The organism is Parabacteroides provencensis, assembly GCF_900232875.1.
Lineage (GTDB): Bacteria > Bacteroidota > Bacteroidia > Bacteroidales > Tannerellaceae > Parabacteroides > Parabacteroides chinchillae.
The window spans coordinates 930,515-1,045,857 of record NZ_LT960489.1; the positions used below are offsets into that span (position 1 = coordinate 930,515).

At 38.1% G+C, this 115,343-nt stretch carries 104 protein-coding genes and 1 pseudogene (2 of these 105 running past the window's edge); 64 read left to right on the top strand and 41 right to left on the bottom strand.

Features of this window, described 5'->3' with window-relative positions; translation table 11 throughout:
- The 3 genes from CTY47_RS10710 to CTY47_RS10720 all read right to left on the bottom strand — a co-directional run.
- A protein-coding gene (locus tag CTY47_RS10710) for an efflux RND transporter periplasmic adaptor subunit (protein WP_158228531.1) crosses the window boundary here: on the bottom strand, positions 1-25 show its beginning. It extends 1,223 nt beyond the left edge of the window; the window shows 25 of its 1,248 coding nt (coding positions 1-25); the start codon lies at positions 23-25; the stop codon falls past the left edge of the window.
- Positions 26-43: 18 nt separating this feature from the next.
- On the bottom strand, positions 44-1,381 hold the full coding sequence (locus CTY47_RS10715) for a TolC family protein (protein WP_099464738.1): 1,338 nt from the start codon (positions 1,379-1,381) through the stop codon (positions 44-46).
- A 785-nt stretch (positions 1,382-2,166) separates the two neighbouring features.
- Positions 2,167-2,424 carry a hypothetical protein gene (locus CTY47_RS10720; RefSeq protein ID WP_099464739.1) on the bottom strand — a complete coding sequence of 86 codons (258 nt, stop codon included), beginning with the start codon at positions 2,422-2,424 and terminating at the stop codon, positions 2,167-2,169.
- 137 nt (positions 2,425-2,561) lie between these two features.
- On the opposite strand from CTY47_RS10720, the gene CTY47_RS10725 reads away from it, so the two are divergent.
- Positions 2,562-3,926 carry a sigma-54-dependent transcriptional regulator gene (locus tag CTY47_RS10725; RefSeq protein WP_099464740.1) on the top strand — a complete coding sequence of 455 codons (1,365 nt, stop codon included), beginning with the start codon at positions 2,562-2,564 and terminating at the stop codon, positions 3,924-3,926.
- Between the two features lie 6 nt (positions 3,927-3,932).
- Positions 3,933-5,006, top strand: a complete 1,074-nt coding sequence (locus CTY47_RS10730; protein WP_099464741.1) for a sensor histidine kinase — start codon at positions 3,933-3,935, stop codon at positions 5,004-5,006.
- On the opposite strand, the gene CTY47_RS10735 is transcribed toward CTY47_RS10730, so the two are convergent.
- Genes CTY47_RS10735 through CTY47_RS10745 form a run of 3 tightly spaced genes read right to left on the bottom strand, consistent with a single transcriptional unit; the run spans position 4,974 to position 9,008 of the window.
- The gene (locus CTY47_RS10735; protein ID WP_099464742.1) at positions 4,974-5,852 is read right to left on the bottom strand and encodes a DUF3108 domain-containing protein; all 879 of its coding nucleotides are present in this window, start codon (positions 5,850-5,852) and stop codon (positions 4,974-4,976) included. The two genes, CTY47_RS10730 and CTY47_RS10735, sit on opposite strands and share 33 nt — an antisense overlap.
- Positions 5,797-7,704 (bottom strand): Ig-like domain-containing protein, encoded by a 1,908-nt coding sequence (locus CTY47_RS10740; RefSeq protein ID WP_099464743.1) that lies wholly within the window; start codon positions 7,702-7,704, stop codon positions 5,797-5,799. Before CTY47_RS10740 ends, CTY47_RS10735 begins: the two co-directional genes overlap by 56 nt.
- On the bottom strand, positions 7,701-9,008 hold the full coding sequence (locus CTY47_RS10745) for a DUF2851 family protein (RefSeq protein ID WP_099464744.1): 1,308 nt from the start codon (positions 9,006-9,008) through the stop codon (positions 7,701-7,703). The genes CTY47_RS10740 and CTY47_RS10745 overlap by 4 nt, the downstream gene beginning before the upstream one ends.
- 110 nt (positions 9,009-9,118) lie before the next feature.
- On the opposite strand from CTY47_RS10745, the gene dapB reads away from it, so the two are divergent.
- From dapB to CTY47_RS10765, 4 genes are read left to right on the top strand one after another with little or no spacing between them, the layout of a single operon-like run.
- Positions 9,119-9,835, top strand: a complete 717-nt coding sequence (gene dapB, locus CTY47_RS10750; RefSeq protein WP_099464745.1) for a 4-hydroxy-tetrahydrodipicolinate reductase — start codon at positions 9,119-9,121, stop codon at positions 9,833-9,835.
- Between the two features lie 17 nt (positions 9,836-9,852).
- Entirely contained in the window at positions 9,853-11,241 is a 1,389-nt protein-coding gene (gene lepB, locus CTY47_RS10755) for a signal peptidase I (RefSeq protein WP_099464746.1), read from the top strand.
- 21 nt (positions 11,242-11,262) lie between these two features.
- On the top strand, positions 11,263-12,117 hold the full coding sequence (gene lepB / locus CTY47_RS10760; RefSeq protein ID WP_099464747.1) for a signal peptidase I: 855 nt from the start codon (positions 11,263-11,265) through the stop codon (positions 12,115-12,117).
- Positions 12,117-12,749, top strand: a complete 633-nt coding sequence (locus tag CTY47_RS10765) for a WbqC family protein (RefSeq protein WP_099464748.1) — start codon at positions 12,117-12,119, stop codon at positions 12,747-12,749. Before lepB (CTY47_RS10760) ends, CTY47_RS10765 begins: the two co-directional genes overlap by 1 nt.
- Positions 12,750-12,985: 236 nt before the next feature.
- On the opposite strand, the gene CTY47_RS10770 is transcribed toward CTY47_RS10765, so the two are convergent.
- On the bottom strand, positions 12,986-15,241 hold the full coding sequence (locus CTY47_RS10770) for an inorganic phosphate transporter (RefSeq protein WP_099464749.1): 2,256 nt from the start codon (positions 15,239-15,241) through the stop codon (positions 12,986-12,988).
- Between the two features lie 188 nt (positions 15,242-15,429).
- On the opposite strand from CTY47_RS10770, the gene CTY47_RS10775 reads away from it, so the two are divergent.
- Positions 15,430-15,975, top strand: a complete 546-nt coding sequence (locus CTY47_RS10775; protein ID WP_099464750.1) for an RNA polymerase sigma-70 factor — start codon at positions 15,430-15,432, stop codon at positions 15,973-15,975.
- Positions 15,976-16,056: 81 nt separating this feature from the next.
- On the opposite strand, the gene CTY47_RS10780 is transcribed toward CTY47_RS10775, so the two are convergent.
- The 4 genes from CTY47_RS10780 to CTY47_RS10795 form a co-directional block, all read right to left on the bottom strand.
- Complete coding sequence (locus CTY47_RS10780; protein ID WP_099464751.1) at positions 16,057-16,947, bottom strand: alkaline phosphatase; 891 nt, start codon at positions 16,945-16,947, stop codon at positions 16,057-16,059.
- A gap of 35 nt (positions 16,948-16,982) precedes the next feature.
- Complete coding sequence (locus tag CTY47_RS10785; protein ID WP_099464752.1) at positions 16,983-19,124, bottom strand: S46 family peptidase; 2,142 nt, start codon at positions 19,122-19,124, stop codon at positions 16,983-16,985.
- A 10-nt stretch (positions 19,125-19,134) separates the two neighbouring features.
- Positions 19,135-20,499 (bottom strand): TIGR00341 family protein, encoded by a 1,365-nt coding sequence (locus tag CTY47_RS10790; RefSeq protein ID WP_099464753.1) that lies wholly within the window; start codon positions 20,497-20,499, stop codon positions 19,135-19,137.
- 137 nt (positions 20,500-20,636) lie between these two features.
- Positions 20,637-21,188, bottom strand: a complete 552-nt coding sequence (locus tag CTY47_RS10795; protein WP_099464754.1) for a hypothetical protein — start codon at positions 21,186-21,188, stop codon at positions 20,637-20,639.
- Between the two features lie 409 nt (positions 21,189-21,597).
- On the opposite strand from CTY47_RS10795, the gene ruvB reads away from it, so the two are divergent.
- The gene (gene ruvB, locus CTY47_RS10800; RefSeq protein WP_099464755.1) at positions 21,598-22,623 is read left to right on the top strand and encodes a Holliday junction branch migration DNA helicase RuvB; all 1,026 of its coding nucleotides are present in this window, start codon (positions 21,598-21,600) and stop codon (positions 22,621-22,623) included.
- Between the two features lie 44 nt (positions 22,624-22,667).
- Positions 22,668-24,164, top strand: a complete 1,497-nt coding sequence (locus CTY47_RS10805; protein ID WP_099464756.1) for a lipopolysaccharide biosynthesis protein — start codon at positions 22,668-22,670, stop codon at positions 24,162-24,164.
- A 59-nt stretch (positions 24,165-24,223) separates the two neighbouring features.
- Here the strand turns inward: CTY47_RS10805 and CTY47_RS10810 are convergent, their stop codons facing one another.
- Genes CTY47_RS10810 through CTY47_RS10825 form a run of 4 tightly spaced genes read right to left on the bottom strand, consistent with a single transcriptional unit; the run spans position 24,224 to position 27,226 of the window.
- A complete protein-coding gene (locus CTY47_RS10810; protein ID WP_099464757.1) occupies positions 24,224-24,811 on the bottom strand; it encodes an LOG family protein in 588 nt (195 codons plus the stop codon).
- 6 nt (positions 24,812-24,817) lie between these two features.
- Positions 24,818-25,561 (bottom strand): TIGR02757 family protein, encoded by a 744-nt coding sequence (locus CTY47_RS10815; protein WP_099464758.1) that lies wholly within the window; start codon positions 25,559-25,561, stop codon positions 24,818-24,820.
- A 4-nt stretch (positions 25,562-25,565) separates the two neighbouring features.
- Positions 25,566-26,267 carry a DNA alkylation repair protein gene (locus CTY47_RS10820; RefSeq protein WP_099464759.1) on the bottom strand — a complete coding sequence of 234 codons (702 nt, stop codon included), beginning with the start codon at positions 26,265-26,267 and terminating at the stop codon, positions 25,566-25,568.
- Positions 26,264-27,226: a 2-hydroxyacid dehydrogenase family protein gene (locus CTY47_RS10825; RefSeq protein WP_099464760.1), complete on the bottom strand. Its 963-nt coding sequence runs from the start codon at positions 27,224-27,226 to the stop codon at positions 26,264-26,266. Before CTY47_RS10825 ends, CTY47_RS10820 begins: the two co-directional genes overlap by 4 nt.
- 133 nt (positions 27,227-27,359) lie before the next feature.
- On the opposite strand from CTY47_RS10825, the gene CTY47_RS10830 reads away from it, so the two are divergent.
- From CTY47_RS10830 to deoC, 7 genes are all read left to right on the top strand, one after another.
- A complete protein-coding gene (locus CTY47_RS10830; RefSeq protein WP_099464761.1) occupies positions 27,360-28,592 on the top strand; it encodes a nucleoside recognition domain-containing protein in 1,233 nt (410 codons plus the stop codon).
- Between the two features lie 72 nt (positions 28,593-28,664).
- A complete protein-coding gene (gene ybeY / locus CTY47_RS10835) occupies positions 28,665-29,096 on the top strand; it encodes an rRNA maturation RNase YbeY (protein WP_099464883.1) in 432 nt (143 codons plus the stop codon).
- A gap of 349 nt (positions 29,097-29,445) precedes the next feature.
- Entirely contained in the window at positions 29,446-31,323 is a 1,878-nt protein-coding gene (gene mnmG, locus CTY47_RS10840; protein ID WP_099464762.1) for a tRNA uridine-5-carboxymethylaminomethyl(34) synthesis enzyme MnmG, read from the top strand.
- An 87-nt stretch (positions 31,324-31,410) separates the two neighbouring features.
- Entirely contained in the window at positions 31,411-33,228 is a 1,818-nt protein-coding gene (uvrC, locus tag CTY47_RS10845) for an excinuclease ABC subunit UvrC (protein ID WP_099464763.1), read from the top strand.
- 19 nt (positions 33,229-33,247) lie between these two features.
- Positions 33,248-33,700, top strand: coding sequence for a D-aminoacyl-tRNA deacylase (dtd, locus tag CTY47_RS10850; protein WP_099464764.1), 453 nt, complete (start codon positions 33,248-33,250; stop codon positions 33,698-33,700).
- Between the two features lie 3 nt (positions 33,701-33,703).
- Positions 33,704-34,036 carry a nucleotide pyrophosphohydrolase gene (locus CTY47_RS10855; protein ID WP_099464765.1) on the top strand — a complete coding sequence of 111 codons (333 nt, stop codon included), beginning with the start codon at positions 33,704-33,706 and terminating at the stop codon, positions 34,034-34,036.
- Positions 34,037-34,039: 3 nt separating this feature from the next.
- On the top strand, positions 34,040-34,963 hold the full coding sequence (gene deoC / locus CTY47_RS10860; RefSeq protein ID WP_099464766.1) for a deoxyribose-phosphate aldolase: 924 nt from the start codon (positions 34,040-34,042) through the stop codon (positions 34,961-34,963).
- A 147-nt stretch (positions 34,964-35,110) separates the two neighbouring features.
- Here deoC and CTY47_RS10865 read toward each other — a convergent pair whose 3' ends face one another.
- Positions 35,111-35,734, bottom strand: a complete 624-nt coding sequence (locus tag CTY47_RS10865) for a porin family protein (RefSeq protein ID WP_099464767.1) — start codon at positions 35,732-35,734, stop codon at positions 35,111-35,113.
- 27 nt (positions 35,735-35,761) lie between these two features.
- A complete protein-coding gene (locus tag CTY47_RS10870; RefSeq protein ID WP_099464768.1) occupies positions 35,762-36,733 on the bottom strand; it encodes a polyprenyl synthetase family protein in 972 nt (323 codons plus the stop codon).
- A gap of 100 nt (positions 36,734-36,833) precedes the next feature.
- On the opposite strand from CTY47_RS10870, the gene polA reads away from it, so the two are divergent.
- The 3 genes from polA (at position 36,834) to ychF (ending at position 41,674) form a co-directional block, all read left to right on the top strand.
- Positions 36,834-39,599, top strand: a complete 2,766-nt coding sequence (polA, locus tag CTY47_RS10875) for a DNA polymerase I (RefSeq protein WP_099464769.1) — start codon at positions 36,834-36,836, stop codon at positions 39,597-39,599.
- Positions 39,600-39,682: 83 nt separating this feature from the next.
- Complete coding sequence (locus tag CTY47_RS10880) at positions 39,683-40,426, top strand: DUF1349 domain-containing protein (protein ID WP_099464770.1); 744 nt, start codon at positions 39,683-39,685, stop codon at positions 40,424-40,426.
- Positions 40,427-40,570: 144 nt separating this feature from the next.
- Positions 40,571-41,674, top strand: coding sequence for a redox-regulated ATPase YchF (gene ychF, locus CTY47_RS10885; RefSeq protein WP_099464771.1), 1,104 nt, complete (start codon positions 40,571-40,573; stop codon positions 41,672-41,674).
- Between the two features lie 290 nt (positions 41,675-41,964).
- On the opposite strand, the gene CTY47_RS10890 is transcribed toward ychF, so the two are convergent.
- Positions 41,965-43,074, bottom strand: coding sequence for an AraC family transcriptional regulator (locus CTY47_RS10890; protein WP_099464772.1), 1,110 nt, complete (start codon positions 43,072-43,074; stop codon positions 41,965-41,967).
- A gap of 206 nt (positions 43,075-43,280) precedes the next feature.
- Between CTY47_RS10890 and CTY47_RS10895 the strand changes: the two genes are divergently transcribed.
- Together CTY47_RS10895 and CTY47_RS10900 are read left to right on the top strand one after the other, a co-directional pair.
- Positions 43,281-44,210 carry a fimbrillin family protein gene (locus tag CTY47_RS10895; protein WP_099464773.1) on the top strand — a complete coding sequence of 310 codons (930 nt, stop codon included), beginning with the start codon at positions 43,281-43,283 and terminating at the stop codon, positions 44,208-44,210.
- Positions 44,211-44,570: 360 nt separating this feature from the next.
- Complete coding sequence (locus CTY47_RS10900) at positions 44,571-45,539, top strand: fimbrillin family protein (RefSeq protein ID WP_099464774.1); 969 nt, start codon at positions 44,571-44,573, stop codon at positions 45,537-45,539.
- A gap of 148 nt (positions 45,540-45,687) precedes the next feature.
- Here CTY47_RS10900 and mutS read toward each other — a convergent pair whose 3' ends face one another.
- Positions 45,688-48,273: a DNA mismatch repair protein MutS gene (gene mutS, locus CTY47_RS10905; RefSeq protein WP_394340716.1), complete on the bottom strand. Its 2,586-nt coding sequence runs from the start codon at positions 48,271-48,273 to the stop codon at positions 45,688-45,690.
- A gap of 101 nt (positions 48,274-48,374) precedes the next feature.
- Positions 48,375-49,031: a fructose-6-phosphate aldolase gene (gene fsa / locus CTY47_RS10910; RefSeq protein ID WP_099464775.1), complete on the bottom strand. Its 657-nt coding sequence runs from the start codon at positions 49,029-49,031 to the stop codon at positions 48,375-48,377.
- Positions 49,032-49,306: 275 nt separating this feature from the next.
- Here fsa and CTY47_RS17390 point away from each other — a divergent pair, with 275 nt between their 5' ends.
- Positions 49,307-49,681, top strand: a complete 375-nt coding sequence (locus CTY47_RS17390; protein WP_233202161.1) for a class I tRNA ligase family protein — start codon at positions 49,307-49,309, stop codon at positions 49,679-49,681.
- Between the two features lie 90 nt (positions 49,682-49,771).
- Here CTY47_RS17390 and CTY47_RS10920 read toward each other — a convergent pair whose 3' ends face one another.
- The 8 genes from CTY47_RS10920 to CTY47_RS17415 all read right to left on the bottom strand — a co-directional run bounded on the left by CTY47_RS10920 (position 49,772) and on the right by CTY47_RS17415 (position 54,310).
- Positions 49,772-51,049, bottom strand: a complete 1,278-nt coding sequence (locus CTY47_RS10920) for a serpin family protein (RefSeq protein ID WP_099464776.1) — start codon at positions 51,047-51,049, stop codon at positions 49,772-49,774.
- A gap of 20 nt (positions 51,050-51,069) precedes the next feature.
- Positions 51,070-51,453, bottom strand: a complete 384-nt coding sequence (locus CTY47_RS17545) for a C10 family peptidase (RefSeq protein WP_099464777.1) — start codon at positions 51,451-51,453, stop codon at positions 51,070-51,072.
- Positions 51,407-52,438 (bottom strand): C10 family peptidase, encoded by a 1,032-nt coding sequence (locus CTY47_RS17550; protein WP_099464778.1) that lies wholly within the window; start codon positions 52,436-52,438, stop codon positions 51,407-51,409. Before CTY47_RS17550 ends, CTY47_RS17545 begins: the two co-directional genes overlap by 47 nt.
- A 64-nt stretch (positions 52,439-52,502) precedes the next feature.
- The gene (locus tag CTY47_RS16915) at positions 52,503-52,673 is read right to left on the bottom strand and encodes a hypothetical protein (protein ID WP_158228530.1); all 171 of its coding nucleotides are present in this window, start codon (positions 52,671-52,673) and stop codon (positions 52,503-52,505) included.
- Between the two features lie 252 nt (positions 52,674-52,925).
- Entirely contained in the window at positions 52,926-53,327 is a 402-nt protein-coding gene (locus CTY47_RS17400; protein ID WP_233202149.1) for a hypothetical protein, read from the bottom strand.
- Between the two features lie 5 nt (positions 53,328-53,332).
- A complete protein-coding gene (locus CTY47_RS17405; RefSeq protein WP_233202150.1) occupies positions 53,333-53,635 on the bottom strand; it encodes a hypothetical protein in 303 nt (100 codons plus the stop codon).
- The gene (locus tag CTY47_RS17410; protein ID WP_233202151.1) at positions 53,628-53,945 is read right to left on the bottom strand and encodes a hypothetical protein; all 318 of its coding nucleotides are present in this window, start codon (positions 53,943-53,945) and stop codon (positions 53,628-53,630) included. Before CTY47_RS17410 ends, CTY47_RS17405 begins: the two co-directional genes overlap by 8 nt.
- Positions 53,946-53,992: 47 nt before the next feature.
- On the bottom strand, positions 53,993-54,310 hold the full coding sequence (locus CTY47_RS17415; protein ID WP_233202152.1) for a hypothetical protein: 318 nt from the start codon (positions 54,308-54,310) through the stop codon (positions 53,993-53,995).
- Positions 54,311-54,694: 384 nt separating this feature from the next.
- Between CTY47_RS17415 and CTY47_RS17675 the strand changes: the two are divergent.
- The 5 genes and pseudogenes from CTY47_RS17675 to porZ all read left to right on the top strand — a co-directional run.
- A pseudogene (locus CTY47_RS17675) lies at positions 54,695-55,039 on the top strand (class I tRNA ligase family protein); the annotation flags it as partial.
- Entirely contained in the window at positions 55,034-57,769 is a 2,736-nt protein-coding gene (gene leuS / locus CTY47_RS10940; RefSeq protein ID WP_099464885.1) for a leucine--tRNA ligase, read from the top strand. The pseudogene CTY47_RS17675 and the gene leuS, both read left to right, overlap by 6 nt.
- A complete protein-coding gene (locus CTY47_RS10945) occupies positions 57,769-58,650 on the top strand; it encodes a YitT family protein (RefSeq protein WP_099464779.1) in 882 nt (293 codons plus the stop codon). Before leuS ends, CTY47_RS10945 begins: the two co-directional genes overlap by 1 nt.
- An 83-nt stretch (positions 58,651-58,733) precedes the next feature.
- Positions 58,734-59,315, top strand: coding sequence for a non-canonical purine NTP diphosphatase (locus CTY47_RS10950; protein WP_099464780.1), 582 nt, complete (start codon positions 58,734-58,736; stop codon positions 59,313-59,315).
- 7 nt (positions 59,316-59,322) lie between these two features.
- Entirely contained in the window at positions 59,323-61,653 is a 2,331-nt protein-coding gene (gene porZ / locus CTY47_RS10955) for a type IX secretion system anionic LPS delivery protein PorZ (protein ID WP_099464781.1), read from the top strand.
- Positions 61,654-61,655: 2 nt separating this feature from the next.
- On the opposite strand, the gene CTY47_RS10960 is transcribed toward porZ, so the two are convergent.
- The 3 genes from CTY47_RS10960 to nadA form a co-directional block, all read right to left on the bottom strand.
- Entirely contained in the window at positions 61,656-62,540 is an 885-nt protein-coding gene (locus CTY47_RS10960) for a hypothetical protein (RefSeq protein ID WP_233202154.1), read from the bottom strand.
- 86 nt (positions 62,541-62,626) lie between these two features.
- On the bottom strand, positions 62,627-64,084 hold the full coding sequence (locus CTY47_RS10965; protein ID WP_099464782.1) for an MBOAT family O-acyltransferase: 1,458 nt from the start codon (positions 64,082-64,084) through the stop codon (positions 62,627-62,629).
- A gap of 3 nt (positions 64,085-64,087) precedes the next feature.
- A complete protein-coding gene (nadA, locus tag CTY47_RS10970; RefSeq protein WP_099464783.1) occupies positions 64,088-65,074 on the bottom strand; it encodes a quinolinate synthase NadA in 987 nt (328 codons plus the stop codon).
- A 752-nt stretch (positions 65,075-65,826) separates the two neighbouring features.
- Between nadA and CTY47_RS10975 the strand changes: the two genes are divergently transcribed.
- Positions 65,827-66,357 carry an RNA methyltransferase gene (locus tag CTY47_RS10975; RefSeq protein ID WP_099464784.1) on the top strand — a complete coding sequence of 177 codons (531 nt, stop codon included), beginning with the start codon at positions 65,827-65,829 and terminating at the stop codon, positions 66,355-66,357.
- On the opposite strand, the gene CTY47_RS10980 is transcribed toward CTY47_RS10975, so the two are convergent.
- Positions 66,349-66,954, bottom strand: coding sequence for a DUF4294 domain-containing protein (locus CTY47_RS10980; protein WP_099464785.1), 606 nt, complete (start codon positions 66,952-66,954; stop codon positions 66,349-66,351). The two genes, CTY47_RS10975 and CTY47_RS10980, sit on opposite strands and share 9 nt — an antisense overlap.
- A 132-nt stretch (positions 66,955-67,086) precedes the next feature.
- On the opposite strand from CTY47_RS10980, the gene CTY47_RS10985 reads away from it, so the two are divergent.
- From CTY47_RS10985 to CTY47_RS10995, 3 genes are all read left to right on the top strand, one after another.
- Positions 67,087-67,899 carry a PorV/PorQ family protein gene (locus CTY47_RS10985; RefSeq protein WP_099464786.1) on the top strand — a complete coding sequence of 271 codons (813 nt, stop codon included), beginning with the start codon at positions 67,087-67,089 and terminating at the stop codon, positions 67,897-67,899.
- A 12-nt stretch (positions 67,900-67,911) separates the two neighbouring features.
- Positions 67,912-69,978, top strand: coding sequence for a helix-hairpin-helix domain-containing protein (locus CTY47_RS10990; protein ID WP_233202155.1), 2,067 nt, complete (start codon positions 67,912-67,914; stop codon positions 69,976-69,978).
- Positions 69,979-70,046: 68 nt separating this feature from the next.
- Positions 70,047-70,826 carry a radical SAM protein gene (locus CTY47_RS10995; protein WP_099464888.1) on the top strand — a complete coding sequence of 260 codons (780 nt, stop codon included), beginning with the start codon at positions 70,047-70,049 and terminating at the stop codon, positions 70,824-70,826.
- A gap of 82 nt (positions 70,827-70,908) precedes the next feature.
- Here the strand turns inward: CTY47_RS10995 and CTY47_RS11000 are convergent, their stop codons facing one another.
- The 4 genes from CTY47_RS11000 to CTY47_RS11015 form a co-directional block, all read right to left on the bottom strand.
- The gene (locus CTY47_RS11000) at positions 70,909-71,502 is read right to left on the bottom strand and encodes a lipocalin-like domain-containing protein (protein ID WP_099464787.1); all 594 of its coding nucleotides are present in this window, start codon (positions 71,500-71,502) and stop codon (positions 70,909-70,911) included.
- Between the two features lie 32 nt (positions 71,503-71,534).
- On the bottom strand, positions 71,535-74,267 hold the full coding sequence (locus CTY47_RS11005; protein ID WP_099464788.1) for a T9SS type A sorting domain-containing protein: 2,733 nt from the start codon (positions 74,265-74,267) through the stop codon (positions 71,535-71,537).
- Positions 74,268-74,335: 68 nt separating this feature from the next.
- The gene (locus tag CTY47_RS11010; RefSeq protein ID WP_099464789.1) at positions 74,336-74,614 is read right to left on the bottom strand and encodes a Txe/YoeB family addiction module toxin; all 279 of its coding nucleotides are present in this window, start codon (positions 74,612-74,614) and stop codon (positions 74,336-74,338) included.
- Positions 74,611-74,913: a hypothetical protein gene (locus CTY47_RS11015; protein WP_099464790.1), complete on the bottom strand. Its 303-nt coding sequence runs from the start codon at positions 74,911-74,913 to the stop codon at positions 74,611-74,613. The genes CTY47_RS11010 and CTY47_RS11015 overlap by 4 nt, the downstream gene beginning before the upstream one ends.
- Positions 74,914-75,259: 346 nt before the next feature.
- Between CTY47_RS11015 and CTY47_RS11020 the strand changes: the two genes are divergently transcribed.
- The 5 genes from CTY47_RS11020 (at position 75,260) to CTY47_RS11040 (ending at position 79,850) form a co-directional block, all read left to right on the top strand.
- Positions 75,260-76,876: a hypothetical protein gene (locus CTY47_RS11020; RefSeq protein WP_143813375.1), complete on the top strand. Its 1,617-nt coding sequence runs from the start codon at positions 75,260-75,262 to the stop codon at positions 76,874-76,876.
- 157 nt (positions 76,877-77,033) lie between these two features.
- Complete coding sequence (locus tag CTY47_RS11025; RefSeq protein WP_099464792.1) at positions 77,034-77,390, top strand: DUF3244 domain-containing protein; 357 nt, start codon at positions 77,034-77,036, stop codon at positions 77,388-77,390.
- Between the two features lie 10 nt (positions 77,391-77,400).
- Positions 77,401-78,642, top strand: a complete 1,242-nt coding sequence (locus tag CTY47_RS11030) for a hypothetical protein (protein WP_143813376.1) — start codon at positions 77,401-77,403, stop codon at positions 78,640-78,642.
- Positions 78,642-79,322 carry a porin family protein gene (locus tag CTY47_RS11035; protein ID WP_099464794.1) on the top strand — a complete coding sequence of 227 codons (681 nt, stop codon included), beginning with the start codon at positions 78,642-78,644 and terminating at the stop codon, positions 79,320-79,322. Before CTY47_RS11030 ends, CTY47_RS11035 begins: the two co-directional genes overlap by 1 nt.
- Before the next feature lie 75 nt (positions 79,323-79,397).
- Positions 79,398-79,850 (top strand): porin family protein, encoded by a 453-nt coding sequence (locus CTY47_RS11040; protein WP_143813377.1) that lies wholly within the window; start codon positions 79,398-79,400, stop codon positions 79,848-79,850.
- 75 nt (positions 79,851-79,925) lie between these two features.
- Here the strand turns inward: CTY47_RS11040 and CTY47_RS11045 are convergent, their stop codons facing one another.
- Complete coding sequence (locus CTY47_RS11045) at positions 79,926-81,005, bottom strand: acyltransferase (protein ID WP_099464796.1); 1,080 nt, start codon at positions 81,003-81,005, stop codon at positions 79,926-79,928.
- A 177-nt stretch (positions 81,006-81,182) separates the two neighbouring features.
- Between CTY47_RS11045 and CTY47_RS11050 the strand changes: the two genes are divergently transcribed.
- Entirely contained in the window at positions 81,183-82,451 is a 1,269-nt protein-coding gene (locus CTY47_RS11050) for a Gfo/Idh/MocA family protein (protein WP_099464797.1), read from the top strand.
- A 109-nt stretch (positions 82,452-82,560) separates the two neighbouring features.
- Here the strand turns inward: CTY47_RS11050 and CTY47_RS11055 are convergent, their stop codons facing one another.
- Positions 82,561-84,240, bottom strand: coding sequence for a SulP family inorganic anion transporter (locus tag CTY47_RS11055; RefSeq protein WP_099464798.1), 1,680 nt, complete (start codon positions 84,238-84,240; stop codon positions 82,561-82,563).
- Positions 84,241-84,414: 174 nt separating this feature from the next.
- Here CTY47_RS11055 and rbr point away from each other — a divergent pair, with 174 nt between their 5' ends.
- From rbr to CTY47_RS11075, 4 genes are all read left to right on the top strand, one after another.
- Complete coding sequence (gene rbr / locus CTY47_RS11060; RefSeq protein ID WP_099464799.1) at positions 84,415-84,993, top strand: rubrerythrin; 579 nt, start codon at positions 84,415-84,417, stop codon at positions 84,991-84,993.
- Positions 84,994-85,287: 294 nt separating this feature from the next.
- Positions 85,288-85,971 (top strand): hypothetical protein, encoded by a 684-nt coding sequence (locus tag CTY47_RS11065; protein ID WP_099464800.1) that lies wholly within the window; start codon positions 85,288-85,290, stop codon positions 85,969-85,971.
- Between the two features lie 11 nt (positions 85,972-85,982).
- Positions 85,983-86,195 (top strand): hypothetical protein, encoded by a 213-nt coding sequence (locus tag CTY47_RS11070; RefSeq protein WP_099464801.1) that lies wholly within the window; start codon positions 85,983-85,985, stop codon positions 86,193-86,195.
- A 32-nt stretch (positions 86,196-86,227) separates the two neighbouring features.
- Positions 86,228-86,539: a hypothetical protein gene (locus tag CTY47_RS11075; RefSeq protein ID WP_143813378.1), complete on the top strand. Its 312-nt coding sequence runs from the start codon at positions 86,228-86,230 to the stop codon at positions 86,537-86,539.
- Here CTY47_RS11075 and CTY47_RS11080 read toward each other — a convergent pair.
- The 3 genes from CTY47_RS11080 to nadB all read right to left on the bottom strand — a co-directional run bounded on the left by CTY47_RS11080 (position 86,496) and on the right by nadB (position 90,538).
- Positions 86,496-87,995, bottom strand: a complete 1,500-nt coding sequence (locus CTY47_RS11080; RefSeq protein ID WP_394340717.1) for a sulfatase — start codon at positions 87,993-87,995, stop codon at positions 86,496-86,498. The genes CTY47_RS11075 and CTY47_RS11080 overlap by 44 nt on opposite strands.
- Positions 87,996-88,414: 419 nt before the next feature.
- Complete coding sequence (locus CTY47_RS11085; protein WP_099464804.1) at positions 88,415-88,774, bottom strand: DeoR/GlpR family DNA-binding transcription regulator; 360 nt, start codon at positions 88,772-88,774, stop codon at positions 88,415-88,417.
- Between the two features lie 186 nt (positions 88,775-88,960).
- On the bottom strand, positions 88,961-90,538 hold the full coding sequence (gene nadB, locus CTY47_RS11090; RefSeq protein ID WP_099464805.1) for an L-aspartate oxidase: 1,578 nt from the start codon (positions 90,536-90,538) through the stop codon (positions 88,961-88,963).
- A gap of 155 nt (positions 90,539-90,693) precedes the next feature.
- Here nadB and CTY47_RS11095 point away from each other — a divergent pair, with 155 nt between their 5' ends.
- From CTY47_RS11095 to CTY47_RS11210, 23 genes are all read left to right on the top strand, one after another.
- Positions 90,694-91,401 carry a TapB family protein gene (locus CTY47_RS11095; protein ID WP_099464806.1) on the top strand — a complete coding sequence of 236 codons (708 nt, stop codon included), beginning with the start codon at positions 90,694-90,696 and terminating at the stop codon, positions 91,399-91,401.
- Between the two features lie 782 nt (positions 91,402-92,183).
- A complete protein-coding gene (locus tag CTY47_RS11100) occupies positions 92,184-92,600 on the top strand; it encodes a PH domain-containing protein (RefSeq protein WP_099464807.1) in 417 nt (138 codons plus the stop codon).
- Positions 92,601-92,656: 56 nt separating this feature from the next.
- On the top strand, positions 92,657-94,003 hold the full coding sequence (gene lpdA / locus CTY47_RS11105) for a dihydrolipoyl dehydrogenase (RefSeq protein ID WP_099464808.1): 1,347 nt from the start codon (positions 92,657-92,659) through the stop codon (positions 94,001-94,003).
- A gap of 243 nt (positions 94,004-94,246) precedes the next feature.
- Positions 94,247-94,450 (top strand): cysteine-rich CWC family protein, encoded by a 204-nt coding sequence (locus CTY47_RS11110; RefSeq protein ID WP_099464889.1) that lies wholly within the window; start codon positions 94,247-94,249, stop codon positions 94,448-94,450.
- 24 nt (positions 94,451-94,474) lie between these two features.
- The gene (locus CTY47_RS11115) at positions 94,475-95,824 is read left to right on the top strand and encodes a threonine/serine exporter family protein (protein ID WP_099464890.1); all 1,350 of its coding nucleotides are present in this window, start codon (positions 94,475-94,477) and stop codon (positions 95,822-95,824) included.
- A gap of 134 nt (positions 95,825-95,958) precedes the next feature.
- Positions 95,959-96,615: a DUF4271 domain-containing protein gene (locus CTY47_RS11120; RefSeq protein WP_233202163.1), complete on the top strand. Its 657-nt coding sequence runs from the start codon at positions 95,959-95,961 to the stop codon at positions 96,613-96,615.
- The gene (locus CTY47_RS11125; RefSeq protein WP_199163421.1) at positions 96,612-97,370 is read left to right on the top strand and encodes a uroporphyrinogen-III synthase; all 759 of its coding nucleotides are present in this window, start codon (positions 96,612-96,614) and stop codon (positions 97,368-97,370) included. The genes CTY47_RS11120 and CTY47_RS11125 overlap by 4 nt, the downstream gene beginning before the upstream one ends.
- Positions 97,370-97,753: a ribonuclease P protein component gene (gene rnpA, locus CTY47_RS11130; RefSeq protein ID WP_099464891.1), complete on the top strand. Its 384-nt coding sequence runs from the start codon at positions 97,370-97,372 to the stop codon at positions 97,751-97,753. The genes CTY47_RS11125 and rnpA overlap by 1 nt, the downstream gene beginning before the upstream one ends.
- A 1-nt stretch (position 97,754) precedes the next feature.
- On the top strand, positions 97,755-97,976 hold the full coding sequence (yidD, locus tag CTY47_RS11135) for a membrane protein insertion efficiency factor YidD (RefSeq protein WP_099464811.1): 222 nt from the start codon (positions 97,755-97,757) through the stop codon (positions 97,974-97,976).
- Between the two features lies 1 nt (position 97,977).
- Positions 97,978-98,640: a TatD family hydrolase gene (locus CTY47_RS11140; protein ID WP_099464812.1), complete on the top strand. Its 663-nt coding sequence runs from the start codon at positions 97,978-97,980 to the stop codon at positions 98,638-98,640.
- Between the two features lie 100 nt (positions 98,641-98,740).
- A complete protein-coding gene (tyrS, locus tag CTY47_RS11145) occupies positions 98,741-100,033 on the top strand; it encodes a tyrosine--tRNA ligase (protein WP_099464813.1) in 1,293 nt (430 codons plus the stop codon).
- A 376-nt stretch (positions 100,034-100,409) separates the two neighbouring features.
- Entirely contained in the window at positions 100,410-100,859 is a 450-nt protein-coding gene (locus tag CTY47_RS11150; RefSeq protein ID WP_143813380.1) for a hypothetical protein, read from the top strand.
- Positions 100,860-101,168: 309 nt separating this feature from the next.
- Entirely contained in the window at positions 101,169-102,095 is a 927-nt protein-coding gene (locus CTY47_RS11160) for a ligand-binding sensor domain-containing protein (protein WP_099464815.1), read from the top strand.
- An 8-nt stretch (positions 102,096-102,103) separates the two neighbouring features.
- On the top strand, positions 102,104-103,156 hold the full coding sequence (locus tag CTY47_RS11165) for a DUF4434 domain-containing protein (RefSeq protein ID WP_099464816.1): 1,053 nt from the start codon (positions 102,104-102,106) through the stop codon (positions 103,154-103,156).
- A gap of 93 nt (positions 103,157-103,249) precedes the next feature.
- Positions 103,250-103,741 carry an RNA polymerase sigma factor gene (locus CTY47_RS11170; RefSeq protein WP_233202156.1) on the top strand — a complete coding sequence of 164 codons (492 nt, stop codon included), beginning with the start codon at positions 103,250-103,252 and terminating at the stop codon, positions 103,739-103,741.
- Positions 103,742-103,857: 116 nt separating this feature from the next.
- Positions 103,858-104,955: a FecR family protein gene (locus CTY47_RS11175; RefSeq protein ID WP_099464818.1), complete on the top strand. Its 1,098-nt coding sequence runs from the start codon at positions 103,858-103,860 to the stop codon at positions 104,953-104,955.
- A 152-nt stretch (positions 104,956-105,107) separates the two neighbouring features.
- Entirely contained in the window at positions 105,108-108,530 is a 3,423-nt protein-coding gene (locus tag CTY47_RS11180) for a SusC/RagA family TonB-linked outer membrane protein (protein WP_099464819.1), read from the top strand.
- Positions 108,531-108,560: 30 nt separating this feature from the next.
- On the top strand, positions 108,561-110,210 hold the full coding sequence (locus tag CTY47_RS11185) for a SusD/RagB family nutrient-binding outer membrane lipoprotein (RefSeq protein ID WP_099464820.1): 1,650 nt from the start codon (positions 108,561-108,563) through the stop codon (positions 110,208-110,210).
- 279 nt (positions 110,211-110,489) lie between these two features.
- Positions 110,490-111,776: a 3-keto-disaccharide hydrolase gene (locus CTY47_RS11190; protein WP_099464821.1), complete on the top strand. Its 1,287-nt coding sequence runs from the start codon at positions 110,490-110,492 to the stop codon at positions 111,774-111,776.
- A gap of 30 nt (positions 111,777-111,806) precedes the next feature.
- On the top strand, positions 111,807-113,321 hold the full coding sequence (locus CTY47_RS11195) for a Gfo/Idh/MocA family oxidoreductase (RefSeq protein WP_099464822.1): 1,515 nt from the start codon (positions 111,807-111,809) through the stop codon (positions 113,319-113,321).
- A 21-nt stretch (positions 113,322-113,342) separates the two neighbouring features.
- Complete coding sequence (locus CTY47_RS11200) at positions 113,343-114,197, top strand: sugar phosphate isomerase/epimerase family protein (protein WP_099464823.1); 855 nt, start codon at positions 113,343-113,345, stop codon at positions 114,195-114,197.
- A gap of 190 nt (positions 114,198-114,387) precedes the next feature.
- Positions 114,388-114,762, top strand: coding sequence for a hypothetical protein (locus CTY47_RS11205; RefSeq protein WP_143813381.1), 375 nt, complete (start codon positions 114,388-114,390; stop codon positions 114,760-114,762).
- 44 nt (positions 114,763-114,806) lie between these two features.
- On the top strand, positions 114,807-115,343 hold the 5' portion of the coding sequence (locus tag CTY47_RS11210) for an RNA polymerase sigma-70 factor (protein WP_099464825.1). It continues 21 nt past the right edge of the window; the window shows 537 of its 558 coding nt (coding positions 1-537); the start codon lies at positions 114,807-114,809; its stop codon lies off the right edge, out of view.

Here is a 115,343-nt window from a genome sequence, read left to right on the forward strand (position 1 = left end):
ATTTCCGTTCTATACGGGTGTCCATATTATTTATCATAATGCATTAATTTGACGGAATAAATGTTCCCGTACGGTAGAATCCGACCGTACGGCTTTTAATTTCATATTGCAGGCGGGTGCGTGATAGTTCGGCCTTAGCCGAAATATAACGGTTACGCTTTTCCATTAATTCAAAAACAGAAATTAAGCCTTCCGCCCACTTCTCTTCGTTTTCATGCAATGAGATTTCCTCAGCTCGAAGTTGCTCCAAAGCCTGCCGGTGTTCTGCTATGGAAGCACGAAGCTGTTGCACGGCGTCTTCAATCTCGGCATACAATGTGATCTTTTGTTGGGCGGCATTGTTGTCGGCCTGCTTCACACGCAAGCGCTCTTTCCTTACTTCCGTAAAGCGCGACAAGCCACTCAGGATCGGGAAAGAGACGCTTATACCGATATATTTACGCTGGTTGTTCCTCAACTGATCCGACAAAGAAATTACATTTCCCTGTTCGTTCCGTTCTGTATCATAATAGCCGGAACTGAGTCCGAAATCCGCCCAAACAGATGGCGAGAACTTACCTGCAGCCAAGGCCAGTGACTTCCGTGCTGCCTTTTGTTGTAATTGAACTGCCAGAAACTGAGGCAATACCTCTTCGGATTGTCTGTAAATATCCTCCACCGAAGTATTTTCTTGCAAAGACAATGTTGCATCGTCCGCGTCATAAGCAATCCGCAACGAATCGGAAGCTGTAAGATTTAATAATTCCTTCAGGTAGATAAGAAAAGAATTGCAGTTATTTTCGCGCACTGTTTCCTGATAAATATCCGATTGAAGACGGGCTTTCATCTCCTGCAAGTCTGAAGAGGATTTAAGTCCCAGGCTCAGAAATTCTTCTGTCTGTGTAAGATATTCTTCGCTTAATTTACGTTGTTCGACAGCAAGTCTCCACATCTTTTCTTCAAAACAAAGCTTATAAAAAGCTTCCATTACCTGATAGGCTATGTCGTTTTCCTTTACTTTAGCATTCAACTTACTGATGTGCCGGTTCAGACGGTTGAACTTCAGCCGGTTTATCCGCGTAAAACCATCAAATAAAGGTAAGGAAACACTCAGTCCCATATTGCTTTCCACAAATGAAGAAGAGGTATACAGATTGGTTTTAGGATCGACCGAACGCCCGAAGCGTTTACCCAGACTGCCCGAAGCAGAGACCTCCGGCAAGAAACGGCCTATAGCACCAATATAGTCTTCATGCGCTATCCGGACATCCAGCCGGCTGTTTTTCAAGTTCAAGTTCCGCTCTATTCCGTAACGGATACAGTCATCCAGCGACCAGTAGGTCTGGGCTTTTGTTTGTATCAAACAGAAGGATAACAGAAAATAGATGGCTACAATTCGCATATACGTATTATTTGTTACATCAAAAAAAGATAAGCAAACGGTATGCCACAATTGCAACTATCAGATTATCAAATTAAATAAAAAACAGAAGCAAAGCCAGTGTAAAAAAATTTTACAGACATTCGTAAAAAAAATTTACACCCGGGCGTTAGCCTGGATAATGGGAAATGTTACTCTTTTTATCGGCATCTTCTATATTTTTTCCCCCGAACTATTAATCGTCCGCTGGACGTCGGACAGTCGTTCACCGTCCAGCGGACGATCGTTCTACGGGCGGAGGACAATCGATTTACGTACGGCGGACAACTACTTGTTTGGAAAAAACAGGCTAACCAGTACCGAACATCCGGCTACTAATATACGATGCAGACATCAGGATGATGAATTTCTTTAATTCAGGGCATAGGCATTTGCTTCCGCTGCAAAGCACCGGAAGAATTACGACCGTATATGAAGAGATGGGAAGGCTTTTGGTTATTTGAATTTATCTATAAGGCGGATTGGGTTTTGGCGGCAATCCCACAACATGGCAATCTTCACCACATTATTTTTGATATAGTAAAATACCTTATAATCTCCGCATACTAAATAACGATACTGTTGGGATGGCCTTTTAATTTCAACCGCTTCTTTCCCTAAAAAAGGGTTTGCTGAAAGACAAGAAATAGATTCCGTAATCTTTCATATACGCTTACCTGTACTAATAAGCCCGGCATTATCAGTATAATAAGCCCGTATCTTACGTAAATCATCCAAAGCAGGTTTTAGCCAAAAAATCTTCATTTCTACCACAATTCCATTTCTTTAAGTACATCTTCATGAGTTACATAATCACCTGCTTTATCTGCCTTTACAGCTTCATCCAACCGCTCCTCCACTTCTTCAAGCGTATAGGTGCAAGGGCGTTTTGCAGCAGGCGAGGCAGACTTCTTGAGGCGCTTATAAGCAGCTTCCAGACGGCTCATCAGCTCTTCATTATCAATGGTGTTGATGATGTCTTGTATCAGGTTGAGCTTCCGTGCCTGTAAATCTAATTGCGTCATAATAAATCTTTTATTGATAGTTACTACCCTACAAAGATATGGAATCGGTGTTAATTCCCTACTGCAACCGTCAAATTTTTTTACACTTGCTTGCTAAGTAAACGGATAGCTGATACCTTTACCGAAAAAAGCAGACTATGCAATCCGGAACAATCCTTATTGTAGATGACAACAAGAGCGTACTCACTTCATTGGAGATGCTGTTGGAATGTGAGTTTGAGCATATAGAAACGGCTGCGAATCCAAATCAGATCGTTGCCCTGCTTGATACAAAAGATATTGATCTGGTAATCCTGGATATGAATTTTTCGGCAGGCGTGAATACCGGAAACGAAGGGCTATTCTGGTTGAGCCGTATCCTTGAGATAAAGCCCGGCATGCCTGTCATAATGCTTACCGCATACGGAGATGTGGAACTTGCCGTAAAAGCTCTTAAAAACGGAGCGTCAGACTTCATACTGAAGCCATGGGATAACGATGTTCTGCTTGAGAAAGTGCAAACAGCCTTTACTACCTTGAATAAGTCCCGTCGCGAAGCGAAAGGCAAAGCCGCAAAAGAGATGCCCTACGGAAGCAATCGCAAAAGTGAGCCGGGTATGGTAATAGGACGTTCCAATGCCATGATGCAGCTAATCAGGCTTGTTACAAAAGTGGCAAAAACCGAGGCCAATATTCTTATTACCGGCGAAAATGGAACCGGAAAAGAGATGCTTGCGCGCGAGATACACCGTCTTTCGTTGCGAAGCCGTAAAGAGATGGTCAGCCTGGATATGGGGGCGATAAGCGAATCGCTCTTCGAAAGCGAATTGTTCGGACATGAGAAAGGCGCTTTTACGGATGCCTTCGAAAGCCGTCCGGGCAAGTTTGAAGCTGCCAATGGAAGCACGCTCTTTCTGGATGAAATAGGAAATCTTTCATTGCCCTTGCAGGCAAAACTGCTGGCTGCTTTGCAAAACCGTGAAATAACCCGATTAGGAAGCAATAAAAAGATACCTGTAGACATACGCCTCATAGCGGCAACCAACCGTAATCTACCTGATATGGTAAAGCAGGGACTATTCAGAGAAGACCTCTTCTACCGCATCAATACGATACAAATAGAGATACCACCTCTCCGCAACCGCAAAGAAGATATTCCGGTTTTTGTCAACTTCTTTCTGAAGAAATATAACTCATTATACGAACGTAACGGACTTTCCATCCAACCACAAGCCATCCAAAAGCTACAAGCCTACCACTGGCCGGGTAATATACGCGAACTTCAGCACGTAATAGAGAAAGCTGTTATTCTGGCCGAAAAGAACGAAATCCGGCAAAACGACCTGTCCATACGGCCATCAAAGGCTGCTGTATTCACAGAGGCCGCAAGCCTGAACGATTTGGAACGGCAAGCCATTGAAACAGCCATCCGTCAAAATGACGGCAACCTTACCGCCGCAGCCGAACAACTGGGTGTCACCCGCCAGACATTATATAATAAGCTGAAACGCTTCAATACCTGATTGGATATGTTTAGCCTGCATCTTTATATACGGATATTACTACGGGTACTGGCCATACTGATCATATGCGGACTGGGAATAGCGGGTATTGTTAGCGGGCGTGCCATCATTCTGGGTATTGTAGCTATATGCATAGGGTTGGGACTGATAGGTTCTCTGGTAGCCTATCTGAATGTTACGAACCGGCGCATCCAGTTATTTCTGGACGCAATACAGGATAACGAATCCATGTTGTTCTTCCCCGAAGCATACGGAAGCAAAGAACAACGCGAGCTGCATGCCGCATTCAACCGTATCAGCCGTTTGATAACAGAAAATAAACAGAAAAAACTTGAACGCGAATTGCAACAGAAGGAATATGAATCGTGGGACAAGCTGATGCATATCCTTACACATGAGATAATGAATTCCATAGCTCCTATCGTTTCACTCTCGGGTACGCTTCTCTCTTATTTCCGGAAGAAAGAAGAGCCCAAAAGCCCTGAAGAAATTACTGACGTAATGATTGGAAAAACCATCCGAGGACTTGATACAATAAAGAGCCAGGGACAAAACCTGATGAACTTTACCCATTCGTACCGGTGTATGGCAAGCCTGCGCGAACCATCTCCGAAACTATTCTCTCTAACCCGTCTTCTACTGAACCTGCAAGTACTATATCAAGCAGAACTAGACAAACGGCATATCACATTTGACATTCAACTTTTCCAGCCGGAAATAGAGATATGGGCAGACGAAGAACAACTATCCCAAGTATTGGTAAACTTGCTGAAGAACGCCATACAAGCTCTGGAGAAACAGGAGGAAGGATCTATTTTCATACATGTCGGCAATCAGGGAAAAAACATTTCAATAGAAATCATTGATAACGGACCGGGTATCGCCAAAGAATTGAGGGAAGATATATTTGTGCCTTTCTTTACTACCAAATCGTCCGGCAGCGGCATCGGGTTAAGTCTCTCCCGCCAGATCATACGAATGCATGGCGGACAACTGCTCGTCTCCTCCGAACCTTTTATTCAGACATGTTTTACTATTATGTTACCGCTAGCGTTTAGGAAAAACGACGCGACAGTCTAACGGATAGCGTAAATTATAAGATGAATTATAATAGACTTCGGCTGCCCCTATCTTCAGTTTTGCCCGTATTTTAATGGGTAGATGATTCTGATCGTCGCCTATCCAGACTTCGGCTGCTTCTTTATTCTGGGTAAAAGCCTCATCAATAATATCAATATAAAAATGACGGGTACGGTATTTGGCATCGCCACGTTCTACAATCTGTTGTCCGGAATAACGGTAACTCACATTAACCAGATCGCGCCCGATAGCTATCAAAAAAGGAAACGTATCACCATAAGACATCTTGTCCCAATCCAAAGCCCGCAAATACATGGTCGCCCCAAGCATATCGAACATACGTCCCTGAGCTGTTAATATGGTATCAATCTTCGTCGTCTTCAAATTATATCTGTGCGAACGGACAGATACATTTCCTTCATTATAAGAGAAACTCAGATTATCAATTAAATAATAATCACCTTCATTTGTCCGTTTGGAACTAAACAATAACCTAGCATCATCATAAGAAAAATGGCAATCTATCGTATCACGCATCTTAAAGACCTTTTCCATCATACCCGATGTACGGAAAAGTAACCGATAATGCCACGATGAATTTCCTTCATACTTGGAATCTTTAATAGAAAGTGTTGCAAGCCCCGCTTTTGGCATCAGAATGCCCCATTTAAAATAGAGATCATAGTCTACCCGTTCACCATGAGTGAAATATCTGTTTGTAGGCAAACCCTGTGCCCGGGTATAACCCACCCCTCCTATCAGCAAAAGAAGCAGTATATAAAGATAAACCCTAGAACGGCATTCCGGCACGTCCTGAGTTTTGCGATGACGATTGTCTTCCTTCATTCTTATAATCCCTTTTCTTCTTGGTTAATTCTTTCGGCTTATTCTTCGTTATATCCAAAGGTTTCTGACGATTAAAGGGAGCAGCATGGATATCCCAGGTTTCTTCTACTTCCCAATTTTGCATAACATTAAGTTGTTTCGGACAATAGAAGACCTTTTCAGGCTGCTGTTTATCGAAATATTTTCCTGTATCCCATTTCCCGTTTCCATTCACATCCAATACTAAACGGGCGTAATACTTATCTGGTTTCAAGTCCATAAATAAAGCACCTCCGTCTTTTACTTTCGCTTTCCGCACAGGTTGGTCGTTACCATTCAAAAGCTCTACATAAGCCGTTGTGTCTACTCCGATTATATTTATATACAAATGTCCATATTCATCTTTCTTCTTAATTTTAAACTCACCGGTAAAGAAATCATTCCACTTGCCATATATGCTTTGTATGGTAGCAGAGTCTATTTCCAAACGATATTCTTCTCCATACTTCCAGGGGCGGTTAATAAAGAAACCGAGCGCATTGGTCGTATCGGGTACAAAATCAAACTCCACCGGCTTCCAGAGCGTATCTACTTTCTGATCCAAGAAGAAAACCTCTTTCTTTAAATCGACGACCGGTTCATCAAATACAACGGATATTGTATCGAATAAGTTCATCGAGCCTTGTAAATTAATGTTTAGGCCAAGAAGAGGAGGCGTATCTGCATCGTCACCTTTTTTCTTCTTTTTCTTATCAGGACGATGGCGCATCAAGAATTGAACCGTATCTGTTTGTGCCTGCAAAACATTTACCGAGTCACTTTTCGGATAAGTTACGGAGACAAATAAGGTATCTTGTTGCCAGACAAGAGGATCCGTCAGCCAATAATGAATAGCCGTTTTTCCATCTGCCTCCTGTACCAGGTACCAACTGCTATCAGCCGGAGCAAAATTTACAGGTACAAGAGCCGGAATTGTATCCAAAGCAGAGTTAAAGCGCAATGACAGTTTATTTTCCTGTGTACGCTCAGGTTTAAGCATATATTGCCGGCCGAACTTTTCTTTGAAAAGACGAAGCTCTATATTATCGGGCAAGAAGTGCGTATAACCTACGGTAAGTATAGTATCAATCGTCAAACTGTCTTTCCATATTGTATCTTGCCGGGACGCAAATTCAAATGTAGGAACAATAACGGAATCGAGAAAAGCAATATCTTCTCCCGGCTGATCAAATTTATAATCGCGGTTCACATCATTTAAAGCAAATACGTGATATTTGCCCGGAGAAATATTCCGGATTGTAAACTGTCCTTTATCGTTTGTACGCGAAGTACGTACAAACGGAAGTTTCACAAATGCAGAATCTTCAAGATTATCATGCAAGCCTATCATTATGCCAGGCATAGGTTCCAGATTTTCAGCATTCAATAATGTACCGGCAACCTCTAATGTATCGATTATATCTCCGGTAGAAAAAGCAAAAGAGAAGTTCTCGAATACGTTCTTTTCGTTATTATCGGAAATAGAGTTGGTAAAGTCTATCGTGTACGTCGTGTTGGGCTTTAATGTATCCATCAATTCAACCACAGCCTTACGGCCTGCAGTACGTACAATAGGCAGTTCCATCTGAGGTGGGGTGATGATTACGTTTTCGGAAGGTTTATCTATCTGTATCAACTCGTCAAAAAGGATTTCTACCTTCTTGCCTTTATAGTTGGTCTGATTCGGAGCAGGTGTACTACTTATAAATTTAGGAGGATTCTCATCATAAGGACCGCCGGTAGGCGTAGCCATGTTCGCACATGAATAAATTGCTACCAGCAGGAACAAACCGGCGAATAGCTGTAAACTGTTTCTTATATATTTGTCATTCATTTGATCTGACTGTTTATAGCGGGGACAAAAATAGGCAAATTACTCCGTTTTATCAAACGAAAACCAATCCTGCAATACAGGCATTTCTTTTTCTCACAATATTCCCGTTTAAGTTGGATAAGCGCCTGTGTATCTCCTGCATTACGAACTAACATTCCCGCATTCGTAAAAGTTGCAACAATATGGTTCCGTTCCGGAGGAATGCTTTCGAGTAAACGCATTGATCTTTCACAGTATTCAGGAAGTTTATTGCGCTTTCCGTATGCAAACAACATCGGGACAACCGTATTGATCAAAAGAATATTCAGTGCATTTTCGCCCATCGGTTTCTCTTTTTCAGGAGAAGCATAACGGAAATGATAATGTGTCCTCCAATAATCAGACGGACTAATACGGAAGTATTTTTTTATTTCTCCGGTACTATATGCATCCAATATTGCAGAGAATAAAGTATCATGTTGTACCCATATTGCCGCGAGTTGAGCAAGTTTCAGATGAGGGAAATTAACCGGACGGATACGTAAACTCTTAAACAATGATTCGTCTAACGGTTTCAATCCGAATTTATGTCGCAAGAAACGATATTCCCTTTGCAATAACCGGTAATAATGGCAATCATTATCCTCCTCCAACATTCCTGCCTGGCCAAACAACAAGGCTTCAATCTGTGAACTGCTACTCCTTTGTTTTTGAATATAACGTAACGGCAAGCTCTTTGCCAACCATTCAAAGGCATCGTTATTAACCCCAAAGCCGAAATTACGCGTTAAAGTAACATAAAAAACTTCATTCCAATCATTATTATGTTGTTCCAAAAGCAACTCTATATCACGTGTTTTACGCTCTAAACGTTCACTAAGCAAAGCATCCGTCCAAATCGAAAGATGCAAGGGTTCTATCATCTGTATACAGGAAATACAGGGAACCGGAATATCGCGAAGCAAAAGCCATTCTATATTTTGCCTGACATTATCCGGAACAGATAAAACAAATTGAGGGACAGGTTCGCCATTCATACGATATATAGTTGCATCATCACAGGCCGTTACATGAAGAATTACCGAATCATAAGCCTTATCCTTATCATGCTTATGAAGAAACCAATCGGAAGCTTTATCGTGTATCTCAACACTTCCTGCCCAAACAGTATCATCCATTTTTACTTTGGCATTGAAAAAATCAGGGCCGGCATTTGTATTAAGAGTACCGGGGTCTAGTACCTCGATGGAAACTCCACCGGTAGTAACTAAAGGAGCAGAAGGATATAGCTTATATTTCCAAACATAGTGTAATAAACGTTCCATATTCTTTCAGAGTTAAGATTTATGCTACAAATCTAATCCATTTTCTATATATTTGCAGCATTAATTATCAAACATTTGACTCGAATAGTTTCAAATACAATTACCAAAATATGAAAATTGCACTTATCGGTTACGGCAAGATGGGTAAAACCATTGAACAGATTGCACTTGACAGAGGACATCAGATCGTGTCTATAGTAGATGTAAACAACCCTGAAGAAATACATTCGGACGCTTTTAAAAGTGCAGACGTGGCAATAGAATTTACCACTCCGGCAACTGCTTTCGATAATTACATGAAATGTTTTGCAGCAAATGTCCCGGTTGTTTCGGGAACTACAGGCTGGCTAGACCACATAGACGAAATAAAAAAGATATGCGCCACAGAAGGCAAGACTTTTTTCTACGCTTCCAACTTTAGCATTGGCGTGAATATCTTCTTTGCATTAAATAAATACCTTGCCAAAATAATGAACAACTTCCCTTCATACGATGTTAGCATGACGGAAACTCACCACATTCATAAACTGGATGCACCGAGCGGTACTGCTATCACTCTGGCAGAAGGCATAATTGAAAACATGGATCGTAAAGAACGTTGGACGTTGGAGACTGCAGAAAAGCCTTCCGACCTCCCTATCCATGCCATCCGGGAAGGCGAAGTACCAGGCATACACGAAATAGTTTACGATTCGGAAGTAGACTATATCAGTATCAAGCACGATGCCAAGAGCCGTGCCGGTTTTGCTTTAGGAGCTGTAATAGCTGCTGAGTTTACTGCAGGCAAACAGGGTTTTTTAGGAATGGACGATCTGTTTAAATTTTAAATACCGATAATAATAAAATGAAGAAGTTCACTAAAAAGCAATGGATTAAATTCGGCATTGCAACCATATTATACGCCTTATTTTGCCTTTGGATGCAAAATGCATGGCTTTTATTGGGTATTATCGTACTAATCGACATATTCCTGACACAATATATTCCCTGGGGTGCCTGGAAACGTTCCAAGAATCCGAAAGTACGCAATATATTAGAATGGATAGACGATATACTGTTTGCTTTAATTGCTGTCTATTTCATCAACCTGTTCGTTTTCCAGAACTACCAGATACCTACATCTTCACTTGAGAAATCATTGTTGGTAGGCGATTATCTATTCGTTAGCAAACTGAGCTATGGCCCCCGTGTACCAAACACCCCGGTTTCTTTTCCGTTAGTCCAGAATACGTTGCCAATCCTGAATACCAAGTCATATCTGGATTGGCCGGAATGGGGCTACAAACGGGTAAAAGGTTTCGGAAACGTAAAACGTAACGATATCGTAGTGTTTAATTTCCCGGCCGGTGACACTGTTGCCCTGAAAGTGCAGAATCCCGATTATTATACATTGATAGAAGAAGTAGGACGCGATCGTATACACCTGGACAAAGCTACTTTCGGCGATGTCATCTATCGTCCCGTAGATAAGCGGGAAAATTATGTGAAACGATGCATCGGTATGCCGGGTGACACAATTGAAGTCCGCAACAACCAGGTATATATAGACGGCAAAGCTGCGAAGAATCCTGAAAAAATGCAGTTTAACTACTACGTTGAAACAAACGGATCACCCATTACCGAAGATCAGTTCCGTTTAATGGATGTCAGCAAAGACGACCGGATGATTGTCTCCAACGACAAATTGCTTTCATTCCTTGGCTTCACACCGGGCCAGGGCGGACAATACAACCCGGTTTACCATTTACCACTTACAAAGAAAGCGCTGGCCATTGCAGAAAAACTTCCGAATGTGAACAAAGTTGTTATTGAACCGGATGATTTAGGTGGCTCTACTTACTATCCGGCAGGATATAACACAGGATGGACGCGCGATAACTTCGGCCCGTTATGGATCCCGAAGAAAGGAGCTACAATTCCTTTGACGGAACGTAATCTGGCATTATACGGCCGATGCATCAAGAACTATGAAAACAATACGCTGGAAGTAAAAGACGGCAAAGTATATATAAACGGTAAACCGGAAACATCTTACACCTTTAAGTATGATTACTACTTCATGATGGGCGACAACCGTCACAACAGTGCCGACAGCCGTTCATGGGGCTTCGTACCCGAAGATCATATTGTTGGTAAGCCTATCCTTATCTGGTTATCTTTAGACAAAGACCGTAGCCTGTTTGACGGCGGTATTCGCTGGGACCGTCTGTTCCGCTGGGTACATCCGGATTAACAGAGAAAGAGCAAAGCACATATGAAACATACGATCCTTTCCATCCTGAAATGGCTGGTAGCCTTTGCACTACTGGGAGGGATTGTTATGTTAATACGTTTTTACTGTATCGGATCATACCGTATATCGACCGATGCCATGGAGACATCGCTTCATCAAGGCGACTACATACTCGTAAATAAATTGCCTGTAAAAGGCAATCCGGGACGCAATCGGGTAGTATTATTCACCAGTCCTTTGCTGCAAGACACAACAACATCTCCTCTTTTTATCAGCCGTTGCATAGGAATGCCGGGCGATACGATTCATGTAAACTACGACAGCTACAATGTAAATGGTAAACAAATACCCCGTTCTCCGCGGACGCTTACTACTTATTTTGTTACGGCAAGTGCGGAAAATGAATTTATACAAGCTTTGCGAAAGCTGAACATTCCTCAAAGAGACCTGAAAAAGGAGGCGTATGGATTCACGCTACGTCTTACCACTTTTGAAGAGTATCAGCTTAGAGAAGAGCTGACCGACGATACAAACCTCCGGTTTATAAACGAGCAGACCGACAACTATACGCTCGTTGTTCCACAAAAAGGGCATGCTTACCGTTTGAACAATGCAGCCCTGACGGCTTGCAAAGAGGCCATTTTAAAAGAAACGAGCGGAAAAGCCGTATTCCGCAACGGCAAACTTTACATCGACGGAAAAGAAACCTCTTTCTTTTTCTTCAAACAAGACTATTATTGGATGCTATCCGACAATACAAATGATGCGGTAGATTCACGCCACTTAGGCTTCATCCCGGCAGACCATATAATAGGCAATGCCTTAATATGCTGGTATAGCCAGGACAAACAACGAATATTAAAACCTGTAAACTGATGCAATCCGTATATCTTTCGACATCCTATCTGGGGCCAATCCAGCAATATTGCAAAATGTATTCTTTTCCTGAAGTCCGTCTGGAAATATTCGAGAACTATTTAAAGCAGACTTACCGTAACCGCTGTACCATTGCTGCAGCCAACGGGCCTTTGTCCTTATCGATCCCCATAATAAAGCCTGACACGCTTAAATGCCTGACAAAAGACATCCGTATTTCCGATCATGGCAACTGGCGCCACCTGCACTGGAATGCAATCGTTTCGGCTTATAACATGAGCCCCTTTTTTGAATATTACGAAGAAGATTTCGCCCCTTTTTATGAAAAGCGATACGGCTTTTTACTCGATTTCAACGAAGAACTCCGGCAAACGGTCTGTAATCTGCTGGATATACAACCCAATATAATTTATACCGAAGATTACTCTCCCGTCGTACCCGTCGATTTCCGCGAATCGATCCGTCCGCGCCAACCAATGCCCGATCCCACATTCGATCCCAAGCCTTATTACCAGGTATTTCAGGCTAAATCCGGTTTCCTGCCCAATCTAAGCATCATAGACCTGCTGTTCAATATGGGGCCAGAAAGTATTGTGATACTTCGCAACTCTTCGCTTAACATCGAGCTTTAAAACGGTTTGAAACAGAAACCGGACGTCCGTTTTAACAAAAAACTTTCATGCGGTAAGGTGGAAGGAAGTCATCTTATAAGGTGAGAATGCATCACGCGGTAACGTGGTACACTCTCACGGCATAAGGTGGAAGACTGCCACGCGGTAACGTGATACACTGTCACGGCATAAGGTGAAAGACTGCCACGCAGTAACGTGATACACTCTCACCTTATCCCTTCCCTTTTTTCCGTAGGTTATTCTTTCTGGAACTTGCGGCTCACTTTAATAAGATTGCCGGTGAAAGCTACAACGTTCTGCACTTCCTGCACCATATTGAGGTATAACATACTGACTTTTGTGCTTCCGCTCTGCCCCTGAATACGTTTTAACTCTCCTTTCTTTAATGCTGTAAGTTGGTTATGCAGGCTTACCGATTCGGCAACCAATGCTTCCATATCCGTATAGTCATTCTTCTCGACCATAAGGGCACAACGGTTTTCAAAATCTATCACTTTCTTTGTCACAGCACCAAACTCTTCCTTCTGGATAGCGCCAAGAGGCGGGAAGTTGTTATCTATATGGTCTTTCAGAGGCTCGGTAAGACGGTGGATGCTAAAGATTATTTCACTGGCAAAATCATTGCACTGATAATAATATAAACCTTTCTCTACCGCTATATCATGTTCCAGCTGGGTAACACCAAGAGTACCTACACGCTTTACCTGCTTCAGGTGTACTTTCTTTTCGGCCACAGCCGCTAAAGTCTTCTTTAAATCACGCAGGTTCTCATTCATAAAACCATAAATTGCCTGCGATAACATCCCGGCAGTGAAAGTAAGATCGGTTTGCACCTCTTCGCGGCTATGTTCGCGGAATAAAGCTAACGCTTCGCGTGCATCGGTAGATTTACGTAATTTGGCAACCGTAGAGTTCACCTCTTCCTTTAAAGCCTGTTTACGCATCTTCTTCTTATAGGCAATCTGGCTGCGTACCAAAGAGTAAACAGCCAATCCTACCATACACACCATAGCCGGTATGCCTCCGAAATAGATCATCAATGCTACGACGAAACAGATCGTAAAGGCAGCTCCCGCAGTGATAAACCAACCGCCAATAACAGAAAGCACCCCTGTGATACGGAATACGGCACTCTCGCGCCCCCACGCACGGTCGGCCAATGAACTACCCATCGCAACCATGAAAGCCACATAAGTAGTAGACAAAGGCAGTTTCAAAGAAGTTCCCAAGGCTATCAACAGACCTGAAAGTACTACATTGACAGAAGCACGCACAAGGTCGAAGCTGGCACGGTCTTCCAGAATCATTTCATTTTTATTAAAACGGCTGTCGATCCAGTTTTTTACCGATAAAGGAGTAATGCTATCAATCGTAGAAGCGATGTTGCTGCATGTACGAACCAGAACACGTGCTACAGGAGAGGTTCCAAAGTTTTCATCACCTTCTGCCTGGCGGGAAAGATCGAGAGAGGTTTTTACTACGTTATGCGCTTTTTTGGATGTGGCCAAAGCAATCACCATAACCATGCCTGCGCCAATAAGGAAATAGATAGGAGTCTGTGCCGGTTCCAGCAAGGAAGACATCAGGAAAGTGTCGGTTGTTGTTGTTCCACCCTGCGCTACATAGTCCATATAAGAAGAATAGCCAACCAAAGGAACACCGATAAAGTTAACCAAGTCATTGCCGGCAAAAGCAAGGGCAAGAGAAAATGTACCCATCAATACAACGACTTTAAACACGTTTACCTTTAGCCAGTGAAGTATTTGCATCAAAATTGTAAATACTACAAAACAAATCCAGACAATAGTTGCAGTATTACTATACACCATATTCTTAACATCGCCATCCATAAAGGAACTTTCCTTCAAACCTTTTATAAGCATAAAGTAAACAATGGCAGTTGCGGCAATACCTCCGAAAATGGCAGCAAAATACTTCATTTGCTTCTTATAATTAAAGGTAAACATAAGCCGGGCTATATATTGCACCAACGTTCCAAAAAAGAACGCTATAGCCACCGAAACGAATATGGCAAGAATCACAGTAAACGCTTTATCTGTATTCAGCAAATCTCCAAGTTGCAAAACTCCATCGGAGTTAATTATTTTCATCATGGCAATGGCAACCGTACCTCCCAATAATTCAAAAACCAACGACACGGTAGTAGAAGTCGGCATTCCTAACGAATTAAAAATATCCAGCAGCACTACATCCGTAAGCATCACAGCCAATAAAATGCTCATAATCTCGGAAAAGTAAAAATGCTGCGGCTGATAGATACCATGACGTGCTACATCCATCATACCGTTAGAGAGTGAGGCTCCTACAAAAATACCGATGGCGGCAATTACCATAATAGTTTTAAACGAAGCTGCTTTGGAACCAATCGCCGAATTGAGGAAGTTTACCGCGTCATTACTGACCCCGACAGAAAGGTCAAACACAGCCAGAATGAACAGGAAGACCACCAGAAAAAGATAAAATGTTTCCATAAATAATTTATTCTTAATTTTGCACAAAGGTCTGAAACAGTTATTTCACTCCAATTACACACATGTTACAAACGTGTTACAAGTCCATCTGATATGTTAACTGAACAATTTGCATATAAATAAAGTTAGGCATTCGTATGGTTTTCTGAAAATATCTCTATTTTTATGCAGTAAATAAGGAGTATAACGTGGATAATAAGGATTTCGACAGTATCTATAACCGGAATTATAGACGCTCTTTTCTGTTTTCCAAATCGTATGTACACGATGACATGGCAGCAGAAGACATTGTTGCCGAATCATTGGTAAAATACTGGAAGCTGATTTCTTCCGGTGAAACCGATATTTCCGATGCTTTATTACTAACCATTCTAAAAAACAAGTCCTTGGATTATCTTCGTCATCAAGCCATCCAACATAATGTAATCGAGAATATGACGGATATCATGAATAGAGAAATAAATCTCCGCATATCAACGCTGGAAGCTTGCGATCCATCGGAAATCTTTTCAAAAGAGATTAGAAAAATAGTCAAAGAGACACTTCTTACTTTACCTGAACAAACTCAACATATATTCCGGCTAAGCCGTTTCGAAAACAAATCCGTAAAAGAGATAGCAGAGATTACAGGTCTTACAGTTAAAGGGGTGGAATACCACATCACCAAATCACTGAAAATAATGAAATCAAACCTAAAAGACTACATGCCATTATTAATGTTTTTAATGGATTAACCGGATAAAAAAGCCCCCAACACATAAATGCGCCGGGGGCAAACGGGGATGCAAAGAGAGCATCCATGTGCGGAAGGTGTATTATTTAATAATACTACGTCCTATCCACACTTGAGGCTGTTGCAGGCCAAAAATCCATGCGACGGTGGAGGCTACATCGAACTGCATCATACTTTCTTCAATGACATGTCCTTTTTTAATGCCTTTACCAGCAATGATAAATGGGGTTTCCATTTCCTGCATGGTTTTACCTCCGTGGCCCTTTCCAATACCACCATGATCGGCGGTTACAATTATAATAGTTTCATCCCATATCCCAGCATCTTTCACAGCCTGCACAATTTGACCTATATAACTGTCCAGTTCTTTCAATTTTGTATAATACGCCGGAGTATCATGGCCTACTGCATGGCCTACATGGTCGGGCTGATCAAAAATAACAGCTAATAAATCCGGCTTTTCCTGCTTAATGTACTCTACTGCAAAACGGGCAGTAGCCGTAGAATCAGCCGAAGCCTCAACAACATGTTTATCATAGCTCAAAGCCAATGTATCTACTAAATAACGAATTCCATCCCATTCGTAAATACAACCAATCTTTGCTTTCGGATCAGCACGATGTAATAAGCCAAATACAGTCGGAAAAATACCATCCTCGTCTACAATTATCGATGGCAACTCCGGTACCTGCGAACCCCATTCCGTATATCCGTGCAACTCGGGGCCTGCTCCCATAAACATAGAAGCCCAATTCACTGCACTTGATGACGGCAAAACAGAACGTTTATTCAGCGTATAACACCCTTCTGTCATCATTTTTTTAACATTAGGCATTTCGGCCTTTCCGATACTGTAAGAACCCCAACCGTCAAGTCCGATCAATATCACATGCTTGGCATGATTATCAACAGCAGATAGGTTGTTAACTGCAAATATCGTACAAAAAACAATTATAAGAAGATTTTTTTTCATAAAGCTATATTTTTAAGGTTAATTTCCGAAATCCCTTATTTTACAAGTTTCAATTCATCAATAAGACGAGAACATTTGCCCCACTTATCCACGACAAATAAAACATAACGGATATCTACGCCTATACAACGCTGCAAATCCGGTTCAAAAGCAATATCGCCACTCATAGCTTCCCAGTTTCCATCAAATGCCAATCCTATCAAGCGGGCATTCTTATCAAAAACAGGGCTACCCGAATTTCCTCCGGTAATATCGTTATTCGTAAGGAAACAAAGTTGAAGATCTCCATTTTCATTCGCATAAGGACCAAAGTCTTTACTGCGTATCAGATCAAGATACTCGGGTTGTACCCAAAACTCATCACTGGCAGGATTCTCTTTTTCCAGGATACCTTTCTCAGTAGTATAAAAATCATACCAACCCGCATCATAAGGTTTATATCCGCCAATTGATCCATAGCTCAGGCGCATAGTAAAGTTCGCATCAGAGGACAATGCTTCATCCGGATGCATTTCTTTCAAACCTGCAAAATATAAACGCTCTCCTTTGGATATATCATATTCCGCATCACTCATGAATTGTTGTAATTCAAAAAGGGAAATCAAGACAGAAAGGCTTAATTCGGCCGCAGGATCTTTTTTAAACTTATCGTATTGTTTACGATTTTTTATAATAGACTCGATTTGATCGTACGAAAGCAGTTTCGTTTTCTTAAAAACATCAGCCGTATATTTTTCGTAATCTCCTTTATACTTCTTATCTATTTGCTTATAAATATCAGGAAGAAATTGTTCGGGTACACGCTCTTTTACTACTTTCATCATAGCGGCTAATACCTTTTGATCGAGAGCCGGATCATAATCCTTAAAAAAAGACTCAATACGTTCTTTCATAAAAGCGTCTTTCTCTTCGGAAGTTGAGCCATCCACATCTACTGATTGTATCATACGGGCTAAACGTACAATTTCAGCTCCACTGGAGAAAGCCTCCATCAAATAAGTAGCCGCTCGTCTATATTCGTTTGTAGAGGTATAACCTTTCTCTAACAGTTCAAGTACATTACCATATTTTTCTTTACGCTGTTCATCTTGTGCAACCCATGCAGCAAAGTCTGCTTCCTCTTTTTTCTTACGTTCAATTACATTCAGGTTTGCCAATCCACGATTCATTCCGATTGAATTTTTCCAGTAATTGGAACTTCCCGCATATTTCGATGCATATTTAATACGGATTTCATCACTGGCTAACATAGCATCTTTCCAGATAGCCTGTTTGATTCCACGCACTTCGATACGGGGTTTATTAGAATTTTCAATACGTTGTTGTACGCCCCACGAACTAAGATAACGGTCTGTACTTCCCGGAAAGCCTATAGTCATGGCATAATCTTTATCCTGGTAGCCCTGCAATGAAACTTCTGCTACATATTTAGGCTGATAGGGTTTATTGTCCGCATTATACTCAGCCGGCTTATTATCCTTACCGGCATAAACACGGAAAATAGAAAAGTCGCCCGTATGGCGCGGCCACATCCAGTTGTCTGTATCTCCTCCGAATTTTCCAATTGAGCTTGGCGGAGCAAATACCATACGCACATCACGGTACACATCATATACGATCAAAAAATATTTATTATTATTATAAAAAGGAATTACATCAGCCGATACAAACTCTGTCTTACCGATGGAATCGCAAATAACACGTCCAATTGAGTCAGCTGCAGCCAAACGCTTAAACTCATCGCTGATCCCTGATATTTCACTATTGATACGGTCGCTTACATCTACCGTTTCATGTAAATAACGAACCGATAGTCCCGGAACCGGCAATTCTTCAGACAAATTTTGCGAAACAAAACCGTCTTTCAAATAGTCATGTTCCACACTACTTAATTGCTGGATAGCACCAAATCCACAATGGTGGTTCGTAAAAATTAAACCTTGGTCGGAAACAGTAATACCTGTACATCCACCGCCAAAAATAACAACAGCATTAGCTACGCAAGGGTCTGTTTCACTATAAACCTGTTTGTACGAAGGAGTAAAACCCAGTTCCTTCATACGGGCTAAATTCTGTTTATTCAACTCCTTAAGCACCCACATCCCTTCATCAGCATAAGCCTGTCCCGCAACAACAAAAAGCAGCAACAAGGCACATACTCTCTTCTTCAAATTCATTCTCTCTCTTTTATTCAATTAATAATTTTACATTACCAACACCCGCTCGCGCAGATAACCATTCACGTATTTTTTTCTTTTCCTCAACGTTAATGCGTTCTCTATCCTTACATTTCAAATAAACCAACATTACAGTATCTTGCTTTTCTGTCGATGCTTTCATGATGTATGTATTAGAACATGACGCCTCTTCCACAAAAGGGAAAAGAACTTTCATCTCCGGCATAATTTCTTCAGTAATACGCAAAGAACTGCGGCAAACATCAAGTTTATGTTTCAGCGAATCTATTTGTATTGCCTGTACACGCAAGACCTCTTCACTATTCTTATACAGGTCTTGCATAAGCAAGCTTTTTAACTCATTTATATCGGTAGATTCTTGCCCGAATCCTTGCTGCACAACAAGTGAAACATTTTTCAACCCGTACTTAGGCATTTTTGAACGGACATTTGCAATCATCGTTTCAGGAACAGTTTCACCGATCAATACGACTTTTACTTCTTTTTTATCACTCGTATCGGTAATTGTTTTACTCAATATCTGGGTATTCGGAAAGTTTAATTCTTCGGATACAAACGAACGTACTCTTTCATTAAAGTAACTTGTACGGATTAAATTATAACTAAGAAAAAGACTCGGAACAATTGTAAAAAAAACGATTATACCGACATAACGGGTTACTATTTTCTCTCGTTGTTTATCAAGAAATACTTTTTTGGGGTATTTCAGCAGCCTTACAACCACATAAGTAGCCAAACTGATAAAAACCGTATTGATGAAATACAAATAAAACGCGCCGAAAAAATAATACAAATTGCCACTGGCTAATCCAAAGCCTGCCGTACATAAAGGAGGCATCAATGCTGTTGCAATAGCAACACCCGGTATCACATTTCCCTTACTTTTGGTAGAACTCGCTACAATTCCGGCCAATCCACCGAAAAAGGCAATCAACACATCATAAACGGTAGGTTGCGTACGTGCTAATAATTCGCTTTGAGCTTCACTGATCGGAGAAATCAAAAAATAGAGAGTAGAAGTTATAACACTAAATACAGTAGCCGTAGCAAAATTACGGAAAGAACGTTTGATTAACTCGAAATCGGATATGCCTAATCCTAAACCAAAACCCATTATCGGCCCCATAAGCGGAGAAATAAGCATTGCACCGATAATGACAGCAGTAGAATTCGTGTTCAACCCTAAAGAAGCCACAAACGTGGCAAAAATAAGTACCCAAAGATTTGTTCCTTTAAACTCTACACCCTTCTTAATAGATTCAATCGTTTCCTCTTCGTCTTCTTTCTCCTGACGAACATCGAAATTTCTAATAAAAAAATTCCTGACCAGTATGTACAATGCTCCTTTTGCCATATTTCAAAACTATCTATCTATTGCCTACAAAGATAGGAATAGAATAATTAATACTAGAAGATTAGAAGCATTTGTTTGCAGTTGTTATGAAAAATGATACATTTACGTATGCAAGCTTTTTCATGATACTTTGATTTTCATTCTACAGTAAAATAAATTCTAAACTTCATTTCATCCGTGATGGCATTTTTGTAATACTCATCTTTAGTATTTGACAAGTCAAATCTGAAAGTAAAACCTATATAATAATTACCGGGAGGCAATGGATGTTGTTCATTTATATCATCTCTTATCCACGGAAAAACACCTATATTACTTCTTCCCGGATAATATATAGAAGGTATATCTACCCAATTTATAGGAAATCCATCTGCCACTCCAACAAATGTACCATCAGATTTATAGACTTTACCTATTTCATCAGGAGGAAAATGATCGTACATTAAGAACTCTGTTTCTCTAAAATTCTCTATCGAACAACAAATATCAAAGTTTTCCCCATTCTTAAAGGTAGTAGACGGCTCTCCTTGTTCGTTCTGCAAGTAGAATTTAAGACCAACATCGTACATTTTCACTTCAATTACTTTTTCATTACCTCCTGGAGATATCAGTATCAAGTCCTCCTTATCACAACTTCCCATACAGAAAATAAAGGAAAACAGTAATAAATAATAGGATGTCTTATTCATAAGCACATAGATTTAAAGTTAATTTTAGACAAACACAAGTATTCGTTATTAAGAATACGACAAGAAAAATCTTAATGACTAAGATAAGAATATATACTTATTCTAAACTAATAATTATAATATTTTAATGACATTTCCTAGCAAAATATCAGAAAACTATAATATTCTATATTTTTGCGCTATTTATACCATTTACAATAATCAACCATATTTCAAGTATTTATAAAAACATTCTCCCAAGCTACCGGTTGGCATAAATATAAGTACTCTCCAGGCTGTCATAGTTATGATTTTTACAACTCATAACTATAAATTTCTAAAATCATAACTATGACTTCTATACTTCTTTATTCTCCTAATCGGTATAAGAATAAATTATTACCTTTGCCTGTCAAGACAAAAAGATATTATGGAAGACGATTTTGATATACGCGACGCGAAAATACCGGAAAACGAACGGGAGTATGAAAATGCTCTCCGTCCTCTTTCGTTTCATGATTTCAGCGGACAGGCAAAGGTGGTTGAAAACCTGAAAGTGTTCGTTATGGCGGCACGTATGCGAAAAGAGGCATTAGATCATGTTCTATTACATGGACCTCCGGGATTAGGTAAAACAACTTTATCAAATATTATTGCAAATGAGCTGGGCGTAGGTTTTAAAGTAACCTCCGGTCCTGTTTTAGATAAACCGGGAGATTTAGCCGGCATTTTGACCTCTTTAGAGAAAGATGATGTCCTATTCATCGATGAAATTCACCGTTTAAGTCCGATTGTTGAAGAATATCTTTATTCTGCAATGGAAGATTACAGAATTGACATCATGATTGATAAAGGCCCGAGTGCACGTTCCATTCAAATCGACATTTGTCCTTTTACACTTGTAGGGGCAACTACCAGAAGCGGCTTGCTTACAAGCCCTCTTCGTGCCCGGTTTGGTATCAACATGCACCTGGAATATTACGATGTAGAGACATTAACAAAAATCATTCTTCGCAGTGCCGACATACTGAATGTCAAATGTGATCTGAGTGCAGCCCGCGAAATCGCGTCCCGCAGCCGGGGAACACCACGTATCGCAAACGCCCTGCTCCGCCGCGTAAGAGATTTTGCCCAGGTGAAAGGATCAGGGGCGATAGACAAAGCCATTTCTTGTTATTCATTGGAAGCCCTGAACATAGACCGTTACGGACTTGATCAGATAGATAATAAACTGCTTACAACGATTATAGATAAATTTAACGGTGGTCCGGTGGGGTTGACAACAATTGCAACTGCACTGGGAGAAGATCCGGGAACTTTGGAAGAAGTATACGAACCTTTCCTTATCAAAGAAGGCTTTATCAAACGAACACCGCGGGGACGTGAAGTCACAGATTTAGCTTATACCCATCTGGGGAGAAACAAAGGAAGTGAACAGGGGTTCCTATTCGATTAATAAACGAAGTAGCCGTCAAAGAATAACGGCTTAAATCAAATTATATGGCGCAAGGAATGAAGCGGTTGGCTAAAGAGACAGCCGTATATGGAATTAGCAGTATTTTAGGCCGTTTCCTCAACTGGATGCTAGTGCCTATGTATACGCGCGTATTGGCAAGCACTGCCGATTTTGGGATTGTAACCAATGTTTACGGATGGATAGCCCTGTTGCTTGTATTACTTACTTACGGGATGGAAACGGGTTTCTTCCGTTTCATCAATAAAAAAGAAGAACAGGAACCGATACGTATTTATTCGACCGCTCTATTCAGTTTGGGCATAAGTTCTATTGCATTCATTCTTCTGTTACTGCCATTCTACGGAACCATTAGTAACACACTTGGATATGCAAACCATCCGGAATATATCCTGATGATGGGAATCACAGTTGGGATAGATGCTTTCTGCTGCATCCCTTTTGCCTACCTCAGATACAAAGGCAAGGCCATACGCTTTGCTTTCCTTAAACTGCTGACCATTTTCCTCAACATTGCACTGAATATCTTTTTCCTTATCATCTGCCCGTGGCTTATGAAACATTATCCTTCAGCGGTGGATTGGTTCTTTCATGCAGATTACAGTGTCGGTTACATCTTTATTTCAAATGTGATAACAACTGTTGTAACATTCCTTATGCTGCTTCCCGACATGATACCCGGTTTCCGGCATAAACCCGACCTGCAGGTCTGGAGGCAGATGCTGCGTTATTCATTCCCGATCCTGATATTGGGAATAGCCGGAATCTTTAACCAGACGGCCGATAAAATCCTGTTTCCTTTTCTATTTGCCGACAAAGAATATGCAAACGAGCAGCTCGGCATTTACGGTGCCTGCTTCAAAATAGCGCTGGTTATGGTTATGTTCACCCAAGCTTTCCGCTACGCCTACGAGCCATTCATCTTCGCCAAGAACAAAGAAGAGGGGAGTAAAAAAGCATATTCGGAAGCGATGAAATACTTCGTTATCTTCACGCTCTTTATCTTTCTCTTCGTTACGTTCTACATAGATATTTTCAAGTATTTCGTAGACAAAAGCTATTACCCCGGTCTACGTGTCGTCCCGATTGTAATGCTGGGCGAACTTTTCTTCGGTATTTATTTTAATCTTTCATTCTGGTATAAGCTAATCGACCAGACACAATGGGGAGCCTATTTTTCAACTATCGGATGTATTGCTACCGTATCCATCATACTCTTTTTCGGGCCAACTTACGGATATATGGCTTGTGCCTGGGCATCCTTCTGCTGTAATTTGTTAATGATGCTTCTTTCATACTTCATCGGACAAAAGAGGTTTCCGATACAATACGATTTAAAATCGGCAGCCCTGTATGCAAGCCTGGCTACAATTCTATATTTGGCAGGAATGCTCCCCAAAATAGATTCGGAAATCATACGATTAGTTTACCGCAGCACATTATTACTCATTTTTATCGTATTCACCGTAAAAAGAGACTTGCCATTGAAAGAACTCCCGTATATCGGCAAATATTTCCAATAAATATATTCTTGCCAAATAATTCCGGAATCCATGCTTTAGAAATTGTACGGCTATTAAAGCTAAATAGCCGCAAATTTACGGGTATTTTTATCCCAGGAAGGCATAGAATAAATCAATTCAACTGCCTGTTCGGCTGTTTCGGCTACAGCCCACATGGCAGCGTGCTGAGGACGCATAAAATGTTCGTCCATACATCTCTGAAGCATTTCAAGCAAAGGATCGAAATAATGATTAGCATTCAAGACTACAATCGGATTGAGATACAAACCTAATTGTTTCCAGGTTATCACTTCCAACAGCTCTTCCAATGTACCACAACCACCCGGAAGTGCAATCACCGCATCAGACGTATCAGCCATCAGTTGCTTACGCTCATGCATTGTATCGACCTCGATTAATTCGGTCAATCGGGTATAATGCCAATCCTGTTCCACCATAAACCGGGGAATTACGCCTGTTACTGTACCGCCGGCTTCCAATGTGGCATCCGAAACAGTACGCATCAATCCTATAGAACCCGCACCATTAACCACCCTAAGTTTCCGTTCACCCAACAAAGTCCCTAATTGCTTCGCTGCCTCAAAATAGACAGCATCTATTTTTGTACTCGATGCGCAATACACGCATACGGAAGAGATCGTATTCATCTGTTCTTATTTATTAATATCATATCCAAACAAAGCAAAATCACCCAGACAAGGGTCGCCGGGAAAGACTGTATTCAAGGCTTCTGTAATCTCATAGGCTGCCTTCATAGAAGCTGTCTTCTGCTTTGTTAAGCCCAGTTCTATCGATATCTGGTAAACATGCGTATCTAAAGGAATAAGCAATTGGTGTGGCTTAACAGCAGATTGCCATATACCAAAATCTACGATTCCATCCACCCTAACCATCCAGCGCAGAAACATTGCCAACCGCTTGCAAGCTGAATTGCCACTTATTACAGGAATACCATTCACATTACAAAATAACTCTTGTAGCCTGGGGATAGGTGCAAGATGCGGAATGTCGTGCAAAGCATCTTCCAAAGAATCATACCTCAAATATATTTCTCTCAGACGCAAACAAAGCCCCTCTAAGTCCGAATAAGTATAAAAGCGATAGAAAGTATTACGTATAGCCGGATCATTCGTTTTAAACGATGAAATGGCAGATATACCGTCATTCATCAACCATTCATACGGACTTGATCCCATAATCAGATGCAATTCTTCGGCCTTCTTAAGGATATTCGGCCTTCTACCATAAGAAATCCAGGCAGTGAGAAAGGCCGAAATTTCGATGTCTTGCTTTTTGTGGAAACGATGAGGGAATTGCACTGGATCATCCGCTATAAATGATTTTGTATTATATTGCTTTGCCCACTTTTGGAGTTGCTTTTTTACTGTCTCGTTCATTTAATCATTTCTTCTTCAAAAAATATTGCCGCTGATCTTCCGGATAATGCTCAATTGCGTAACGCAAAGCTGTACGGGGTAAACAAGTAGCATACTTTTCCAGGAAATCGGTCAATGTATTCCGGTCTTTCTTACCAACCTCACGCAACATCCAGCCTACAGCCTTATGCATCAAATCATGCTTATGTGTCATTAATCGTTCCGCAATAGCCAATGTATCGGTGAATTCGCCTTTGCGTATAAATGCAACAGTAGATACCATGGCAATACGTTGTTCCCAAAGGTTATCGCTCTCTGCCAGTTCATACAGGCGCGAACGGTCTTTATCCAACAAATAGGCACCAACCACATGAGGACAAGTTACATCCACCAAATCCCAATTATTAATATAACGGGCATTCTTCAAATAAAACTTATAAAGAGCCTCCCGTTCTGCCGAAGAAGCCTTCTTAAACCGTTCCACTACGATCAATAGGGCACAAAGACGGGCTTCATGGTACCTACTTTCCACTAGTACCTGCAATTCGGACAAAGGGGTTTGTTTATTTGCCTTAGCAATATTCCGGGTAAGAGGAACCACTAACCCCAAAAAGATATCACCTTCGGCATACTGTCCGGGGCCTGTTTTAAAAAATCGTTGTAAGAAAACGGCTTTCTCAGGGTTTGCAACGGACAACAACTCATTCAACACAAATTCCGCCGTCATGGTTTCAATACCCGTGACACAGGGCGGTCGCCTTCCAGAAATCCGATTACATTATCCGACACGGCACGTGCCATCTCTATACGGGTAGCTGTTATCTGTGTCCCGATATGTGGAGTAAGTACTACATTATCCATCCCGAGCAATTCAGGTAACGGATAGTCGCCAAATTCAAATACATCCAATCCGGCACCATAAATAATGCCTTCCTGCAGCGCCTTCACCAAAGCATGTTCATCCACCAAAGGGCCGCGACCCGTATTAATCAGGATAGCAGTAGGTTTCATTCTTTTTAATGCGGATTCATCGATGATATGATATGTTTCAGGAGTATACGGTGCATTCAAAGAAACAAAATCAGATTGTGCCAGCAAGTCTTCAAACGAAACATAAGTCACCCCCAGTTTGGTTTCATCCTCGATACAAAGCTGGCGGCGGTTATGATAAATGACCTCCATACCACAAGCCCGGGCACGTTTAGCCAACGCTTTCCCGATTCGTCCCATACCTACTATTCCTAATGTTTGTCCGGTAATAGGCATTCCGAGATTCTCGAGTACACCAACTTTCATCTCTTTTCCCAATGTACGCAACTTACGATCGCATTCGGTAATACGACGGGCTGTATCTAATATTAATCCCAAAGCAATATCAGCGGTTGGAGCCGTCACAGGACCGGGAGTATTAGACACGACAATTCCTTTCTCTACCGCATAGGCTACATCTATATTATTATAGCCAACAGCATAATTGGCAACCATCTGTAACTTCGGTGCATGATCAATAAGTTCCTTATTCACCGGAAAATCGAACATGGAACAAAGCACGTCATATTCAGGTATCATTTCAAACACCTCTTCATACGTAAAGTCCCGTCCATCAGGAAAGGTAACCTCGTATTTGCTCTCCAACTCCGCAAATCCTTCGCGAAACATGTCATAGGTAACTAATATCTTCTTCATACCTCTTACAATTATTAGGTAGCAAAAATACAAATCTATTGGCAATTAATTCGTATTTTTGTCAAATGCGACCTATTTTAGGTTCTTATTTTATCTTCCGAAAAGATAAAGATTAACATTTCTATTTCAAACTATGGTACTAAACTATATCTGGATTGCTTTCTTTCTTATTGCATTTGTAGTTGCTTTAGGTAAACTGCTGATAGGTGGAGACACAACAATTTTTACCGAAATTATTAATGCTTCCTTCGATTCTGCCAAAACAGGATTTGAAATATCGCTGGGACTTACCGGCATACTTTCCTTATGGTTGGGAATAATGAAGATAGGAGAGAAAGGCGGATTAATACAATCTTTTGCACGGATGGCATCGCCTGTATTCAGTAAACTGTTTCCTGATATTCCGAAAGACCATCCCGCTACCGGATCTATATTTATGAATCTGTCAGCCAACCTGTTAGGACTAGACAACGCCTCAACGCCCATGGGATTAAAGGCTATGCAGCAGCTACAGGAACTAAACAAAGACAAGGATTCGGCCAGCAATTCAATGATTATGTTCCTCTGTGTCAACGCATCAGGTCTAACACTTATCCCTATAACCATTATGATGTACAGGGCACAACTCGGGGCGGCCAACCCTTCGGACGTGTTCCTGCCTATCATGCTGGCAACATTTACCTCCACATTAGTTGCAATACTGGCTGTTTGCCTGAAGCAACGCATTAATATACTGCAAAAGAACCTCATACTATTCTTTGGCGGAATGGGCCTATTCATCGGAGGATTAGTGTGGTTATTCAAGTCATTGGACCAGGAACAGGTGTCTCTCTATTCCACTTTATTTGCCAACACATTGCTGTTTACCATTATCTGCGGATTCATTATAAGCGGCATACGCAAGAAGATAAACGTATACGATACCTTTATCGAAGGAGCAAAAGAAGGATTTCATACGGCCGTTACCATCATACCTTATCTGGTAGCCATTCTGGTGGGTATAGGCGTATTTCGTGCATCAGGAGCAATGGACTTCATAATTGAAGGCATTCGCATAGGAATTAATTCATTGGGGATAAACACCGAATTTGTAGGAGCTCTGCCAACCATGCTGATGAAACCGCTCAGTGGAAGCGGAGCCAGGGGAATGATGCTGGACGCAATGAACACGTACGGAGCCGACTCTTTTGTTGGGCGTCTGTCATCCATTGTACAAGGTTCGTGCGATACGACTTTCTATGTCGTTGCTCTATACTACGGAAGTGTAGGTATCCGGAATACGCGCTACACCGTACAGTGCGCTTTACTGGCAGATTTGGCCGGAGCTATTGCCGCTATCGCAATGGCATATCTGTTCTTCGGATGATTGCAGGGCAATAAAACGGCATTGCGTATAACCGAATCGGAAGAATATCGTACTTTTGCAAAAAAAGAAACAATGATAGCTTACTTTGCCGAAGACATAAATTTGCCATCCATCCATCAGGAAGCCGTAAGCGGATGGGTGCGTGAGGTTGCTAAAACATATGGTAAAACCGTGGGGAATATCAGTTATATCTTTTGTTCGGACGAAAAGATACTGGAAGTAAACCGCCAATTCCTACAGCACGATTACTATACCGACATCATAACATTTGACTACACAAACGGGAACCGCATATCGGGAGATCTGTTTATCAGCCTCGATACGGTCAAGACAAATGCAGAAACTTTCCACACCAATTATGGAGAAGAACTTCACCGGACTATTATTCACGGAATACTGCATCTTTGTGGCATCAATGACAAAGGGCCAGGCGAGCGCGAAATCATGGAAGCCAACGAGAATAAAGCACTGGCAATCCTGCCCAAGGAATGTCGCATTTCATAACCTAACGTCTTTTTTATACAGCAACTACTTCTTTATAACGGCTAAACAAACCGGTATAGCCCTCTTACACTGTTGATTATACTCACCATTACGATTTACTAAATTAAAATACAGCACTTTTTAAGAAAAAGATCCTGTATAATTATTCTTTTGACCCGGGTCAAAATTAATTTCCTACCAGGACAAAATTAATTATTAGCTTGGTAGAAATTAAATTCCGGCTGCTCAAAAGAATAAATTATCCTATACTTTGAAATAGATTCTCCTATATGCAAAAAGAAAAGTATAGATGTCTAAAACCTACCCGAATCTGACTATCTTTGCAAAAGAAATATAGAGATTTACGACAATGACTTTTAATTATGACGTAATTGTAGTAGGTGCCGGACATGCAGGCTGTGAAGCGGCGGCGGCGGCGGCTAATCTGGGATCGAAAACGCTGTTGATAACAATGGACATGAATAAGATCGCCCAGATGAGTTGTAACCCTGCTGTAGGAGGAATAGCCAAAGGGCAAATCGTTCGCGAGATAGATGCTTTGGGTGGACAGATGGGAATAGTAACGGACAAAACCGCCATCCAGTTCCGCATGCTGAACCGAAGTAAAGGACCGGCAATGTGGAGCCCACGCGCTCAAAGTGACCGTGCACGCTTTATAGACTGTTGGAGAAGTATTGTTGAGAATACCGACAATTTGTTCATTTGGCAGGATATGGTAAACGAACTCATCGTAGAAAACGGGCGCGTATGTGGTGTACGCACCGGCATGCATGTAGAGTTTAAAGCAGGAGCGGTAGTCCTTACAAACGGAACCTTCCTGAATGGCTTATTACATATCGGCCGTACTCAGATAAGAGGAGGACGCATTGCGGAACCGGCTTCAAAAGGTATCACCGAACAACTGGTATCGTTAGGCATAAAAGCAGAACGAATGAAGACCGGCACACCGGTACGCATTGATGGCCGGAGCATACACTTCGATGAAATGGGCGAACAGCCGGGCGAAACCGATTTCCATAAATTTTCATATCTTGACTCGCCCCACCAAGTATTAAAGCAACTAAGCTGCTGGACAACCTATACAAACGAGGCTTGCCACGAAGTACTTCGCCAGGGGCTTCCCGATTCGCCACTATATAACGGGCAGATTCAAAGCATAGGGCCGCGTTATTGCCCCAGTATCGAGACAAAGATCATTACTTTTGCGGATAAAACGCAACACCAGCTATTCCTGGAACCGGAAGGAGAGACAACACAAGAATATTATCTGAACGGTTTCTCATCCTCTTTGCCTTTGGGCATTCAGCTACGCGCTTTACAGCAAATACCGGCTTTCCGCGATATACAGATATATCGTCCGGGGTACGCCATAGAATACGATTTCTTCGATCCTACACAGCTTAACCATAATCTGGAAACGAAGCAAATCAAGAATCTGTTCTTTGCCGGACAAATCAACGGAACCACCGGATATGAAGAGGCAGGCGGACAAGGGCTGATAGCCGGGATCAATGCGCACATCAATTGCCACGGTGGCGACTCGTTTATATTGGGACGAGACGAAGCCTACATTGGCGTTTTGATCGACGATCTTGTAACCAAGGGTGTAGACGAACCTTACCGCATGTTTACTTCGAGAGCAGAATACAGAATCTTGCTTCGTCAGGATGATGCCGATATGCGCCTCACCGAAAAGTCATACAAGTTAGGATTGGCTACACAGCATCGCTACGACTTGCTAAAAGAAAAGAAAGACAGCCGGGATGCTATTATCCAATTTTGCGAGAACTATTCCGTAAAGCCTCAATACATAAATGAGGGATTAGAGAAATTGGGGACAACTCCCCTAGCCCACGGTTGTAAACTGATCGACCTGATTGTGCGTCCTCAAACGACATTAAACAATATTGCAGAACTGGTTCCTGCTTTGCGTTCCGAATTGGACAAAGTTCCTGCTTCACGAAAAGAAGAAATTATCGAAGCGGCCGAAATATTAATTAAATACAGCGGCTATATCAAACGCGAACAAATCATAGCAGATAAAATAAACCGCCTGGAAAACATTCGTATCAAAGATAAGTTCGATTATAATTCCATACAATCTCTATCCACAGAAGCACGCCAGAAGTTAACAAAGATAGATCCGGACACCATTGCTCAGGCAAGCAGGATTCCGGGAATATCGCCGAGCGACATCAATATTCTGCTGGTGCTTTTGGGAAGATAAGAAAAATATGCGAATTGTTCCACGTGAAACATTACTTCAGCAAACGTAGCTAAAAGACTGGGTTTGCGGAAGACAAAGGCAATAACAATGGCAATAGATAAAGAAACACATATTAAAACGATCCTCTCTGTCATCCCGGAAAAACCGGGATGCTACCAATACTTTGACGAAAGAGGAACTATAATATATGTAGGCAAAGCCAAAAACCTGAAACGCCGCGTATCTTCTTATTTCAACAAGGAACACGACAGCAACAAAACGCGCGTACTTGTAAAGCAAATACGCGACATTAAATATATAGTGGTAGATACGGAAGAAGATGCTCTTTTACTCGAGAATAATTTAATCAAGCAATATCGTCCGCGCTACAACGTTTTGCTGAAAGACGACAAAACCTATCCTTCTATCGTAGTAAAGAATGAATATTTTCCACGCGTATTCCAAACAAGAAACATTATACGTGACGGATCGCAATACTATGGCCCCTATCCTTCCCTGTTTACGGCCAAAGTAATGCTGCAAATGCTAAAGGAACTTTATCCGATACGCACCTGCAAATATCCCCTTACACCGGAATCTATTCGTGAAGGACGCTATAAGATTTGCCTGGAATATCACATCAAACGCTGCAAAGGCCCTTGTGAAGGACTACAAAGCTTGGAAGAATACCAAAAGAATATCTCCGAAATAAAAGAAATATTACGCGGAAATATTTCGCAGATAAGCAAGATGCTATATGAAGAAATGCAGACACTTGCCGGAGAATTGAAGTTTGAAGAAGCTCAGAAGGTAAAAGAAAAGTACGAAGTTATAGAAAATTATCGGGCTAAGTCTACCGTTGTAACACCTATGTTGCACAATATAGATGTATTTTCTATTGCAGAAAACGAAAATTCGGCTTATATCAATTTCATGCATATCGGCAACGGTGCGATAGTCCAAGCTTACACATTTGAATACAAGAAGCGGCTGGACGAATCGAAAGAAGAGCTTCTAAGCTTAGGCATCATAGAAATGCGGGAACGATTTAAGAGCACAGCACGCGAAATAATTGTACCTTTTGAATTGGAAATGGAGCTTGGCAACATAACCTTTACTATCCCACAGCGGGGAGACAAGAAGAAACTGCTGGAACTATCAGAAATGAACGTAAAACAATTCAAGGTAGACCGCCTGAAACAATCCGAGAAACTAAATCCGGAGCAACGTACTACACGCATTTTAAAGGAGATTCAGGATGCTTTGCATCTGCCCAAATTACCCGTACACATCGAATGTTTTGACAACTCCAACATACAAGGAAGCGACGCAGTTGCGGCTTGTGTCGTATTTAAGATGGGAAAACCTTCAAAAAAAGATTATCGTAAATACAATATCAAAACAGTTGTTGGCCCGGACGACTACGCTTCCATGAAAGAAGTAGTACGCCGCCGTTATCTACGTGCCAAAGAAGAAAATACTCCCCTGCCCGACCTGATTATAACAGACGGAGGCAAAGGGCAAATGGAAGTTGTACGTTCCGTTATTGAAGACGAACTACAGCTTACTATTCCGATAGCAGGATTGGCAAAGGACGGAAAACATCGTACATCGGAGCTGTTATTCGGATTTCCACCGGAGACGATAGGCATGCAGCTAAACAGCCCTCTGTTCCATCTTCTGACGCGCATGCAGGACGAAGTACACCGTTTCGCTATCTCTTTCCATAAAGATAAGCGAAGCAAAACCCAGGTCGCCTCAGAACTGGATAACATAAAAGGCATTGGTGAAAAGACAAAAACCGTACTTTTACGTCAGTATAAAAGCGTAAAACGCATCAGGGAAGCCGATTTTGAAGAGCTAAAGAAGCTAATAGGCGAAGCCAAAGCAATGATTTTAAAGGAAGGATTATTCGTAAATCAATAAAAAGAGAAAAATATATAAGATGAGAACAGTAACACAACGCGTACAATATGCTTCGGTAACGATTGACGGGCAACTGAAATCGAAAATCGGAAAAGGATTGCTTGTCCTTGTAGGCATTGAAGACCGTGACACACAGGAAGACATTGAATGGCTTTGCAAAAAGATAGCAAACCTGCGCATATTTGATGATGAAAACGGAGTAATGAACCATTCAGTAACAGAAACTCAGGGAGAAGTCATGGTAGTAAGCCAGTTTACACTGCATGCGTCTACAAAAAAGGGAAACCGCCCCTCCTACATCCATGCTTCCAAACCAGACTTTGCCATCCCGATGTATGAGGCTTTCTGTGCCGAAATGGGTATCCAGCTGGGCAAAGAAGTAGCCACAGGGACGTTTGGTGCCGACATGAAGATTGAACTATTAAACGACGGGCCTGTTACTATTCTTATAGACTCGCAAAACAAAGAATGACAAATGGCGGAAATAACTATACAAGAAGCTCAACAAAAGGTTGACAATTGGATCAAGACTTACGGAGTTCGTTATTTCAATGAGCTTACCAATATGACTATTCTTACCGAAGAAGTAGGCGAACTGGCACGTATCATGGCACGTACTTATGGCGAACAATCGTTTAAGGAAAGCGACAAACACCGGGATCTGGGCGATGAAATGGCCGATGTGCTTTGGGTGCTACTCTGCCTGGCCAATCAAACGGGCGTAGATATGACTGCAGCCTTCGAGAAGAATTTGCAAAAGAAAACCGATCGCGATAAAGAACGACATATCAACAATAAAAAATTATAATTTATGGCACACGAACATACCCACGACTGTGAGTGCGGACACGATCATGAAACCTCTCACGCAGACAAGTATCACGAAGCATTCAATAAGTTTGAACCGGCTCAACCGGAGGAACAGATTAAAGAAACTGTAGATAAACTGATTGAAAAGAATTACAAAGCCAACTTCACCCCTGAAGTGTTAAAATTCATACACGGCTGCATCGACCTTACCTCTCTTACAAGCTTAGATACAAAAGAAAGCATCTGGCAGATGGTAGAACAGGTAAACGATTTTGAAGGAACCCGGCCTGATGTTCCGAATGTAGCAGCCATCTGTACCTATCCCCTATTTGTTGAGACTGTAAAGCAAGCACTGACAGCACAAGAGGTAAAAATAGCTTCTGTAGCCGCTGGTTTCCCCGCTTCACAGACCTTTGTAGAAGTAAAGATTGCAGAGGTTGCCATGGCCGTTATGGAAGGAGCCGACGAAATAGATGTAGTACTGAATCTGGGGTATTTCATGGAAGATAATTTCGAGGAACTAGCAGAAGAACTGCAAGAAATAAAAGAAAGTTGCCGAGAAGCCCATCTGAAAGTTATTCTGGAGACTGGTGCTTTGGCAACAGCCGATAACATTCGGAAAGCATCCATATTGGCCATTTACAGTGGTGCTGATTTCATTAAAACATCAACAGGCAAAGGATATCCGGGAGCAACCCTGGAAGCTGTCTATACGATGTGTAAAGTCGTAAAAACATACGAATCTATCGCCGGAAAGAAGGTCGGAATTAAAGTATCTGGTGGTGTACGCACTTCCGAAGAAGCCGTTAAATATTATACCATAGTAAAAGAAATATTGGGAGAAGAATGGCTCACCAAAGATTTATTCCGTATTGGAGCCAGTAGTCTGGTTGCTGATATACAAAAGCATTTGATTTCAGCATAAATAACTATATTACAAATATTTAACCCACAACAAGGCTAAAACAAGCCCTTGTCTGCATTTAAACAAAAAAAGGTCGGCAACTTTTCTGATGAAGTTGCCGACCTTTTTCATTTTCCTCGCCTACCCTTTTAGAGACAGGTAAGCATCTTATTTCTTTCCGAACCGGAACTTATATCCAACCGATAGAGAGAGCAGGAAATTTTTTGTGCCTTCTGCACTCAGATTATCCGTACAACCTTGCATGTAACACAAGGAAGCCAAATACTGACCATATTCAACACCAAGTTCCAGGGCAACACCTAAATCCTGGCGGGTAGCAACTTCTCCACGGATATAATCATTATCCGGTTTTCCAAAGGTATTAACCGACACGGATATACCATCCATTTTCACCGTTGTTTTACCGAATAATCCGACTCCATAATAAGGGCCCGCATTAATTCTGAGAACGGTATTAGTAGCACATGGTATGCGGAAAGAAGCATAAAGAGGAATATCCAGCCAGTAACCGGTAACAGACCCTTTGATTCCTGAATAAACTTTAGTATTTGCCCCACGTCCATTCAGCAAAAGTCCGGGTTGCAAATGAAAATAACGGCTTAGCTTAATATCTCCCAGGATACCCAGATTTGCTCCCGGCCTTATACGCGATCCTTCAGCATTCAGATAAGTAGAGAGATTCAGACCGGCACGTACATCTATTCCTTGTGCCTTTATTAATTGGGAACAAAACAGGCATATTATTAGCCCTACAAATAATTTTTGCCTCATAAATAAGTAAACTAAAGAAGATTGATTTTATTTTTTTCGATTCATCACATAATCGGCCAAAAGGAATAACCCGTCGCGGGCTGCTGATTCAGGTAGTTCATCCAGAACGGAAATAGCCTTTTCATGAAACTCCTTCATGCGTTTTCCGGCATATTCAATGCCACCGTTTACTTTAGCAAAATCGATCAAAGCATCTATGTTTTCCGCAGAAAAATCCTTTGATGAGATTATCCTTAAATAAGGAGCAGCTTCTTTTTCATTTGTCCGCAAAGCATACAATAAAGGCAATGTAACCTTTCCTTCGCGGATATCGTTACCTGTAGGTTTTCCTATATTAGCTTCTTTAAAATAGTCGAATATATCATCCTTAATCTGGAAACAATAGCCCAGATATTCACCAAAACGACGACAAATTGATATGGTTTCAGCGGATGCACCGGAAGAAATTGCACCGATTTCGGTACAGGCAGAAAGTAAAGTTGCCGTTTTCTTTTTAATAACCTGCATGTAGCAAGCTTCATCCAGTATACTCTCTTCGGCAGTTTCGAGCTGTTTGATTTCCCCCTCCGACAAGTCGCGTCCAAGGTTAGAGACAATGCCGATTATACGAAGATCACCGGTTTGGATAGAACGGATCAAGGCCGTAGAAAGAACATAATCGCCTACAAGTACAGATATGCGGTTGTCAAAAATTGCATTCAATGACGGCACTCCCCTACGTTGTTTCGTTTCATCTATTACATCGTCATGAATAAGGGTTGCCGTGTGGAGCAGCTCCAGTAAAACAGCAGAGTTAATCGTGTTTTCGTTTACTTGTCCGCAAGCCTTGGCAGCAAGAAGCACAAGTAAAGGGCGAACATGCTTACCGGTAGAATTCAATATTGTATCAATAGCCGACTGCAAACGGCGGGTTTCACTGCATAGTGAAGCGGCAAAGTCATCATTAAATTGTTTAAACTCGGTCGCAACTGGTTCTGCTATTTTCCTTATATCATCCATAATCTGTTCAAAGATTCGCAAAAGTAACAAAAACTATCGAGTAAGCGACTTTTTTCGTACATTTACCAAGATTTTGTCCCACTAAAACGTGTTAAAAGCAATGAAGTTATTCCTCATAGATGCATACGCATTGATTTATCGGTCGTATTACGCTTTCATAAAGATTCCGCGCATTAATTCCAAGGGAGTTAATACCTCCGCTATTTTCGGTTTTATAAATAGTCTCGAAGATGTTTTGAAGCGTGAAAACCCAACCCACATAGCAGTAGCATTCGACCCACACGGACCTACGTTCCGGCACGAAGCTTACGAACAATACAAAGCGCAACGGGAAGAAACGCCAGAAGTAATCAAGCAGTCTGTGCCCATCATTAAGAATATAATCAAGGCATACAATATTCCGATCCTGGAAGTAGCCGGTTATGAAGCAGACGATGTAATAGGAACAATTGCCAAACAAGCAGCCAAAGAAGACTTCGATGTATATATGATGACACCGGACAAAGATTATGGACAACTGGTAGAAGATCACATTTTCATGTACCGTCCCCGTTTTGGAGGCGACTACGAAATAATGGGAGTGCCAGAAGTGTTAAATAAATACGGGCTCACTTCTACTGAACAGGTCATTGATTTGCTGGGGCTCATGGGAGATACATCGGATAATATTCCCGGATGTCCGGGCGTTGGAGAAAAGACTGCCCAAAAACTGCTTACCGAATTTGGTACTATAGAAAACCTGCTTGCCAATACCGACAAGCTAAAAGGTGCACAAAGAATAAAGGTGGAAGAAAATGCAGAGCAAATTCGTTTCTCAAAATTCCTGGCAACAATTAAAACGGATGTTCCCATTCAATTTGATGCAAATCTATATATTCGCGAAAAACCGGATGTAGAACAACTGACGAAAATATACACCGAACTGGAATTTAGGACCTTTATCAACAAACTTTCCGAAGAAGTTAAAAAACCTTTACCAAAACAACCTCTTCAAGGCGATCTCTTTGGCTTATTTGAAGTCGAGACTACGAATGCTTCAAAATATTCAACTCTCGCAGACTTAAGATCAACCTCCCATAAGTATTATATTGCTGATACAGAGCAAAAACAAAACGATTTAGCAAGCTTTTTAGAGAATCAGGAATTTTTCGCATTTGACACGGAAACAGATAATATCGATCCTCTAAACGCCGGGCTGGTAGGCATGTCGTTCGCAGTAAAAGAAAATGAGGCATGGTATGTCCCTGTTCCGGAAAATTCTATTGAAGCTGATAAAGTAGTAAGCCGCTTCTCCCCTGCCCTGGAAAATGAAAAAATACAAAAGATAGGACAAAATATCAAATTCGATATTCTGGTACTTCGAAAATACAGAGTAAAAGTAGCCGGTCCGTTATTCGATACAATGATAGCCCACTACTTATTAAATCCGGAATTGCGCCACGGCATGGATTATCTGGCAGAGACCTATCTCAAATATAAACCGATCCCCATTGAAGAACTGATAGGTACAAGAGGCAAGAAGCAGCTATCCATGCGTGACGTCCCTCTCTCCAAAATATCCGAATACGCAGCCGAAGATGCTGACGTTACACTTAAACTCCGCAACTATTTTGCTCCCGAGCTAAAAAAGGAAGGTATCGACTCATTATTTTACGATATAGAAATGCCTCTAATATATGTATTAACAGATATGGAAGCAACAGGAGTAACGATAGACACCATCGCATTAAAGCAATCTTCGGAAGAGCTTTCTATTGTCATGGTAGCATTGGAAAAGGAAATATATGAAATGGCAGGCAAAAAGTTCAACATTAACTCTGCCCGTCAGGTAGGTGAAATCCTTTTCGACCATCTGAAAATAGAAGAAAAGGCAAAGAAGACAAAAACCGGTAACTACAGCACCAGCGAGGATATATTGGAAAAGATGCGTGGTAAGCACCCTATCATAGGTAAATTACTTGAATACCGGGGACTGAAAAAGCTACTTAGTACTTATATAGACGCCCTACCCGAGCTAATCAGGCCCACATCAGGGAAAATACATACATCCTATAATCAGGCAGTAACAGCTACAGGGCGCCTTAGTTCCACCAACCCAAATCTCCAGAACATACCGGTTCGCGACGAGTTGGGACGTGAAATCCGCAAGGCCTTTACCGCGGATAATACGAACTGTATTTTCTTTTCTGCCGATTATTCACAGATCGAATTACGTATTATGGCCCATTTAAGCAACGATCAGCACATGATTGATGCTTTCTGCAGCGGAGCTGATATTCATGCTGCTACGGCCGCTAAAATATACGGAGTTCCCCTTGAAGAAGTTACCAGCGATATGCGCCGCAAAGCAAAAACAGCCAACTTCGGTATTATCTATGGAATTTCCATTTTCGGTCTATCAGAAAGACTAAACATTCCGCGTGCGGAAGCAAAAGAACTGATTGACGGTTATTTCCAGAGCTATCCCCGTATAAGAGAATACATGGATGAAAGTATTGCCAATGCGAAAGAAAAAGGATACGTAGAAACAATCTTCAAGCGTAAACGTTTCTTGCCGGACATAACCTCCCACAATGCTATTGTCAGAGGTTATGCCGAACGAAATGCCATCAACGCTCCTATCCAGGGAAGCGCAGCCGATATTATAAAGGTGGCAATGATACGTATATTCAACCGCTTTGAGAAAGAAAAACTCAAAAGCAAAATGATCCTTCAGGTACATGACGAACTTAACTTCAACGTCTACAAAGACGAATTAGAAACAGTAAAACAAATCGTACTGGAAGAAATGGAGGGTGTTATCAAACTTCAAGTTCCTCTCATAGCAGACTGTGGAGAAGGCACAAACTGGCTGGAAGCACATTAATATTATCATTACAACAACACAATTATATAAGTATACAATATGAAAAAATAATTCTGGCTGTACTAACCATATTGTCAATACAAATGGTAAACGCACAGACTTTAGAGAAAATGCAATGGTTCAATGAACCGGAACAATGGGAAATTAAAGATAATACCTTGTCTATGTTCGTTACGCCTCAAAGTGATTATTGGCGCATTTCCCATTATGGATTCACTGTAGACGATGCTCCTTTCTATTATGCTGTTTACGGAGGTGAACTTGAAGCCAAAGTAAAGATTACAGGCAACTATAAAGCGCGTTTCGACCAGGCAGGACTGATGCTTCGTATCGATCACGAAAACTACATCAAAGCAGGTATCGAATTTGTAGACGGCAAATTCAACCTGAGCACTGTCGTTACGCATAAAACAAGCGATTGGAGTGTTATAACATTAGACAAACCTATTCCCTATATCTGGATCAAAGCAATCAGAAGACTGGATGCTGTCGAAATATTTTACTCATTTGNCGGCAAATTCAACCTGAGCACTGTCGTTACGCATAAAACAAGCGATTGGAGTGTTATAACATTAGACAAACCTATTCCCTATATCTGGATCAAAGCAATCAGAAGACTGGATGCTGTCGAAATATTTTACTCATTTGATGACAAAACTTATACGTTAATGCGCAATGCATGGTTAAAAGATAACTCTCCTGTAATGGTAGGTCTTATGGCTGCATGTCCCGATGGAAGCGGTTTCAATGTAGAATTTGAACACTTCAAAGTAAAACATTTACCGGATATGCGCAGAATAGAATGGCTAAAAAGGAATGCAGAATAAAGCATCGATTCTTGTAAGGGACGGAAATCATCTGTCATCATTCCCTTCACCAAGAAACACACTTTTCCTTATGATGAACTTTGACAAATAATCTGTACATTTGCAGCCTCAGATCAAGATTATTAAATAATTAAATTACAATAAATGGCATTACAATGTGGTATCGTAGGTCTTCCCAATGTAGGGAAATCTACTCTTTTCAACTGCTTATCAAATGCAAAAGCACAATCGGCAAACTTTCCGTTTTGCACAATAGAACCGAATGTAGGCGTTATTACCGTTCCTGATGAACGTTTGAATAAACTGGCGGAACTGATCAACCCGAAACAGATAGTTCCCACCACAGTAGAAATCGTAGACATTGCCGGCCTCGTAAAAGGAGCCAGCAAGGGTGAAGGGTTGGGTAACAAGTTTCTGGCTAATATACGCGAAACTGATGCCATCCTTCATGTATTGCGCTGCTTTGACGACGAAAATATTGTACATGTAGATGGTACTGTAGATCCTGTACGCGATAAGGAAATTATTGACGCCGAACTGCAAATAAAGGATTTGGAAACCATTGACAGCCGTATCGCAAAAGTACAGAAACAAGCTCAAACAGGTGGCGATAAGCAGGCTAAACAGGCCTACGAAGTACTTCTAAAATACAAGGAAGCACTAGAACAAGGCAAAAGTGCCCGCACAGTCACTTTCGAGACTAAAGACGAACAGAAGATTGCCCGCGAACTGTTCTTGCTAACCAGCAAACCGGTTATGTATGTTTGCAATGTAGACGAAGCCAGTGCCGTAAACGGTAACAAATATGTAGAGGCCGTACGCGAAGCTGTAAAAGACGAAAATGCAGAAATACTAGTAGTAGCAGCCAAAATCGAGAGCGAAATAGCTGAATTCGAAACGTATGAAGAACGCCAAATGTTCTTACAGGAAATCGGCCTGGAAGAATCGGGTGTTAACCGCCTGATCAAAGCCGCCTATCACCTGTTGAACCTACAGACTTACCTGACTGCAGGCGTACAGGAAGTACGTGCCTGGACATTCGAAAAGGGATGGAAAGCCCCACAATGTGCCGGTGTTATCCATACCGATTTTGAGAAAGGTTTTATCCGTGCAGAAGTAATCAAGTACGACGACTATATTTCATACGGATCGGAAGCCGCAGTGAAGGAAGCCGGAAAAATGAGTGTGGAAGGCAAAGACTACGTTGTACAGGACGGCGACATTATGCATTTCAGATTCAACGTCTGATAACTCGGCAAAACAATACAAAAGAGGGGCGCACTTCACACTTCACAATTTGAACTGCCCCTCTTTTTTATATTCATTCATAGTTATGATTTCATCAAACCATAACTATGATTCTAAAAAATCATAACGGAAATATTAATCGACCTGTTTTGTTATCTTTATATTATGCAAGATTACTCTTTCCCTACGAAACCGCAACTTTCCGGCAAATTATGAACATGTATTGGTAGTCTGCAACTGCCATTTCGGATGCTATATGATAGAAGTGAAAAAGAAACCAACCATGTCAATTACTTTCTATATTCAGACGGCATGACACCCGTACTCTTTACAAATGCACGTCTGAAGGTACTTATTGAATGAAAACCCGAACGTTCGGCTATCTCCTGGATACTGGTCATAGGCTCGGCTTCCAGCAAACGTTTACTCTCTTCTACCCTGAACCCATTTACATAATCGGAAAATGAACAGCCCAATTCTTTATTGAATAATTGAGACAAATAAGAACGACTGATCGGAAATACGCGTTGGAGGTCTGTAAGGCGTAAATCTTCCCTTAAATAAGGCTTTTCCTTCTCAAACCAGATATTCACCTCTTCAACATAACGTTTACTCAGTATTGAATGTTGGTCGTCGTCCTCTTCTTCATCATAGGGAATATCCCAACCTTTTTCAAAAGAATGATCCAAATGAATGACTTTAAGAAATAATGCTTTATAAAAGAAATAATACCATACTATAAGAAGTACCGCTTTATCTATTACATACAATACAGGTCTGTCTGTTAATAAAAGAATCAAATAAAAGACATATAAAATAACCAATATGAACATAATTTTCTTTAGCCAATTCAGATCATATTCTTCCGGGTCGGCAACATTCTCACTTAAATACTTTGTAAACCCTTTGCTGTATTTTAATACAAGATAAATAGGTAAAGCCATATAGAACAGTGTAAACAATAATAGTAGTATCCTTAAAACCATATCTATATTAAAATGGATAAATACATCTTCCAATGTATAATAGACATGTATTTCACCTCCGGACAATCTGTAAATAAAAAAAGCCAGACCTCCCGTAAAAACAGGACTAATAAAGTAAAGAATACGTCTTAAAGTCAAATAGCCAGGATGGAGAACTTCTATCACATAACAAGCCAAGCTTGCACTTACCAAACAGCCGCTAAAAAGTATATCCGGATCAAATACCTCTTTTGCATTATCTACATACAAATTCACAGATATGCGAACAGCTGCCAAAAAAGCCCAAAGAAACATACTCCATCCCAAAATACGCTTTGCACGGTTATCACGGGCTCTCAACAATAAAGTAAATCCTCCAAAAATGCAGAACCCCAATATTTGTAAACTTAATAAGAATTGAATTTTATCCAACATAATAGTAACTCCCTCTTGCTATTTAAACAAATTAATCCATTAAATGTTTGATTTGCACTCTAATCAGACAATATGAAGCTTCCAGATTATTTGAACCATTCTTTTTTATACCATTTCATCGTCAATTTATATTTATTGCTCCTCCCTTTTATCTGGACTACCCGAAATTTGCATTCGTAACAATTACGCAAAAATAGAATAAAACAATGAAAAAGTTACTATTATTTATGATCCTGGCAATAGGTATTTTCAGTTGTTCGGAAGACAACAATCTGATACCTGCAGATCGTCTTGGGTCCAAAGAAAAGCCACTAAATATTTATACAACTGTATTAACAACAAAAGCTCCATATTTAATACAAGAGTTCAAAGATAATACGGTCATCGGGTTGCATGTAACAGACGGTAACGTAAATAATGTATATCGTAAGATGACCGACTATAAAAATGTAAAAGCAGTAGCAAACATGGAAAACAACAAATTGTTTTGGAGACAGGATCCTGAAATATTTCTTAATAAGGAAGAAACAACCGTATATGCTTATTATCCTTATATGTCTCAAAGCAATTTTGATGCAACACGTATTCCTGTAAAAATTTGTCCGGATGCTTCCCAGACCGATGATTACATGTATGGTACACATGCAACCGGGCAAAAAGCTGTTAATAGCGTATCTCCAATAGCTATGTTAACCATGAATCATGCCTTATCTCTTATTTCTTTTGAGGTAAAGCTCAATAAAAAGACAGATTGTTACCTGCTAAGTGCCATTCAATTAGGCAACAAAGCAGGAGGAACAAGCTTTTACAGCGAGGGAACTATGGATATAGTGTCCGGTAAAATCACTGGTTCGGCAGGCATAAACGCTTCCACCAGATTAACTTTAGCTTGTCCGACAGAACTAACAACAACATTTTCTAGTCCGGTGCAACTGATGGTGATTCCAACCTCCGAAACCATTCTCAAAGGAGACATTGAAGCATTATTTATAATTAACAATAAAACCTATAAATACCAGATACCTACAGAAACTAAGTGGAAAAAAGGATATAAATACCTATATCAAATGATTTTCGACGGAAAATCTATAGTGCTTGATAAAATTTCAAATGACAACTGGATTCCGGGAAAATAATGTTGTTTACATAAACCGGCTTTGTCCATATTTTCAATTTTAGGTTATCACACTCTCTCAACTTATCGCCAACACACTCTTCTATTTGACTATAGCTTGGACAAAGCCGGTTCTTATACCAAGAAAATCAAAACATTTACGATTTACAACCAAAAAACTTGTTATTTTCATAATTTAATTAAATGACAATCCATACTTTAACAAAATGTCATCAAAAAGTCATTTAAACATAAGTCTTATTATTCAAGCTCTTATTCGTCAATTCGACATATACAACCGTCTATCATACTATTTGATAGAAACATAGATCACATTTAAATGTTAACTATAATGTAAAAAGTTCTGAAAAACCCAAATAAAATGAACAAATTATTATTAATAGTCTTATTACTGACTATAATTACCAGTTGCTCTGATGAGTACAATCTTTCATCTTATACCAAAGGTACGCACCAGAAAAAGCTCTGTATTACTACAAAAATTCTTTCGACCAAGTCTATTACTCTTACAGAACAGTTTTCTGCCGGTTCAACCATGGGACTTTACATCACATCAGAGAAAAAAGAGGATTTACGTACAGGAAACTGTAAATTCAAAAATGTGAAAGCTTTGGCCATCAATTCTACAGACAAGGCTATAAAATGGAAACTTCTCCCGGAGGTTTACCTGAAAGATACTGAAATGCTAAAAATATATGCTTATCATCCTTATCAAAATAATCATCTAGCAACACACATACCTATTTATATTTCCCCTGTAGCCTCATTAACAAAAGACTATATGTATGGAAAACTGGCAAAAGGACATAAACCTGTAAACATTTATTGTCCTTATGTTTTACTTTCCATGCGGCATGCTTTATCGCTGATAGAATTTCAAATCAAACTGAATAAAAATATTTCCGGTTTGCAGAAACTCAACGCTATTCAAATCAGTAATAAAGCCGGAGGTAATATGTTACACACTAAAGGAACACTGGATGTCACAACAGGAAATATTACTTATTATAACAACTCATCTAATGTATCAACCCTTTTAAAAACAGATCATTTTATTCCTTTAAAGCATGAATTATATGAAAAATATAAAATATTAGTCATGCCTACTGATCATCCGACAATTAATAAAGGGGATATAGAAATACTTTTTATCATTAACGAAAAATCATATAAATATCTGATACCGGAACAAACCCAATGGAAAAAAGGACACAAATATTTATATGAATTTCTATTTAACGGAAAAGATATAGTATTAGAAAAACTGACAATTACAAATTGGCATTTTAAATATAATAAGGACTCTTTTATTCCTACAAATAACAGATAATTAAACTATTTATCAATCTGGAACTTTTCAAAAATACCCGGATAAAGATACTACTATATCCGGGTACAAAACATATATTATCTATTTACTGCAAAATTCCGGATCAGATATTCCGTCTCTGTAGCAATTTTCTATTCCTGTTTCATAATTATTTTCCTGTAATAATCTTCTTTATTTCGCTCAATTTATTCAAAGCTTCCAATGGGGTAAGGTTGTTCACATCCAAGTTTTTAATCTCATCCCTCACCTGGCTTAAAACAGGATCATCCAATTGGAAAAAGTTTAGTTGGTATCCTTCCGCAGCCGAAGCAATTTCTTTCACCGGTTTTCCGCTTATGCCATCCTGGCGATTTTCGGTTTCCAATTGTTTCAATATCTCATTGGAACGTTTAACAATACTTTTTGGCATACCAGCCATTTTGGCTACATGAATACCAAAACTATGTTCACTCCCACCCGGTACCAACTTACGTAAAAATATAACTTTATTACTCACTTCTTTAACCGAAACATTGTAGTTTTTAATACGCCTGAAAGAACGTTCCATTTCATTCAATTCATGATAATGGGTAGCAAATAAAGTTTTGGCACGGGTATTCGGATGTTCATGAATATATTCGACAATAGCCCATGCTATCGAAATTCCATCATACGTACTTGTACCACGTCCCAATTCATCAAATAATACCAAACTACGGGATGAAAGATTATTCAAAATATCGGCAGCTTCGTTCATTTCCACCATGAATGTAGATTCACCTACAGAAATATTATCCGAAGCCCCCACACGTGTAAATATTTTATCAACAATACCGATCAAAGCACGTTCTGCAGGTACAAAACAGCCAATCTGAGCCATTAATGTTATTAATGCCGTCTGGCGAAGCAAAGCTGATTTACCGGCCATATTAGGTCCCGTAATAATAATGATCTGTTGTTTTTCATCATCCAGATAAACATCATTTGCTATATAAGGTTCTCCTAACGGCAATTGCTTTTCAATTACCGGATGACGTCCCTGTTTGATATCAATGACATCCGAATCATTTACTATCGGGCGAATATACTTATTACATTCTGCAGCCTTTGCAAAAGATAATAAACAATCTATCCGTCCGATCAGATTTGCATTTACCTGAATAGGCGGTATATATTCTGTCAATGCCAATACCAGTTCATTAAAAAGGCGACTTTCCAATGAAAGTATTTTTTCTTCCGCACCCAGTATTTTCTCTTCGTACTCTTTCAGTTCTTCCGTGATATAGCGCTCGGCATTTACTAAAGTCTGTTTACGGATCCATTCCGCCGGTACTTTATCCTTATGGGTATTGCGCACTTCTATATAATAGCCAAAAACGTTATTAAAGGCTATTTTAAGGCTTGGTATACCCGTTTTCTCCACCTCACGCTGCTGTATCTTCAACAAATAATCTTTTCCCGAATAGGCAATAGAACGAAGTTCATCAAGTTCTTCATTAACACCTTTGGCAATAATACCTCCTTTATTAATTAATGATGGAGGATCGTTATTTATCTCTTTCTCTATTCTATTCCGAATCAGAGCACACACATTCAATTGTTCTCCTATGCGGCATAAACTAGGCTCTTCACTTCCCATACAAGCCTCTTTAATCGGCTCAATCGCACGTAAAGCGACTTTTAATTGAACAACTTCACGCGGAGAAACACGTCCAACAGCTACTTTGGAGATAATACGTTCCAAATCTCCTATTTGTTCCAATTGAGTATCAAGTAGCTCTTTCAAATCCGGATGACGGAAAAAATGCTCCACTACATCCTGGCGCTCCTGAATAGGTTTTACATCTTTCAATGGAAATAAAATCCAACGGCGAAGCATACGTGAACCCATAGGAGAAACTGTTTTATCAATTATATCCAACAAGCTTGTACCTTCATCATTCATGGTACCTGCCAGTTCAAGGCTACGAACTGTAAACTTATCCAATCGTACATAACGATCTTCTTCTATACGCGAAAGAGAGGTAATATGCGAAATATGTGTATGTTGGGTTTGATCAAGATAATACAAAATTGCTCCCGAAGCTATTACTCCAAATCTCAAATGCTGAACACCAAATCCTTTCAGATTTTTCGTTTCAAAATGTTTAAGCAAACGATCTTCTGCCGCTTCAGGAGTAAATATCCAGTCCTCTAATTCGAAAACAAAAAAACGCGGACCGAAACATTCTTCAAAATGCTTTTTATTATTCCGTTCAATCAAAACTTCTTTGGGAGAAAAATTATTCAGTAACTTATCAATATAATCCGGCGTACCTTCTGCAGTAAGAAATTCACCTGTAGATATATCTAAAAATGCTATACCACATACATCTTTATTAAAATGAATGGCAGCTAAAAAATTATTTTCCTTATGATTTAAAATATTGTCATTGATAGAAACGCCTGGAGTTACCAGCTCGGTAACTCCACGTTTCACCAATTTTTTAGTCATTTTCGGATCTTCCAACTGATCACATATAGCCACTCGTTTACCGGCACGAACCAATTTAGGAAGATATGTATCTAAAGCATGATGAGGAAAACCAGCCATTTCCACATGCTGACCAATCCCATTAGCCCGTTTTGTCTGTACAATTCCCAATATTTCGGAGCCTACAACCGCATCTTCTCCATACATTTCATAAAAGTCGCCTACACGAAATAAAAGAATTGCATCCGGATGTTTTGCCTTTACATCAAAATACTGCTTCATCAACGGGGTCTCTACTATCTTTGCCACTGCCATTTATTTTTAGACATTTGTTACGAATGCAAAGGTAGCATTTTTTAGAATAAGGTTAATTCTATTTATTATTATCCGTTTACGCGTTTATAATCAGCAAGGAAAGTAGCCAATCCACTATCCGTAAGCGGATGTTTCAGCAGACCTTTAATAGCTGCCAAAGGACAGGTAGCTACATCGGCACCCGCTTCCACACACTGAATAATATGTTGAGTATTTCGAATAGAAGCTGCAAGAACTTGCGTTTCATATTCATAGTAAGTATACATCTCCACAATCTTGCGAACCAATTCTATTCCGTCACTCGCAATATCATCTAATCTGCCCACAAACGGAGACACATAAGTAGCTCCCGCTTTAGCAGCAAGCAAAGCTTGTCCTACAGAAAAGACTAATGTACAATTTGTTCGTATTCCCCTTTCACTAAAATACTTTATAGCTTTAATACCATCTTCTATACAAGGAACTTTTACCACAATGTTAGAATGAAGAGAAGCAAGTTCTTCTCCTTCCTTTACCATTCCTTCAAAATCTGTAGAAATAACTTCGGCACTTACATCTCCATGTACTATTTCACAGATCTGAAGATAATGTTTTCGTTGATTTACTACTCCTTTGATACCTTCTTTGGCCATCAACGAAGGATTAGTTGTCACACCATCCAATACTCCTAATTCATTAGCTTCCCTTATTTGATCTAAGTTGGCCGTGTCAATAAAAAATTTCATAGCATTTCAATTTATATGTTATTTTATATATAACCCGCCTAAGTTATCATAAGTTTCTGTATAATTGACAAAAAACGACCTCATATTTATCTTACCAATGATACTCTTTCTAAAGAAATAAAAATCTACTGCAACGAAACCACGTACACAGATAGGCTATATTAAATAAATAAAATAACTAACTTTGTGACCTCAAACAGAAAAAGATAAATAAACGATAACATATTATGGAATACAATTTCAGAGAAATCGAGAAGAAATGGCACAAGTACTAGATTGCCAACGAGGTTTATAAAGTCAAAGAAAATGATAATAATAAACCTAAAGGTCATTATTATGTATTGGATATGTTCCCCTACCCTTCCGGTGCAGGGTTACATGTAGGTCATCCGCTCGGTTATATTGCTTCTGATATTTATTCACGTTTTAAAAGATTACAAGGTTTCAACGTATTACATCCCATGGGATATGATTGGCTGCTGTGGATTCATACGCAACAAGCAGCAACCGAGCAAGATTTTGCAAATGCGCACCAAGACTTGATCGATCAAAATACGCCACTGTTTGAGAAACAGACCGAAAACAAACATGTATTTTTAGCTGATCCGGTGACGAAACTATGGTTAATGCAGAAGTTTTCAGCTATATAGCACCACATAGCCAGAAGAACCTAAAATATATCCACTCCACAGAAAGAGCTACCGAATAACTGATAAATCCGGTATAGCCGGACACATTTGTTACAAGCTGTTCACTTCTCCCATAAACAAGATAGCATCAGTTGAACTCTCGCAGATAGTAAACAAAAACGGCTTGTTTGCTACAAAAGCAGGAGCAACAGGGATGGGTGTTCCCGGACTGGTAATCCATCCTCCATAGGTAACAGCAGCAGCTTCCGAACCTTTCTCATCTACAGACAAATAAGTTTTCTGCTTTATCATTGAAATAGCTGCGTTTACATCCGTCATTAACGAAAAGTCAGTAGAAGACTTAAATATCTTCTTTATTCCAAGCTTTTCCAAGAAATCTTTTACGTCGATCTCATTGTCATCGATCTTGAACCGGGGCAACGATAAACGAACTGTATGAATCTTTTCCTTTTGTTTGCATGCTGCCCAATATCCCGGCTCTTTCAATTTATCCAGCACTTGCCGAACCGACACATCCCCTGCAGGCAGAATAAGTTGCATATAGTAAGCTCTATTACCGTACATGATCGTTGTTGTAGCAAACAATTCATTAGCAAAGTAATTTTCATTCACTTCGCGATTCATATAAGATACTGTTTGTTGTTTTCCGTTGCTTTGAACAAAAGTTCCTTCCTTCGTATTTTCCTTATCAAATTCATCCTTCCACTTTGCACTAAAATACAAGGCATTGACCATATATAAAAGATCTGAACCATTGGTTTGATCCAATATCTTTGTTATTTTGCCATTTGTCTGTTCGGAGCACCATTGGTTCATATTAGCAACAGTTGAAGGATCGTCAAAATCAACCGAGTGGCATTCGGCCTGATAGAATGCTTTGCCCGTTTCAACAAAATTCTCCTTCAATGCAATCTGTTTATTACTCCAGATCGAATTTGCCGATGCAAGAACAACTCCTTCATCCGCCTTTTTCAATCCGGCTATCATCTTCCGGTTGTAATCATTAAGCGCTTCAGGTGAATAGGCTTGCAGTCCCATCGTTTCAACAATTTCTTTATAAGAATCTCCTGTTACTCCATTTGCCAGCATCGATAAAAATTGACTTAAGCTAAGAGGAGAAAGCAGTATATTATCACTTTCTGCCGTCTTGGCCTCGTTTACCACAGATAACAGATTCAGCGCAAAAACATTGCAATCTGCTACAACAGATTTTTCAGCGTCACTCAGATCTATTTCCACCGGAGTAGCTGATATTTCTTTCTCGCCAGGCGATTCCGGTCCGGGTGTTGGCGTTATTTCATTGTCTGTACCATCGCAAGCCACAAGTAGGCTACCTGTTAACAATAAACTAATAAAAGAGTGTTTCATAATATGTTTATTAATATTTTTCAATGTCTTATATTCGGAATTATATTGATTTTTCTATCGAAAGAATATTCTTTCCCATATTGTTGTCTTACATTAAAAACTCCATCAATATAATAACCATCACAATCTCCTTCCCATCCATAATTACAATGTACATATACAGCATATTCTTTACCATATTCTGTATCAATCAAAGTCCATTCAGAAGCAACTATTGGATCACGAGGAATACCATTTCCATTGTATTGATATATTTTATGAGTTACTGTTCTCTCTTGTTTTTTAGCACCATCCAATACCCAACCATGTCCATCTTGAGATGGAGTAAATGCTGTTATAATTAATGGTCTATTATTCTTAAGACTTGAAACAATTATTATAACTTTGAAATCCGTCAGACAGATATCCTAACGTAGATAAATACGGACTGATATCCGACATACTAACGCCACTACCTGAACATCCGAAACTAGTATGAACACCTATTGCTACACTTTTCATAACATTTGCTATTTGCATTTGATATGTTGAAGATAAATTTGAAGCGCTAGCTAATCTAGTAGCTTCATTCCAATTTATAGAATAACCTCCTATAGAAGAAGGATATTTATGGTAAGTTAACAATTGGGATACTGCGACTGCTGCACAGCCAAGAAAAGGGGTGATATTTGAACCTTCACAGTTTATTTTATCTAGAGCAGTATTATAAGGATAACCTTGTCCCCAACGTACAGAAACAAATGGACCATACGAATAAACATTACTCCAATTAGTAGATTCGGTTACTATTCTTTGGAAAGCTGTAGGAGATGATTTTGTACTAAGATTGCCATTTAAAGTATTAATTTTTCTTTGGGCAACAGACAATAATGAGTCATATCTAGCATTAAATTCAATAATTTTATCATTTATATAAATTGGCAAAGCCTCCAAAAAGACATCTAAACCTGTTCCTCTTTTTTCTATTGATATATTATCCTTTGAATGAGCCAACATTTCTGGCAATCTCTCGTCTCCTGAAATCAAAACAGAATTTCCCGAGCCATCTTTTATCAAATATAATGGAACACTATCAGATACACTTACATCTTGACTACGGGTATTTACTTGGTTATTTGAAAGTTTAATCCACAATATATCACAATCCATATTACTTGATATCTTTGTTGTAGGTTCATTCAAATAAGCATAGGCCTTTTTTATTGCCTCACTTTGAGAAATAACCGTACCTTCATTCGCAATTTTAATTGCAAGTAATTCTTCACTAGTCATTTTTATTTTCTGATATGAATTACTATCTAAACTATTATTATTGTCAATTTCCGTACATGATATAAATAAAGACAATAACATTAAACAAATAGTATTAATACATTTAATCTTTTCCATAAATAATATATTTAACAAAATTTATCTGAAATAATATCTAAAAGACATTTTATTCTTTTTAAATTTAACCATACACTAAATTCATCCCATCCGTAATGGATATAGTTGATCCTTCTTCAATTCCTTGCATCGAAGAAAAAGTTACAGATAGCTCGTTTGTTGTTTCATCTAAAGAAACAGATATGGGTAAATTAAGTGCAATTGATTTATGCCCATGATCCCAATATCCTTCCATTGTAACCTCTTTACCAAAGCAAGGAAGTATACAATAAAGCCATGATTATTAGTATATATTAACCTACTTTCACATATTTCTATTTTAAATTTGAGACGAAAGTAAAAGGAATAAAAAAGAAAACAAACAAATTTACTAATTATATATAGGACAAGCTACTATTGATAATCAATTGATTAACAATAAAAGATAGGACAACAAGAATCTATTAAATATGCATAATATATTAATATACTGATTATTACATATTATTTATTCCAAATATGAAGCTAAATTGTAGTTTTTCCATATTATACCGAGTCTTTGACGTACACGTTGAATACATTTATTTACTGATTCAGGATTAATATTCAAAAAAATTGCTTCACTGTTAATATCTTGTCCGAACAGGCAAAGAAAACAATATCTTAGCTCGGTTTCTGACATATGCATAAGTAATAATCTGTTTCCCAAACCTGAATAAATATCATTCACTGTAACTCTTATTCTTTCCCAATCTTTTTCTGTAAGTGGAGACTTAGTTGCATTTGGTACTAATGTAGTTCCTAATTTAATGACTTTTTTTGCAATCGCTGATGACATTAATAATTCATTCTGCTGCAGAATAATTCGTTTTTTATGCTCTTCTATTTCTTGTTCCTTTTCTTCATACATTCTTTTCAGTGCTTCTGTTTGTTGTTGAGTATATTTTTTTCTGCATCTATCAGATTCATATTATTTTGTATGGTTCTGATTGAATCGGAAATAAGCAGATATTGATCAACATAGTCCATCGCCTTTTCCAGATTGTTTTCCTCTTTCTCTATTAAATAATACTGATAGACAATATCTCCGGGAGTAAACAGATTTAATGTTGGAATATTTGCTAATTGTAAACAGATACGAGCACTGTCAAAATTATGTTGGCTAACAAATATATTAGACAGAGCTAAGTAGCTAGGAGCGTTATCTTCTTTATTCAATGTTTGTAGACTGCAATAAATATTCTTTAGCCAGTTTTAAATCATCTAATACTTTATATGTATTACCAAGTCCATTGGCTATAGATGACATAGCTATACTATCATTCGATTCAGAAGCAAGATAATAAGCTCTTTTCATATATTCTAAAGCCACCTCATTAGAATCTGTAAAAACATACATTCTCCCTACATCCCGTAAAGCAAAAGCATAGCTTCGTCGGTTATTTGCTTGGTAAAAATAACTTGCTGCTTTTATATATTTGTCTTTTCCTAATAAATAGGATCCCTGAAAATCATACAAATCTCCCATATAGCTGTAAATATACCCTACCCTATTATAGTCTTTCGCCTTTAAAGCTATATCCGGGGCCATAGATAAGTGTGCATTACCTTATCATATTCTTTATCGTTTACATACGCTCTTCCTAAATATAAAGTGATTTGTGCCTGCTGAACGGGAGTTCCATGGGAAAGATAGTATTTCTGAGCGCGTTCCAATTGAGTTGGATAGGGTAAATCTGTAAAAAGAGTATCAGCTATTTTGCCGGAAAACATACACCATCGTGCTAAATCATCGTCATTCAAATTATCCGTAATAGCTATACTATCCAATAGCAAACGGGAGCTATCAGGGTTTGTATTCAATATCAATTCGGCTCTGTCGATTAAACTCATAGATACATCTTTTTTACAACCTATAAAAAATAAGCAAAAAAATATAACTATAGAGATAAAAGTTTGTTTCATCATTTCAAGTGTTATTTGTTCAGATAAAACAAAGGTATTAATTTTATAAAAGCTACAGGATGTTTTTACAGGGTGAAGTTACAGATTTATTTCTAATAGTATCGCTTTTCCGAATCATAGTTATGATTTTCTAAAACCATAGTTATGATTCATAAAAACCATAGTTATGAATTTTTCGGGGCTATCGGGGGCAGTAAAATAGGATACGATTAAAACCCGACAAATCACGTATGCAAATAAGTTATATTAAATAAATAAAATAACTAACTTTGTGGCCTCAAACAGAAAAAGATAAATAAACGATAACATATTATGGAATACAATTTCAGAGAAATCGAGAAGAAATGGCACAAGTACTGGATTGCCAACGAGGTTTATAAAGTCAAAGAAAATGATAATAATAAACCTAAAGGTCATTATTATGTATTGGATATGTTCCCCTACCCTTCCGGTGCAGGGTTACATGTAGGTCATCCGCTCGGTTATATTGCTTCTGATATTTATTCACGTTTTAAAAGATTACAAGGTTTCAACGTATTACATCCCATGGGATATGATGCCTATGGATTACCTGCGGAACAATATGCTATCCAGACAGGACAACATCCGGAAGTAACCACAAAGAATAATATCGCCCGTTATCGTGAACAAATGGACANTATGTTCCCCTACCCTTCCGGTGCAGGGTTACATGTAGGTCATCCGCTCGGTTATATTGCTTCTGATATTTATTCACGTTTTAAAAGATTACAAGGTTTCAACGTATTACATCCCATGGGATATGATGCCTATGGATTACCTGCGGAACAATATGCTATCCAGACAGGACAACATCCGGAAGTAACCACAAAGAATAATATCGCCCGTTATCGTGAACAAATGGACAAAATAGGCTTTAGTTATGACTGGAATCGTGAAGTACGCACCTGCGAACCGGGTTATTATAAATGGACACAATGGGCATTTATTCAAATGTTTAACAGTTATTACTGTAATGATGAAAAACAAGCCCGGCCTATTTCTGAATTAATTGAAGCTTTTGAGGCTGTGGGAACCGACGGTATGAATGTTGCCTGTAGCGAAGAACTAAGTTTTACAGCAGATGAATGGAAAGCTAAAAGCAAAAAAGAAAAAGAAGAAATATTAATGAATTATCGTATTGCCTATCTGGGTGATACAATGGTAAACTGGTGTCCCAAGTTAGGAACAGTATTAGCTAACGATGAGGTAAGCGAAGGTCTTTCTATTCGCGGTGGTTATCCTGTAGAACAAAAAGTAATGCGTCAGTGGTGTTTGCGCGTATCAGCTTATGCGCAACGTTTATTAGACGGATTAGATACAATAGACTGGACAGATTCATTAAAAGATACGCAACGTAACTGGATAGGCCGCAGTGAAGGTACAGAAGTACGTTTCAAGGTAAAAGACAGCGATCTTGAATTTACTATTTTTACTACCCGTGCCGATACGATGTTTGGTGTTACTTTCATGGTATTAGCCCCCGAAAGCGAATTGGTTGCACAAATGACTACCCCGGAACAGAAGAAAGCTGTTGATGAATATCTGGATCGTACGAAGAAACGTACCGAACGCGAACGCATTGCCGATCGTCAGGTAACCGGTGTATTCAGCGGTTCTTATGCTATCAATCCATTTACAGGTGAAGCCGTTCCGGTTTGGATCAGCGATTATGTACTGGCAGGTTATGGTACAGGTGCTATTATGGCCGTCCCGGCTCACGATAGCCGCGACTACGCTTTTGCTAAACATTTCGGCCTCGAAATCCGTCCGTTAATTGAAGGATGTGATGTTAGTGAAGAAAGTTTTGATGCAAAAGAAGGTATCGTATGCAATTCACCAAAAACCAGCGTAAGGCCATATTGCAGCTTATCGCTAAACGGATTAACCGTGAAAGAAGCTATTGCTGCAACAAAAAAGTTTGTAGAAGAAAATAATCTGGGACGTATAAAAGTAAACTTCCGTCTGCGCGATGCTATTTTCAGTCGCCAACGTTATTGGGGAGAACCATTCCCTGTTTACTATGATGCCGACGGAATGCCACAAATGTTGCCCGAAGAAGTACTTCCGTTACAATTACCGGAAGTAAGTAAATTTTTACCTACCGAAACAGGAGAACCTCCATTAGGGCATGCTACCAAATGGGCATGGGACAGTGCAAACAAAGCAATTGTAGAAACTACAAAAATAGACAATAAAACCATCTTCCCTCTCGAATTATGTACAATGCCTGGATTTGCCGGTTCATCAGCGTATTATTTGCGTTATATGGATCCACATAACAATAAGGCTTTAGTAGATAAACAAGTAGATGAGTATTGGCGTAATGTAGATTTATATATCGGTGGTACTGAACACGCCACCGGTCATTTAATTTATAGCCGTTTTTGGAACAAATTTTTATTTGATCTCGGACTCATTTGCGAAGAAGAGCCATTTAATAAACTAATCAATCAAGGTATGATCCAGGGACGCTCAAACTTTGTATATCGTATTAAAGATACGAACACATTTGTTTCCCTGAATTTAAAAAATCAATACGAAGTTACTCCGATTCATGTAGATGTAAATATCGTAAGTAACGACGTTTTGGATATTGAAGCTTTTCGCAATTGGAATCCCGAATACAAAAATGCAGAATTTATCCTTGAAAATGATAAATATATCTGCGGATGGGCTATTGAAAAGATGTCAAAATCTATGTTCAATGTAGTAAATCCGGATATGATTGTAGATAAATATGGAGCCGATACTTTACGTTTATATGAAATGTTCCTGGGTCCGTTGGAACAATCCAAACCTTGGGATACAAACGGTATAGACGGTGTACATCGTTTCTTGAAAAAACTTTGGTTCCTGTTCTTTGGAAATACCGATAATTTGCAGGTTACTGATTCTGAGCCAACAGCCGAAGAATTAAAGTCATTGCACAAACTTATAAAAAAGGTAACATTTGATATTGAACATTTCTCTTATAACACATCTATAAGTGCGTTTATGATTTGTGTAAATGAATTAAACAGTTTAAAATGTAATAAACGCGCTATTCTTGAACCGCTTATTATCTTACTTGCTCCGTTTGCACCTCACATTTCGGAAGAATTATGGCATGTATTAGGACATAATACAACAATATGTGATGCTCAATGGCCCGAACATAAAGAAGAATATCTGAAAGAAAATTCTGTTACCTATGTTATTTCATTTAATGGAAAAGCACGTTTCAGTATGGAACTTCCGGCAGATATGCCTCGTGAAGAAGTAGAAAAAGCTGCTTTGAATCATGAAAGTTCTTCAAAATGGATGGAAGGTAAAACTCCCAAAAAGGTAATTGTAGTTCCGGGAAAGATCGTTAATATTGTAATTTGATGAATATAAAGAATTTTAATAAAATATACTATTCGGTACAGGACTACCTGATGATTATAGTCGGAACTCTATTATATGGTTTCGGCTTCAACGCTTTCATTCTTTCCAATGAAATCGTAACAGGTGGTGTGAGTGGTATTTGTGCTTTAATATTTTTTGCCACAAAAGGACTTATTCCTGTATCAGCTTCATACTTTGTTATCAATATTGTATTATTGATCGCCGCCTTAAAAATACTGGGATTCAAATTCCTTGTAAAAACCATATTCGGAGTATTTTCCCTATCCGCTTCATTGTCCTTTTTTGAATGGTTATTAGCAGGCAACCCTCTGTTGCATAACCAACCGTTTATGTCTATTATCATTGGTGCATTTCTATGCGGTTCAGGATTAGGACTTGTATTTTCAGCTAACGGGAGTACAGGAGGTACGGATATAATAGGGGCAATTGTCAATAAATACAAGAATATTTCTATCGGACGTGCTTTATTGTTTTGCGACTTTATTATCATCAGTTCATCTTATTTATTATTCCATGACATAGAAAAAATTGTATTTGGTTTTGTCGAAATGTTTGTAAGTAATTACATACTCGATCTTGTTTTAAATGGTAACCGGCAATCTGTACAATTTCTTATATTCTCACAAAAATATGATGAAATAGCCGATCGCATTATTCATGATTTAGGTCGTGGATGTACTATTTTAGATGGTGTTGGAGGTTATTCCAAAAAACCCGTCAAAGTAGTCGTCTTGTTAGCCAAAAAGTCTGAATCTGTTTCGATATTCAGGTTAGTGAAAGAAATAGATCATCAGGCATTCATTTCGCAAAGTATAGTAAGAGGAGTATACGGTGAAGGATTTGATCAGATAAAAACATAAAACAAATATCTTAAACAATTTAAGGCACTTCCATACGTTATATTGCTACATGGAAGTGCTTTTTTATTTATATCTGTAAATATATGAAACTAGTTTTTGCAACCAACAATTTACATAAGTTAGAAGAAGTCCGCAAAATAACGGATAACAATATAGAAATAGTTAGTCTGGCTGATATTAATTGCCATGATGATATCCCTGAAACAGCTGATACATTAGAAGGTAATGCCTTACAAAAAGCCCGTTATATTAAAGAAAAATATGGCCATGATTGTTTTGCCGACGATACCGGATTGGAAGTAGAAGCATTAAATAATGCTCCCGGCGTATATTCTGCCCGGTATGCCGGATCAGAACATGATGCAGAAGCTAATATGAAAAAACTATTATACGAAATGAGTAACAAAACAAACCGAAAAGCCCGTTTTCGTACAGTTATAGCACTTATTTTAAATGGAAAAGAATATCTCTTTGAAGGCGAGATAAAAGGTTCCATATCTACCGAAAAGAAAGGTATAAACGGTTTCGGATACGATCCTATATTTGTTCCTGAAAACTATACACAATCTTTTGCTGAAATGGGTAACGATATCAAAAATACAATCAGTCATCGTGCCGAAGCTGTTAAGAAATTAAGTATATTTTTGTCAAACAGTATATTATAATTCATATATGAACTTCAGATATATTATTTTACTACTTTTAATTATTGCATCGGACATAACTTTTGCCGACAACACATCCGTTAGCAAATGGAATATATATGCTTCCTATTATAATACACGTATTGTAGAAAAAGCATCCGATAAAGTATATGTCATTGCCGAAGGTGCTTTATCCAATAAAGAAAAAGAAACAGATGTAAAACCCAAGGGAGCCTTGTTTTCTTATATGAAAGAAGACAATAGTATAAAAGAATATAACAAGCTTACCGGCTTGAATGATACACAAATATCATTCGTAAAATATAATACGAAGACAAAATCACTGCTTATAATTTACAATAATTGGAATATAGATATTATAGATAACAATGTGGTGACCAATTTACCCTATCTTTATAATAATACAACAATAACCAATAAAGACATCAACTCTGTATTCATATATAATGAGTACGCTTATTTAGCAACAAACTTTGGAGTTCTTGTTGTCAATATGGAAAAGAAAGAAATAACCGATACATATAACCTTTCACTAATTACAACCTCTTGTCTTATCAATAACGACATTATATACATATCTACCACCAGCGGACTATTTCAAGCTTCCTTAAATGATAATTTATTAGACAAGAATAACTGGAAAAAGTATTTTATCAACTCCTCTTTTTTTACTGGCAATGAGGTAAATTCTTTATTTTATTTTGATAACAAAATGTGTTTCTTCATAAAAAATAAAGGAGTTTATTATGACAATAACGGTACGATTACTCCTTTGTTGGCTGAATCTACGCTTATTTATGTTAAGCAAATGGATAATAAATTAGCTTGCATTTGCTCAAATAAACTATATCTATTTTCCGGTTCAACTACTTACGATCAAATAAATAATGTTGCTATAAAAGATATATCACCGGCTGATAAAACAGATTCGTATTGGATAGCAACCGGTACCGAAGGATTAAAGTATATAGTAAAAAGCAATACGGGAACTTATGCAATAAACGGAGATCCTATTGTTTTAGATGGTCCCAGATTTGATAGTCCATATAAACTTTTGTATAATAATTCAAAACTGTATGTTTTGCCTGGCGGAAAATCTTCAAGCGGAAATCCGTTGAATTATAGGGCAGAAATAATGGTATACGATTATACTAAATGGACAACTTTAACGCCTAAAACAGCTATGCTGAACTTTACAAGCATAGCTATCGATCCGAAAGATCCGGAAAACATATTTCTAACAGCATATAACTATGGCGCTGCTCAATTCAAAGGTTCCGATTATTATAAGTATTACACCGCAAACAGCACTTTAGAAAGTGCCATTCGTGTTCCTTCCAGTAGCAGTTATATGAATATAGACGGAGCTGCTTTCGACAAGTACGGTAATATATGGATGAATAATTCGGAAGCTAACTTTCCTGTCAAGGTATTAGCTCCAGACGGAAAATGGTATAGCATTCCTTGTTCTCCACTCTATAACCAATATACATTGAACAATACGTTGATAACTTCTACAGATAAAAAATGGTTCAACATTCCAAGAGTAAAACCAAAGATCGTTGTTCTGGATACAAACGGAACGATGGACAGTTCGGATGATACCTACATGGAATATACTTCTTTTACAGACCAGGATGGAAATAATTTTAATCCAAGTAGCTATCATTGTATGGCTGAAGATAAAACCAACCAGGTCTGGATAGGAACAGGCAAAGGTGTTGTTTATATAAGTAATCCGGATAAGGCTGCTGCTTCTACTGTTCGTTGTACCCGTATAAAGTTATTGAATGAAGATGGTGATGCTTATTATTTTTTGGATAATATAAAAGTTACTGCTATCACTATAGACGGTGGAAACCGAAAATGGATAGGAACAGAAGGTAAAGGTGTTTACGTATTATCTTCCGACAACCAGCAGATTGATCACTATTTCAATACGAGCAACAGTCCTCTCCTTTCAGACATCATTTATTCTATCGGAATAAATGATGATAACGGAGAAGTATTCATAGGTACCGACAAAGGACTTATTTCCTATAAAGGAGAAGCTACGAAAGGAAAAGAAGATTATTCGGACGTATATGTTTACCCAAATCCGGTAAGACCTGATTTTGATGAAAAGGTTACAATAACCGGATTAATGGATAACTCGAATGTAAAAATTACCGATATAAACGGAAACATTCTTTACCAAACCAAATCTATAGGTGGACAAACTACGTGGAACTGTAAAAATAAATCAGGCCGCCGTGTTGCCACCGGAATATACCTTGTGCTTGTATCTACCGATAAAGGGGCAGAAAGTGTAGTTACCAAAATTGCGGTTATCAAATAATATCAGAACGATTTGATAACCACATCCGTTATCTTTTCTGCTCCGTTGTTGTTTGGATGGATGGCATCATAAAAATCTTCGGGTTGCAACAAATTAAAACAATCTATAAGAAATATATCATTAAATTGTTTTTTAAACAGGCTCAGGGCATATTCTTTTTCTTCGTTTGTGGAAGAAATTATGTCCGGATTATAAGGCATAATCAATAAGCAGTAACGAATATTTCTTTGTTTAAAGTAGGTATATGAAGTATCTATCAATTTTTTCCATTCAGGTAATATCGTATACAAAGCGAACATGTTATTTTTATTTTTTTCCTCTATTTCCTGCTTGTAGATAATATCGTTCCGAAGCGACTTATGTGAACTGGGATAACGTAAGTCAAGTGCAAAAACATCCGGATCATCATCATCAAGCATTTTACGAAGAAAATAAGACAAACCAGCGAACAGACAATTGCGGGCTTCGTAATTATAAATGAAAAACGGTTTATCCAAGGTTTTCTTCAATGGTACTATTTCTTCAGTTTTATTATCCATTTCATATCTATACATGTGTAGAGCCACACTGTTTGATGTTTTAATATCTATTGGTTTGGATAATAAATCTATATCTATGCATTGAATAACTGTTTTTACTTCTGTCGGAATCATTGTATAATACAATGCACTTTCACTCAACTGCTGTCCGGTGGAAGTAAGATTATATACTTTGGGATGATCGCTTAACTCTTTCTCAAGCATATATCCGTTTACTCCGTTCATACCTCTGCTGTTGCCCAATATAATCACTTCAGCTACTTCGGAAGTATCTTTCAATGTTTGTATAATCAGTTTTGTACGCATATAGTCGTTAGGCAAAGCTCTGAACAAAACTGGCGTTACCATATTCAACAATATCATAAAAGCCAGCAAAAACAAAATAAACGATATTATATGACGTATTTGTTGTGCAGACAGACTCATAACCATATCTAAAATTGAAAATAAATAAAATTGGAAGCATCAGCCCCGAAAAAATAGATAGAAGCAATTATCAAACTATAAAAAGAATATCTTACAAACAGGTTAGGCACATTACATAAATCCAGACCAAAAGGTTTATTTCTGTTTATCCATTCAACCGTCAATAAAATAAAAATAAAGAAAAGAGAAATAATAGCCGTTACATTATTTGCCCCGCTCACTTTGGGAATTGTAAACAATGAATCAGAGAACAAGCCTGATATGTAATTCCACGCCATAGGTAATGTATTTGCTCTGAATATGATCCAGCCAACCGTTACAAAAAGGAAAGTTATGAACATAGAAATAACCGGTTTCGCAAAACCGGTTTGTTTATTATTATTTTTTCTTGACAAAAGTAATAAAGGTATAAAAAGCAATGCATGGTATATTCCCCAGATAATGAATGTCCAATTAGCTCCATGCCAAAGTCCACTCAGAAAAAATATAATAAATATATTTCGTATATGTTTATACATTCCTTCCCAACTTCCTCCGAGTGGAATATACACATAATCGATAAACCACGTATTTAGAGATATATGCCATCTACGCCAAAAATCAATTATATTCCGTGAAAAATAGGGATAATTAAAATTCTGTTTCAATGTAATACCAAATAACCTGGCTGTACCTATTGCAATGTCGGAATATCCTGAGAAATCACCATAAATCTGAAAAGAAAAGAAAATAGCACCCAATAGCAATGTACTTGCAGAATAGTTAGTATAATTACCAAATACATCATTTACTACAATAGCACAGTTATCTGCTATTACAATCTTCTTAAAGAATCCCCAAAGTATCTGACGCATACCATTCACTGCGTCCGGATATGTAAAATTACGTGGTTTATAGAATTGCACCAACAAATTGGTAGCTCTTTCAATAGGTCCTGCCACCAATTGGGGAAAGAAACTTACAAATGCAAAAAAAGCAACCATATCATACGTAGGTTCAAGTTTCTTTCTATATACATCAATTGTATAACTTAAAGCCTGAAACGTGTAAAAACTGATTCCTACGGGTAAAATAATATATAAAAGTGGAGATTCTAAATTTATTCCCAACAGAGAAAAGGAAGTAATAAAGCTTTCAACAAAGAAATTAAAGTATTTGAAGAATATAAGTATTCCCAGATTCAGGGCAACGTTTCCTCCTACTACCCATTTGCATTTCTTTCTGATTTCCGGTGTATCTGCCGATGTTCCATTTCGCAATTTATCTATACAGACACCACTTAACCAACTGCAAAAAGAAGTAATAACTATAAGTATCAGAAAATGCCAATCCCACCAGCCATAAAACAGGTAGCTGACAACTACAATAAACAGATTCTGTAATTTTACCTTCCTGTTGAACACAAACCAGTAGAGCAGAAATACAACAGGAAGATAAATTGAAAACTCAACCGAATTAAAAAGCATATATTATAAACCCAGCTTTTCAGAAATTTCCAACATTCTCCTGATCGGTTTTATAGCTTTCTTCTGAACTTCTTCGTCTACAAATATCTCAGGCAGTTCAAACTTAAGACAGTTGTATAACTTTTCCATTGTATTCAAACGCATAAAATTACATTCGTTACAAGCACAGGTACTATCATTCGGAGGAGCAGGAATAAATTCTTTAAGCGGACTTTGCTTACGCATTTCATGAATAACACCACTTTCAGTCGCTACAATGAATTGTTTCTTCTCGGACTTAATAGTATGCTTCAATAATGCTGCAGTCGATCCTACGAAGTCTGACACCTGAATAATGGGTTGTTTGCATTCGGGATGTGTTATAATTTCTGCATCGGGATATTGTTTCTTTAATTCGAGTATCTTTTCCAGAGAAAACTGTTCATGCACATGGCAAGCACCGTCCCACAACAACATATTGCGTCCTGTAACGCTATTTATATAGTTTCCCAGGTTACGATCGGGTCCGAATATAATCTTGGTATCTTCCGGAAAGCTTTCGACAATCTGACGGGCGTTGGTTGAAGTTACCACCACATCTGTAACAGCTTTCACAGCAGCCGTAGTATTTACATACGAAATAACAGTAGCACCGGGATGCTGTTTTACAAATTCTTCGAAAGCAGAAGCCGGACAGCTGTCGGCCAATGAACAACCTGCATTCAGATCCGGAACCAATACTTTCTTATCCGGACAAAGAATCTTTGCTGTTTCACCCATAAAATGAACACCGCAAAGAACTATAATATCTGCTTTCGTTTTAGCAGCCCATTGAGCCAAAGCAAGACTATCGCCTACAAAGTCTGCAATATCCTGTATATCACCAGTCTGGTAATAATGAGCCAATATAATTGCATTCTTTTCTTTACGCAATTTATCTATTTCTTCCTTTAAATTGATGTCTTTCGGAACAGGTGCATTCATATATCCGATTGATTGATTTGTTGACATAGCTTTATGTAATAACAGGTTATTTACAGGATATAAACAAAGTTATTAATATAATATACTTTGATATTCTTTACTTTATACTATTATCAACAGATTGTTGACAATGCGCAAAGTTAAAACTTTCCTTACAATCTGATATAAAAAATACATAAAACAGTCTTATAAAAAACTTTTATCATTCATTTTTTTCAGAATAGATTAGTTTTCATTTCCGAAATGAATGCCACTTTCATCCGAGTGTATAAAAAACAGATAAAGGAAGTTTTCTATGAGTTATCCACAATCATATATTATATTCTTATTATCTTTAAATTAAAAATTTAATTATGATATATATGATATACTGTTGAAACGGTTGATATATTTTAGTCGAAAATATTGTCTATAGAGTTATCAATATATATGAACTACTTATTAAGAAGATACTAACAATGTAAAATATACTTTATATTCTGTTTTTCTTTTAGTTAAAGCTTATGTAACTTTTTTGTTGATTATTGGAATGTGAATAAAATAATAATTTTTTTTCCTTGTTTACATGTGTATAATGGATGTTGAAAGTATATAATAAATAGTATGATATTTCTTTTGTACATAAAGAAAACGATTGTGTATATAGAAGAATCCGAATAAAGCAAGAACTTTTTTTCATTTTGTATCCACCATTTATCAATACCTTTTCAACGGCATATTTACACTTTGTTCATTAGGAAATAGCTACCTTTGTAATTGTAATAGTAAAGATAATAAAAATGCGTAAACTGAAAGTAACAGAATTGAATCGTCTTACTCCGGAAGCTTTTAAAGAGAGTAAAAAAATACCTATGGTAGTAGTTTTAGATCATATAAGAAGTTTAAATAATGTAGGTTCTGTGTTTCGTACCTCCGATGCTTTCAGAGTAGAAGCTGTTTATCTTTGTGGTATTACAGCATGTCCTCCGCATGCAGAAATTCATAAAACAGCTTTAGGTGCCGAAGATAGTGTAGAATGGAAATATTTTAAAGATACTCCGGAGGCTGTTGATAACCTTAAACAAAAAGGTTATACCATATGTGCGATAGAGCAGGCCGAAGGAAGTATTATGCTGGATAATCTCTTATTAGATAAAGAAAAAAAGTATGCTGTAATAATGGGAAACGAAGTGAAAGGAGTTCAACAGAATGTTGTTGATAAATGTGATATATGTATTGAAATACCGCAGTACGGGACAAAACATTCATTGAATGTATCTGTTACTACCGGTATAATTATTTGGGATTTTTTTAAACAATTGTCAGATTAATCCGTTTTCAACCATAATAACTATACGCTCGGTAAGGGCGTCTTTTCCTTTTGGATCATATTCGGATTTAAGACTGGCTCCAAACATTCCGGCAAAGATGTTCCAGAATCCGGCGCGAAAGCTTCCCAGGTATGCCTTTAGCAAGTTATAGCTGGATTGATTGCATTCTCTGTCAATCAATTTAATAAGTAATTTTCCTTGGGAAAAAGATAGTTTTTTTAGTTCCGGTTTATATTGTTTAAATAAATCTTTTTCCATCAGCTTCAAATGAGCTTGTCGTGCCTTTTCATTAGGCAATGTTTCCATATATTCGTATGTTTCTATAAGTGTTTCATAAACCATTTTAGCGTAAGGTAACGTACGTTTTACATCACGTACCAATTTATTATATTTTTGTTCTTCTCGTTTATTTTTGAATTTTACCTTCGGAAAAACATATACTTCTCTCAAATTAATAACAGCTATTGTATCTTTTCCGTCTACATAAGCTTTGTAGTAATTTTCCGGAAGAGTGTTCATTTTAAACGTCTGTTGTGCATTTATCTTTATACAACAAACCAAAAATAACAGGAATATATATAATATGATTCTTACCATACATCACAAAAGTAGTTGATTTACTGGTTTGTTGTACTGGTTTTACACTATTTGACTAATAAGTTCAGTAAGAATTGCCGGATAAATATAAAATGGTATTTTTGTATTTATAATAGAAACAATACCTTACCTATGAAATTAATTGCATTTTGCCTGTTATGTCTAGTAATCTTTTGTACCCATGTCGGTGCTGTTAATAACTTACGTTTATCTGATATACGTAGTATGGGAATGGGAGGAAATGAAGTAACCCAATCATCATTATTAAATCCTTCTTTAATAGCTCTCCAAAGTAACAGAAAGTTACAAATCAATTATTTTAATCGTTATTCTTTAAAAGAATTACAAACAGTAAACGGAAGTTTCCAATGTCCTAACCCTATATTACCAATAGGTGTTGATATCTTTTCTTTTGGTTACGATGCTTATAGGGAAAGCATGTTTCGTTTGTCCGGCAGTAAACTTTTAGGAGATAAATGGTCTTTAGGGATATCTGTTCAATATGCTATATTACAAACAGAATTATGTGAAGAAAATATTTCACGCCTTTCAACCGATATCGGAAGTACATTTCATCCGGTTGATAATTTGTTAGTAGGTATGTTGATAACCAATTTACCTTCTGTATCTATTAAAAATAATACAACTGAAATAAAGGACTTTACATTCTATTTAATACAGATAGGTTTTCAATGGAAGGTTATTAATAATATGTTGATAGCCGGAAGCATAGGTACTAATAATGAACATACTGTAATATGTAATGCTGGTATTGAATATACTGTTTTTGATGCATTTTTTGTTCGTGCCGGAATTAGAAGCGATCCGGTTTTACCTTCTTTGGGTGTGGGATATAATTTATATCATTTTATTATTGATGTAGCTGCTTTATATCATCCGGAATTAGGAATAAGTACAGGAATTGGTTTATCATTTTCTTTTTAAATATACCTTACTATGAGACACTTTATGTTCATGTTTATAACTATGTCAATATACTTGTTAATTAATAGTTATAATGTTAATGGCCAGACTTCTTTTTCTGTTGATAAGTGGATGGAATATATGGAAGAAATGGCTGCAAATACAGATGATAATGAAAAGATAGAAACATTATATTCCGAATTATCCTATCTTACAGAACATCCTTTTGATCTGAATACTGTAACAGAACAACAATTGAAAAAATTACCGTTCCTTTCGGATTTCCAGATTAATAATATTATGAGATACAGAAAACGTTATGGCAATATGGCTACCGTATATGAACTGAAAAATATTGAAGGATTAGATTTTCAAACAATAGAATTGCTTCTTCCTTTTGTTTATATAGGTGTTACCCCTGTTGATAATTACCCTGTTACTGTGAAAAACATGTTGAAATATGGTTCTAATGAATTATATATCAGATATGATAAATGTTTTCAACAAAAGAAGGGATATAGTTCATATCCTGATAGTATATTACAGGAATTTCCGAACCGGAAATATATAGGAGAACCTTTTTATACTTCTCTCCGTTACAGCTATTCATTTAAAGATAAAATATATTTTGGTGTTGTTGCTGAAAAGGATGCCGGAGAACCTTTTTGGAATGGTTATCGTAAAGGATATGATTATTATTCTCTACATCTTCTTTTGAAAGATATAAAGATGTTGAAAACTTTGTTGATTGGTGATTATAAAGTTTCTTTTGGCCGGGGTTTGGTAGTAAGCAATGATTTTTCTTTGAGTCGTACCACTATTGTTACTCAGGCGGAAAGACGCACAAACGGATTTAGGAGACACTTTTCAACAAATGAAAATGATTTCTTTCGGGGAACTGCAGCAACGGTTAATTTGAAAAACATAGATATTAGCCTTTTCTATTCTTTACGTAAACTGGACGCAAAAGTTGAAGACCATATTTTTACTTCAATTAAAACAGACGGATATCACCGCTTGGAAAGAGACAGAGAAAAAATGAATAACATAAAAATGCAAACAATAGGTGGAAACATACAATATAATACTTCAAATGTTTGTTTAGGAATCACTGCTTTATCTTATTCTTTTGGAAAAGATAAAATTATGCCGGAGCCGAAACCTTATAATATATTCTATTTTAGAGGTGACAAAAATATAAATGCAAGTATCAATTATCTTTTGAAAAATAACAAAATGAAGTTTTATGGTGAAACAGCTATTTCCCGGAATAAAGCGTTTGCAACTTTGAACGCTTTTCAATTAATGCCGGCTTCTTATATTTCCTTGTTGCTATTATACAGGTATTATGATAGACGTTATCAGGCTTATTTTGGTAATGCTTTTTCTCAAAATTCATCTGTTCAAAATGAACAAGGTTTGTATATGGGAATACAATTAACTCCATTCGCCTATTGGAAATGTTCGGCTTATGCTGATTTTTTCCGTTTTCCCTGGTTAAAATATGGAGTAGACTCACCTTCTACCGGACGTGAATATATGGTGCAAGTTGATTATACAGGCAGAAAAAATTTTTCTGTTTATATTCGCTATAAATACAGACGAAAAGAAAAGAATGAGAGTCTTTCCGATAAATTTACGACTGTCGTTTTACCTTATACCCAACAGCGTGTCCGGATTCAGGCAAATTATCATTTATCTTCCTTATTTATTTTCAAAACGTCTGCTGATGCTGTTGTATACAATGAAAGCACTAAAAACAGTAAAGGTTATATGGTCTCTCAAAGTTTTGGATGGAAACCTTCTTCACTACCTGTTCAGATAGATTTATATACTGCCTGTTTCTTTACAGACGATTATTCCAGTCGTGTGAGTTCTTATGAGAAAAATATATTGTATGTTTTCAATATGCCTTCATTTTATGGAAAAGGGTTACGTTTATCAACAACTTTTCGTTGGGATATATTGAAGAGAGTATCATTATCTGCCAAATTCGCATATACACATTATATGGATAGAAATGTTATTGGTACGGACCTTGAAGAAATAGAAGGTTCAGATAAAACGGATATTTATGCCATGTTAAGATGGAAATTTTAAAAGGCTTTTGTAGTTTTGTATCATATTATGGATGGTTAATTGTGAACCGCTTAAACAAAAATACAGTTATGTCTACGATTCTTTTTGATAAAATAATTTTCGGGCCTGTTCACAGCCGCAGGCTTGGTGTTTCATTAGGTGTTAATCTTTTACCTACGGACGGGAAACTTTGTTCGTTTAATTGTATTTACTGTGAATGCGGACTGAATGAAGAACGTCGTACACGTAGTAAACTTCCTACCCGTGTAGAAGTAAAAGAAGCTTTAGTGCAGAAATTGGCTTATATGCAATCGGAAGGAATAGTTCCGGATGTGATTACTTTTGCCGGAAATGGCGAACCTACAATGCATCCCGAATTCGGAGGTATTATTGATGATACGATAAATACACGCAATCAGTTTTTTCCGCAAGCTAAAATTGCCGTTCTTTCTAATTCTACTATGCTCCATAAAGAAGAAGTATTTCAGGCTTTAAACAAGATTGAAGATAATATATTGAAGTTAGATTCTGTTTTGGATAGCCGGATTCGTCAATTAAATGCTCCTAATTCTCCTTCTTTTAATTTTGATTCGTTACTGAAACAGCTATGCCGTTTTAATGGTAAGCTTATTATACAAACTATGTTTTTGCGAGGTGAAATAAATGGAGAACATATTGACAATACTTCTGAATCTGAAATTAAAGGTTGGGTAAACGCATTAAAACAAATCCGTCCTAAGCAAGTAATGATCTATACTATAGACCGGGAAACGCCGGTGAAAAATCTAAAGAAAGTATCTGGAGAAGATTTGGAAATAATTGCAGAAGTAGCTAGAAAAGAAGGATTTGATGTGACTGTTTCTGCATGATAAAACTTGTTTTTTGTTTTTTTAGACAACTGTCTTTATAGCCAATAATAAAAACTATTATTGGCTATGTATGGAATATAGTTTACTCCTCTTTTTCTCTGCTTAAACGCCATGCTATTGCTCCGTTTTGTGATAAAACGAGCGAATCCGCATCAATTTTATCTATTGATAAAGTATCGATGCCATCAAAAGTCATTTTGTTTCCTATGCTTTTGTAATTCAATTGCAGATACATTCCATCCAGACTCCATCCGTTAATATCCAAAGTAGCCATATTTACGCTTTGAGCTGTTCCGTCCTGGTTTAGCGTAAAACCTTGTACTTCCTGTGCATTAATTGGGTTTGGTTCTACCCACGTACCTTGTATGTAGTAATAAGGAGAATGCCTCAGTATTGTTAACCCGGTTGCAGTTAATACTTTTGTACCATCCATATCTTTTTCTATACATGTAACTTTTACGGAATCATCAATCAATACACCCGGAACTTTTTCGGGGCTTGTATCCATTGTGCTGATATCTACAGTACTCCCATCGGAAGTGGTCAGTACGATATTGTTCATACTGGCATCAAGAACAGTCCCGTTTATGGTTTTAGACTCGGTGTTTTGTTTACATGCTGTCACGCCAAACGCTGATGCAATAATGATTGCTGTAATACAAATGTTCTTTTTCATATTCTATGGATATTAATATGTATTGATTCGGTTTACCGTCTTTTTGCTGCTTGTATAATTTTTATATCATTGTTTGTATGAATTTTAAAGATATATATGCCCGGAGCAAACGAGCCGGTATAAATAACTTCTTCAGGATTTTTTATCTGTTTTACAACTTTACCGTCGGCCGAAATTATTTCGATCAATGTAACCTGTTGTGCATTGTTTATTCTTACCTGTTCATTAAATATGAGAGGCACTATGTTTACAGCATTATTGCCTGCATCTTCGATACTTACGTTTATTTCTTTTTCTGCATTTGTTAAAACACTTTCATCGTTTTCATTATAAACGGCAGAAACGGAATAAGTATGTTTTCCTAAAGGGACATTTTTATCCAGATATTCTGTCCCGGTTATAAACGTTCTGTTTAGTTTTATTTGGTCGCGATAGACATTATATCCGGTGACTTCCGGAAAAGCAGCAACCGGATTGCTGCGTAGCTTATCATTTGATAAGCTACCTTTTTCGGAAGTAACGACTGCTGCAACAACAAAATTGGCATCGAAAACGGCATTTCCGCTTCCTTCGGGAAGATATAGATATTCCCATTTTATACCATCGTATGATACTACATTCCCTTTACCGCTTATTGCAGGGCCTTCGTCTGCATAAGCCGGATATTCTTTTTCTTTGTAATTTTCGGCGTAGATAGTGACATACAAATTTTTAGTGGCATCTATTACATACGGAGTTTTCAATGTAATTGTGTTTGTCTGTTTGTATTGAGGATTACTGATTTTTTGTTGATATTTGTTTTCCATTTCTCCCTGGAAAATAAGTATGGAGTAAGTTCCTGCAAGAGGTGTGAATTTGACAGCTGTAAGCTTTTTATTATTAAAAGGTGCCAAATCGTTTGCATCCCATGTTTGTCCGAAATAGAACGGATTACCTTTCAATCCGATTGATACGAAATTTGTATTGCTTCCCCAGAATATGGTTTGCTGGTATAAAGGAGCTTTCCAACTTACTAATACCGTATTTTCGGCCGTTTCTTTTGCAATTACATTTGTAGGGCCTTTATAATCGGTAATTAAAATAGTAGCATTGGTAGTGCCAGATTCTTTTCCATCCGTATATATGCCCGAAACTCCATAAGTTTGGGAACCTGCTTCAAAAGATTCGTCGGTGTATGTAGTTGAAGTCGTGTAGTCTAATAATATGTTGTTTCTGTAAATAGCATATTTTTCAATATCCCGGGCATTTTCGGGTGCTTTCCATTTCAGTGTAACTGTCTTATTATTGTACGTAAGAGTTAAATCGGTAGGGCTTAGTTTGTTTTGGGCTGCATAACGTCCGGCTAGTTGTGTTACTCCTTTATTGATAGGGTCCAACCAAATGTCCATTCGGGTTGTATCCGAACCGGGGAATTTATTCCAGTGGTAAAATAATTTGCCATAAATATTACTGCCATCCGGTCTATCGTTGCAGTTTGAATCTCCTCCGGTCAGGGTACCTACAATCAGTTTATTCTGATTAAACAACGGAGATCCGGACGAACCTCCGGCGGTTACACTTTGACCATTGTTTGTTGCATCAAAAATAACATTCCAATGTGCATTGTTATATCCTCTTACGCCATTTATATCGTTCCAGGTTATTGTTTTGGCAGGAGATTTGAATGTCGATATTTTTTTATAATCGCCATTGGGATGATGTATACCAACACCGGATTGAGCTGCTTTATCGCTTCTGTCCCATCCATTGTAATACACATTGTAACTTTCCGGAATGGATTGATTCAGTTTCAATAATAAACCGTCGGAACCTCCGCTGGTGGGAGTAGAAGCTACTTTTATACATCCGGTCATTGTATTAGGCCTATAAGCAATCGATAAGTTTGTACATTGTGTACGTTCATATCCAAAATAGAACAACCATTGACTGTAATCATCTTTACTGGCTGATACGTTAGATTCTGACTGGCTGCAATGAAATGCCGATAAAACGTAAGGGGTCAGATCTTCTTTTGTATTATTTACCAACGAACCGGAACATATGTAAGAGCTTTTTCCTATTCTCTGGATCATTTTGCAGACACCTTCTTTTTCGGCTTGCCAGGCGTCTCCTTCTTCACAATTAATGTTTACCATGCAATCGTTCGAAGCATTTTTCAATGAAGACGTTTTAGTTATATATAAGTGGTTATAGCCATAACCGATAGATTCGATATTAATACGAGGTTGTTCGGCATTGTTTGCTGCAGGTACATATTCCAGCACAATGTCATCACCCGCTATAAATTCGGTAGCAAATTTTTGTGTCGAAGGATTTGTTGCAGATGTATATGCTCCCAATACCTGTGTCTTATCTGTATTATAAATGAATAATTTACCTCCTTCTGGAATATAGAAATCGTTGTAGTATAGCATAATTGCTATAGCACCTTCTGCTTGTATGCGGAGTTGCCATACTGTTTGATTATCGGTCAGAGAAATTTGGTTTCCGTCTTTAATTATATCGAGATTGGCATCTATAAGTTTAGCTACGCGTAAAGGTGCACCCTGGCTTACTTGCCATTCATCTACAATTTTCAAATCTTCAACGCTAAAATTAACGGGTACTTCAACAGCAGCCAATGTATTTTTTAGGGTGTTTTGGCTATTAAAGCTGGGCGGTAGTCCGCCTTCGCTGATTTGTGCATTAACAGTAGAAATACCTATAATAAAGGAATATAAAATACTCATTGGAAGAGTAAGAAAGAGAAAGTGCTTTTTATTCATCTTACAATAGTGTGAAGAAGTTTACTTTTAATTATTTATAGTATTCCGAAAGGATATATTTGGTATTGTTATATATTGTCATAATGACTTTTTATTGATATAACTTCAATAGTTACAATATCTTCATGTATGGTGTAGATGATACGGAAATGCTTATTTATGCGTCTGCTCCAATAACCTGAAAGATTTCCTTTTAGTGCTTCAACTTGCCCTGTTCCTGTGGCAGGATGTTCTTCTAACTCTTTAAATAGAGATAGAATTTTAAAAAGATATTTCTTTTGTCCGGATTTTTTCCATAGAAGTAGCTGTTTTTCGGCTTCATCTGTTAATACTAGATTATAGTTCATATATCTAGCAAATTTCTAATTTCGTCCATTGTGTAGGCTTTAGCTCTCCCCTGTTTGGCGTCTTCAATACCTCGCATAACGGATGCTATATTTTGTGGATCGTTGAACCATACATCACCGCTTGGACTTGGATTTGTTGAAACTTCCACACTCAAAGTATTTGCTTTTGTTTCTAAAATATTTTCAATGAAAGCTTTTAAACTTTTACCCTGCGAAGCTGCTATTATTGATAATTTTTGCAAGGTTTCCACTGAAAGGTCTATATTTTTTCTTTTCTTTTCTAATGCAATTGTTGTCATAGTCTTATATATTTTCCACAAAAATACAATATGTATATGATATATACAATATATATGGTATATATTTATTTTTATACTGTTTACATCAATTGAAAAATTTCATACTTATGATTTAGAAAAATCATCGTTATAATTTGAAAAAATCATTACGATGAAATGTTATTGTCGTAATTTTAGTTCTATATTTACCAACAATCTAAACGAACGCCAAATGAAATGCATTATAAGCATATTATTGCTAACCTTATTGTTATTTTCTGCCGGATGTAAAGACGAAACTGCCGCGAAAAAAATAATTATTCAAGCCGAGTCATTATATAAATCCGATCCCGACAGTGCGTACGCCTTGTTGAATACAATAGAGCTTCCTGATCTGCTAAGTGAAAAATTGCTTGCCCGCTGGTGCATGATATATGGGCAAGTAGCCGATACGTTGGGTGAAGAAATGCCTTATACCACTCAGCTAACGCGTGCCTTGTCTTATTATAAAAAGCATGGAACACGGAAACAACAAGCCGAAATAGGTCTGTATCTGGGTCGTTCGTATGTTGAAGACAAAGAATACGAAGATGCAATGAAAGCTTATATACCTGCATTAGAAATGGCTTTGCGGGCTAAAGACTATAACCAGGCAGGATATATTTGCAGCTATATGGGGGATTTGTACCTTTTTGAATCTATGCCTTTGTTTGCTGCTGAGAAATATATGGAAGCAGGTAAGAATTTTAAAAAAGCAGGCAATAAAAGAAGCTATGCCTTTGCCTTGCGTGATGTAGGTAAGAGCTACTCTTTTGTAGATTCTATAAATATTGCTTTAGTTTATTTACAAAAAGCCGACACGATAATAACTTCTTTGGGTAATACGGATGATATGGCTTATATATACAATGGATTGGGTAATATATATAGCATGCTTGATAGTTTTGATTTGGCAGAAAAATATCAATTAAAATCTATTCAATTAGATAGCATGGATAATGCACCAAACTATTTGGCGTTATCAGAAATATACGCAAAAAAAAGAAATTTGTTTGATGCACGTTTGTATTTGCAGAAATCATCTACTTTTTTTACGAAAAATGGAGATACTTCTATTGAGAGATTATATGATTTTTATGAACTGGAAAAAATAACGGGAAATACAAGTTTGTCATTGTCCTATTTGGAGCAATACGTATTAGCTGTTGATTCTATTATTACTTTACGAACACAAATGGATGTTATGAAGGCAGAAAAAAAATATAACCATCAAAAAGTCCTTGTTAAAAACATGCAACTAAATACAAATAAGCAACGCATGATTATTTTAATTGTTGCGCTGATTACTATTTGTTTATTATTGATTGTTATTTATCAATTAATAGTAAAACGTAAAAATATTAAGATCGTTAAGCAAAAAGAAGCTTTAACCCAGAAAGATATTCATTTACTAAAGTTATCTGTTGATTTAAAAGAACAAAAAACTAAGTTGGATCAACTTTCTGTCAAACTTACAGAAAATACAGAGTTGCTTGATTTACAAAAATCATATACAGAACAGATGACAATATATGAAACGAAGAAAGCAGAAATGATGCACTTAAATAATGAACTGGTAAAACTTAAAAAGGAAAAATTACAGTTATCTACGATTGCTAAAAAGCTTAAGAAACTTTCTGACAAAGTTATTCCGGGAGCAGACGCGCCTCTTTTATCTGATAAAGATTGGAAATTAACGCAAGAAACGGTAGATGATATCTATTATCCGGTATATAGTACGTTTTTACGTATGAATATAGATTTTACTTCAACAGAACTCCGTTATTGTTATCTTGCTTTCTTTGATTTAGATACAAACTCAGTTGCCATTTTAATGAATATAGCCCCTGATTCTGTTATGAAAGGTTATCAGCGGTTGCGTTTAAAGCTTGGAATTACAGGTGGAAAAATGAAATTATATACATACTTGACTAATTTGCTTTAAATAAGTGTTTTATTCTTGTTTTTGTCTGTTCGTTTGTCCTGTCTTATTTTATTAATATATTGATTATCAGATATAACTTGTCCTGTCTATTTTGATCGTATTTTTAGTTTCTTTCCTATACTGAATCTACTTTTGTGTCATTAAAATTTGTAATGATATGAAACGACTTTTATTTAGTATTGTGTTAATGTGGTTTATTTCTAGTTCTTGTTTTTCTAGAGGAATAAAACTCTATGGAAAGTGGTCACATAATAAAAAATCAATAGAAACTTCTTTACCAATAGAAGCTTCTATTGAAGAGAGTGTAAAAGAATTGTCCCTACAATTTAATAGAGGTTTGGGATTAGTATATGTGACTATTTATAGCCTTTCAGAAGAAGTAATATATTATGAAGTGTTAGATGCGATTGAATTTTCTTCGTATACAATACAACTAGATAAGAAATTACAAGGTGAATATGTGATTTCTATATCAGATAATATGAATAATGTTTATGGATTGTTTGAATTTTAAATTTAAGAAAATGAAAAAGTTGAATGTGTTTTTTGCAGTGGCGATATTGTTGTATGTTACTGCATGTTCTAACGATGAGTTGGTAGATAATATACCAAATAAAAATCAAAAAGAAATAATTAATAATGTAGATAATATTTCTGGTTTAGAAACAGTTGCAAAACTTATTGCATCTATAGATATTGATAAAGATATTATGGGTGAAGTAAAAACTGGAGTTGACAGATCATTACAATATGGTCTAGATGAAGAATTTAGGTTTACAGATATGATAAAGCCTTTATCAAGTAAACTTCGTCGTTCACCTGTTACTTCTTCATTGATTGAAAAGATGTCAGAAAAACTGAACTATACAAGAAATACTGGCATAGATAGTGAATTATTTTTTACTTATTTATCTAATAATGATGTACAAATCTATTGGGCATATTCTAAGAATTGGGATGGAAAAACAGTCCCTGTTATAACATTCGCTCCGGAGGATGAAGATGCAACGTGGAATTATGGATATAAACAAAGTATACAATCTGATGGTAGCATTAGAATAGATACAATTATTGTTGATGAGGAATACCTTTCCGAAAATTCTGGTTGGATTATTAATAGAAATGAATTGGCTTATAGTGATCTTCCTAATTTTGAAAATGGAGAGTTTGAAAAGAATGGAGTAATATTTGATCAACCATCTGTTGAAACTAAAGGATTTGGAATAAATGGTTGGTTTCCAGATACAGATCCCAATATGGTTTATAGTTTTTATATAAATCCAATGAGAGTTACAAAACAACTTGACGGAGTATTTGCAGGTGGATCTGAAATGGTTATTTCTTGTGCTCATCCAGAGATGGCAGGAGGGGTAAAAGCTCCTGTTACAGTACTCCGTAAAAGTTTTACAAGAGAAGAAATATCGAAGGCAACAACGAAATCCTTTTCAACTCCTTTAAATACGAACTGGAGACAAGAACAAATAAATAATGCTTTAAAAATTATAGAAGAAGATCAAGGAGAAAAAACTCAATGGGATTTTTCATTAGGGTTAAAGGTTGATGGTAAAGATATTTTTTCAATTGCAGCAAGTATTCCATTTCAAAATGAAGATGATGAGATTGTACAAGTTATCTTAGATAGAGATTTTATTAATTCTCAGTCAAATAGAGGAATTGGATTAATAAACCCTCCGGGAGAGTTAAGCGGATGGAGAACGTATGTTGAAAATGGAGTTTCGTATAATCTACCCATTATTGCAAGATAATGAAACAAAAATTTATATTCAGTATTTTACTGCTACTCGGAAGTTATACTATTGCTTTTGCCCAATTTTCATTTACTCCAAATGTAGGAATTTGTATTTCTGATATTTCAAACACACGAAATAGTCATGACTATATCAGTTATAATTTTGGTGTGGGTATTGATTATCATTTCAATCGTTGGGGAATAAGGAGTGGCCTTTTTTTAAAAGAAAAAGGTACTTATAATATGGAAGGTTCTGTTAATATAGATGAATATCCTGTTAATACAGACTTGATTACAATGGATGCCAAATTGATGTATATGCAGCTTCCGGTATTAGCTTCTTATCGTTTGCCTATATATGATCATGTTGCTGTTCAGCTTAATGTTGGCCCTTATGTTGCATATGGATTGAAAGGTAAGTATAATTTGCAACGTATGGATCGAGAATATGGAATAAGTTCATCTCCCTTTGATCGGATTATTTTTGAAACAGAATCTTATGGAAAAAAAGATTTGTCTTCTTTTACTAAATGGGATTGGGGTATTAATGCTGGTGTTGAAATGAGTGTTTATCGTTTTAATATTGGTGTTTCCTATGAAATTGGATTAAAGGGTCTGTCTTCACATTTTCCGATAAGATATGATGGAAAGCAACGGAATAGATCATGGAATATGTATGTTGGATTTACGATATGAACATAAATATGAATAAGTTAGTAATAAATTTATCAGTAAATCGTTTAATAAATACATCTTGTTAAACAAATAATGATGAAGCAAGTATTTTTAATTTTATTCGCTGTTTTATCTATTCAGCTGGTAAAATCAATTGAATTAGAACCTCGTGCGGGTATTGGTGGAGTGTATGAGTGGGGATTGCATGCCGGTGCGTATGTTTCATTCCCGGTTTCTAATGTGTTTGCCATCCAAACAGGAGGATTGTTGTATAGTGGGGATAACTGGAAAAACTCTTCCTCCAAATGGAATATAGGCCTTAACATCCCTGTGTATGCTTCGTTTCGTTTGCCGGTTAGCCAGACAACAAACATAAGGCTGAGTGCAGGTCCTTATGTTGGAATTGCTTCACTCGGGCAACTAGGATTCTCTGCTGAAACGGGAGTGGAAGTAAAGAAGGTATATATAGGAGCTGCAATATTCCAGAACTGTCTGAACAAAAAAGATACTCAAGTTGGGATATCAGTAGGATATAAATTTGCTTTATAATTGGCTATTAGTCTTTATGTACTCCCTTCACACTCATTTGTCTTGATTGGCAAATGATGTGAAGGGATTTTATGTTTATCCCAGAATGTATTTGTTTCCGGGGATATATGATAAAAGCTTAGAAACGATGCAGCAGGTTATAAAAGTAAATATTCCTATCAATAAGATGGAAACGGGAGTCGTGCAACTCTCATGAATGAGCTTATAAAAGAAATTCAGGATAAAGATATGCATTAGGTAAATGCCGTAACTTAACTGGGAGATAGTACGGATCGGTTTATACAACCATTCTTTATCGAATGAAATTTGCTTTAGTATAATGAAAATACCGAAAGTCATTAATGTGACAGGAGGAGTACAAAAACGCCAGGAAACTTCTATATAACCTAAATCTATTGACTCCAATGTTCTGTTGTAGAATGAGAAGAAGGCTAATCCGTAGCCGATAAGGAATGAAATTATTCCGATAAGCATACTTTTCTGCAAGCTCCAATTAATGTAAGTACGGATATAATGTGCCAAAACAAGATAACCTATATATCCTGAAAAATACCAGAACATGTGGAATTCATTCCAGAAACATTCCCCGTACCAACCATCCGTATATGTTGGTATGTAGTGATGGAGCGTGGTAAATGCCCATACGGCCAATACAGCTTGTTCTCCTCTCTTACTGGCTTGTTTCAACCAGGGCGAAAGGATCGGCATAAACATGTATAAACCGATCAACATATAGATGAACCAAAGGTGTCCGCTACTCATATTGAAATTCAATAACAGACGGGTAAGGCTTCCTTTCATATCTTCTGTAGTCATATCTCCGTATAATACGGGTACAGTCGCATATAATACTGACCAAATAATAAACGGAATAAGAACTCTGCTGAAACGACGTTTGAAGAAAGGGGCACCGCTTTCTTTCAAAGGTAACAGCAGGTAAGAAGAGGTCATTACAAACAAGGGAACGGCTGCACGCAAGGCACTGTCTATAAGACTTACCCAAAAACGATCGGTATCGTTTGCAATTGAACAGCCATTGGCTCCTACATAAAAAAACTCGCAGGCGTGTACCATGATCACCATAAAACACGCAAGTACTCTAAGATAGTCTAAAAAAACAATACGATTGTTTTGTAAAGGATTCGTAGTTAACATAAATATTACATTTTAAAAGAATTGAGATAATATTAAAAATAAAACACGGATGCAAAAATAGACAATAATTCGGATTATTTGAAAATCAAAACAAGCTTATGGTATCAGTCTGATCTGTTTTAGAATAAAATCCTGTATATTTGGCGAAAACTTCAATAATCTAATACTTAATATTCGATGGAGAAAAAAACAACTGTCCCCGTTACGGCCATTGTACTAGGAGCCAGCGGAAGAGGTAAATTGTATGGCGATTATTCACTTGAACATCCGGACGATCTTCAAATTGTCGGCATTGCCGAATTGGTGGAACTGCGCCGTAATATGTATAGGGATAAATATCACGTTCCTGCCGGAAACTGTGTAGCAACCTGGGAAGAAATGTTGAACCGCCCCAAGTTCGCAGATGCTGTGATTATAGCAACCCCAGACCATCTGCATTATGCTCCCTGCATGAAAGCGCTTGATTTAGGTTATGATATTCTTTTGGAAAAACCTATTGCCCAGACAGAAGAAGAATGCCGCCGGCTGGTGGCATATGCCAAAGAGAAGGGAAAGATAGTAGGCCTGACACATGTTTTACGCTATTCTCCTTATTTCTTGATGCTTAAAGAGATGGTGTCGAGCAAGAGAATTGGTGAATTGGTAAGTATCCAGCATTTCGAACCGGTAGACCATGTGCACATGAGCCATTCGTATGTACGCGGAAGCTGGCGCGATTCGGAAGCAAGTACTCCGTTGGTTCTGGCCAAGTCGAGCCATGACCTTGATATACTTCACTGGATAATAGGTAAACCGTGTACAAAGGTGGCAGCTTTCGGCGACCTGACACATTTCAAATCAGAGAAAGCTCCTGCAGGAGTTCCGGCCCGTTGTACGGATGGTTGTCCGGTAGAAGCAACTTGCCCTTATTCGGCATTAAAGATATATTATCGTGATCGTACGTGGCTGTATGTATTTGATTTGCCTGAAGATTATGACGAACAAGGTAAGGTAATCCTTGAAAATCTGAAGAACGGCAATTACGGCAAATGTGTTTATCATTGCCAGAATAATCAACCGGACCATTATATGATGCTGATGGAGTTTGAAGGTGGTGTAACGGTCAACTTCTCTATCGAGGCATTTACTTCGTATAGCGGTCGCCGTACCCGTATCATGGGTACACATGGTGATATTGTCGGAGATATGGAATCGTTTACCCATACCGATTTCGCTTCCGGTGTCTCCAAGACATACCGGGCGGATGCTGTGGATGCATTGAATTATGAAGGTGTAGGCCACGGTGGTGGTGATGCCGGAATGATACACGACTGGATAGAAGCCATTCGTAAACAAGACGCTTCCCTTATGAGTACGCCGCTCGACGAATCGTTGGAAAGCCATCTCATGGCGTTTGCTGCCGAACGGAGCCGTAAGGAAAACAAGGTAATTGCTGTAGAGCATTGATTCCGTTTTATGCCGATGAAAAAAACTTCATCGGCATAAAACAAAATGACTGCTGTGATATATTCTGATTCTTTCCGGGTTTCCGGAAAGAAAAGCCTTCCGGTATCTTTTATTTTTTTATAAAATCTTCCGCTCTCCTGATTGCTTCGTCTATATTGCTACAAATGTTTTCTGCTCCGATTTTAGCCTCAAAACCGGATTTGATCAGGATGCGGTGTACTTGTTCGTTTACACCGGACAGAATTATATGTATATGTTCGGCCTGGGATAAACGTACAAGGCTTTGCAGGTTGTGCAGCCCGGTAGAATCCATAAACGGAACTTTGCGCATGCGGATGATACGTACTTTGGGCTTGTCTCCTATGATTTGCATTACGTCGTCAAACTTATTGGCTACACCAAAGAAGAAAGGGCCGTCTATTTCGTATGCTTCTACACCTTTGGGAAGAATCAATACTTCTTCGTCATGATGGATTTCTCCTTCGTCGGAAAGGTCTATACTGTCTGTTGCAACAGACACGCGGGTTGTTTCGGCCACCCGTCGCATGAAGAGCAGCATAGCGATAAGAAGGCCTATTTCGATGGCAATGGTAAGATCGAATATGACGGTTAGCAGAAAAGTTACTAACAATACGGAAACATCGCTCTTTGGATTTTTCATTAACGAACGGAATGTACGCCATTCGCTCATGTTATAAGAAACAATTATAAGTACGCCTGCCAGACAAGCCATCGGAATATGCTTTGTAAGCGGTCCCAGGAAAAGCAGGATCAGTAGTAATACAATGGCGTGAATGATGCCTGCTATGGGGGTCTTTCCTCCGTTGTTTATATTTGTCATAGTGCGGGCAATTGCTCCTGTTACGGGAATACCCCCGAATATAGGGACAATGACGTTGGCTGCTCCTTGGGCAATCAGTTCCGTATTGGAATTATGTTTGTCACCTGTTACTCCATCGGCAACCGTAGCCGAAAGCAAAGACTCTATTGCCCCGAGCAGTGCAATTGTAAATGCGGAAGGAAGCAATAAATTAATCGTCTCCATATTAAAACGGATCGTTTCCGGTTGGGGCAACTGTGCCTGAATGGTGAACCTGTCTCCGATAGTTTCGATAGAAGTAATGCCAAAATGGCTTCGCAGGATATAAACAACTATTGTCATCGTGATAATAGCTACCAGCGATCCGGGTACTTTCTTAGATATTTTAGGAGTTAAAACAATAATGATAATACTTGCGACTCCTATCAATAAAGGCCATAAATTTATAGTATGGATAACTTCAAAATAAGCGATCCATTTGGAGATAAAATCGGCCGGAACCTTATCCATCGTAAGTCCGAACAAATCTTTCATCTGTGTAGTAAAGATAGTAAGGGCAATACCGCTGGTAAAGCCTACCACGATAGGATAAGGAATAAACTTAATAACTGTCCCTAACTTGAATATGCCCATCAGAATAAGCAATATTCCGGCTATAACTGTTGCAATGGCCAACCCTTCAATACCGAAGTTTTGTATGATGCCATAAACAATAATGATAAATGCTCCTGTAGGTCCGCCAATCTGAATATTACTGCCGCCTAAAAAAGAGACGATAAATCCTCCTAAGATAGCTGTAATTATTCCTTTTTCAGGACTTACCCCCGATGCGATTCCGAATGCAATTGCTAAAGGGAGAGCTACAATACCAACAATGATGCCCGCCATGAAATCGGACATGAATTTTTCTTTCGAATAATTTTTCAGCGCGGTTAACAGTTTCGGCTGAAAATCGAATTTACTTGTCATTTTTCTTTCTGCCTGTTTAATAAAGCTGCAAAGATAGTTATAAATTTTATTTATGATCGTATAGATTTTATTTAGTAAACAAAATCATGCAATTATAAAACAAATGTATATATTTGAACTGTTTAATTACAGGGGTATTATCAGGGCTTACAATTCACAACATATATTAGCATTATGGAAAAAAGTATTAAAGGTACACGTACCGAACAGAATCTACTGAAATCATTTGCCGGAGAATCACAGGCAAGAAGTCGTTACACATTTTTTGCAAGCGTAGCTAAAAAAGAAGGTTACGAACAAATTGCAGGTGTATTTATGGAAACTGCAGAGCAGGAAAAAGAACATGCAAAGCGTTTCTTTAAATTCCTGGAAGGCGGAATGGTTGAAATTACAGCTTCTTACCCGGCAGGCGTTATTGCTACTACAGCAGAAAATCTGGCTGCAGCAGCTGCCGGCGAATATGAAGAATGGGCAGACCTTTATCCTGAATTTGCAAAGGTTGCAGACGAAGAAGGTTTTCCTGAAGTTGCAGTAGCTTTCCGTATGATCGCAAAAGTGGAAGCAGAACACGAAAAACGCTATCGTAAGTTATTGGCTAATGTACAGGATGGCAAAGTTTTTGAAAAAGACTCACCTATTTTCTGGCAGTGCCGTAACTGTGGTTTTGTAATTGAAAGCAAAAAAGCTCCCCAGAAGTGTCCGGCTTGTTTGCATCCGCAAGCTTATTTTGAACCGATGAAACAGAATTATTAATTCAAAGTCTTATTTAAAAGATCCCGATCGTTTGTAGAAATCATCCCGATGGTTTTAACAAACGATCGGGATCTTTTTTTTAGATAATATATGTTGTTGGTTTTTTACATTCTAACTATACTGACATTTTACTAATAGTAGACTTTAGACCGTATTTCAATAACTTATTTAGTTAGCTTTGGGCATTCATTTGCATGAAATAGTAGAAACAAAAAATTCCATTTAATTAAAGAAAGGAGGAACGCCAGATGGAATATTATCTGTAAATCTGAATCTCAGTAAACGAAAAATATTATGAAAAAGAAATATTGTTTATTATTACTACTATTCCCATTCTTTTTCTTCTCTTATGGCCAGACGCAAGAAAATACGCCAAAAGCAGGAAAGTTTGGAGTAGGAGTGGGATACAGTTTGAACACTGTATTTGGTGATAGCATTCATCCTATAGAAATAGTGCTGAAATATCGTTTGAAAGACAAACATACATTTTATTTGAATGTTCCGTTCCAGATATCCCGGAAACATAAAGATTCATCTGGAGAAGAATACATTGCACATAATTGGGAAAGGAGGAATGTCTATGGTGTAGGAGCCGGATATGACTATAATATACCTATTTATGCTCATCTTTCCGGCTTTATAGGTCTTGGTTTTGAATATACTCATTTTAAGAATGAGGTATCAGGAAGTTCAAATTCAACTGATAAACTTCCTCATGAATTACAGAGTACGGCACACTGGGAGTCTTCTGTCAGTAAAAATGCCTATTCTTTATTACCCTCTGTAGGCCTTCGTTATTCAATAGGTCATTGGGAGGCTGAAGTAAAATACAAGTTGTATGTGTCCAGAATAAGGGAAGACCAGACAGATTATTATATAGATGAAGCTATGAACACAGGTTATAAACTTATTCCTTATCCTTATTATGAAACTGCTGTTACGGGAGCGATGTCTTTTTATTTAACTTACTTCTTTTAATACTAAATGCTATGAAAACAAAAAGTATACTGATTACAATGTTTTTACTTTGTATGAATGCTGTGTGTATGTTTGCGCAAAATCCAACTCTTACAGCTGACGGAAATACTAAAGAATATGTTTATCCAAAACAGGGAGTTAGTTATCATCTGAATACAGAGGTCAAAATAAGTCTATTTTATGGACTGTTTCTGGTGGTTCTTTTAGTGCAACCTCAAGTCTGACGAGTATTTCTAATAATGATGAAACGATGACTGTGTTTTGGGATAATGTGAGTAGTCGTGATCCTAAAGGAACTATAAATGCAAAAGTTACATATTGGGATAATAGCGTCAAATCTGCATCTCCTTATAATCAAAAAATATTGACTCTTAAAGATATGAATCCCACAAGTCTAACTTATAGCAAAGGAACCACTATAAGTTTTGGAGAACAAACTTTATTAACTATGAAAACAAAGAGTGGAACTGCCGGAAAACAAAATGCTTTTTTGTTTTCCGGCAGTATTGCTTACTCTCAACTATTTATATTTCATCCGGCCACGGGCAAGGCAGCCCTGTTGTTTTAAAAGAAGGACGTTGCCCGCCTGCATTGCGTAAATAGTTACCCAGTTCTTTAGATAACTCTTTTACCAGTCTTGGATTATTTGCAGCTAAATTATGTTTTTCTCCGATATCTTCTTTGATATTAAATAATTCTTTGTTTCCGTCTTCGTAATAATAAACCATCTTCCAGTCTCCTTTGCGGATAGTACAGGTAGCGCCAATTCCCGGACCTGTAGGTCCCCAGATATTCGGACAGTTCCAGAACAAACTGCGCCCTTTTGACGGATCACCGGTTTGCAGTAATAGAGGCATGAAACTTTTGCCATCGACCTTTTGGACGGTCTTATATTTTTTGATACCCGCCATTTCCAAAAGAGTGGGATAGAAGTCTTCTATAATTAAATATTTATCGCATTTGGATTGCGGTTTTACCCTGCCTGGCCAACTTACAATCATCGGTTCGCGGATGCCTCCTTCATAAGCAGAACCTTTTCCGCTGTTTAGCGGATAGTTTTGTGTATGTACTTCTCCGTCACGCCAGCCGGGTTCGGCTGCCAGCCCTCCGTTGTCGGACATAAATAGGACAATTGTATTATCTGTGAGGTTGTATTTATCAAGATAATCCATCAGGTCGCCTAAACTTTTGTCCATCCCTTTTACAAGGGCGGCGTAAGCAGCTTCTTTTGGTGATAATCCTTTGTCAATAAAATGTTGGTAGAAACGTTTATCTTTATCTACCGGTACATGTACGGCATAGTGAGCCATATATAGGAAAAAAGGTTGTTCATATTGACGTGCTTTATCAAGGGCAAGCAGAGCCTCCTGTGTCAGGGCTTCGGTAAGGAAAATATCTTGCCCCCAGTATTTTTCCAGACCCGGAATGGCAAAACGGCTTTTAGCTTGTCCGTTTGCCAGGAAACCGAAGTTTTCTTCTGCCAGATAAGTGGCCGGACCACCACCGGCATGTCCGGCTATGTTTACTTCAAATCCCATGTGATGCGGACTTTCTCCTGGTGTATTACGGGCACCTAAGTGTGCTTTTCCGCAATGTATGGTATGATAGCCATTATCTTTTAATAATTGGGCAAGCGAGGTTGCCTGATAAGTAAATGGTATGCCGGAAACCTGGCAAATACCATTCACATTCCATTCGGGCAATTCTATAATGTCACTTTTGCCGTCATTAGAGCCTCCTTTTTCAAGTGTCCAATTCGTTACCCTATGACGGGCGGCATTACTACCTGTAAATAAACTGCACCGTGAAGGAGAACTGATACTGGATGCATACGCTTGTGTAAACATCATACCCCGTTGGGCAAGGCGTTCCATGTTGGGCGTTTCAAACATGTCGTTGTATTTGGTACGTTCTTTCCAGAAAGAGAGGGACGTATCTTCCCATCCCATATCATCAACCATAAATAATACAATGTTCGGACGTGTTTGTGGGGTGTTGGTTGCTTGTATGTTGCCGGAAACCATAAAAGATAAAGCCGTGACCGGTAGGATAAATTGGTGTGTTTTCATAATTTATTTTTTAGAATTACAAAACTACGATTTATTCTATGAATAAGCATGATTATTACAATGAAGTTTCTAAACAAGACCAGTATACCGTATCTTTAAACAGACAATATCTGTGAGGTTATTATCCGACTTCAAGGACGAATATTAATTTTGGTATTAGTGAATATGCGTATTGGCAAAAAATAATCCGAGAGCCGATTATAGTGAGCCTACTTTTCAATTTACATCTATGACCCGGGCTTTTGCCGAATTGTATTATTATTTCTCTCTTCAATTGCGTTTGTCGATAAATGCCGCATTGCTGTTTAATTATAATAGATGGATTGAAGAAGAAAGAAATGATATCCTTCTGAATGGACGGTTCATGGCAACACTTACTTATTCATTATTCGCTTTACCATACTTTCTTCTCTGTGGGGGGTGGTTAGTCCAAGCTGAGGGTGGATGCTGCATACTCCAAGTACTAACCAATCCGGACGTATGGTTTGTAACATCTGAAAAACAGAAAGACCAACTGTGACTTGCGAAGATGGGAATATTTTTCCTCCTAAAAATAGTATATCCAAATTGGGATGGTTCAATAATACATTTACAATAGGAAAACTATTTGTGTAAATAGTCATTTTTAAATCTACAGGGATTTGACGTGCCACTTCTAAATTTGACGTTCCGCCGTCTATTAATAATACGTCACCTGGATGGAATAATGGAATTACTTTTGAAGGAGAGAAGATACTGTTTACTCAACCGCATAATATTCTTGTTCAGGATGAAAATTATCAAAGAGTACATGGGTGGAGGGATATTGTAGATAAATTATGTTATTAGGAGACTCTTTCGTGATTTGCGGCGACAAAAAAACGAGCACCCGGAGACAATACTTGTCTCCGGGTGCTCGTTTTTTATTTTAGAACGGATATTTAGCTTTTCTTTGTTGGTGGATAATCTAACGTATAATGTAGTCCACGGCTTTCTTTGCGATCGATAGCCTGACGCATGATCAGATATCCCACGTTAACCATGTTACGCAGTTCGCAGATATCTTTGGATGCAACGGAACGTTTAAATAAACTTTCTGTTTCTTCGTAGATAATATCCAGACGATCCCATGCACGTTTCAAACGAAGATCGGAACGAACGATACCTACGTATGTACTCATTATTTGTCCTACTTCTCTTATACTTTGGGTTATAAGTACCATTTCTTCGGGAGAACGGGTTCCTTCGTCGTTCCAGGTTGGAATATCTTCCTGATAATTTAGTGAGTCAACAATACTTAAACTATGTTTTGCCGCTGCATCAGCATATACAACAGCTTCTATTAAAGAATTGGAAGCAAGTCGGTTTCCGCCATGCAAACCTGTGCACGAACATTCTCCGACAGCATAAAGCCTATTAATGGATGAACGGGCATCCAAATCTACTTTAATACCGCCACATAAATAATGAGCCGCCGGTGCTACCGGAATATAGTCTTTGGTTATATCAATACCTAAGCTCAGGCATTTTTCGTAGATGTTAGGAAAATGTTTCTTTGTTTCTTCCGGATCTTTATGAGTTACATCCAGGTAAACATGGTCGTCTCCACGATTTTTCATTTCGTTGTCAATTGCACGGGCTACGATGTCGCGTGGAGCCAGGGAAAGGCGTTTATCATATTTCTGCATAAATTCTTTTCCGTCCAACGTACGGAGCACACCGCCATATCCACGCATAGCTTCGGTGATTAAGAAAGACGGACGGTCGCCCGGATGATACAACGCCGTAGGATGGAATTGTACAAATTCCATATCCTTTACAGTTCCTTTGGCACGGTAAACCATAGCTATACCATCACCGGTTGCTACCATAGGATTAGTCGTCGTCTGATATACAGCTCCTATACCACCGGTAGCCATCAAGGTTATTTTAGACAGGAAAGTATCGATCTTTCCTGTTTTCAGATCCATAATATAGGCTCCATAGCATTGGATATCCGGTGTTTGACGGGTCACATTAACCCCCAGATGATGCTGGGTTAATATTTCAATGGCAAAATGATTTTCGAATACGGTAATATTCGGGTGCTGCTGAACTGCTTTTATCAAACTATCTTGTATCTCAGCTCCGGTATTGTCTTTGTGGTGGAGAATACGAAATTCTGAATGGCCTCCTTCCCTGTGCAGGTCGAAGTTTCCTTTTTCATCCTTGTCGAAATCTACTCCCCAACTGATAAGTTCTTTGATTTGTTGAGGCGCGTCTCGAACGACTTTCTCTACAGCACCCCGGTCGCTTAACCAGTCTCCGGCAATCATGGTGTCTTCAATATGCTTTTCGAAGTTATCTACAATCAGGTTTGTAACAGAGGCTACACCTCCTTGTGCAAAATATGTATTGGCTTCTTCAAGGCCGGATTTACAAACAAGGGCTACTTTTTTTCCTTTACTCGCAACTTTAAGCGCGAAACTCATTCCGGCAATACCGGAACCTATTACTAAGAAATCAAATCGTTGTACCATCGTCCATATTGTTTAGGCTCACAAAGTTAGAAATTAACTCAGGATAAGACGTCTTTTCTTTGGATATTTTAAACTTATGGCTTTGAACATTCGCTCTCTTTTTGTGTTCTATAACCGTCATATAACTAGTAATTAACCATTTAATATATTGTAGTATGAATGTAAAAGTATTATTCGCCACTTTATTTTCAATGCTTGGCGCAGGAACAATAATGGCTCAAGATTGTACATTTTTCTTTCCCCAGACACAAGGAACTGTTCTGGTGCGTAAAGGATATGATGCAAAAGGAAATTTACAAACTATAATGACTTATAAAGTAGATGAAGTCGAAGCGATTCCTTCGGGTACGCAGGTAGAGGCTGATTATGTATTTACAAACCCTGCCGGAACAGTTGTAAACAAAGGGGATGTGGAGGCTTATTGCCAGAATGGTGAGTTCTTTATGGATATGAAACAGGTTTTGTCATATCCTGGAGTGGTTTCTGAAATGAATGCGGATGTGGATATTACTGATAATTTTGTGAACTACCCAAATACATTTGTCCCTAGTTTCAATAGTGATGATGTATATATGGATAATGCTTCGGTAAAGATATACGATAAAAAGAACCGTAAAAACCGTCGTGATGTCAATATTTACGATCGCGAATATATGACTAACGAAAGCATTACTACTCCTGCCGGAACATTCGATTGTGCAAAAGTAAAATATAAAATGAACAGCCGTTCGCCAAAAAGCAAAGAGGTAATTACTGGTTACGGATATGAATGGTATGCTCCTAATGTTGGTTTGGTGCGTACCGAACAGTACGATAAAAACAATGTTCTCCAATCTTATACTGTCCTGGAAGAATTAAAATAAAGGTGACTTACAATCTTACGTTGTATAAACCGGTTTAAGTGGATACGCTGTTGCTGAAAAGTGACAGCGTATTTTCGTATAAACCAGGCTAGCTTGTTCAATATAAGCTAGCCTGGTTATTTATAAAAGCACTGACTGAAAAGTAATGGATGTTGTTATCGTTAGATTACCTTATAGTCTTGTTGTATTAACTGCAAGCACTTGATTACACCCTTCCAATATTTTTTGTCGGAATACTTTTCCCAGAAAAAACAAGGTACCGCTTTGGGATGCTTCGGACGGAAATGAGTCTGAAACAAGCTCATTCATCCTTTTTACTATCAGCCCTCCGAAGTAGGAGCTGTCGTAATTGGTGATGTTCATGGTCTATAATATTTTAGTTTTGCCTTGAACGGGGTGTTATTGTCTAATATCGGATATTTCTTCAGATATCTGAAAAATGAAGGTGTTGTTTCCAGATCGGTAATGGTAGTATCTAACCGTGCTTCAGGAAACAACTCTTCTTTATAGTCGTCACCACCCGTAGTAATAAATTCATCAACTACAACAACGGTTGTGCAAAGAATGTGTCGAAGTCATTAAACTTTTCGTCTTGATAGGATCCGGCTACGCTTGATTTGGAAAAACGAGAAACATCAAGTAACTCACAGATTTTTTATGTAATCATAATTAGAAATTTTAATGTTAGATTTGTTTTGAACGCTTAGATGTAACAATAAAGAATGAAATAGACACTATGGCTCTTGATCTTTTTCGCTATCTTGCGCCAAATTTCAGGAAAGATGGATAGAGTATTTAAATCAAAGGTTGGTTGGTGGTTTCATTTGGGACTGTTAATTATAATAGCCGTTTGCATCAGAGCGTTTCTGAGTACGAATGTTGCAGGTATGATTGTCGGATTGTTAACTTGTATGTTATTAATACACATGTTGCTTAATACGTGGTATAAAATAACGGAAGACGGACAACTGGTAGTACATTGCAGCATTTTTCCCGAAAAACGTATTGCTGTTTCGGATATAACAGCCGTAGAGACAACTGTGATGCCGGTTTCCAGTTATGCTCTTTCTCTTGACCGCCTTATTATTTATAAAAACGGTCTCCAATGGATGCTGGTTTCTCCAACTAATAAAAAAGAATTTGTAAAATTACTTCGCAAACATAATCCTGATATACAGATCAAGGAGCCTGTGATATAAATCATTTGCATTGCTGAAAGTTAATCCTAATATAAAACTTAATTAAATCTGAAAACATGAAATACGATGTTGCCATAATCGGTGGAGGTCCTGCCGGTTATACGGCTGCCGGAGAAGCAGCCGCAGCGGGTCTTTCTACCGTTCTTTTCGAAAAGAACGCACTGGGAGGTGTTTGTTTGAATGAAGGATGTGTTCCTACAAAAACACTCCTTTATTCGGCTAAAATGTATGATACGATCAAACATGCTTCCAAATATGCCGTATCTGCTGAAAATCCTTCTTTTGACTTTCCGAAAATAATTGCCCGCAAAAATAAAGTAGTTAAGAAACTGACAGCCGGTATTCGTATGAAGATGACCGGGCATGGAGTTGTTATGGTTGCAGGTGAAGCTGAAATAAAAGATCGTGCAACTGATGGAACGATTACTATTCTTTGCGGCGAAGATACTTTTGAAGCAACTAATCTGTTAATATGCACGGGTTCTGAAACGGTTATTCCTCCTATTCCCGGGTTGTCTGAAACGGAGTACTGGACAAGCCGTGAGGCGTTGCAATCCAAAGAACTTCCTGCTTCGCTGGTGATTATCGGAGGCGGGGTTATCGGTATGGAGTTTGCTTCCTTCTTCAACAGTATGGGTACGGAAGTGCACGTAGTTGAAATGTTGGATAAAATACTTGGTCCGATGGATCGGGAGTTGTCTGAAATGTTGCAGGCCGAATATGCAAAACGTGGCATTAAATTCTATTTGAGTCATAAAGTAACAGGTGTACATGGTACGGAAGTTTCTGTTGAAAAAGATGGCGAAACTTTTACATTACACGGCGATAAAGTATTACTAAGTGTGGGGCGTCGTCCGGTGACAAAAGGTTTCGGGCTGGAAACATTAGACGTTGAGCCGTTCCGTAATGGTATTAAAGTAAACCAATATATGCAGACTTCTTTACCGAATGTATATGCGTGTGGCGATATTACGGCATTTTCTTTGTTGGCTCATACGGCAGTGAGCGAAGCAGAAGTTGCAATTAAACATATCCTGGGGAAGGCTGAGGAAGGCATGAGTTACAAGGCCATACCTGGTGTTGTTTATACTAATCCAGAGATTGCAGGTGTAGGTAAGACCGAAGAAGAAGTGCGGTCGGAAGGTATATCTTATATAATAAAAAAGATTCCAATGTCATTTTCCGGCCGTTTTGTAGCAGAAAATGAAATGGGTAATGGTGTTTGCAAATTAGTGCTTCTGGAAGATGAAACGATAGTTGGTGCCCATTTATTAGGTAATCCGGCTTCCGAGTTGATTGTAATTGCCGGTATAGCTATTGAAAAAGGTATGAAGGCCGAAGAATTGAAGTCTATTGTATTCCCTCATCCTACCGTAGGAGAAATAATAAAAGAAGCTTTATAATTTCATCCCGATCTTTTTTTTAAATCATCGGGATGATTTGTTTTTGGCTTCGATATAAAAAATAGGTTCTTATGTTTTCCTCTTTGTAATCGGCTTCCGAAAAATTCCTATATTTGCTTCCGAATTGATGCCTTGTTTTTATTAGGAAAGACCTTTTACTGCTGGCCGTCTGGCCGGAAAGGTTTATATCTTCGTGGGTTAGGACGCAAATGCAAAAAGATTATAGAATCTAAATTAGTATTTATGGAAAAGACATGTCCGCGATGCGGTGCTTCTTTTGTATGTCAGTCTGATAATATTGCCTATTGCCAGTGCTCGACTGTGAAACTTGATGTTTCTCAACGAGAGTATGTTAAAAGGCTTTACTATCCAAAATGTTTGTGTAAATCTTGTCTGGAAGAAATCAAGCTCAATTTTTCAAAAAAACATGATGATAAGTCTTTGTAAGATTAAGATAAGATATAGATGAAGATGGAAAGTGATTCTTTGAATGACCAAGAAGTATTTTTATTACGGCGTAAACTAGATCTTTTGCTTCGTACTGGAAAATTACTTATGGAAAGCGCAGCCGACACAAACCGTGTTGAACGGAATATGAAGCGTGTAGCTGCTTTTATGGGTATTCCTGAAGAAAAATTGCATTTGGATATCCGGTGGACGATGATTATTGTAAATGTGAGTGATGACAGGCATTCATTTTCCAAATTTCAGAAATGTGAAAAACATGGTATTAATATGACTACGATTTCACAGGTTAGTAAGTTATCGTGGCATGCAATAGAACATGATTATTCTTTGGATAAATATGAAGAAGAATTGGAAAAAATAGCCTGTCAACCCCGGAATTACACACCCTATCTGGTAGCTATCGGCGCAGGTTTTGCATGTGGAGGCTTTTGTAAATTATTTGGTTGCGACTGGATTGCTTTTCTTTTTGCCTCTATATGTGCTTTTATCGGATTCCGAATACGTGCGCGTTGTATAGAATTTGGTATTAATGTTTACATGAGTATCGCTATTGCAGCCTTTGTTTCTACTTGCCTGGCTTATGCTTCTTCTTATTCCGGATTGTCCGATACGCCTTATCATCCGTTATTAGCTTGTGCCTTGTTTATTGTGCCGGGAGTTCCTTTGATTAATTTTGTGGATGATATGATAGATAATCATTTGCTGGTAGGCATCACACGTGCTGCAAATACAGCTATGATGGTGATGGCAATGACTTTCGGTATTGCTTTTGCAATGCGTGTATTGGTAATGAATGATGTTGCAATAGATCATAAATTCAGTGAATTAAGTATGGTCCCTCACGACCCGTATTATATTTATGCAATTGCGGCAGCTATTTCGGCCATGGGATTTTCTATGATATTCAATATACAAAGACGTTTGTTATGGGTGGTGGCAATAGGAGGTATCATTGCCGTATGTACACGCAATTTCGTAAATTTTGAATTGGGATATGGCCCTGTAATCGGCTCATTTATGGGTAGTTTTGTGGTTAGCCTTATTGCGGTAAAAGCTGTCCATTGGTTTCATGTGCCTAATCATGTATTGACTATCCCTTCGGTGATTCCAATGATTCCGGGAGTATTGATGTACCGTTCTTTATTGGCATTCATTAATTTACATGGAGTTGTAGGCGAAGTGACCAATGCTTTTTTTAATGGTATTAATTCTGCACTTATCATTCTTTGTATTTCGCTTGGCGTAGCCGTACCCAATATTTTTGCCCGTCGCTATATTGCTAAAGATCGTCAATGCCATTTGCAGGAAGAATTGGAAAAGCGCCGTATGCGTGGCAAATTTATTGAATGGTAGGATTGTATTCCACTTTATTTCATAAAGATTTTATGTAAGTTTGCACCGTAATTCTGAAATAGATGGGAATATTCGAAGGATATGTTGGTATACGTTTATGGGACGGACAGTTGGTGGATGATGTGATATTCTCCATGCTTCTTCTGCTATTCATAGCGTTTTCCATCGTTTTCCATTCCAATTTCCGTTTATTTATAAAAATGCTGAAAGATATTGTTTTTTTGAAAGAACGACAAAGCCTTTTTGAAAAACCGGTAGGTAGCGAATGGTTTTTTCGTAATTTTATATTGTTTCAGACCTTATTTCTTACCAGCGTTTCACTTTTTGCTATAGCAAGAGTTTATGGGTATATTAACCATTTGAAAGAAAGTACGGTATTGCTTTCTATCGGTGTTATTTTTATAATTCTTTTTTTGTTTTACCAGTTTAAGCAATTTCTTTATTTTTTGTTTGGCAGCGTGTTTGCCGATCCGGTACGTTATAAGCTGTGGAAGACAAATTACAATGCTGTTATGGGAGCATGGGGAGTTTTGCTGTATATTCCGGTTTTGTGGTTGGTCTTTGTGGGAACCCATATTTTTGTTCCTGTAATCTTGTTTGCAATTTTCTATATATTGTGTCGTTTTGTAATAATTTATAAGACAATACGGATATTTCACAAGAAAAATTCTGGTTTATTGTATATAAGTTTGTACCTTTGTGGCCAAGAAATTTTACCTTTAATATTCTTGTACAAAGGTATATTTTATTTGTATAATTTTATCGAGACGAGTACTCTATTATGGCATTGAATATTAAAAAAGTGCTGGTGTCACAACCGAAGCCTGCATCAGAGAAATCACCGTATTTCGATATTGCAGAGAAGTATGGTGTGGAAATAGATTTCCGCCCTTTTATCAAGGTTGAACCTTTAAGTTCGAAAGAATTCAGACAGCAAAGAATTTCAATTTTAGATTACAGTGCTGTTATTTTTACAGCCCGTACGGCAATAGATCATTTTTTTCACTTGTGTGAAGAACTGAGAGTTACTATTCCGGAAACGATGAAATATTTTTGTATGACTGAAGCAATTGCAGTTTATCTTCAAAAATATATTGTTTATAGAAAGCGTAAAATATTTTATGGACAAGGCAAGCCGGAAGATTTGGTTACTGTTATTGCTAAACATGCAAAGGAAAAATATCTGATTCCCGTATCAGATGTCCATAAGGAAGATTTATTTTCTATGCTGGAAGTTAAGAAGATTAACTATACAAAGGCAATCATGTATCGTACGGTAAGTAATGATTTTTCAAAAGATGAAAAATTTGATTACGATATGTTGGTGTTTTTCAGCCCTTCCGGAATCTCTTCTTTATTGAAGAATTTTCCGAATTTTAAGCAAGATGATATCAGAATAGGTTGCTTTGGTCCTACAACAGCAAAGGCTGTAAAAGAAGCCGGACTTCGTCTGGATGTGGAAGCGCCTACTCCAGAAGCCCCTTCTATGACAGCAGCATTGGAATTATTCCTGAAAAAAGAGCTAGGTGATAAAAAGAAAGGATGATTACTAACAAAAAGAATACCCTTTCAAAAGAAGAACGCTTGTCATGGAAACGCTACATTGATTTATTATTTGCCCAAGGGCAGTCGTTTGTAGCGTTTCCATTGCGAGTTGTCTATTTGCCCACAGAAGAGGAAATGCCTGTTCCTGTTTCAATAATGGTGAGTGTCCCCAAAAAAAGATTCAAACGTGCTGTAAAACGTAATTTAATAAAACGTCAGGTACGGGAAGCTTATAGAGTTCGCAAATATGATTTGATAGAACCACTTTCCGAAAAAAATAAAAATATGTTGATTGCCTTTCTTTATTTAGATAAAGAAATCCGCCCGTTTACCGATATGGAAAAGGCAATGAATAAAGCATTGGCTATCCTTCGGGATAAATAAAATGAAACGCTTCTTTACAGTACTTTTTTTGTTGCCGGTTTATTTTTATAAATATTGTATCTCCCCGATGACACCGGCTTCGTGCAGGTTTACTCCTACTTGTTCGGAATATGCTGTACAGGCACTGAAGAAGCACGGACCGGTAAAAGGTTTATATTTGGCGATTAAACGAATACTCCGTTGCCATCCGTGGGGAGGAAGCGGATACGATCCTGTTCCGTAAAATGCAATACTTCGATATACATACACATCAGCCATCTGTCCGTCCGAACGACATTGCAATAGTCAATATCGATTCCTTTCGGAATAAATTTGAGTTTCCTCCAAAAGAAACTGGAATTTCTTCCGAAAGAAACTATTTTTCGTGTGGAATCCATCCCCGGTATATTGATGATGTGGAAAGGCAATTGGATGAGTTGCAGAAATATCTTTCCTTACCGGAAGTTGTACTGTTGGGAGAGGCCGGCTTTGATAAACTGGCACAAGTGTCCGTTTTTTTGCAGCAGGATGTTTTTCTTGCCCAAGCCGATTTGGCAGAAAAATATTGTAAACCGATGATTATCCATTGTGTGAAAGCATGGCAGGAAATAGAGGCGGCAAAAAACAAAATAAAACCCCGAGTGCCGTGGATCATTCATGGATTCCGGGGGAATGATATTTTAGCTACTCAATTGATTCGTCAGGGCTTTTATCTTTCGTTTGGTGAATATTTTAATCTGCAAGCTGTGCGAATAGCCTGGCCTGGACGTCTGTTTGTAGAGACGGACGATAAGCCAGTGGATGTACGTATTGTCTATAGGAAAATTGCAGAAGCCTTATTTATTGAAGAGTCCCGACTTGTTGAGCAGGTGGCGGAAAACGTTGCCCGTTTAGGCTTAATCAAATAATTATCAATTGTCAGTTGTCTATTCTCAATTAAAAAATCTTACCTTTGTCCTCATTCATATATAAAACAGTATAATAATTAATACGATATAATTTAATACGATGAACTTTGTAGAAGAATTAAAATGGAGGGGCATGATTCATGATATGATGCCCGGAACAGAAGAGCAATTACAAAAAGAGATGACTTCCGCTTATGTTGGTATTGACCCGACTGCAGATTCATTACATATTGGTCACCTTGTAAGTGTGATGATGCTGAAGCATTTTCAACGTGCCGGGCATCGTCCTATCGCTTTGGTCGGAGGTGCGACAGGTATGATTGGCGACCCTTCTATGAAGTCGGCCGAGCGCAATTTGCTGGATGAAGCAACGCTTCGCCATAACCAGAATGCGATCAAAGCGCAGTTGGCTAAATTTCTTGATTTCGACTCTGATGCTCCCAACGCGGCCAAGTTGGTAAATAATTACGACTGGATGAAGGATTATTCTTTCCTTAATTTTATTCGTGATATCGGTAAGCATCTTACTGTTAATTATATGATGGCAAAAGATTCTGTAAAGAAACGTTTGAGTTCGGATTCGAATGTCGGTATGTCGTTTACGGAATTTTCTTACCAGTTGTTGCAAGGATACGACTATCTGTTTTTATATGAACATGAAGGTTGCCGTTTGCAGATGGGAGGCTCTGACCAGTGGGGGAATATCACAACAGGAACGGAATTGATCCGTCGTAAATTGGGCGGTGAGGCTTTTGCCTTAACATGTCCTCTTATTACGAAAGCCGACGGAGGCAAGTTTGGTAAAACTGAATCCGGAAATGTTTGGTTGGACCGTCGCTATACCTCTCCTTACAAATTTTATCAGTTCTGGCTGAATGTAAGTGATGACGATGCCGCAAAATATATCAAGATATTTACGGCTCTGGATAAAGAAGAGATTTCATCTTTAGAAGCAGAGCAGGCAGCAGCTCCTCATTTACGTCCGTTACAAAAACGTCTGGCAAAAGAGGTGACTGTTATGGTTCACTCTTTAGAAGATTATGAAGCGGCTGTAGAGGCTTCTAATATTTTGTTCGGAAACTCCACATCTGAGACTTTAAAGAAACTGGATGAAGATACGTTGTTGGATGTATTCAATGGCGTTCCTCAATTTGAAATATCCCGTGTTGAACTTTCTGCCGGAATCAAGGCTGCGGACTTGTTTACCGAAAAAGCTTCTGTTTTTCCGTCAAAAGGAGAAATGCGTAAATTGGTTCAAAGTGGAGGAGTGAGTTTGAATAAAGAAAAACTTACTGAAGCAGATACTGTAATAGATTGCGGATCATTGCTTGATGATAAGTATCTGCTGGTACAAAGAGGTAAGAAGAATTATTATTTACTCATTGCGAAGTAAATATTATTTAAATATATGATGAAACGTGGCGAAGAAATTTATTCGCCACGTTTTTTATTTCTGTAGAATTACGAACCATTTGTTTTCAACTATTATATAATATAACGGTTCCGTATCTCTGTGTGGAATATTAATGTTCCTCTTTTCTTTGTACGTAGAAACTATCTGAATAATAATAGTATATTTGTAGTATTAAATAGGTTTGACGAGGCAGTGGGCCCAATCCTGTTTGGTTGTAGGATTTTTTCGTCTATAGCTTTACAGATGGTGGTTCCGTACTTCCGTGAGGAGTGTTTGCCCTCCCCGGGCTTCGTTGAAAATGTTTGATAACGGGAAAGGCGGAACCGTTTTTTTCTGCCAACCTAAACTTTATATTATGAATAATGAGGTAAATGCCAATCTTTCCGTTGACAGTGTTTCCATTGTCGGTAAAAATGTTAAGCATGAACAATTCTTTCTTGAAGCGGCACAAAGAGTAAAAGACGCTTTTCCGGTAGACTATGTAGATAACGAACTTCTCTATTTGCACGGCCGATTGAAATATATGAAACTGCTATCTGCCAGGCTGGAACTTCCGTGGGAGAAATATATCCCGATTTTGTACGGTGGTTTTATGCAATATCTGCAACATGTTAACGAATCTACCCGCCGTACCAGAGTAATAAATCTTACTACGGAACTGATGGACTTTGTTGCTTTTATGTCGCAAAGTAAAAATCAAATTCACAATATAACAGTGTATCTCAACCAGCAAGTTATGGACCTGGAAAAGCTGATAAAGGACTTGGAGGAAGAAAGAAATCTGTTGGTTACGGAAAATGATTGATATGAAATCCAGTCAGAAACGTACTATATGAATAAAGTTCTATAGTAAGAAATTTATTAAAAGACTTGCAGAATAAAATTTTATTGTTACCTTTGCATCGCTTTAGATAAAGCGCCGGATTGTCTCATGGTGTAATGGTAGCACTACAGTTTTTGGTTCTGTCTGTCGAGGTTCGAATCCTCGTGAGACAACAGAAGTAACTTAAAAAGCTCCCCGATAATGAATGTTGTCGGGGAGCTTTTTATTTTGTCGATTGGAATTATTCTGTATATTTGCAGAATACAGAATTTATTTAGAGAGTAATTATCCATGAAAAAGCTATTCGTAATCCTTTCTTTTTGTCTGTTTGTGTGTCATTTACAAGCTCAATTCACCTCTTTGCAAGTTGTTGAATACTATTCGCCTAAAAATGATGTCCGTTCCATATCCTTTGATAAGGCAGGCAATATGTTTGTGGCAACTTATGCCGGAATTTATAAACAAGTGCCGGAAGGATGGAAACTTCTTTCGGATGAAGATACTTATCTGGAATCGTTTATCGTAGACAAAACAGATAATCTATGGATGTCAGGTTGGGGAAAAGGGGTATATCGCGCTGATAAAGAAACGCAGGTTTTTGAGAAGGTGAAAGGAATACCGACATCGGCTAATGTTTTGTTTGAAGATGCCAAAGGGCGCATCTGGGCAGGAATGTGGCGAGATGGATTAATGATGGGGGATCAGGATAACTGGACAAACTTTACAACGAAGAATTGTAATTTGGCGGATAATTCGATTTTATCCGTTGCTTGTGATTCTAATAATAAAATATGGATTGGTACTTATCAGGGATTATCTTCTTATGATGGCAGTCAGTGGTCTTGTTATACTGTAAATAATAGCCGGTTGCCTGATTATATTGTATACGCCCTAGCTACCGGCAAGAATGATCGTGTTTGGGCTGGTACATGCAAAGGCGTTGCTTTATTCAATAAAAAAGGTGTTGTGGAAAAAGTATATGATACATCTAATTCTCCGCTGTCGGATAATGTTGTGATTTCACTTCTTGAGGATAGCAAAGGGCGGCTTTGGGTTGGAACCTGGAGAGGGTTGGATATGTTTGACGGTACACAATGGAAAAGATATACGATTGAAAATAGTAATCTGCCGGATAATAAAATTCAGGTATTGCAACAACATGGCAATAAATTGTATGTGGGAACAAGTTTGGGTATTTCGGTAATGGATATAAAATAAGAATCAAGATGGATAGACGAAAATTTATATATACAAGCGGACTGGCTCTTGCTTCTGCGTGCATGGCCGGTAAATTACAGGCTTTTGAGTACAAACGCAATTTGGATATAAAGCCTATTATGGGATCCTGGTTCGAGTTTAAGCATCATTCCGAAATAGAAGGGACTTATTGGAATCCGCAGTTTGCTTCTTTTACAGCAGACCAGTGGAAGACTTTGATAAAAGATATCAGTGGGTTGGGAATGGAATACCTGGTGCTGCTTTCGGTAGCAGATAACGGGAAGACCTTATATCCTTCCAAATTACAACCAATGTATGATCTGGCTTGTCCGGACCCGCTGGAAGCCGTATTGAGTGCGGCTGACGAATGTAATGTTAAATTTTTTATAAGTAATGATTTTTGGGCGGATTACCGGGATGTAAATAAAATGATGACCAATAAGGAAGTTGCAATTCTTCGTGCCAAAGGAATGGAAGAAGTTGCAGAAAAATATGGACATCATAAGAGCTTTTACGGTTGGTATTTCCCGAATGAATCGGGATTATTCCGTACCATTGACGAAACGACGATTACCTATGTAAATGATTGTTCGCGTATGGCCCATGATTTGCTTCCTCATACGACAACGCTTATTGCCCCTTATGGAACTAAATCTATTCGATTAGACGATCAATACGTACGGCAGTTGGATCGGCTGGATGTTGACATTGTGGCTTATCAGGATGAGGTTGGAGTGCGGAAAGCAAAGGCCGGAACGGCTGGTAAGTATTATGAAGCCCTTTATCATGCACACGCCAAAGCTGGTCGGGCACGTTTGTGGGCAGACCTTGAAGTATTCGATTTTGAGGGAGATGTTTATAATAGTCCGCTTATTCCATCCTCTTTTGAAAGGATTCATGCCCAGTTGGCGGATATTTCTCCATTTGTGGAGAATATTTTAATTTATCAATATTGCGGCTTAATGAGTAAGCCGGGTTCTATTGCTTCGACCGGTCAACCACGTGCTGAAAAGTTATATACTGATTATTCTAATTGGCTTGCCATACAAAAACGGCCTTAAAAGAGAAGATAGAGACAGGGAGAGATGACGCTTTATTCTGATTTAGCGGATATAGAGCTATGGAATTGCTTTTTATCGGGAGATAAGAAGGCTATGGAATATATCTATAGCTTGTATTATAAACCTTTGCTGGCTTATGGCATGAAATTATTGCCTGATTATGAACTGGTAAGGGATTGTGTGCAAGATATGTTTGTCAAGCTGTATATAACTCGTAAAAATCTTTCTTCAACACCACACATAAACTCTTACCTTATCCGTGCATTGCGCAACCGTTTGTACGATGAAATGTCTGTTCATGTGGATAAAATGACGATTGATGATTTGCCCTTCGACTTTGCCGTTGAAGATTTTTTTTTAACTCATTTCCAGGAAAGTGATGATGATTTACTCCAAAGAAAAAAATTACAAATAGCAATAGAAAAATTATCTGCCCGGCAGCGGGAGATTGTTTATTTACGTTTTATCCGTGAACTGGATTATAATGAAATAGGTGATTTTCTGGGAATTAATTATCAGTCGGCAAAAAATCTTGTATCACGTACTTTAGTAAAGTTGCGACAATATTATATGGAGGGGAATTGAACGAAATTGACGGCCTGATAAATACTTCTCGTGATTTTTTATAAAACTTTTCTTGTGAATTGAGTACTGATTTGTTAAAATCCCGTCTTCCTTATATAAGAAAAGATAATAGAAGTATGCCTAAAGGTAGACAAAATAAAAAACAACAATTCAGAAACCTTGTTAACCGGATTGTTCCCTTATTTAAACGCTATGAAACAAAAGCGTTTGACAAAGACGAGTTTGAGTCGTGGAACGCGATAAGCCAGCGTATAAACGTTTATGAGCGCCGTAATCTGCAAAGACGTATATTGTATTTTACTTCGGCTGCCGCTTGTGTTTTGCTTGTTATTGGGGGAATGTTTTCTAGATTTTCTTCTGAAAAACCTCAAAGTCCAACTTTGGCACAGGTCGTGACAAAGTTGCCAGTTCTTGAAAATTCTTCACAGGAAATTATGTTGGTTACAGCAAATGATCAAAAGTTGAATGTAGAAGATAATACAAATGTAAAATACAATCCGGATGGTAGCATTGTCGTAAATTCGGAAAAGATCGATCAAACGATTGCGAAGAAAAAAGAAAAAACAGTAGTCCCCGTATATAACCAGATCATTGTCCCTAAAGGGAGGAGAACGAATGTAACATTTGCTGATGGTACGCGTATTTATGTTAACTCCGGAACACGTGTTGTTTATCCGGCTGTTTTTGCTAAAGATAAACGTGAAATATATGTGGATGGCGAAATATATCTGGAAGTAAAACATGATGAATCGCGTCCTTTTTATGTAAAAACAGATAATATGGATGTTCGTGTCTTGGGTACTACATTCAACGTATGTGCTTATAATGAAGATATGGAATCTTCCGTTGTTCTGGTTAATGGAAAGGTAGAAGTTGAGACAAAAAAGAATGAAAAAGTAACATTGTCTCCGGATGAATTATTCAGTATGCAGCCAACAGGAATCAGCACCCGTAAAGTTGATGCATCCGAATATATTTGTTGGACACAAAATATGATGATATTCAAACACGAACCACTAAGTAAAGTGCTAACCAGGTTATCTCGCTATTATGGCAAAGAGATAGCCTGGGATGCCGATTTGGGTAAAATGACAATCAGTGGAAAACTAGACTTGCGTGATAATGTAGAAGATGTAATGAGTATTGTTACTACGGCTGCCCCACTGACTTTCGCTAATACGGATAATGCCATAACGGTAAAATTGAGGAAATAAATCAAAAGGAAAAATATATGAACTTATAAAAACAGGATGCTTATGGTGTAGAGTAAAATCGTTAAACCGGATATTTTAGTGTTTGAGTATTATCCGGTCGCATTTGGGTTAACTTTTTGCTAATTATTGTTTAAAGAAATCAACACAAACGTATGAAAAATCATTTTTTATTTAAAGGAAGACTTCCTAAGATTCCCAAATCGGTATGTATGCTTTGCTTGATAGCTAGTTTGGGTACGACTGACGTATTCGCTGCGAATACGTATGCACAGTCAACGACGTTGACTGTACAACTGAATAACAAAACTATTAAAGATGTATTCAGTTATATTGAAAAAAATAGTGAGTTTATTTTTGTTTATCTTGATAATACATTCGATTCCCGCAAATTAGTGAATGTAAATATGCAGGAACAACCGGTAACTGCAATTCTTGATAATCTTTTCAAAGGAACAGATGTCACTTATAAAATTGACAACCGTCAGGTGATAATTTCCCGGAAGGAAGCTTCCGCTGTAACTTCTTCAACCCAGCAGGCAAAAGAAGTGTCGGGCGTTATAAAAGATAATACCGGTGAACCTATTATTGGTGCTAATGTCGTTGTAAAAGGAACTACAACTGGTATGATTACTGATTTGGACGGACATTTTACTATGAAAGTTCCTTCTCAGAATGCTACGTTGGTAATTTCTTATATTGGTTACAAGACACAGGAAATAGCATTAAACGGTCGTAATGTTATTAATATAACAATGGAACCGGAAACCGAGAACCTGGATGAAGTGGTTGTTACTGCTTTAGGTCTGAAGCGTGCTACAAAAGCATTGGGTTATTCTGTTCAGGAACTGAAAGGCGAATCATTGACAGAAGCTCGTGAAAGCAATGTAATGAATAGCTTGAGTGGTAAAATTGCCGGTGTACAGGTTAGCCAGAGTGGTAATGGCGGTATGGGATCCAGCCGTATTGTTATTCGTGGTAATAACTCTTTGGGTGGAAATAACGAGCCATTGGTTGTAGTAGATGGTGTGCCTATTAATAACTTTAACGGAGGTGTAACAACCGGCGGTGAGTGGGGTGTTTCAGATTCAGGAAACGGTTTATCGGATATAAATCCTGACGATATTGAATCAATTTCCGTGTTGAAAGGAGCTGCTGCTGCTGCACTTTATGGTACACGCGCTGGTAATGGTGTATTGATGATTACAACGAAAAAGGGTGGTACTCAACCGAAAGGTTTAGGTATTACATTAAATTCGAATGTAATGATGGAGCGTCCATTGGTAAAGCCAAAGATGCAGAATGTGTACGGACAAGGTACAAACAATGTATATGATCCGGATGGCAATTATAGCTGGGGGCCGAAAATGGATGGCAGCAGTGTAACAGACTGGACTGGTCAGTCTCGTCCATATTCTCCGTATGATAATGATATTATGGACTATTTGGGAACAGGGGTTACCACTACTAATACTTTAGAAGCATCTGCAGCTACAGAAAAGGCTACTTTTTTAGGAACAGTATCATATCAACGTATGGATGGTGCTGTGCCAAGTAACTATCAGGATAAATATATTATTAATTTCCGTAATACATTAAACTTGAGTAAAAAACTATCGTTGGATACAAAAGTTAATTATGTAAAGCAGAAAATGTGGAATACTCCTGCTGTTGCTGGTGATCCTACCTCTGTGATGAATAACTATCTGATGATGCCGAGAAGTGTGCATTATTCGGATATGCAGGATCCGTTTAATCCGGATGGCTCTGTTAAGCAGTGGACTTCAAAGGAAGTTAATTACGTATTAAATCCGTATTTTACTCCGAACAACGAAAACAATAATCATCGTGACCGTTTTATCGGCTTTATTGCTTTGCAGTATCAGCCAACCGATTGGTTAACTATCAAGTTGCGTCATGGTGAAGATATGTATTGGTCTGGAAGTGAAAGTAAAACGGTTGCTGCTACTCCTTATTCAAAAGATTATAAAGGCCATGGTAATTATAATATAGGTACTTCAAATTTCCGCGAACGTAATACGGATGCTTTGATTACAGCAACACAAGATAACTGGTGGGGATCTAAGTTCTCTGGTAGTGTAAGTGTGGGAGGAAATATGATGTTTACCCAAAACGAGTCATTCAGTGAAAATTCCGGCCGTTTGGCTATTCCGGATTTCTTTGCTATTAGCAACGGAGAGTTGCAGACGGCAACCCATTGGTTAAGCAAGAAAGCTGTGAACTCTATTTATGGATTTGTTCAGTTAAGCTATGGTAATTGGGTGTTCTTGGATGTAACAGGCCGTAATGACTGGTCTTCAACACTACCTCGTGCAAATCGTTCTTTCTTCTACCCGTCAGTTGGTTTAGGCTGGGTTGTTTCTGATATGTTACGTTCTTATGATGTAAATGTTCCGGAATGGCTGTCGTTTGCAAAACTGAGAGGTTCGTATGCGGAAGTAGGTAATGATACAGATCCGTATCGCCTGGCTGCGACTTATGGTATTTTTGATGTTGCCGATGGCATTAAGGGTTCAGAAGTAAACGGAACTATTCCGTTGTCTACATTGAAACCTGAAACGATTAAATCTACAGAAGCAGGTTTCGATATCCGGTTCCTGAACAATCGTGTTGGATTAGACTTTACCTGGTATAAGAAAGATGCAACCAATCAAATTTTGACATTACCTATTTCTTCTACAACTGGTAAGACGTCTCGTTTGATCAATGCCGGTAATATTCAGAACAAGGGTATTGAGTTTGTTTTGATAGGAACTCCTGTAAGAACCAAAGATTTTGAATGGAACGTAACAGTTAACTATTCAAAGAATAAAAATAAGATTAAGGAATTACATCCTGAATTGTCTGTTTATGAATTAGGTTCAACAAGCTTTGTGAAGGTTGTTGCTCGCGAAGGTGGTAGCTATGGTGATATTATTGGCTATCGTTACAAACGTGACGATCAGGGACGTAAAATTATAGATAGTGAAGGACTTCCTATACTGGAAGCCAATATGGATACTGAAAATCCGATTGGCAACTATTTACCGAAGTGGACAGGAAGTATGAATAATACATTTACTTACAAAAATATTACATTCAGCTTTATGCTTGATTTACGTGTAGGTGGTGATATTTATATGAATTCGTTATCTCGTGGTGCTGTGTATGGTACAACAGAAATGTCATTGGCCGGACGTGATGAATGGTATGCCGGAACAGGCGGTATTGTTGCGGATGGCGTTACTGAAGACGGACAGGTAAATACGAAAGCTGTAAATCCGCAGGAATATTGGTCACGCGTATCACGCTCAGGAGAAGAGTTCCTTTATGACGGAACTAACTTGCGTTTACGTGAATTGACTTTGGGATATGTTTTTCCAAAACGTATGTTGGCGAAGACTCCGTTTACAAATCTGAAAATAAGTTTTGTAGGACGTAACTTATGGTTGATTAAAAATAATGTTCCGGGATATGATCCTGAATCTTCCTATAGTACCGGTAATGCAAGTGGTATAGAATATGCTTCATTCCCTTCTATGCGTAGTTTCGGTTTTAATCTGAACGTATCTTTCTAATGATGTCAGACTTTATTAAGAATTATCAATATGAAGACTAAAATAAAATCTTATTTACTGATGCTTGTAATGGCAGGAACTTCTGCTTTGACTTCTTGTGAAGGTTTCGACAGCATCAATGAAAATCCGAATGCTCCGACCCCGGAAAAGATTGATCCGGTTTATCTGCTTTCTCCAGTGTTTATCAGGGGCGTTTATAATGTAGACTTATACCAGCGTGTTCACAATCTATATGTAGATACTTATGCCCAATATTTCTCTAACGATAAATATTCATCCAACGTATGTGTTCCTAATAATGACTGGACACAGCAGTATTGGGATGCTCATTGGGGATGGATTGCCAACATGAATGAAGTGATTCGTATCTGTAAAGATAATCCGGCACATAATAATCTGGTGCAGGTTGCTCGTATCTGGAAAGTCTGGACATTTGCTCGTGCTACGGATCTGTTCGGTGATATCCCGTATTCAAAGGCTTGTGATGATTCAGGCGAAGCAGCCCCGTATGATACACAAAAAGATATCTATTATGATATGGTGAAAGAACTGGCTGAAGCTTCGGCTGCTCTTAATCCGGACGGCGATAATCTTGGCTCGGGTGATTTGATATTCCAGGGTAATGTAGCCCGTTGGAAATCATTTGCAAACAGTATGCGCCTTCGTTTGGCTATGCGTATGACTGAGGTAGATGCTGCCAAAGCAAAGCAGGAAGCTGAAGCTGCTGTAAAAGCTGATGGCGGTCTGTTATCAGGTATCAATGAGGATGTGAAGATCGTCCGTAAGAATTCTTATTACAAATTCGATTATGGTTATTATAATGCCGTGTCCCATTTGTTTAATGGCGGACGTATGACCATGAGTTATTCTATGCAGAAACTTCTTACAAACTTAGGGGGTATTCCTTTCCCGAAGAAAGAAGGTTATAAAGAAGTGCCTGAATATTGCGATCCGCGTGGTCCTATTTATTTTAATGTAACCAACCAGTACAATGGAGCTGGCGAAGAGTATCGCGGACGTTGGAGAGGTGTCCCTGCAGGTTATACAAAAGCGGTTAGTTTGGAACCAAACAATGTAAATAAGAATAATTCCCGTGTGGGTGTTTATTTCGTGGGTAGTACCAAAGAAACGGATGTACCGTTTACTGTAAATATGGACCGCGACCAAACACTGATGTATTATTCTGAAGTATGCTTCCTGCGTGCTGAAGGTGCCGTTCGCGGCTGGGACATGGGTGGTTCTGCTCAGAGCTTTTATGAGGAAGGAATCAAAGCTTCTATGAAAGAAGTGGAGATTGCGGATGATGTAATTGCTAATTATATGCAGTCTACTATGCCTAATTTATATGGAACGACTGTCCCCTTTAATGATACTAAGGGAGAAAATAATACCCAATTGGCAAAGATTATTACGCAGAAATATTTATCAGGTTTCCCGGATAATGGTTGGGAAGCATGGAATGATTATCGCCGTTTAAGTTTACCTACATTGGATCCGTTTGCTATGCCCGAAGCCGGTTATGTTACTGAAAAAGGCGCAATGGGTTGGAGAGGTTCTTTACGTCGTATTATTTATCCGGCAAGAGAACAGATTGTAAACGAAGCAAATTACAATGAAGCTGTTGCCCGTATAGGTGGTGATAAAACTACAACCCGTATATGGTGGGATGCTCAAAAATAAAAAGTAGTTTGGGTTAATTATAATGGCAAGCCCGGAAGGAAGACAGTACGTCGACCTTCCGGGTTTTTTTATAGGCTGAGGGTAATTTAGGCTTATTTGATTTTTCTGTTAAAAATGATTCAAATATTTAATTATTTAATATCTTTGTTGCAATCGCTGTGCCTGGTTAAAATAATTAAAAAACAAAATAGGCCGTACGTAATATTTTTAATAAGCGTGTCTATCTTAATAGAATGATGAAGTTAGTACCTAAATCGTGAACAATTTAAAAAGACTCAGATGGAAATTGACAGAACACGCACAAATGGATTTTTACTTGTATGTACAATAGCTTTAGGCTTTTTGCTATCATCATGTATGGATGCCGGGCAAAATATATTGACAGAACAGGAAAAAGCGGACGGATGGGAACTCCTTTTCGATGGAAAGACGCTGGACGGATGGAGAGATTATAATGGTACTGCACTTACCGGTCCATGGGAAGTTGTAGATGGAGCTATACAAGCCGATGGCAGAGGAAGTGATGCCAGCGGATATATTGTTACCGATAAACAATATGAAAATTTTGAACTTTCTTGGGACTGGAAAATTTCGAAGGGAGGAAATAGCGGAATGTTGTACCATGTAGTTGAACGTCCTCAGTTTGCCGTACCGTATGTAACCGGACCTGAATATCAATTATTAGATGATGCGAATATTACAGAGCCTTTGGAAGAATGGCAACGTTGTGGCGTTGATTATGCAATGTACCTTCCTGATTTCTCTAAAATAAAGGTAAAGCCTGCCGGAGAATGGAATACTTCAAAAATCGTATTTGATAATGGGCATGTAACTTATTTCATGAATGGTGAAAAAACGATTGAGTTTGACGCCTGGACAGATGACTGGTTCTCCCGTAAAAATAGTGGGAAGTGGGCAAATGCTCCGGAATATGGTTTAGCCCGCAAAGGAGTATTTTGTTTGCAAGATCATGGATATCCGGCATGGTTCCGTAATATTAAGGTTAAAGAACTTCCCCGGAAGTCGAAAGAAGTAGATCTTTTTAACGAAGTGGATCTGGCAGGTTGGGATAAGTATGGAACGGAATTATGGTATGTAAAAGATGGATTGCTTATTTGTGCGAGTGGTCCTGATAAGCAATATGGCTATTTGGCAACACGCGAATATTATGATGATTTTGATTTGACTGTCGAATTCAAACAAGAAGCAGATGGTAACTCAGGTATCTTTATCCGTTCTTTTGTAGAACCTGATGTAAAGGTTAATGGATGGCAGGTCGAGGTTGCTCCGAAAGGGCAAGATACAGGAGGCATTTATGAGTCGTATGGCCGTGGTTGGTTGATTCAGATTCCTGATGAGAAAGAAGATATTTTAAAATATGGCGATTGGAATACAATGCGCATTAAAGTGCAAGGAGATAATGTTCAAACTTGGTTGAATGGTGAAGAAATGGTTAATATCCGCGATGAAAAAATTGGTGCAGGGCAAGGACGTATAGCCTTACAAATTCATGATGGAGGCGGTATAAAAGTACTTTGGCGTAATCTGCATTTAAAAACTTTATAATATAAAATATTACTTTATAATTTAATAGTTATGAAAAACATATCCAGAAGAAATTTCCTGAAGTCAGGCGCTATAGCTGCTGCCGGTCTGACTATTGTACCGGGTTCGGTACTTGGCAAGTCGTTTGGTTATACGGCTCCTAGTGATAAATTGAATATTGCCGGAATAGGTGTAGGTGGTATGGGGCGCCGCAACCTGGCAAATATGAGTACAGAAAACATTGTTGCTCTTTGTGACGTAGATTGGAAGTATGCAGATAAGACTTTCAAAGATTATCCAAATGCAAAACGTTTCAAAGATTGGCGTGTGATGTTTGACGAAATTGGTAATTCTATTGACGCTATTATGGTAGCTACCCCAGACCATACACATGCTGGCGTTACTGCACATGCTATTACTTTAGGAAAACATTGTTATACACAGAAACCTCTTACTCATTCTGTTTACGAGTCACGTTTGCTGACTAAATTGGCAAAGAAGTATAAGGTCGCTACCCAGATGGGTAATCAAGGTAACTCATTTGACTGGTGCCGTCAGATTGCAGAGTGGATTCAGTCTGGTGTAATAGGCGAGGTTACAGAAGTACATTGCTGGACTGACCGTCCTATTTGGCCACAGGGGTTAATGCAACCGAGTGAAATTGTAAAGACTCCTAAGACATTGGATTGGGATTTATTTATCGGTCCGGCTCAAAAACGTCCGTATAATCCGGTTTATACACCGTGGAACTGGCGCGGATGGTGGGATTTTGGTACGGGAGCTTTGGGTGATATGGCTTGCCATATTATGGACCCGTTATACTGGGCCTTGGATTTGAAATATCCGACAAGTGTTATCGGTAGTTCTACACTGAGCAACCTTTATTCGCCTCCTCATGCTCAGATTGTAACTTATACATTCCCAGCTCGTGCTCCGAAGGGAAATGTTAAAATGCCGGAAGTGAAGGTTTATTGGTATGATGGCGGTTTGATGCCTCCTCGGCCGGAAGAACTGAAAGACGGACAAATGATGGGTGATGAAAATGGGGGTATAATTTTTATTGGAACAAAAGGTAAGATTATGACTGGTTGTTACGGTATGAATCCTACATTGTTACCAGTATCTGATATGGATCATTTCAATCAACCTAAGCCGACCATTGCACGTGTAAAAGGTGGTAATGGTAATATTTGGTCAACTAATGCTCATGAACAAGACTGGATTCGTGCTTGTAAAGAATCTCCGGAAAACAGAACAGAAGCGTCTTCAAACTTCCAGTTCTCCGGTCCGTTTAATGAAATGGTGGTTATGGGTGTTTTAGCTGTTCGCTTATCAGGTCTGCAAGGCTTGCACCGCGAATTGCAGTGGGATGGTGAAAATATGAAATTTACAAATATCTCTCCGACTGACAAGATAAAAATAGTAACGGTAGATGATTTCAAGGTTATTGATGGTGATCCGCGTTTTGATCGTCGTTTTGCTGAATTCAGTGCACAAGATATGGCAAACGAATGGATAAAACATACGTATAATAATGGCTTCTCTTTGCCTGATATGCCGAAGTAAAACTTTTAATAATAAATAATTATGATTGGACGAATTTCTAAAATAATAATTGCCGCTGTCTGTTGTTTGTTGGCATTGCCTTCATTGGCACAGACGAAGGCAGAAAAACAGGGTTGGCGCTTGGGTATGCAATCTTATTCATTTCACAAATTCACATTGGTGGAAGCTTTGGATAAGACGCATGAACTAGGTATAAAATGTATTGAGGTGTTTCCCGGACATAAATTAGGAGGTAAATGGGGAGATAAGGTTTTTGATTTTAATCTGGATCCTCAGACTCAGAAAGAAATAAAAGAACTGGCAGCCTCTAAGGGAATCAAGATTGTTGGTACAGGAGTTTATATAGCTGATAAACCATCTGATTGGGAAAAGATGTTCAAGTTTGCAAAAGCGATGAATATGGAATTTATCACTTGCGAACCGGCTCTTAAGGATTGGGATTTAGTAGAAAAACTGGCAAAACAGTATAATATTAAAGTTTCAGTCCATAATCACCCGCAACCTTCTGATTATTGGAAGCCAGAGAACTTGTTGAATGCAATTTCAAATCGTAGTAAGTTGTTGGGATCATGTTCTGATGTTGGACACTGGCGTAGAGAAGGTTTGAATCAGATTGATTGCCTGAAACAATTGAAGGGTCGTATAGTCTCATTACATTTTAAGGATATAGCTCCGAAAGTTGAAGGTGAAAAAGAACAGCATGATGTGATTTGGGGAACAGGAATTTTGGATGTAAAGGGAATGCTGAAAGAGTTGAAAAAGCAGAATTTTAAAGGGGTATTCTCTATTGAATATGAATACAACTGGGATAATTCGGTTCCTGATATTAAAGAATGTATCAAGTATTTCAACAAAACTGCCGATGAGATCTTATAAGTGGATAGGCATAGGTTAATAGGTAGTTATGCGTACAGGTAAGGAATGATTTCTGAACCTGTACGCTTTGCCTCGTAATAGAGAAAGTGTATTAGATCTAATATGAAAAATGAGAATAAAGGTTGACCTTATTTTTTTGTTGAGTATTTTTATCATGGGATTTTCTTGTATTTCGCAACAAGATGACCCTTTGAAAAGAGCATTGTCTATTGCAGGAGATAATCGTGCGGAACTTGAGAAAGTTTTGGAACATTACAAACAAGATACTTTGAAATTAAAAGCGGCTTGCTTTTTAATACAAAATATGCCTTCTCATTTTTCTGTTAATCAGGAAATGGATAGTGCCTTATGGAAAGTGTATGACAAACACGTAAATATTTCAGAAAAGTATAATTGGGAAATGTCTTTGAAATGGGGACGCGAGATAGATGATTTGAAAGATATATATGGATTTTTATATTCGTCAGCCAATAGTTTTAACACAAAACAGGATATTAAATCAATTTATATAGAGCCAGATGTCGGGATTGTGAAGTATAATCTTCACGATTATTTGAAAAACTGAAAGATTGATTTTTAGTTGCTTAATTGTTTAAAATCAAATAGTTTATGGTATCTGATGAAGAAATAATCATACAGATTAAGAATGGTAATATGACTGCATTCAAATCTTTGTTTGATTCGGTTTATTTCCAGCTGTATTTTCATTGTCGGAAATTTGTGCCCGACTCTGAGGATGCCAAAGACTTATTACAGAATGTATTCCTCCGTTTTTGGGAAAAAAGGAGCGAGATAGACATTCATACTTCGTTGAATGCCTATCTGTTTCGTTCTGTACAGAACGAATGTTTGAACTATATCCGTTCGAATAGAATTACAACTACTTTAGAAGAAGGTCTGCCGGATAATATAAGAAATGATTTTAATAATAATGAGCCTTCTCCTTTCTCTGATTTAGCTATACTTGAAATCGAAAAAATAGTAGAAAATACAATAGATAAACTGCCGGACCAATGTAAGTCTATTTTTAAATTAAGCCGGATAAATGGATTAAAGAATCAAGAGATAGCTGATAAATTGACTATCTCTGTCAGAACTGTAGATACGCAAATATATAGAGCACTTAAAATTCTAAAAGATAAATTG

Coding starts and splice junctions, on each gene's coding strand:
- CTY47_RS10715 (WP_099464738.1), bottom strand. CDS start 1,381: ATGCGAATTGTAGCCATCTATTTTCTGTTATCCTTCTGTTTGATACAA.
- CTY47_RS10720 (WP_099464739.1), bottom strand. CDS start 2,424: ATGACGCAATTAGATTTACAGGCACGGAAGCTCAACCTGATACAAGAC.
- CTY47_RS10725 (WP_099464740.1), top strand. CDS start 2,562: ATGCAATCCGGAACAATCCTTATTGTAGATGACAACAAGAGCGTACTC.
- CTY47_RS10730 (WP_099464741.1), top strand. CDS start 3,933: ATGTTTAGCCTGCATCTTTATATACGGATATTACTACGGGTACTGGCC.
- CTY47_RS10735 (WP_099464742.1), bottom strand. CDS start 5,852: ATGAAGGAAGACAATCGTCATCGCAAAACTCAGGACGTGCCGGAATGC.
- CTY47_RS10740 (WP_099464743.1), bottom strand. CDS start 7,704: ATGAATGACAAATATATAAGAAACAGTTTACAGCTATTCGCCGGTTTG.
- CTY47_RS10745 (WP_099464744.1), bottom strand. CDS start 9,008: ATGGAACGTTTATTACACTATGTTTGGAAATATAAGCTATATCCTTCT.
- dapB (WP_099464745.1), top strand. CDS start 9,119: ATGAAAATTGCACTTATCGGTTACGGCAAGATGGGTAAAACCATTGAA.
- lepB (WP_099464746.1), top strand. CDS start 9,853: ATGAAGAAGTTCACTAAAAAGCAATGGATTAAATTCGGCATTGCAACC.
- lepB (WP_099464747.1), top strand. CDS start 11,263: ATGAAACATACGATCCTTTCCATCCTGAAATGGCTGGTAGCCTTTGCA.
- CTY47_RS10765 (WP_099464748.1), top strand. CDS start 12,117: ATGCAATCCGTATATCTTTCGACATCCTATCTGGGGCCAATCCAGCAA.
- CTY47_RS10770 (WP_099464749.1), bottom strand. CDS start 15,241: ATGGAAACATTTTATCTTTTTCTGGTGGTCTTCCTGTTCATTCTGGCT.
- CTY47_RS10780 (WP_099464751.1), bottom strand. CDS start 16,947: ATGAAAAAAAATCTTCTTATAATTGTTTTTTGTACGATATTTGCAGTT.
- CTY47_RS10785 (WP_099464752.1), bottom strand. CDS start 19,124: ATGAATTTGAAGAAGAGAGTATGTGCCTTGTTGCTGCTTTTTGTTGTT.
- CTY47_RS10790 (WP_099464753.1), bottom strand. CDS start 20,499: ATGGCAAAAGGAGCATTGTACATACTGGTCAGGAATTTTTTTATTAGA.
- CTY47_RS10795 (WP_099464754.1), bottom strand. CDS start 21,188: ATGAATAAGACATCCTATTATTTATTACTGTTTTCCTTTATTTTCTGT.
- ruvB (WP_099464755.1), top strand. CDS start 21,598: ATGGAAGACGATTTTGATATACGCGACGCGAAAATACCGGAAAACGAA.
- CTY47_RS10805 (WP_099464756.1), top strand. CDS start 22,668: ATGGCGCAAGGAATGAAGCGGTTGGCTAAAGAGACAGCCGTATATGGA.
- CTY47_RS10810 (WP_099464757.1), bottom strand. CDS start 24,811: ATGAATACGATCTCTTCCGTATGCGTGTATTGCGCATCGAGTACAAAA.
- CTY47_RS10815 (WP_099464758.1), bottom strand. CDS start 25,561: ATGAACGAGACAGTAAAAAAGCAACTCCAAAAGTGGGCAAAGCAATAT.
- CTY47_RS10820 (WP_099464759.1), bottom strand. CDS start 26,267: ATGACGGCGGAATTTGTGTTGAATGAGTTGTTGTCCGTTGCAAACCCT.
- CTY47_RS10825 (WP_099464760.1), bottom strand. CDS start 27,226: ATGAAGAAGATATTAGTTACCTATGACATGTTTCGCGAAGGATTTGCG.
- CTY47_RS10830 (WP_099464761.1), top strand. CDS start 27,360: ATGGTACTAAACTATATCTGGATTGCTTTCTTTCTTATTGCATTTGTA.
- ybeY (WP_099464883.1), top strand. CDS start 28,665: ATGATAGCTTACTTTGCCGAAGACATAAATTTGCCATCCATCCATCAG.
- mnmG (WP_099464762.1), top strand. CDS start 29,446: ATGACTTTTAATTATGACGTAATTGTAGTAGGTGCCGGACATGCAGGC.
- uvrC (WP_099464763.1), top strand. CDS start 31,411: ATGGCAATAGATAAAGAAACACATATTAAAACGATCCTCTCTGTCATC.
- dtd (WP_099464764.1), top strand. CDS start 33,248: ATGAGAACAGTAACACAACGCGTACAATATGCTTCGGTAACGATTGAC.
- CTY47_RS10855 (WP_099464765.1), top strand. CDS start 33,704: ATGGCGGAAATAACTATACAAGAAGCTCAACAAAAGGTTGACAATTGG.
- deoC (WP_099464766.1), top strand. CDS start 34,040: ATGGCACACGAACATACCCACGACTGTGAGTGCGGACACGATCATGAA.
- CTY47_RS10865 (WP_099464767.1), bottom strand. CDS start 35,734: ATGAGGCAAAAATTATTTGTAGGGCTAATAATATGCCTGTTTTGTTCC.
- CTY47_RS10870 (WP_099464768.1), bottom strand. CDS start 36,733: ATGGATGATATAAGGAAAATAGCAGAACCAGTTGCGACCGAGTTTAAA.
- polA (WP_099464769.1), top strand. CDS start 36,834: ATGAAGTTATTCCTCATAGATGCATACGCATTGATTTATCGGTCGTAT.
- ychF (WP_099464771.1), top strand. CDS start 40,571: ATGGCATTACAATGTGGTATCGTAGGTCTTCCCAATGTAGGGAAATCT.
- CTY47_RS10890 (WP_099464772.1), bottom strand. CDS start 43,074: ATGTTGGATAAAATTCAATTCTTATTAAGTTTACAAATATTGGGGTTC.
- CTY47_RS10895 (WP_099464773.1), top strand. CDS start 43,281: ATGAAAAAGTTACTATTATTTATGATCCTGGCAATAGGTATTTTCAGT.
- CTY47_RS10900 (WP_099464774.1), top strand. CDS start 44,571: ATGAACAAATTATTATTAATAGTCTTATTACTGACTATAATTACCAGT.
- mutS (WP_394340716.1), bottom strand. CDS start 48,273: ATGAAGCAGTATTTTGATGTAAAGGCAAAACATCCGGATGCAATTCTT.
- fsa (WP_099464775.1), bottom strand. CDS start 49,031: ATGAAATTTTTTATTGACACGGCCAACTTAGATCAAATAAGGGAAGCT.
- CTY47_RS10920 (WP_099464776.1), bottom strand. CDS start 51,049: ATGAAACACTCTTTTATTAGTTTATTGTTAACAGGTAGCCTACTTGTG.
- CTY47_RS17550 (WP_099464778.1), bottom strand. CDS start 52,438: ATGGAAAAGATTAAATGTATTAATACTATTTGTTTAATGTTATTGTCT.
- CTY47_RS16915 (WP_158228530.1), bottom strand. CDS start 52,673: ATGGAAGGATATTGGGATCATGGGCATAAATCAATTGCACTTAATTTA.
- CTY47_RS17400 (WP_233202149.1), bottom strand. CDS start 53,327: ATGTATGAAGAAAAGGAACAAGAAATAGAAGAGCATAAAAAACGAATT.
- CTY47_RS17410 (WP_233202151.1), bottom strand. CDS start 53,945: ATGGGAGATTTGTATGATTTTCAGGGATCCTATTTATTAGGAAAAGAC.
- CTY47_RS17415 (WP_233202152.1), bottom strand. CDS start 54,310: ATGAGTTTAATCGACAGAGCCGAATTGATATTGAATACAAACCCTGAT.
- CTY47_RS10945 (WP_099464779.1), top strand. CDS start 57,769: ATGAATATAAAGAATTTTAATAAAATATACTATTCGGTACAGGACTAC.
- CTY47_RS10950 (WP_099464780.1), top strand. CDS start 58,734: ATGAAACTAGTTTTTGCAACCAACAATTTACATAAGTTAGAAGAAGTC.
- porZ (WP_099464781.1), top strand. CDS start 59,323: ATGAACTTCAGATATATTATTTTACTACTTTTAATTATTGCATCGGAC.
- CTY47_RS10960 (WP_233202154.1), bottom strand. CDS start 62,540: ATGGTAACGCCAGTTTTGTTCAGAGCTTTGCCTAACGACTATATGCGT.
- CTY47_RS10965 (WP_099464782.1), bottom strand. CDS start 64,084: ATGCTTTTTAATTCGGTTGAGTTTTCAATTTATCTTCCTGTTGTATTT.
- nadA (WP_099464783.1), bottom strand. CDS start 65,074: ATGTCAACAAATCAATCAATCGGATATATGAATGCACCTGTTCCGAAA.
- CTY47_RS10975 (WP_099464784.1), top strand. CDS start 65,827: ATGCGTAAACTGAAAGTAACAGAATTGAATCGTCTTACTCCGGAAGCT.
- CTY47_RS10980 (WP_099464785.1), bottom strand. CDS start 66,954: ATGGTAAGAATCATATTATATATATTCCTGTTATTTTTGGTTTGTTGT.
- CTY47_RS10985 (WP_099464786.1), top strand. CDS start 67,087: ATGAAATTAATTGCATTTTGCCTGTTATGTCTAGTAATCTTTTGTACC.
- CTY47_RS10990 (WP_233202155.1), top strand. CDS start 67,912: ATGAGACACTTTATGTTCATGTTTATAACTATGTCAATATACTTGTTA.
- CTY47_RS10995 (WP_099464888.1), top strand. CDS start 70,047: ATGTCTACGATTCTTTTTGATAAAATAATTTTCGGGCCTGTTCACAGC.
- CTY47_RS11000 (WP_099464787.1), bottom strand. CDS start 71,502: ATGAAAAAGAACATTTGTATTACAGCAATCATTATTGCATCAGCGTTT.
- CTY47_RS11005 (WP_099464788.1), bottom strand. CDS start 74,267: ATGAATAAAAAGCACTTTCTCTTTCTTACTCTTCCAATGAGTATTTTA.
- CTY47_RS11010 (WP_099464789.1), bottom strand. CDS start 74,614: ATGAACTATAATCTAGTATTAACAGATGAAGCCGAAAAACAGCTACTT.
- CTY47_RS11015 (WP_099464790.1), bottom strand. CDS start 74,913: ATGACAACAATTGCATTAGAAAAGAAAAGAAAAAATATAGACCTTTCA.
- CTY47_RS11025 (WP_099464792.1), top strand. CDS start 77,034: ATGAAACGACTTTTATTTAGTATTGTGTTAATGTGGTTTATTTCTAGT.
- CTY47_RS11030 (WP_143813376.1), top strand. CDS start 77,401: ATGAAAAAGTTGAATGTGTTTTTTGCAGTGGCGATATTGTTGTATGTT.
- CTY47_RS11035 (WP_099464794.1), top strand. CDS start 78,642: ATGAAACAAAAATTTATATTCAGTATTTTACTGCTACTCGGAAGTTAT.
- CTY47_RS11040 (WP_143813377.1), top strand. CDS start 79,398: ATGAAGCAAGTATTTTTAATTTTATTCGCTGTTTTATCTATTCAGCTG.
- CTY47_RS11045 (WP_099464796.1), bottom strand. CDS start 81,005: ATGTTAACTACGAATCCTTTACAAAACAATCGTATTGTTTTTTTAGAC.
- CTY47_RS11050 (WP_099464797.1), top strand. CDS start 81,183: ATGGAGAAAAAAACAACTGTCCCCGTTACGGCCATTGTACTAGGAGCC.
- CTY47_RS11055 (WP_099464798.1), bottom strand. CDS start 84,240: ATGACAAGTAAATTCGATTTTCAGCCGAAACTGTTAACCGCGCTGAAA.
- rbr (WP_099464799.1), top strand. CDS start 84,415: ATGGAAAAAAGTATTAAAGGTACACGTACCGAACAGAATCTACTGAAA.
- CTY47_RS11065 (WP_099464800.1), top strand. CDS start 85,288: ATGAAAAAGAAATATTGTTTATTATTACTACTATTCCCATTCTTTTTC.
- CTY47_RS11070 (WP_099464801.1), top strand. CDS start 85,983: ATGAAAACAAAAAGTATACTGATTACAATGTTTTTACTTTGTATGAAT.
- CTY47_RS11080 (WP_394340717.1), bottom strand. CDS start 87,995: ATGGTTTCCGGCAACATACAAGCAACCAACACCCCACAAACACGTCCG.
- nadB (WP_099464805.1), bottom strand. CDS start 90,538: ATGGTACAACGATTTGATTTCTTAGTAATAGGTTCCGGTATTGCCGGA.
- CTY47_RS11095 (WP_099464806.1), top strand. CDS start 90,694: ATGAATGTAAAAGTATTATTCGCCACTTTATTTTCAATGCTTGGCGCA.
- CTY47_RS11100 (WP_099464807.1), top strand. CDS start 92,184: ATGGATAGAGTATTTAAATCAAAGGTTGGTTGGTGGTTTCATTTGGGA.
- lpdA (WP_099464808.1), top strand. CDS start 92,657: ATGAAATACGATGTTGCCATAATCGGTGGAGGTCCTGCCGGTTATACG.
- CTY47_RS11110 (WP_099464889.1), top strand. CDS start 94,247: ATGGAAAAGACATGTCCGCGATGCGGTGCTTCTTTTGTATGTCAGTCT.
- CTY47_RS11115 (WP_099464890.1), top strand. CDS start 94,475: ATGGAAAGTGATTCTTTGAATGACCAAGAAGTATTTTTATTACGGCGT.
- CTY47_RS11120 (WP_233202163.1), top strand. CDS start 95,959: ATGCTTCTTCTGCTATTCATAGCGTTTTCCATCGTTTTCCATTCCAAT.
- yidD (WP_099464811.1), top strand. CDS start 97,755: ATGAAACGCTTCTTTACAGTACTTTTTTTGTTGCCGGTTTATTTTTAT.
- CTY47_RS11140 (WP_099464812.1), top strand. CDS start 97,978: ATGCAATACTTCGATATACATACACATCAGCCATCTGTCCGTCCGAAC.
- tyrS (WP_099464813.1), top strand. CDS start 98,741: ATGAACTTTGTAGAAGAATTAAAATGGAGGGGCATGATTCATGATATG.
- CTY47_RS11150 (WP_143813380.1), top strand. CDS start 100,410: ATGAATAATGAGGTAAATGCCAATCTTTCCGTTGACAGTGTTTCCATT.
- CTY47_RS11160 (WP_099464815.1), top strand. CDS start 101,169: ATGAAAAAGCTATTCGTAATCCTTTCTTTTTGTCTGTTTGTGTGTCAT.
- CTY47_RS11165 (WP_099464816.1), top strand. CDS start 102,104: ATGGATAGACGAAAATTTATATATACAAGCGGACTGGCTCTTGCTTCT.
- CTY47_RS11170 (WP_233202156.1), top strand. CDS start 103,250: ATGGAATATATCTATAGCTTGTATTATAAACCTTTGCTGGCTTATGGC.
- CTY47_RS11175 (WP_099464818.1), top strand. CDS start 103,858: ATGCCTAAAGGTAGACAAAATAAAAAACAACAATTCAGAAACCTTGTT.
- CTY47_RS11180 (WP_099464819.1), top strand. CDS start 105,108: ATGAAAAATCATTTTTTATTTAAAGGAAGACTTCCTAAGATTCCCAAA.
- CTY47_RS11185 (WP_099464820.1), top strand. CDS start 108,561: ATGAAGACTAAAATAAAATCTTATTTACTGATGCTTGTAATGGCAGGA.
- CTY47_RS11190 (WP_099464821.1), top strand. CDS start 110,490: ATGGAAATTGACAGAACACGCACAAATGGATTTTTACTTGTATGTACA.
- CTY47_RS11195 (WP_099464822.1), top strand. CDS start 111,807: ATGAAAAACATATCCAGAAGAAATTTCCTGAAGTCAGGCGCTATAGCT.
- CTY47_RS11200 (WP_099464823.1), top strand. CDS start 113,343: ATGATTGGACGAATTTCTAAAATAATAATTGCCGCTGTCTGTTGTTTG.